This window comes from Micromonospora okii, assembly GCF_020884795.1.
In the GTDB taxonomy this organism is placed as follows: Bacteria; Actinomycetota; Actinomycetes; order Mycobacteriales; family Micromonosporaceae; genus Micromonospora; species Micromonospora okii.
In genome coordinates this window covers 260,976-342,354 of record NZ_BBZF01000019.1, presented here as the reverse complement: position 1 = coordinate 342,354, position 81,379 = coordinate 260,976, and the positions used below count along the sequence as shown (strand labels likewise).

General features: G+C 73.1%; 76 protein-coding genes and 1 pseudogene. 29 read left to right on the top strand and 48 right to left on the bottom strand.

Features of this window, described 5'->3' with window-relative positions:
* Positions 1-535 precede the first annotated feature (535 nt).
* From htpG to LPU43_RS18580, 3 genes are all read left to right on the top strand, one after another.
* Positions 536-2,449: a molecular chaperone HtpG gene (gene htpG, locus LPU43_RS18590; protein ID WP_255686303.1), complete on the top strand. Its 1,914-nt coding sequence runs from the start codon at positions 536-538 to the stop codon at positions 2,447-2,449.
* 120 nt (positions 2,450-2,569) lie between these two features.
* Entirely contained in the window at positions 2,570-3,328 is a 759-nt protein-coding gene (locus tag LPU43_RS18585; protein WP_229401717.1) for a hypothetical protein, read from the top strand.
* A 149-nt stretch (positions 3,329-3,477) separates the two neighbouring features.
* On the top strand, positions 3,478-4,002 hold the full coding sequence (locus LPU43_RS18580) for a flavin reductase family protein (protein ID WP_229401737.1): 525 nt from the start codon (positions 3,478-3,480) through the stop codon (positions 4,000-4,002).
* Between the two features lie 66 nt (positions 4,003-4,068).
* Here LPU43_RS18580 and LPU43_RS18575 read toward each other — a convergent pair whose 3' ends face one another.
* The 3 genes from LPU43_RS18575 to LPU43_RS18565 form a co-directional block, all read right to left on the bottom strand.
* Complete coding sequence (locus tag LPU43_RS18575) at positions 4,069-5,097, bottom strand: LacI family DNA-binding transcriptional regulator (RefSeq protein WP_229401716.1); 1,029 nt, start codon at positions 5,095-5,097, stop codon at positions 4,069-4,071.
* A gap of 25 nt (positions 5,098-5,122) precedes the next feature.
* On the bottom strand, positions 5,123-7,603 hold the full coding sequence (locus tag LPU43_RS18570; RefSeq protein ID WP_229401715.1) for a glycoside hydrolase family 3 C-terminal domain-containing protein: 2,481 nt from the start codon (positions 7,601-7,603) through the stop codon (positions 5,123-5,125).
* A gap of 264 nt (positions 7,604-7,867) precedes the next feature.
* Complete coding sequence (locus LPU43_RS18565; protein ID WP_229401714.1) at positions 7,868-9,088, bottom strand: ROK family transcriptional regulator; 1,221 nt, start codon at positions 9,086-9,088, stop codon at positions 7,868-7,870.
* A gap of 121 nt (positions 9,089-9,209) precedes the next feature.
* On the opposite strand from LPU43_RS18565, the gene LPU43_RS18560 reads away from it, so the two are divergent.
* Genes LPU43_RS18560 through LPU43_RS18540 form a run of 5 tightly spaced genes read left to right on the top strand, consistent with a single transcriptional unit; the run spans position 9,210 to position 15,790 of the window.
* On the top strand, positions 9,210-10,877 hold the full coding sequence (locus LPU43_RS18560) for an extracellular solute-binding protein (protein WP_229401713.1): 1,668 nt from the start codon (positions 9,210-9,212) through the stop codon (positions 10,875-10,877).
* Complete coding sequence (locus tag LPU43_RS18555; protein WP_229401712.1) at positions 10,874-11,881, top strand: ABC transporter permease; 1,008 nt, start codon at positions 10,874-10,876, stop codon at positions 11,879-11,881. Before LPU43_RS18560 ends, LPU43_RS18555 begins: the two co-directional genes overlap by 4 nt.
* Positions 11,878-12,840: a carbohydrate ABC transporter permease gene (locus LPU43_RS18550; protein WP_229401711.1), complete on the top strand. Its 963-nt coding sequence runs from the start codon at positions 11,878-11,880 to the stop codon at positions 12,838-12,840. The genes LPU43_RS18555 and LPU43_RS18550 overlap by 4 nt, the downstream gene beginning before the upstream one ends.
* Before the next feature lie 6 nt (positions 12,841-12,846).
* Positions 12,847-14,952, top strand: a complete 2,106-nt coding sequence (locus LPU43_RS18545) for a beta-galactosidase (protein ID WP_229401710.1) — start codon at positions 12,847-12,849, stop codon at positions 14,950-14,952.
* Positions 14,936-15,790: an alpha/beta fold hydrolase gene (locus tag LPU43_RS18540; protein WP_229401709.1), complete on the top strand. Its 855-nt coding sequence runs from the start codon at positions 14,936-14,938 to the stop codon at positions 15,788-15,790. Before LPU43_RS18545 ends, LPU43_RS18540 begins: the two co-directional genes overlap by 17 nt.
* A 10-nt stretch (positions 15,791-15,800) precedes the next feature.
* Here the strand turns inward: LPU43_RS18540 and LPU43_RS18535 are convergent, their stop codons facing one another.
* From LPU43_RS18535 to LPU43_RS18510, 6 genes are read right to left on the bottom strand one after another with little or no spacing between them, the layout of a single operon-like run.
* Positions 15,801-16,682, bottom strand: coding sequence for an STM4011 family radical SAM protein (locus tag LPU43_RS18535; protein ID WP_229401708.1), 882 nt, complete (start codon positions 16,680-16,682; stop codon positions 15,801-15,803).
* Positions 16,679-18,007, bottom strand: a complete 1,329-nt coding sequence (locus LPU43_RS18530) for an STM4012 family radical SAM protein (protein WP_229401707.1) — start codon at positions 18,005-18,007, stop codon at positions 16,679-16,681. The genes LPU43_RS18535 and LPU43_RS18530 overlap by 4 nt, the downstream gene beginning before the upstream one ends.
* The gene (locus LPU43_RS18525) at positions 18,001-18,804 is read right to left on the bottom strand and encodes an STM4013/SEN3800 family hydrolase (protein ID WP_229401706.1); all 804 of its coding nucleotides are present in this window, start codon (positions 18,802-18,804) and stop codon (positions 18,001-18,003) included. Before LPU43_RS18525 ends, LPU43_RS18530 begins: the two co-directional genes overlap by 7 nt.
* On the bottom strand, positions 18,792-19,892 hold the full coding sequence (locus LPU43_RS18520) for an STM4014 family protein (protein ID WP_229401705.1): 1,101 nt from the start codon (positions 19,890-19,892) through the stop codon (positions 18,792-18,794). Before LPU43_RS18520 ends, LPU43_RS18525 begins: the two co-directional genes overlap by 13 nt.
* An 18-nt stretch (positions 19,893-19,910) precedes the next feature.
* A complete protein-coding gene (locus LPU43_RS18515) occupies positions 19,911-20,870 on the bottom strand; it encodes an STM4015 family protein (RefSeq protein WP_229401704.1) in 960 nt (319 codons plus the stop codon).
* A 7-nt stretch (positions 20,871-20,877) separates the two neighbouring features.
* Positions 20,878-21,810: an STM4015 family protein gene (locus tag LPU43_RS18510; RefSeq protein WP_229401703.1), complete on the bottom strand. Its 933-nt coding sequence runs from the start codon at positions 21,808-21,810 to the stop codon at positions 20,878-20,880.
* Between the two features lie 266 nt (positions 21,811-22,076).
* Between LPU43_RS18510 and mmsA the strand changes: the two genes are divergently transcribed.
* The 3 genes from mmsA to LPU43_RS18495 are packed head-to-tail and all read left to right on the top strand — an operon-like array spanning position 22,077 to position 26,070.
* Positions 22,077-23,624: a multiple monosaccharide ABC transporter ATP-binding protein gene (gene mmsA, locus LPU43_RS18505; protein WP_229401702.1), complete on the top strand. Its 1,548-nt coding sequence runs from the start codon at positions 22,077-22,079 to the stop codon at positions 23,622-23,624.
* A complete protein-coding gene (gene mmsB / locus LPU43_RS18500; RefSeq protein ID WP_229401701.1) occupies positions 23,621-24,913 on the top strand; it encodes a multiple monosaccharide ABC transporter permease in 1,293 nt (430 codons plus the stop codon). Before mmsA ends, mmsB begins: the two co-directional genes overlap by 4 nt.
* A 56-nt stretch (positions 24,914-24,969) precedes the next feature.
* Positions 24,970-26,070, top strand: coding sequence for a substrate-binding domain-containing protein (locus tag LPU43_RS18495; protein WP_229401700.1), 1,101 nt, complete (start codon positions 24,970-24,972; stop codon positions 26,068-26,070).
* A gap of 158 nt (positions 26,071-26,228) precedes the next feature.
* On the opposite strand, the gene LPU43_RS18490 is transcribed toward LPU43_RS18495, so the two are convergent.
* Complete coding sequence (locus tag LPU43_RS18490; RefSeq protein ID WP_229401699.1) at positions 26,229-27,593, bottom strand: coiled-coil domain-containing protein; 1,365 nt, start codon at positions 27,591-27,593, stop codon at positions 26,229-26,231.
* Positions 27,594-27,850: 257 nt separating this feature from the next.
* Between LPU43_RS18490 and LPU43_RS18485 the strand changes: the two genes are divergently transcribed.
* Genes LPU43_RS18485 through LPU43_RS18475 form a run of 3 tightly spaced genes read left to right on the top strand, consistent with a single transcriptional unit; the run spans position 27,851 to position 29,481 of the window.
* Positions 27,851-28,708, top strand: coding sequence for a hypothetical protein (locus LPU43_RS18485; protein WP_229401698.1), 858 nt, complete (start codon positions 27,851-27,853; stop codon positions 28,706-28,708).
* Between the two features lie 39 nt (positions 28,709-28,747).
* Positions 28,748-28,918, top strand: a complete 171-nt coding sequence (locus tag LPU43_RS18480; protein ID WP_229401697.1) for a hypothetical protein — start codon at positions 28,748-28,750, stop codon at positions 28,916-28,918.
* Complete coding sequence (locus LPU43_RS18475; protein ID WP_255686296.1) at positions 28,900-29,481, top strand: 3'-5' exonuclease; 582 nt, start codon at positions 28,900-28,902, stop codon at positions 29,479-29,481. Before LPU43_RS18480 ends, LPU43_RS18475 begins: the two co-directional genes overlap by 19 nt.
* 221 nt (positions 29,482-29,702) lie before the next feature.
* Here LPU43_RS18475 and LPU43_RS18470 read toward each other — a convergent pair whose 3' ends face one another.
* The 14 genes from LPU43_RS18470 to LPU43_RS18405 form a co-directional block, all read right to left on the bottom strand.
* A complete protein-coding gene (locus LPU43_RS18470) occupies positions 29,703-30,422 on the bottom strand; it encodes a DUF8817 family protein (RefSeq protein ID WP_229401695.1) in 720 nt (239 codons plus the stop codon).
* A gap of 63 nt (positions 30,423-30,485) precedes the next feature.
* Positions 30,486-31,418, bottom strand: coding sequence for a hypothetical protein (locus LPU43_RS18465; RefSeq protein ID WP_229401694.1), 933 nt, complete (start codon positions 31,416-31,418; stop codon positions 30,486-30,488).
* Between the two features lie 243 nt (positions 31,419-31,661).
* Positions 31,662-32,285: an RICIN domain-containing protein gene (locus LPU43_RS18460; RefSeq protein WP_229401693.1), complete on the bottom strand. Its 624-nt coding sequence runs from the start codon at positions 32,283-32,285 to the stop codon at positions 31,662-31,664.
* A 266-nt stretch (positions 32,286-32,551) separates the two neighbouring features.
* A complete protein-coding gene (locus tag LPU43_RS18455; RefSeq protein WP_229401692.1) occupies positions 32,552-32,845 on the bottom strand; it encodes a hypothetical protein in 294 nt (97 codons plus the stop codon).
* A gap of 138 nt (positions 32,846-32,983) precedes the next feature.
* On the bottom strand, positions 32,984-33,373 hold the full coding sequence (locus LPU43_RS18450; RefSeq protein WP_229401691.1) for a hypothetical protein: 390 nt from the start codon (positions 33,371-33,373) through the stop codon (positions 32,984-32,986).
* Between the two features lie 123 nt (positions 33,374-33,496).
* Positions 33,497-34,156 (bottom strand): response regulator, encoded by a 660-nt coding sequence (locus LPU43_RS18445; protein ID WP_229401690.1) that lies wholly within the window; start codon positions 34,154-34,156, stop codon positions 33,497-33,499.
* A complete protein-coding gene (locus tag LPU43_RS18440) occupies positions 34,153-35,307 on the bottom strand; it encodes a sensor histidine kinase (RefSeq protein ID WP_229401689.1) in 1,155 nt (384 codons plus the stop codon). Before LPU43_RS18440 ends, LPU43_RS18445 begins: the two co-directional genes overlap by 4 nt.
* Positions 35,307-36,143, bottom strand: coding sequence for a CPBP family intramembrane glutamic endopeptidase (locus tag LPU43_RS18435; protein WP_229401688.1), 837 nt, complete (start codon positions 36,141-36,143; stop codon positions 35,307-35,309). Before LPU43_RS18435 ends, LPU43_RS18440 begins: the two co-directional genes overlap by 1 nt.
* A gap of 137 nt (positions 36,144-36,280) precedes the next feature.
* Entirely contained in the window at positions 36,281-36,781 is a 501-nt protein-coding gene (locus LPU43_RS18430) for an NOB1 family endonuclease (protein WP_229401687.1), read from the bottom strand.
* Positions 36,778-36,915 (bottom strand): hypothetical protein, encoded by a 138-nt coding sequence (locus LPU43_RS18425; RefSeq protein ID WP_229401686.1) that lies wholly within the window; start codon positions 36,913-36,915, stop codon positions 36,778-36,780. The genes LPU43_RS18430 and LPU43_RS18425 overlap by 4 nt, the downstream gene beginning before the upstream one ends.
* The gene (locus tag LPU43_RS18420; protein WP_229401685.1) at positions 36,916-38,115 is read right to left on the bottom strand and encodes an aldo/keto reductase; all 1,200 of its coding nucleotides are present in this window, start codon (positions 38,113-38,115) and stop codon (positions 36,916-36,918) included.
* 338 nt (positions 38,116-38,453) lie between these two features.
* Positions 38,454-40,895 (bottom strand): NACHT domain-containing protein, encoded by a 2,442-nt coding sequence (locus LPU43_RS18415; RefSeq protein ID WP_229401684.1) that lies wholly within the window; start codon positions 40,893-40,895, stop codon positions 38,454-38,456.
* A gap of 70 nt (positions 40,896-40,965) precedes the next feature.
* Positions 40,966-41,925 carry a hypothetical protein gene (locus LPU43_RS18410; RefSeq protein WP_229401683.1) on the bottom strand — a complete coding sequence of 320 codons (960 nt, stop codon included), beginning with the start codon at positions 41,923-41,925 and terminating at the stop codon, positions 40,966-40,968.
* Complete coding sequence (locus tag LPU43_RS18405; RefSeq protein WP_229401682.1) at positions 41,922-44,234, bottom strand: restriction system modified-DNA reader domain-containing protein; 2,313 nt, start codon at positions 44,232-44,234, stop codon at positions 41,922-41,924. Before LPU43_RS18405 ends, LPU43_RS18410 begins: the two co-directional genes overlap by 4 nt.
* A gap of 153 nt (positions 44,235-44,387) precedes the next feature.
* Between LPU43_RS18405 and LPU43_RS18400 the strand changes: the two genes are divergently transcribed.
* A complete protein-coding gene (locus LPU43_RS18400; RefSeq protein WP_229401681.1) occupies positions 44,388-44,825 on the top strand; it encodes a hypothetical protein in 438 nt (145 codons plus the stop codon).
* Here the strand turns inward: LPU43_RS18400 and LPU43_RS18395 are convergent.
* Complete coding sequence (locus LPU43_RS18395) at positions 44,809-45,288, bottom strand: GNAT family N-acetyltransferase (protein ID WP_229401680.1); 480 nt, start codon at positions 45,286-45,288, stop codon at positions 44,809-44,811. The two genes, LPU43_RS18400 and LPU43_RS18395, sit on opposite strands and share 17 nt — an antisense overlap.
* A 217-nt stretch (positions 45,289-45,505) precedes the next feature.
* Here LPU43_RS18395 and LPU43_RS28965 point away from each other — a divergent pair.
* Positions 45,506-46,567, top strand: a pseudogene (locus LPU43_RS28965) (MFS transporter); the annotation flags it as partial.
* Between the two features lie 159 nt (positions 46,568-46,726).
* Here LPU43_RS28965 and LPU43_RS28960 read toward each other — a convergent pair.
* The 10 genes from LPU43_RS28960 to LPU43_RS18345 all read right to left on the bottom strand — a co-directional run bounded on the left by LPU43_RS28960 (position 46,727) and on the right by LPU43_RS18345 (position 57,823).
* Positions 46,727-47,473, bottom strand: coding sequence for a GntR family transcriptional regulator (locus LPU43_RS28960; protein ID WP_373321747.1), 747 nt, complete (start codon positions 47,471-47,473; stop codon positions 46,727-46,729).
* 90 nt (positions 47,474-47,563) lie between these two features.
* Positions 47,564-48,766: a dipeptidase gene (locus tag LPU43_RS18385; RefSeq protein WP_229401678.1), complete on the bottom strand. Its 1,203-nt coding sequence runs from the start codon at positions 48,764-48,766 to the stop codon at positions 47,564-47,566.
* Between the two features lie 33 nt (positions 48,767-48,799).
* Positions 48,800-49,789, bottom strand: a complete 990-nt coding sequence (locus LPU43_RS18380) for an ABC transporter ATP-binding protein (protein WP_229401677.1) — start codon at positions 49,787-49,789, stop codon at positions 48,800-48,802.
* Positions 49,773-50,756: an ABC transporter ATP-binding protein gene (locus tag LPU43_RS18375; protein ID WP_229401676.1), complete on the bottom strand. Its 984-nt coding sequence runs from the start codon at positions 50,754-50,756 to the stop codon at positions 49,773-49,775. The genes LPU43_RS18380 and LPU43_RS18375 overlap by 17 nt, the downstream gene beginning before the upstream one ends.
* On the bottom strand, positions 50,753-51,589 hold the full coding sequence (locus LPU43_RS18370) for an alpha/beta fold hydrolase (RefSeq protein WP_229401675.1): 837 nt from the start codon (positions 51,587-51,589) through the stop codon (positions 50,753-50,755). Before LPU43_RS18370 ends, LPU43_RS18375 begins: the two co-directional genes overlap by 4 nt.
* Positions 51,586-52,767 (bottom strand): M24 family metallopeptidase, encoded by a 1,182-nt coding sequence (locus tag LPU43_RS18365; RefSeq protein WP_229401674.1) that lies wholly within the window; start codon positions 52,765-52,767, stop codon positions 51,586-51,588. The genes LPU43_RS18370 and LPU43_RS18365 overlap by 4 nt, the downstream gene beginning before the upstream one ends.
* A 3-nt stretch (positions 52,768-52,770) precedes the next feature.
* Positions 52,771-53,652, bottom strand: coding sequence for an ABC transporter permease (locus LPU43_RS18360; RefSeq protein WP_229401673.1), 882 nt, complete (start codon positions 53,650-53,652; stop codon positions 52,771-52,773).
* A gap of 358 nt (positions 53,653-54,010) precedes the next feature.
* A complete protein-coding gene (locus LPU43_RS18355) occupies positions 54,011-54,964 on the bottom strand; it encodes an ABC transporter permease (RefSeq protein WP_229401672.1) in 954 nt (317 codons plus the stop codon).
* Between the two features lie 31 nt (positions 54,965-54,995).
* Entirely contained in the window at positions 54,996-56,624 is a 1,629-nt protein-coding gene (locus LPU43_RS18350; RefSeq protein WP_229401671.1) for an ABC transporter substrate-binding protein, read from the bottom strand.
* Positions 56,621-57,823, bottom strand: a complete 1,203-nt coding sequence (locus LPU43_RS18345; RefSeq protein ID WP_229401670.1) for a dipeptidase — start codon at positions 57,821-57,823, stop codon at positions 56,621-56,623. Before LPU43_RS18345 ends, LPU43_RS18350 begins: the two co-directional genes overlap by 4 nt.
* A 353-nt stretch (positions 57,824-58,176) precedes the next feature.
* Here LPU43_RS18345 and LPU43_RS18340 point away from each other — a divergent pair, with 353 nt between their 5' ends.
* Positions 58,177-58,956 carry an inositol monophosphatase family protein gene (locus LPU43_RS18340; RefSeq protein WP_229401669.1) on the top strand — a complete coding sequence of 260 codons (780 nt, stop codon included), beginning with the start codon at positions 58,177-58,179 and terminating at the stop codon, positions 58,954-58,956.
* Between the two features lie 77 nt (positions 58,957-59,033).
* A complete protein-coding gene (locus LPU43_RS18335) occupies positions 59,034-59,564 on the top strand; it encodes a DinB family protein (protein ID WP_229401668.1) in 531 nt (176 codons plus the stop codon).
* 25 nt (positions 59,565-59,589) lie between these two features.
* Here LPU43_RS18335 and LPU43_RS18330 read toward each other — a convergent pair whose 3' ends face one another.
* Positions 59,590-61,164, bottom strand: coding sequence for an FMN-binding glutamate synthase family protein (locus LPU43_RS18330; RefSeq protein ID WP_229401667.1), 1,575 nt, complete (start codon positions 61,162-61,164; stop codon positions 59,590-59,592).
* A 170-nt stretch (positions 61,165-61,334) separates the two neighbouring features.
* Between LPU43_RS18330 and LPU43_RS18325 the strand changes: the two genes are divergently transcribed.
* Genes LPU43_RS18325 through LPU43_RS18310 form a run of 4 tightly spaced genes read left to right on the top strand, consistent with a single transcriptional unit; the run spans position 61,335 to position 64,451 of the window.
* A complete protein-coding gene (locus LPU43_RS18325; protein WP_229401666.1) occupies positions 61,335-61,751 on the top strand; it encodes a TOBE domain-containing protein in 417 nt (138 codons plus the stop codon).
* Positions 61,748-62,518, top strand: coding sequence for a molybdate ABC transporter substrate-binding protein (gene modA, locus LPU43_RS18320; RefSeq protein WP_229401665.1), 771 nt, complete (start codon positions 61,748-61,750; stop codon positions 62,516-62,518). Before LPU43_RS18325 ends, modA begins: the two co-directional genes overlap by 4 nt.
* Positions 62,515-63,345, top strand: a complete 831-nt coding sequence (locus LPU43_RS18315) for an ABC transporter permease (RefSeq protein WP_229401736.1) — start codon at positions 62,515-62,517, stop codon at positions 63,343-63,345. Before modA ends, LPU43_RS18315 begins: the two co-directional genes overlap by 4 nt.
* The gene (locus LPU43_RS18310; protein ID WP_229401664.1) at positions 63,342-64,451 is read left to right on the top strand and encodes an ABC transporter ATP-binding protein; all 1,110 of its coding nucleotides are present in this window, start codon (positions 63,342-63,344) and stop codon (positions 64,449-64,451) included. Before LPU43_RS18315 ends, LPU43_RS18310 begins: the two co-directional genes overlap by 4 nt.
* Positions 64,452-64,529: 78 nt before the next feature.
* Here the strand turns inward: LPU43_RS18310 and LPU43_RS18305 are convergent, their stop codons facing one another.
* Positions 64,530-65,942, bottom strand: a complete 1,413-nt coding sequence (locus tag LPU43_RS18305; RefSeq protein ID WP_373321744.1) for a glycoside hydrolase family 10 protein — start codon at positions 65,940-65,942, stop codon at positions 64,530-64,532.
* A gap of 142 nt (positions 65,943-66,084) precedes the next feature.
* A complete protein-coding gene (locus tag LPU43_RS18300; RefSeq protein WP_229401663.1) occupies positions 66,085-67,230 on the bottom strand; it encodes a peptidoglycan recognition protein family protein in 1,146 nt (381 codons plus the stop codon).
* 245 nt (positions 67,231-67,475) lie between these two features.
* On the opposite strand from LPU43_RS18300, the gene LPU43_RS18295 reads away from it, so the two are divergent.
* Together LPU43_RS18295 and LPU43_RS18290 are read left to right on the top strand one after the other, a co-directional pair.
* The gene (locus LPU43_RS18295) at positions 67,476-68,462 is read left to right on the top strand and encodes a mechanosensitive ion channel family protein (RefSeq protein WP_229401662.1); all 987 of its coding nucleotides are present in this window, start codon (positions 67,476-67,478) and stop codon (positions 68,460-68,462) included.
* A gap of 39 nt (positions 68,463-68,501) precedes the next feature.
* Positions 68,502-69,320 (top strand): maleylpyruvate isomerase family mycothiol-dependent enzyme, encoded by an 819-nt coding sequence (locus tag LPU43_RS18290; protein WP_229401661.1) that lies wholly within the window; start codon positions 68,502-68,504, stop codon positions 69,318-69,320.
* Positions 69,321-69,375: 55 nt separating this feature from the next.
* On the opposite strand, the gene LPU43_RS18285 is transcribed toward LPU43_RS18290, so the two are convergent.
* The 7 genes from LPU43_RS18285 to LPU43_RS18255 all read right to left on the bottom strand — a co-directional run bounded on the left by LPU43_RS18285 (position 69,376) and on the right by LPU43_RS18255 (position 74,761).
* Positions 69,376-69,795, bottom strand: a complete 420-nt coding sequence (locus LPU43_RS18285) for a YchJ family protein (protein ID WP_229401660.1) — start codon at positions 69,793-69,795, stop codon at positions 69,376-69,378.
* A 179-nt stretch (positions 69,796-69,974) separates the two neighbouring features.
* On the bottom strand, positions 69,975-70,631 hold the full coding sequence (locus tag LPU43_RS18280; protein WP_229401659.1) for a C39 family peptidase: 657 nt from the start codon (positions 70,629-70,631) through the stop codon (positions 69,975-69,977).
* A 298-nt stretch (positions 70,632-70,929) separates the two neighbouring features.
* Positions 70,930-72,039, bottom strand: a complete 1,110-nt coding sequence (locus LPU43_RS18275) for a magnesium and cobalt transport protein CorA (protein ID WP_229401658.1) — start codon at positions 72,037-72,039, stop codon at positions 70,930-70,932.
* 75 nt (positions 72,040-72,114) lie between these two features.
* Complete coding sequence (locus LPU43_RS18270; protein ID WP_229401657.1) at positions 72,115-72,750, bottom strand: class F sortase; 636 nt, start codon at positions 72,748-72,750, stop codon at positions 72,115-72,117.
* Positions 72,751-72,832: 82 nt separating this feature from the next.
* Positions 72,833-73,312 (bottom strand): hypothetical protein, encoded by a 480-nt coding sequence (locus LPU43_RS18265; RefSeq protein WP_229401656.1) that lies wholly within the window; start codon positions 73,310-73,312, stop codon positions 72,833-72,835.
* Between the two features lie 214 nt (positions 73,313-73,526).
* Complete coding sequence (locus tag LPU43_RS18260; protein ID WP_229401655.1) at positions 73,527-73,853, bottom strand: hypothetical protein; 327 nt, start codon at positions 73,851-73,853, stop codon at positions 73,527-73,529.
* An 80-nt stretch (positions 73,854-73,933) separates the two neighbouring features.
* Complete coding sequence (locus tag LPU43_RS18255) at positions 73,934-74,761, bottom strand: class I SAM-dependent methyltransferase (RefSeq protein WP_229401654.1); 828 nt, start codon at positions 74,759-74,761, stop codon at positions 73,934-73,936.
* 86 nt (positions 74,762-74,847) lie between these two features.
* Here LPU43_RS18255 and LPU43_RS18250 point away from each other — a divergent pair, with 86 nt between their 5' ends.
* Positions 74,848-75,741, top strand: coding sequence for an aldo/keto reductase (locus LPU43_RS18250; RefSeq protein ID WP_229401653.1), 894 nt, complete (start codon positions 74,848-74,850; stop codon positions 75,739-75,741).
* Positions 75,742-75,759: 18 nt separating this feature from the next.
* Here the strand turns inward: LPU43_RS18250 and LPU43_RS18245 are convergent, their stop codons facing one another.
* Positions 75,760-76,881, bottom strand: a complete 1,122-nt coding sequence (locus tag LPU43_RS18245; RefSeq protein WP_229401652.1) for a serpin family protein — start codon at positions 76,879-76,881, stop codon at positions 75,760-75,762.
* Between the two features lie 112 nt (positions 76,882-76,993).
* Here LPU43_RS18245 and LPU43_RS18240 point away from each other — a divergent pair, with 112 nt between their 5' ends.
* The 4 genes from LPU43_RS18240 (at position 76,994) to LPU43_RS18225 (ending at position 80,328) form a co-directional block, all read left to right on the top strand.
* A complete protein-coding gene (locus tag LPU43_RS18240) occupies positions 76,994-78,202 on the top strand; it encodes a lycopene cyclase family protein (protein ID WP_229401651.1) in 1,209 nt (402 codons plus the stop codon).
* A 53-nt stretch (positions 78,203-78,255) separates the two neighbouring features.
* Positions 78,256-78,732, top strand: coding sequence for a ribonuclease HI (gene rnhA / locus LPU43_RS18235; RefSeq protein WP_229401650.1), 477 nt, complete (start codon positions 78,256-78,258; stop codon positions 78,730-78,732).
* A 100-nt stretch (positions 78,733-78,832) separates the two neighbouring features.
* Positions 78,833-80,059 carry a cytochrome P450 gene (locus tag LPU43_RS18230; RefSeq protein ID WP_229401649.1) on the top strand — a complete coding sequence of 409 codons (1,227 nt, stop codon included), beginning with the start codon at positions 78,833-78,835 and terminating at the stop codon, positions 80,057-80,059.
* Positions 80,056-80,328: a ferredoxin gene (locus LPU43_RS18225; protein WP_373321743.1), complete on the top strand. Its 273-nt coding sequence runs from the start codon at positions 80,056-80,058 to the stop codon at positions 80,326-80,328. The genes LPU43_RS18230 and LPU43_RS18225 overlap by 4 nt, the downstream gene beginning before the upstream one ends.
* Here the strand turns inward: LPU43_RS18225 and LPU43_RS18220 are convergent.
* On the bottom strand, positions 80,277-80,504 hold the full coding sequence (locus LPU43_RS18220) for a hypothetical protein (RefSeq protein ID WP_229401648.1): 228 nt from the start codon (positions 80,502-80,504) through the stop codon (positions 80,277-80,279). The genes LPU43_RS18225 and LPU43_RS18220 overlap by 52 nt on opposite strands.
* A gap of 60 nt (positions 80,505-80,564) precedes the next feature.
* Positions 80,565-81,379, bottom strand: an 815-nt coding sequence (locus LPU43_RS18215) for a pentapeptide repeat-containing protein (protein WP_229401647.1), incomplete at its 5' end; no start/stop codon positions are given.

Sequence of the window (81,379 nt, the reverse complement as noted above, 5' to 3'; positions counted from 1 at the left end):
CCGCGTCTCTAGACCCCACTTTCCCTGAAGTTGTGGAGTTCTTGACCGCGTCCCAGCCGCAGGGGGCAGTCCGAGGACAAGGCGCGCTGGGCCCGGGCATGTCGAGGGCGGCGAAGGCGGTGATGCTGCCCGCCGAGCATCGGGCCGCGCGCCTGGTCGACGCCGCCCGCGCATACCTCCAGGTCGACGACCCGGTCGACGGCGGCTGGCCCTGGCCGACGCCGAGCGCACCGCTCCGGCCGAGGTGCACCACCGCCCCGCCGCTCGGTCGGTGCTCGCCCAGGTGGCCCGCGACCCACACGCCCCGGCCACCCTCGTCCAGCTCACTGCCACCCTGGCGATGATCTGATCATGTCCGTTCGTCCGTTTCCCAGGCTCCTGGAGCGGCCGACTCCGGTGACGCGTCTGTGCCATCAGCTCCAAAGGGCCCGAAGAGATGCAGGTCCGCCCCGGCGGGCCGGGCGGGTGGAGCGACGGCCAGCGACGGCTCGTATCCTGTGCGCGAAGGGTCACCCATGCACAGAAGGGGGTCGGTGTGAGCAACCGGATCGAGACGCTGGAGTTCCAGGCGGAGGCGCGCCAACTGCTCCAGCTGATGGTCCACTCGATCTACTCGAACAAGGACGTCTTCCTGCGCGAGCTGATCTCCAACGCCTCCGACGCGCTGGACAAGCTCCGCCTGGAGTCCCTGGTCGACAAGGATCTCGCGGCCGACGTCTCCGACCTGCACATCGAGATCGAGGTGGACCGCGAGGCGCGCACCCTCACCGTCCGGGACAACGGCATCGGCATGTCCCGCGACGACGTGGTCCGGCTGATCGGCACGATCGCCAAGTCCGGCACCGCGGAGCTGCTGACCAAGCTGCGCGAGTCGAAGGACTCGGCCGCCTCGGCCGACCTGATCGGCCAGTTCGGCGTCGGCTTCTACGCCACCTTCATGGTCGCCGACCAGGTCACCCTCCTCACCCGCCGCGCCGGGGAGGACGAGGGCACCCGCTGGGAGTCCACCGGCGAGGGCACGTACAGCGTGGAGACCGTCGACGACGCCCCGCAGGGCACGTCCGTCACCGTGCACCTCAAGCCCGAGGACAGCGACGACAACCTGTACGACTACACGACCGAGTGGAAGATCCGCGAGATCGTCAAGCGGTACTCCGACTTCATCGCCTGGCCGATCCGGATGACGGTGGAGCGCACGGGCGAGGGCGACGAGACCACCCGCGAGGCGCAGACCCTCAACTCGATGAAGGCGCTCTGGGCCCGCCCGCGCAGCGAGGTCGACGAGGCCGAGTACAAGGAGTTCTACAAGCACGTCAGCCACGACTGGGCCGACCCCCTCGAGACCATCCACATGAAGGGCGAGGGCACCTTCGAGTACGAGGCCCTGCTGTTCCTGCCCTCGCACGCCCCGGTCGACCTGTTCGCCCCGCAGGCCCGGCGCGGGGTGCAGCTCTACGTCAAGCGCGTGTTCATCATGGACGACTGCGACGCGCTGATGCCCAACTACCTGCGCTTCGTCAAGGGCGTCGTCGACGCGCACGACCTGTCGCTGAACATCTCCCGGGAGATCCTCCAGCAGGACCGCCAGATCACGGCGGTGCGCCGCCGGCTGGTGAAGAAGATCCTCACCACGGTCAAGGAGATGAAGGCCAACGAGGCCGAGAAGTACCGCACCCTCTGGGCGGAGTTCGGCGCGGCGCTCAAGGAGGGCCTGCTGGACGACCCGGACAACACCGAGGCCATCCTCGACGTCGTCTCCGTCGCCTCGACCCACGACCCGGCCGAGCTGACCGGGCTGCGCGACTACGTCGAGCGGATGAAGGACGGCCAGTCCGACATCTACTACATGACTGGGGAGTCCCGGTCGATGATCGAGAACTCGCCGCACATGGAGGCGTTCCGCGCCAAGGGCTACGAGGTGCTGATCCTCACCGACCCGGTGGACGAGGTGTGGGTCGAGCGGGTCGGCCAGTTCGACGGCAAGCCGCTGCGCTCCATCGCCAAGGGCCAGGTCGACCTGGACACCGAGGAGGAGAAGAAGGAGGCCGAGGCCGCCCGCGAGCAGCAGCGCCAGGAGTACGCCGAGCTGCTGACCTGGATGACCGGGAAGCTGGCCGACAGCGTCAAGGAGGTCCGCCTCTCCACCCGGCTGACCACCTCGCCGGCCTGCGTGGTCGGCGACGCCCACGACATCACCCCCACGCTGGAGAAGATGTACCGGGCGATGGGCCACGAGGTGCCGCAGGTCAAGCGCATCCTGGAGCTGAACCCGGGCCACCCGCTGGTGGAGGGGCTGCGCAAGGCCCACGAGCAGGACGCGAACGCCGACGGGCTCGCCGACACCGCCGAGCTGCTGTACGGGATGGCCCTGCTCGCCGAGGGCGGGGAGCTGGCCGACCCGTCCCGCTTCACCCGCGTCCTCGCCGACCGGCTGGCCCGTACCCTGTAGCCGCCGCGACGCCCCGCGCGCCGGGCCCCCGGTCGACCCGTCGGCCGTGGCGGCCCGGCGCGCGCCGTTCGCGCCCCGCGCGGGGCACCGGGCGACCGGACGGGGCGGAATAATGCCCCCATGCTTCTGGGGCGTTCACGTGGGTTGGCGGTGGCGTCGGTCGCGCTGCTCCTGCTGCCGGGCTGCTCCGGCCCGGAGCCGCAGGTCGACACCGCCCGGAGCAGGGAGCTGGCGATGCAGGACGCCGGCCGGAAGGTCGCCCTCGTCGAGCAGGCCGTCAAGCGGGGACGGCGCAAGCCGTCTCCGGCGCGGCGGTACGCCCGGGAGGCCGCCCGGGTGACCGGCACGGAGGTCCTGCGGACCGACGACACCCGGACCGATGGCGGGGTGTCGCTGGTCGTCCGCGTGCACGGGGTCACCCCGGCGGTCGACACGTCCGGCCGGGCGATGGCCAGGACGTTCGACCTGCCGGTCTGCTACGAGATCATCGTCGCGGTGGACGCCATGGACGATCGGGTGGACGAGGTGTCCTGCCCGACCGGGCCCCCGCTCACCGTCTCCCTCGACCCGGAGCTGCCGGGCTCCGTCGAGGACGACCTGCGCCGGGCCCTGCCCACCGGCGCGGCGGCCACCGAGCAGGCCGTCCGCGCGGCGGTCGACGGCCTCGACCTCGAGCCCCTGGTCGCCCGGCAGGTGGCCGCCGCAGGCGGGGTCGTGGGGGTGGCGCTGCGCGCCAGTCAGTACGTCTGCCTGCTGGCCCGGGTGGCCGGAGGGCGGGTCGAGGTGTGGCGTCCGTCCCGGGTGCAGCTCGCCCCCGGCGAGCTGAGCTGCACGGCCGACGTCGCCGTCGCCGGGCTCGGTCGCCGCCCGCCCCACTGAGCCGTCCGCCGTGCGGAATTTCCTATCCTTCGAGTAGGGATTGCGGGTGGGGGTCGCCGTCGGCTAGCGTCGGGTCGTCCGGGACGCCGTCGCCGCGCGATGCGTGGTGCGTGCCGGCCCGGTCCCGCCGCAGCGACCCGGAGGAGCACATGCCGCCGCCCACCGATCCGCAGCCGGAGCCGGCCGTCGACGCGGACAGCGCCTCACTGCGTGCGATCCTGCGTCACCAGGCCAGCACGGTCACGGTGGTGACCGCGCCCGGGTCGCCGCCGGTCGGCTTCACCGCGACGTCGTTCACCTCGGTGTCGCTGGACCCGCCGATCGTGTCGTTCTGCCTCAACCTGGCCTCGTCGAGCTGGCCCACCGTCGCGCGGTCCCGGCACGTCGCCGTGCACCTGCTCGCCCACGGGCAGCAGGCGCTGGCCCGCACGTTCGCCACGAGCGGCGTCGACCGGTTCGCCGACCCGACGCGGTGGCGCGCCGGGCCGGAGGGGGTGCCGATCCTCGACGGCACGCTGGCCTGGCTGCTCTGCCGGGTGGTGGACCGGGTGGTCGTCGGCGACCACGCGATCGTCCTCGCCGAGCCGGAGCTGCTGCGCCACGCCGAGGTGGGCACGCCGCTGCTCTACCACTCGGGCCGCTACGCCGGCCTGGACCGGGCCGCCGCGGCCTGAGCCCGCTACGACCTGAGCCCGCCACGACCTGAGCCCGCCGCGCGGCGGCCGGTCAGCCGTGGCTGGTCAGCGGCGGGCGGGCGCGGGTGCGGTGCTGTCGCGCACGGTCAGCGTGGGGTCGAGCAGCGTGGCCGCCGGCACCGGCTCGCCCTGCACCCTGCGCATCAGCAGCGACACCGCCTGCCGGCCGACCTCCTCCGCCGGCACGGGCACCGACGTCAGCCGGGGACCGGCCTGCTCGGCGAACTGGTCGGGGCAGACGCCGACCACCGACACGTCCTCGGGCACCCGCCGGCCCAGGGTGGGCAGGACCGCCAGCACGGGGCCGACGGCTGCCTCGTTCTGCACGATCAGCCCGGACAGGTCGGGCCACCGCTCCAGCAGCGAGACCAGCTCCCGGCGTACGGCCGCCGTGCCCTCCTCGCAGGGCCGGACCACGGCGTCGACGCCGAGCCGCCCGGCGGCGTCCACGACACCGGCCCGGGTGCGGTGGGCGAAGCCGGTGCCCCGGTCGTAGACGGCGGCCGGCGCGCCGAGCAGGGCGACCCGCCGGTGCCCCAGCCCGGCCAGGTGCTCGACGCAGAGCTGACCGGCGCGGTGGAAGTCGAGGTCGACGCAGGTCAGCCCGGAGGCGTCGGCGGGGAAGCCGATCAGCACGCTGGGCCGGCCCAGCTCGCGCAGCAGCGGCACCCGCTCGTCGTGCAGCTCCACGTCCATCAGCAGCAGACCGTCCACCATGGCGCTGGCCGCGACGCGGCGCAGCCCGTCCGGCCCCTCGTCGGAGGTGACCAGCAGGACGTCGTGCTCGACCGTGCGGGCGGTGGTCACCACCGACATGGCGAACTGCATCACCACCGGCACCTGCATCCCCGAGCGCAGCGGCAGCACCAGCGCGATCACGTTGGCCCGCCGGCTGGCCAGCGCCCGCGCCCCGGCGTTCGGGTGGTAGCCGAGCACCCGGATGTTGGCCAGCACCCGGGTGCGGGTGACCTCGGAGATGACCCGCTTGCCGCTGAGCACGTACGACACGGTGCTCACCGCCACGCCGGCGTGCCGGGCGACGTCGGCGATGGTGACCAGGTCGGGCGACTTCACGGGCCGCGCCCGCGTCGCCGGGCGGTCACCGGGACCGGCCGGCACCGGAGGTCTCCCTGCCCGGCACGCTCTCGGCCGCGCTCCGCACGGTCAGCGTGCCGACCAGCCGGATGTCGGTCGCGGACCGGCCGACCAGCACCGTGTGCCTGGCGTCCTCCACCACGTGCGCGCCCCGGGACTCGTCCCACCAGCCCAGGTCGGCGGCGCGCAGCCGTAGCCGCACCACCCGCCGCTCGCCAGGGGCGAGGGCGACCCGGGCGAAGCCCCGCAGGCGGCGCAGGGGCTGTTTGACCCGGGACCGGCGCTGCCGGGTGTAGAGCTGCACGACGTCCTCCCCGGGCCGGTCGCCGACGTTGGCGACCTCGACGTCCACCTCGACCTCCCCGTCGGCGGCCACCGACGCGGCGCTCAACCGGAGGTCAGCGTAGTCGAAGCGGGCGTAGCTGAGCCCGTGGCCGAACGGGTACAGGGGCTCGCCCCGGTAGTACAGGTAGGTGGCGTCCGCGCCGATCACGTCGTAGTCGAGCAGGTCGGGCAGCTCGGCGGCGTCGGCGTACCAGGTCTGGGTGAGCCGGCCGGCCGGGTCGGCGTCGCCGAGCAGCAGGGCGGCCAGCGCCGACCCGTGCTCCTGGCCGCCGTGCGCCGACCACAGCACCGCCGGCAGGTGCTCCTCGGCCCACCCGATCGCGTACGGGTAGCTGCTGGTCAGCGCGAGCACGGTGCGGGGGTTGGCGGCGTGCACGGCGCGCAGCAGCGTCTCCTGCCCGGCCGGCAGCGCCAGGTTCACCCGGTCCTCGGTCTCCCGCCCGTTGACCATCGGGTGGTTGCCGAGCGCCACCACGGCCACGTCAGCGTCGGCGGCCAGCGCGGCGGCCTCGGCCGCGCCGTCGGTCACCAGCTCCACGGTGAACGCGGTGGCGTCCTCCGGCCCAACGGCGTCGGCGCGCAGCCGACCGTCCGGGGTGGCGGCGACGTACCGGTCCCCGGCGAGGTGGTGCAGCAGCACCGTGCCGTCGGGGCCCGGCCGGAAGCGGAAGGTCTCCCGGACGACCCAGCCGCCCGGACCGCTGCGGTCGTTGGCGACCTGCCCGGCCTCGTCTGCGCCGACGTGTCGGCCGTTGGCGACGCTGCGCAGCGCCACGGTGTCCCGCCCCCAGTCGTCGACGTCGAACCAGGTCGCCTCGGTGGCCTCGGGCGCGTCGAGGGTGAGGGGGCCGCCGTCGGCGTCGGCGGCGCAGCGGACGTACCGGTCGCCGGCGCGCAGCGCGATCCGGTCCGCCCCGCTGTGGTGTGTGACGGTGTCGAGCCGCCCGGCGAGGGCGTCGAGGGTGCTGACGGCGTACGGCAGGGTGCCGCTGTACCAGTCGGTGTGCACCTGGTCGGCCAGCGGGCCGAGCACGGCGACCCGCAGCCCGGGGCGCGGGCGCAGCGGCAGCAGGCCGTCGTTGCGCAGCAGCACCACGGCGCGCCGGGCGGCCTCGCGGGCCAGCTCCCGGTGCGCCGGGCAGTCGACGACGTCCGGGGACACGTCGGCCCAGGGGGACTCGTGCGGCGGATCGAGGTCGCCGAGGCGCAGCCGCACGCCGAGGACGCGCCGGACCGCCCGGTCGACGTGGGCGGGGGTGATCAGGCCGCGCTCCAGGGCCTCGGTGAGCCGGTCGACGGTGGGGGCGGCGTCGGTGTCGTCCTCGGTGAAGCTGTCGATCCCGGCGCGCAGGGCGGCGGCGAACCCGTGGACGTGGTCGGGCGCGTGGCCCTGCACGCCGGCGATGTTGGCGACCGCCCCGGCGTCGCCGACCACCATGATCTCCTCGGGGGCCATGCCGCGCAGCTCGGCCCCGATCAGCGGGCTGAGGTGGGCGGGGACGCCGTCGACCAGGTTGTAGGAGGCCATCACGGCGACGGCGGCCCCGGCGGAGAGGGGGGCGCGGAACGCCGGCAGCTCGTACTCGTGCAGCACCCGTGGGGGCAGGTCGCTGGAGGTGGTGGCGCGGTCGGTCTCGTTGTTGTAGCCGAGGAAGTGCTTGAGTGTCGGCGCGGTACGCAGCCGGTCGGGGTGGTCGCCGCGCAGGCCCCGGGCGTACGCGGTGGCGAGGTGCCCGGTGAGCCACGGGTCCTCCGACCAGCCCTCCTCGTTGCGCCCCCAGCGGGGGTCGCGCAGCGGGTTGACCACCGGCGCCCAGACGTTCAGCCCGACGCGTCGCGGGTCGGCGTGGTGCTTCGCGCGCACCTCGTCGCCGACGGCGGCACCCACCGCGCGGACCAGGTCCGGGTGCCACGTGCTGGCCAGCCCGACCGCCTGCGGGAAGACCGTCGCCGGCCCGAGCCAGGCCACCCCGTGCAGCGCCTCGGTGCCGGTGCGGAACGGCGGCAGGCCGAGCCGGGGCACCGGGGCCTGCCACTGGTGCAGCAACCCGATCTTCTCCGGCAGGGTGAGGCGCGCCAGCAGGTCGTCGAGGCGGGCGGCGGGCGAGGGGGCAGGCGTGCGGCCGGTGCTGTCGGTCATGGCGGGTCGGATACCTTCCGTGGGCTAGCCGGTGCCCGGTCGGCAGGTCGAAGCGCTTCGACAACCGTCGTGCCGAGCGGCATCGCGGTGAGGGGGACGCCGGCCGTCGTTCCCGGACGCGCGAAGCGCTCCGACAGCCGGCGAGGAGCAGGCCCGCCCCGCGTGCCCGCGCGGGACGGCTGCCGTCGAGGTTGGCACCACCGCGCCGGCCGGTCAAGGCCCGACCCCGCGGCCCCTCGGTCGACTCGACCTCGCCGACAGGCCTCAGCCGGTGGGCAGCCGGCCACTCTCGACGGTGGCCAGCGCGACGGTCGCCCCGCCGAGCGCCGAGGCGGCACCGCCCAGCGTGGACGCCTCCAGCCGGCACCCGCCGGCCTCGGGCGCGCCGGTGCGGGCGGCGAGTTCCGCGCGGGCCGCCGGCAGCAGCCACGGCCCCAGCGCGGCGAAGTGGCCACCGACCAGCACCGCCTCGGGATCGAGGAGGTTGGCCAGCACGGCGGCGGCGTGCCCGAGGTGGCGGCCGATCTCGGCCAGCCCGCCCCGCACGGCGGGGACGTCCCGGGCGGCCAGGACCCGGATGCGCTCGATCTCCGGCAGGAAGTCCGTGACCGGCCCCTCCGCGACGGTGTCGGGCAGCAGCCGGCGCACCACCGCCGGCAGGCCGGCCAGCGCCTCCAGGCAGCCCGCCCGACCGCAGGCGCAGCGCGGGCCGGCCGGGTCGATCGGCAGGTGCCCGACCTCGCCGGCGAAGCCGCGCCCGCCGCGCAGCAGCCGGCCGCCCGCGATCACCCCGGCGCCGATGCCCGCGCCGCCGGTGAGGTGGACCAGGTCGGCCGCCCCGGCGTGCGCGCCGTGCCGCTGCTCGGCCAGGGCGGCGAGGTTCGCCTCGTTCTCCACACTGACGGCGAAGTCCGGCTCGCGCAGCGCGGCGCGCAGCAGGTCGGCGAGGGCGACGTCGCGCCAGCCGAGCGCGGGGGAGAGCGGGACGCAGCCGGCCGGGTCGACCAGCCCCGGCACGCCGACGGTGAGGCCGAGCACGGCGCGCCCCTCGCCGGTGAGCCGGCCGGTCGCCCGGCGGGCCAGCGCGGCGAGCGCGCGGACCGTCTCGCCCGGGGAGGCCGCCGGGGCGGCGAAGGCGCGCCGCCAGGTGAGCAGCCGGTTGCCGCCCAGGTCGACCGCGACCGCCACCAGCTCGTCGGTGCCGATCTCCAGCCCCAGCCCCGCGTACGGTTCGCCGTCGAGCACGAGCATGGTGGCGGGGCGGCCGATCCGGTTCTCCGTTAGCCCGGTCTCGCGCAGCAGCCGGCGGTCGATCAGCTCGGTCACGAGGCTGGAGACGGTGGCCTTGTTGAGCCCGGTGTGCGCCGCGATGTCGGCCCGGGAGCAGGGCGCGTGCACCCGGACGTGCCGCAGCACCAGGGCCCGGTTGGCGACCCGGACGTCGCCGAGGTCCGTCGGCCGCGGGTCGATCTGCCTGCTGGTCAAGTTCCGCCCGCTCCCTTGTGGCCACGATCACCGTCGATTAGTTTGTTCGGCTAGGAACCCAACTAATCCTAGCCGGGCGTCCGTGCTCCGCAAGCCCGCCCACCGAGGAAGGGAGCGTGTCGTGACACCGCCCCCGCAAGGCGCATCCACCGACCGCCGGACCCTGCTGCGCCTGCTCGGCCTCGGGGCCGCCGCGACGGCGGGCGGCGCCGCCCTCACCGGGTGCAGCAAGGAGGCCGGCAGCTCCGGCAGCGCCACCCGGTCCGACGCCATCCGCGCCGTGCTGCCCGCCCACAGGCCGGCCGACCTGCTCAAGCCGGACATCCCGGGCGAGGGGCCGATCCCCGACGGCTACCTCGGCTACCCCCGGCAGCTCGTCGACGCGGTCACCGAGCAGCCCGGCCGGGGCGGCGGAACGATCCGCAGCATGAGCCCCTGGTGGGGGCCCACCCCGCCGACCCTGGGCAACAACTCCTACCTCGCGGCGGTCAACGCCAAGCTGGGCGTCGACGTGAGCCCCAGCCTCCAGGACGGCACGACGTACGCGGACAAGCTCAACGCGATGCTCGGCGCCCGGGACGTGCCCGACCTGCTCAGCGTGCCGAACTGGGAGGTCGACAAGGTCGCCCGCTTCTCCGACGCGGTCAGGGCGCTGTTCGAGGATCTCACCGACCATCTCAGGGGCGACGCCGCCGCGAAGTACCCGTACCTCGCCGCCCTGCCCACCGGCGCGTGGGAGTACTCGGTCTGGGGCGGGCGGCTCGCCGCCGTGCCGTTCCCCACCGACGGCCCGTTCGCCTGGGCGCTGTTCCAGCGGCGGGACCTCGTCGTGAAGGCCGGCCTGGCCGCGCCAACGTCCCCCGCCGAGCTGCACGAGCTGGGCCGCGAGCTCACCGACCCGGCCAAGGGGGTCTGGGCCTTCGGCAGCGTCTTCGACATGGTCCAGCAGTTCTACGGCTGCCAGCAGACCTGGCGCAGGAAGCCCGGCGGCGGCCTGGAGCACAAGTTCGAGAACCCCGCCTACCGGGCCGCGCTGGAGTTCACCGCGAAGCTCTTCGCCGACGGCCTCGTCCACCCCGACACGGTGGCCAGCAAGGGTGCGGACGAGAAGCAACTGTTCAAGGCCGGCAAGATCATCATGTTCCAGGACGGCCTCGGCGCCTGGCAGGGTGTGCAGGGCGAGCAGAGCAAGGTGCTGCCGAGCTTCGACATGCAGCCCGTGCCGGTGTTCGGCGCGAGTGGCGGCCCGGCGGTGATCTGGGGTAGCGAGAAGCCGATCTTCTTCACCTTCCTCAGGAAGGGCCTCGGCGCCGACCGGGTCGACGAGCTGCTGCGCGTGCTCAACTGGTGCGCCGCCCCGTTCGGCAGCCGCGAGTTCGAGCTGCGGGAATACGGCGTGGAGGGCAAGCACTTCACCCGGGCGGCCGACGGCAGCCCGCTCCCGACCGACCTGGGCCGCAAGGAGCTGGGCGCGCAGTACACGCACATCGGCGGCCGGGTGCCGGTGAAGGTGCGCAGCGGGGACACCCCGAACTTCGTCCGGGACTACCTGGACTACTACCGGAAGAACATCGGGCTGATGGAGAAGGACCTCTTCGCCGGGATCAAGCTGGAGCTGCCCGCCAACTGGTCGAAGCTCCTCCAGCCGACGGAGGACAAGATCCGGGACATCCTGCGCGGTCGCCGCCCCATCGGCGACCTGGACGGCGTGGCGAAGGAGTTCCTCGCCTCCGGCGGCGAGGAGGGGCGCGCGTTCTTCGAGAAGGCGCTCGCCGACAACGGCCGATGAGCGCCGCCCCGGGCACCGCCCGGCGCGCCCGCCCGCAGGCCGCCCGCCCCCGCAGTCAGCCCCGCGCCCGCCCCCGGGCCGGCCTGCGGGCCCGGCTGCGCCGGGACTGGCCGCTGCTGGCGATGACCGCGCCGGCCGCCGCGCTGCTGCTGGTCTTCCACTACCTGCCCACGCTCGGCAACGTCATCGCCTTCCAGGACTACAACCCGTTCGTCGGCGACGACCCGGTCGAGGCGTTCCTGCACAGCGAGTGGATCGGCTTCGGCAACTTCGAGGCCCTCTTCACCGACCCGCTGTTCTGGGACGCGGTGCGCAACACCCTGACCATCACCGCGTTCCAGATCGTGTTCTTCTTCCCGCTGCCGATCCTGCTGGCCATCCTGCTGCACAGCCTGGTCTCCGGACGGGTGCGCGGCTTCGTGCAGAGCGTCGTCTACCTGCCGCACTTCTTCAGTTGGGTGCTGGTGGTCACGTTCTTCGTGCAGATGCTCGGCGGGGCGGGCCTGCTGGCCCAGCGGATGCGCGAGGCCGGCCTGCGGCCGTGGGACGTCATGACCAACCCCGACACCTTCATCGTGCTGGTCACCGCCGAGTCGGTGTGGAAGGACGTCGGCTGGGGCGCGATCGTCTTCCTGGCCGCGCTCGCCGCGATCGACCCCCACCTGTACGAGGCGGCGGCGGCCGACGGCGCGGGGCGCTGGCGGCGGCTGTGGCACATCACCCTGCCCGGCCTGCGCCCCGTCATCGTGCTGCTGCTCATCATGCGGCTCGGCGACGCGCTGTCGGTCGGCTTCGAGCAGTTCATCCTCCAGCGGGAGGCCGTCGGCCGGGACGCCGCCGAGGTGCTCGACACGTTCGTCTACCACCAGGCCATCGCCACCCAGCAGTGGGGGCTCGGCGCGGCGGCCGGGCTGTTCAAGGCCGTGGTCGGCCTGATCCTCATCGTCGCGGCCAACAAGCTCGCCCACCGCCTCGGCGAGCAGGGGGTGTATTCCAGGTCATGACCACGCAGCTCAGTGACCCCGTACCGGCGACGGCGGGCGGGCGACCGCCCCGACGGCGGCGCGACCGGCGGCCCCCGTGGGAGGAGCCGCCCACGCCACTCGGGGTGTTCGGCAAGGGCGTCGTGCTCACCCTGCTCGTCGCGGCGGTGCTCGTTCCCCTGTGGGCGGTGCTGGTGACCAGCCTCGCCTCGCGGGAGACGATCGACGCGGCCGGCGGCATGGTGCTGGTGCCCCGGGAGGTCGACCCGTCCGCATACGTCACGATCTTCAACGGCGGTCAGATCACCCGGGCCGTCTGGGTCAGCACCGTGGTCACCGTGGTCGGCACGACGGTGAGCCTGGTGCTCACCGTCCTGGCCGCGTACGGGCTGTCCCGGCCCGGCTCGGTGGGGCACCGGGGGCTGCTGTTCTTCTTCCTGCTGACGTTCCTCGTCTTCCCCGGCCTGGTGCCCAGCTATCTGGTGGTGACCGGGCTGGGGCTCAAGGACAGCCTCTGGTCGCTGATCCTGCCCAGCGCGATCAGCGTGTTCAACCTCGTGGTGGTCCGGGCGTTCTTCATGGGCGTGCCCGGCGAGCTGCTCGACAGCGCCCGCATCGACGGGGCGGGGGAGCTGCGCATCCTCACCCGGATCGTGCTGCCGCTCTCCAAGGCCGTCGTCGCCGTGGTCGGCCTCTTCTACGCCGTCGGCTACTGGAACGCCTACTTCAACTCGGTGCTCTACCTCGACGACAACGACAAGTTCCCGATCCAGCGGGTGTTGCAGAGCTACATCCTGGCCGGGCAGTCGCCGAGCGTCTCCGGCGCGGCGGTCAGCCTGCCCGGCGTCACCGCCTATCCGCCGACCCTGGCCGTGAAGATGGCGGTCGTGGTGGTCACCGTCGTCCCGGCGGTGCTCGTCTACCCGTTCGTGCAGCGGCACTTCACCAAGGGCGTCATCACCGGCGCCGTGAAGGGCTGATGCGGCGTGTGGGACGAGGGCCGGCTCCGCTACGGCGGCGACTGGAACCCCGAGCAGTGGCCGGTCGAGGTGTGGGCTGAGGACGTCGCCCTCATGCGCCGCGCCCGCGTCGACCTCGTCACCGTCGGCGTGTTCGCCTGGTCCCGCCTCGAACCCGTCCCCGGCCGGTACGACCTGGGCTGGCTGGACCGGGCGCTGGACCTGCTGGCCGACAACGGCGTCTCGGCGGCCCTGGCCACCCCCACCGCCTCGCCGCCGCCGTGGTTCTCGCTGGCCCACCCCGGGGCGCTGCCGGTGACCGCCGACGGGGTCCGGCTGCGCCACGGCAGCCGGGACACCTACTGCGCCGCCGCGCCCGCCTACCGGGCCGCCGCCCGCCGGATCGCCGGGGTCCTCGCCGACCGCTACGCCCACCACCCGGCCGTGGCGCTGTGGCACGTGCACAACGAGTACGGCACGGTCTGCCACTGCGAGCACGCCGCGCGGGCGTTCCGGCGCTGGCTGGCGGCCCGCCACGGCGACCTCGCCGCCCTCAACGCCGCCTGGGTCACGAGCTTCTGGGGCCAGCACTACTCCGACTGGGCGCAGGTCGACACCCCCCGGGCCACCCAGTACCTGGCAAACCCCGGCCACCTGCTCGACTTCCGCCGGTTCTGGTCCGACACGCTTCTCGCCGCGTACGTCGAGCAGCGCGACCTGCTCCGGGCGGCCAACCCGGCCGTGCCCGTCACCACCAACTACGTCCTCGGCGACTGGGTGCCCGTCGACCACGCCCGCTGGGCCGCCGAGGTGGACCTGGTCGCGATCGACCACTACCCGTCCGCCGCCGACGGCCGCGCCGAGGAGCAGACCGCCCTCGCCGCCGACCTGGCCCGGGGCTGGGCCCGGCACGGCGCCCGCCGCCGGGGCGGCACCGGGGCGCCCGGCGCGGGGTGGCTGCTCATGGAGACCGCCCCGAACCTGATCTACACCGACGGCCGGATGCACACCAAGGAACCCGGCCGGATGGCCCGGCACAGCCTCGCCCACGTCGCCCGGGGCTCGCGCGGCGCGATGTACTTCCAGTGGCGGGCCCCCGTCGGCGGGGCGGAACGCTTCCACTCCGCGCTCGTGCCGCACGCCGGCCCGGACAGCCGGGTGTTCCGGGAGACGGTCGCCCTCGGCGCGGCCCTGGAGCGGATCGCCGAGGTCGACGGGGCGACCGTCGAGGCGTCGGTGGCGATCGGCTGGGACGCCGCCAGCGGCTGGGCCCTGCGCCACCCCGGCCTGCCCTCGTCGCGGCTCGACCACCACGGGGAGGTCGCGGCGGCGCACCGGGCGCTGTGGCGGGCCGGCTTCGGCTGCGACGTGGTGCTGCCCGGCGACCCCCTCGACGGGTACGGGCTGCTCGTCCTCCCCGCCCTCTACCTGGCCTCCGACGCCACCGCCGGCTGGGTGCGCGCGTACGTCGCAGGCGGCGGGCACCTGCTGGCGACCTGGCTCAGCGGCGTCGCCGACGAGCACGCCCGGGTGCGCACCGGCGGCTACCCCGGGGCGCTGCGCGACGTGCTCGGCGTGCGGGTGGAGGAGTTCCACCCGCACGCCGACGGCGACGCGGTCCCCCTGAGCGGGGGCGGGACCGGGCGGACCTGGGCCGAGACCGTCCACCTGGCCGGCGCGGAGACGATCCGGCGGTACGCGGGCGGCGTGCTCGCCGGCCGGCCCGCCGTGACGCGCCACCGCTACGGCGCGGGCACCGCCTGGTACGTCTCCACCCGCCCCGACGACGACACCTACCGGCGGCTGCTCGCCGACGCCGCCCTCGACGCGGGCGCGACGCCGACCTGCCCGGGTGCCCCCGCCGGGGTGGAGGCGGTCCGCCGCCGCTCCGCCGGGGGAAGCTGGCTGTTCCTGCTCAACCACACCGACCGGGCGCACCGGGTGCCCGCCGCCGGGGTGGAGCTGCTCACCGGCGCGCCCGTCGACACCGCCGTGGAGGTCCCCGCCGGGGGCGTCGCCGTGGTCCGGGAGGCCCCGGCCGCGCCCCGGCCCGGCCGCCGCGACCGTTCGGCGCAATCGGGTGGACGGCACAACGATCATGGGACACCCTGTCGGGATGGAACATTTCGTTGATGTCGCGCCCGGGATCCGGCTGTGGGCCGAGGAGCGCGGCGACCCCGCCGCCCCGGCGCTGCTGCTCGTCATGGGCGCGCACGCCTCCGGCCTGACCTGGCCGGAGTCCCTGGTGGACGCCCTGGCCCGCCGGTACCGCGTGATCCGTTACGACCACCGCGACACGGGCCGCTCGACCTGGGCCTTCGACGAGCGCCCCTATCCGATCGCCGAGCTGGCCGCCGACGCGGTGAAGCTGCTCGACGCGCTCGGGGTCGCGCGCGCCCACGTCGTCGGCATGTCCATGGGCGGCATGTTGACGCAACTGCTGCTGCTCGAGCACCCGGAGCGGATGGCCACGGCGACCTTCATCGGCACCCCGCCGATGGACGGCGGCCCCGCCGACGCGGGGCCCGCCCCCGAGCTGCTGGCGTACTGGGGGACGATGCTGGAGCCCCGCGACCGGGCCGCCGAGATCGCCTGGCGGGTGGAGCACTGGCGCATCCTCAACGGCGGCGAGCTGCCCTTCGACGCCGAGGAGTTCCGCCGCCGGGAGGAGCGCATCGTCGAGCACGCGGGGCGGCACGACAACACCGGCGCCCACGCGCGGGCCGGCCAGGACGGCCTCGACCGCGCCCCGGAGCTGAAGGCGACCACCACGCCCGCCCTCGTGGTCGACTCCCCGCGCGACCCCGTCGCCGGCACCGCCGCCGCCCGGCACCTCGCGGGGCTGCTGGGCAACGCCCGGGTGGTCACCGTCCCCGGGCTGGGCCATGCCCTGTCGGAGGCGGTCGGCCCCCGGCTCGCCGAGGTGATCGTGGAGCACACCGGCGCCCACGAGCCGGTTCGGGGGGCCTGACCGGCGGCGGTCAGCCGCGCGGCCAGGCGGCCGGGACGCGCTCCAGCACCCCGCCGGCGAACACGTCGCGCAGCCCCAGCGGCTTGAGGTGGACGTACCCGATGTGGCAGTCGCACACCGCGTTGACGCAGGCCCGGGGGCGCAACGCGGCCCGCCACGACCCGTCGTAGAGGTTGCCGAGGGGCTCGTCGACGAAGTGGCAGCGGCGCACGGTGCCGTCGCCGCGCACGGAGATCGCCGTCTCCCCGGCGTGGCACGGTCGGTCCAGCGACAGGTGGGGGCGCACGCTGTAGCCGAACAGCGGGTCCAGCGCCGTCCAGGTCGCCTCCTCGGCGGCGTCGTAACGGCGGCCCTCGGCGGCGTTGACCCACAGGTAGACCTGCGGCGGCAGGGCGGCGCGCAGCGCCCGCGCCTCGGCCAGGTGCTCCGGCAGGCCGACCACGCCGACGGAGAAGCGCACGCCCAGCTCCGTCAGGCGCGCGCAGCGGGCCAGGAACCGCTCCCGGGTGACCTGCCCCGGGTGGTACGTCGTCCACAGCGCCGCCCGCGCCGGGTCGGCGTCGGCCAGCCACTCCACCCGGGCGGCCAGGTTGGTCTGGATCACCACCCGGTCGACGTGCGGCAGGCGCGACAGCGACACCATCGCCTCCCGGTACCAGCGGCGGGTCAGCCCCTCGCCCCACGGGGTGAACAGCACCGACAGCCGCACATCCGTCGTCGCGGCCACCCAGCCGGCGAACCGTTGCAGGGCGGCCCGGTCGGCGGCGAGCAGCTCCGGCGGGTCGCGCCGCTTGGCGAACGGGCAGTACGGGCAGTCGTAGTTGCAGCTCGCCAGCGGCCCCCGGTACAGGATCGCCAGCTCGGCCCGCCCGCACCGGTCGGCCCCGCTCACCGGGGCACGTACCCGGTCATCGCGCGGCGGACCTCGGCGGAGGTCAGCCACGGGCCGACCGCGTCGGAGCGGGCCAGCCCGGCGGGGGTGAGCCGCAGCCCGCCGTCGGTGGCCCAGCCCCGCTCGACCAGCAGCCCGAGCTGCGGGAAGTCCTCGCGCGGCGGGCGGCCGAACCGGGCGGCGTAGGCGGCCGGGTCCACGCCCTCGGCGCGCAGCAGCGACTTCAGCAGCCAGCGACGGCGCTGCTCGTCGTCGTCGAGGCGGTAGCCGAACTCGGCGAACCGGAAGTCGTCGGCCGGGCGGGCCAGGTAGTCGTCGAGCACGGCCCGCACCTGCGTGACGCTCACCGCGTAGTCGAACGAGTAGTGCAGGTCCGTCGTGTACGATCGGGCCCCGCAGCCCAGCCCCACCATGCCGTCGTCCTGGCAGCAGTAGTCCGGCCCGTCCGGCGCGGGCACGTCGGCGCGGCGGAACTGCCGCATCGACTCCTGTCGGTACCCGGCGGCCCCGAGGACCTCCACCGCCTGCGTGTAGAGGGCCAGGCGCTCGGCGTCCCACTCGGCCCGGCTGGGCGCCCGGCGGCCCAGCCCGGTCAGGGGCCGCACGTAGAGCGGGTACAGGTACAGCTCCTCCGGCCGCCAGGCCAGGGCCGCGTCCAGGCTCTCCCGCCAGGTGCCGGCGGTCTGCCCGTCGATGCCGTAGATCAGGTCGACGTTGAGCACCGGGATCGCCGCGTCGCGGATCGCGCCGAGGGCGGCCTCCACCTCCGTGCGGCGCTGCGGGCGGCCGGCGGCGCGGGCCTCCGCGTCGAGGAAGCTCTGCACCCCGATGCTCACCCGCGTGGCGCCGTGCGCGGCGAGCACCGCGAGCCGGTCCGGCGTCGCCGTGGCCGGGGAGGTCTCCACCGACAGCGGTACGCCGGGCAGGCGCGCGCCGAGCGTGGACGTGGCGATGTCGAACAGCTCGGCCAGCTCCCCGGCGGTCAGGTAGGTGGGGGTGCCGCCGCCGAACGCCACGCGGGCGTACCCGGCGTCGCCGCCGAGCGCGTCGGCGACCCGCTCGGCCTGCCGGCGCACCTGCCGCAGGTAGGCGCCCACCTGCTCGGCGGGCGCGTTGGCCCGGGTGAAGAGGTTGCAGAAGCCGCAGCGCATCTCGCAGAACGGCACGTGGACGTAGAGGAACAGCGCGTCGCGCGCCTGCGCCCGCCACACGTCGGCCAGCGCGGGCCGGGGCCGCAGCGCCCGGTACGAGGTCTTGTGCGGGTACGAGTACAGGTACTGCTGGTACGGCGAGCCGTCGAGGCCCGTGTCGGTGCTGGTCACCATTCTCCCGGTCGTAGGGTGAAGTGGGCGTACGGGACCGTCCACACGACGTCGTGGCCGATCCGGTGGCCGGTGTGGCCGTCCTCCCCGTACGCCGTGCCGTGATCGGAGCAGACGATCGTGAACACCGGCCGGCCCCGCCCGGTGAGCAGGGCGAAGAGCTGGTCGACGCGCCCGTCCACGTACTCCAGGGCGGCGGCGTGGCTGGCCGGATCGTCGGCCGCCGCGCCCGGGACGTAGTGCCGGTTGGGCTGGTGCAGGGCCGCCACGTTGAGGAACGTGAACAGCGGTTGCGCGGCGGGGACCCGGGGCAGCACCTCGGCCAGCCGGTCGAGCTGCGCGTCCATGCAGGCCGGGGCGGTGACCCCGAACTCCGGCTCCCAGTGCGCCTCGGCGAAGAGGCCGGGCAGCACCGCCCCGAGCGGGCTGCGCCGGTTGAAGAAGCCCACCCCGCCCAGGCAGAGCGTGTGGTATCCCTCCCGGCCCAGGGCGGTCGGCAGGTCCGCCGCGTCGAACACCCAGGTGTCGGCGCCCGAGGTCTCGCTGCCGGGGAACGCCGCCGCGTACAGCCGCTCGTGCCGGCCCGGCTCCGTCGGGGTGGGCAGGAAGCCGGCGAAGAACGCGTGGTGCGCGGCGTAGGTGAAGCTCGCGGGGGAGTGCCGGCGCTCCCACCGGCCGCCGGGCAGCGCCCGCGCCAGGTGCGGAGTGCGCCCGGCGGCGGCCAGCTCGTCGGCCACGTCGAAGCGCAGCGTGTCGAGGGTGACCAGGCAGATGTCGTGGCTGCCGATCAGGCTCCGCACGCGACCGCCTCCTCCGCCGTGGCCCGCCACCGCGCCCACCGGCCGCTGGTCAGCGCGTGGATCTGCTCGGCGTAGGTGTCCCGGCCGTCGGCCAGCACCCCGGGCAGCAGGTCGCCGAACGCGTTGACCTCCGCCACGGCGTGCCGCCGCCAGCCGAGCAGGAACATCAGGTCGACGCCGACGTGCAGGGTGCGCGGGAAGCAGGCTGCGGCCCGCGCGCAGGTCTCCATCGCCGCCGCCCACGCCGCCGGCCCGGCCGCCGCCCGCACCTGCGCCAGGTCACCGCGCGCGTTGCCCAGGTGCAGGTTCGTCATCGGCCCCCGGGAGGCGCGCACGACCGCGTGGGTGGGCCGACCGGCGACCACCACCACCCGCAGGTCGACCACCCGCTCGCCGAGCCCCGCCTTGGGCAGCCACCGCTCGACGTGCAGCCCCTGCGGGGCGAGCCGGTCCACGAGCGCGGCGACGGTCGCCTCGTCGTCGTAGTGGCGCACCCGCAGCGAGTTGAACAGCCCGTCGCCCGCCACCTCGATCGGGGTGACCGCCCGCACCCGGCCGGGGCCGACCGCGAGGGCGATCACCCCGGCCGCCGACGAGCCGTGCGCGGGCTTGACGAAGACCCGCGCCCAGCCGGCCGCCGCCATCGCCGCCCGCAGCTCGGCGTACCCGGCGACTGGGGGCAGGGCCGCCGGCACCGGCACCCCGGCGGCGTGCAGCAGCGCGTGGCAGCGCCGCTTGTCGCAGAGCGCCGCCACGTCGGCGGGGTCGTTGAGCAGCTCCGCGCCCCCGGCCGCGACCCGGCCCAGGCCGTCGACCAGCCCGGCGTACGCGTCGGCGAGGCCGACCAGCTCGCCGTGCCGGGCCGGGGTGGCCGTCCGCCGCAGCAGCCGGTCCACCTCCGGGTCCTCGCCGGGGGAGTCGACGCGCACCAGCGCGCCGGCCGGCGGTGGGGCCGCCCCGGTCAGCACGTCGACCCAGGGCAGCACCGCCGGCCGGGGCAGGCCGGCGGCGAGCGCGGCGGCGGTGAACAGCCCGACGCGGCGGTTGTCGGGGTTGCCGACGACGGTCAGCCGCAGGTCACCGGGCACCGCGCGCCCCGCCGCCGGTCACTCCGACACCGCCGTGTACCGGTACGCCTCGCCGTCGTCCTCGTCCTCCTCCTGCGGGTCGGAGAGGTCCACCCACACGCCGGGCAGGGCCGCCTTCACCGCCGTGACGGTCTCCTCGGAGACGTAGTGGTGGTGCAGGTCCAGCTTGCCCAGGTGGGTCAGCGGTTGCCCGCCGGCCAGCGCGAGCGCGCCCCGGTCCCCGAGGGTGCCCAGCGACAGGTCGAGCGCCGCCAGCCGCCGCACCACCGGCGCGGACGCCAGGGCCTCGGCGAGGTCGTCGGCGATCTCGGCGTTGCGCAGCGCCAGCCGCCGCAGCTCGGGGAAGAGGTCGCCGGCCAGCAGCGGGGTCAGGTCGTCCACGGTGGTGTCGCCGCCGTACTCGGGGGTGCCGAGCCACAGCTCCAGCTCCTCCAGGGCGGGCAGCTCGGAGTCGAGCACCGCCCGGACGAAGTCGGGGGCCAGGCCGCCGCTCTGCACCTCCAGCCGGCGCAGCCCCTCGTGGCGGACGGGGGAGAAGCCGAAGTCCTCCCCGCCGCGCACCCGCAGCACCTCCAGCGCCGGGTACGCCGTCAGCAGCGGGCTGACGTCGCCCACCTTCATCCAGGAGATCTCGCACTCCTCGCTGACGATGTCGCCGAGGAAGAGCGCCTCCAGGTGGGGCAGCCGCTCGGCTGCGTCGCAGAGCTGGGCGATCGGGGCGTAGTTGAACGCCGCGTACCCCCAGGAGCCGACGACCAGGGCCTCGACGGCCTCGCCGGCCTCGTCGGCCCGGTCGAGGAACCGCGCGAACGCCGCCTGGAACCCGGGGGAGAGGACGGCGTCCCCGGTGCTGTCGTTCCAGTCGTGGGCGTCGATCCGCCAGGCGACGGGCCCGTCGACGGCGGGCAGCGGGCCGTCCTCCGGGACCTGGACGACGGTGCGGTCGGCGAAGGTGTCGACGTGCGATCGGACGGTCACGGCCGCGTCACTCCCCGACCGCGGTGAAGCGGTACTCGCGGCCGTCGTACACGTGGGCGGACTGCGGCTCGGAGAGGTCGACCTCGACCCCCGGCAGGGCGGCGACGATCCGCTCGCGGGCGGCCTCGGAGAGGAAGTGGTGGTGCAGGTCGAGGCGGCGCAGGTGGGTCAACGGCTGCCCGGCGAGCAGCGCGTCGGCCCCGGCGTCGGTGAGCACCCCCTTGGACAGGTCGAGCACCTCCAGCCGGCCGACGACCGGAGCGGCGGCGACGGCACCGACGATCCGGTCGGCGTACTGGGCGTTGCTCACGGCGAGGTGGCGCAGCGCCGGCAGCCGGGTGCCGGCGAGCACCTCGGCCAGGTCGGCCACGGTGGTGTCGCCGCCGTAGTCGGGCCGGCCGAGCCACAGCTCCAGGCGCTCCAGCGCGGGCAGGTCGCACGCGCCCACCGCGGCGGTCACCTCGCCGGGCAGCCCGCCGGTCTGGAAGCCCAGCTCCCGCAGCCCGGCGTGGCGCACCGGGTCGAGGCGCAGCTCGTTGGCGCCGCGCACCCACAGCACCTCCAGCGAGGGGTACGCCGCCAGCAGCGGGGTGAGGTCGCCGTGGGTGAGCCAGGAGATCTCGCACTGCTCGCTGGTCAGGTCGGCGAGGAAGACCGCCCGCAGTGACGTCCATGCCTGCGCCGCCTCGACCAGCGGGCCGAGCGGCAGCGCGTACTCGTACGCCGAGCCCCACTCGCCGACCACCAGGGCCCGGACGGCGTCGGCGGGCACCTCGTCGCGGAAGGCCGCGAGCAGGTCGACGAAATCCTGGGGGGCGGCGTCGAACTCCTCCACCTCCAGCCGCCAGGCGACCGCCGACGGGTCGTCGGGCAGGGTCATCCCCGGGGTGAAGGGCAGCACGGGCAGCCCGGCGAACGACGACAGATGGGTGCTGATCACGCCTACCTCCGACTCGACTGGTGCAGCGGCGGCGCGACCGTAGCAGCCCGTACCGACATGAAGATCACCGGCGAGCGCCGTCGATCCGGCGGAACGCCCAGCTCGCACGGGTGGTCACGGCCGGGTCACCGATCGTCGACCCCTCACTTGTGCCGGAGCGCTTGCGGTCGGCCGTTCGGCGGAATACGTTGCCCCCACCAACAAATCCGAGCGAGAATCACGTCCACTTCGGAGGCGTAGATGGCGTTGGCGAGCTGGTGCGAACGATGAGCGACGCGCCCGTCCTGCTGGAGATGCGCTCCATCACCAAGGAGTTCCCCGGCGTCAAGGCCCTGGCCGACGTCAACCTGGTGGTGCGGGCCGGCGAGATCCACGCGATCTGCGGTGAGAACGGCGCCGGCAAGTCCACGCTGATGAAGGTGCTCAGCGGGGTCCACCCGCACGGCAGCTACGACGGCCGGATCGTCTACCGGGGCGCGGAGACCCGCTTCGCCGACATCCGCGCCAGCGAGGGCGCGGGCATCGTGATCATCCACCAGGAGCTCGCGCTCGTCCCGGACATGTCGATCACCGAGAACATCTTCCTCGGCAACGAGCCCCGCCGGCGCGGCGCGATCGACTGGCGGCTCGCCAACCGCAGGGCCGTGGAGCTGATGGCCCGCGTCGGCCTCCACGAGGACCCGGACACCCTGGTCAAGGACATCGGGGTCGGCAAGCAGCAGCTCGTGGAGATCGCCAAGGCGTTCGCCAAGGACGTGCGGCTGCTCATCCTCGACGAGCCCACCGCCGCGCTGAACGAGGCCGACTCCCGGCACCTGCTGGACCTGCTGCGCGGCTTCCGCTCGCGCGGCGTCACCTCCATCATGATCTCGCACAAGCTCAACGAGATCGAGGCGATCGCCGACCGGATCACCATCCTGCGCGACGGCCGCACCGTCGAGACGCTCGACGTGCGGGCCGACGGCGTCGACGAGGACCGGATCGTGCGGGGCATGGTCGGCCGCGAGCTGGGCAGCCGCTTCCCCGACCGCACCCCGCGCATCGGCGAGGTCTTCTTCGAGGTCCGCGACTGGACCGTCCGGCACCCCATCTCCGCCGAGCGCAGGGTCTGTAGGAACGAGAGCTTCGTCGTACGGCGCGGCGAGATCGTCGGCTTCGCCGGGCTGATGGGCGCGGGCCGCACCGAACTCGCCATGAGCGTCTTCGGCCGCTCCTACGGGGTGTACGAGTCGGGCACGATCGTCAAGGACGGCAGGCAGATCGTGCTGAGGTCGGTGGCGGACGCGATCGCCCACCGGCTCGCGTACGTCAGCGAGGACCGCAAGGCGATCGGCCTGAACCTGCTCGACGACATCAAGGCCTCCACGGTCGCCGCCAAGCTCGCCAAGGTCACCCGGCGCGGCGTGCTCGACGCGGTGGCGGAGCACCGGGCGGCCGAGTCGTACCGCCGGGAGCTGCGGATCAAGGCGCCGACGGTCGACGAGGGCGTCTCCAGGCTCTCCGGCGGCAACCAGCAGAAGGTCGTCCTGGCGAAGTGGATGTTCACCGACCCGGACCTGCTGATCCTCGACGAGCCGACGCGCGGCATCGACGTGGGCGCGAAGTACGAGATCTACGGCGTCATCCAGCGCCTCGCCGACCAGGGCAGGGGCGTCGTCGTCATCTCCTCGGAGCTGCCCGAGCTGATCGGGCTCTGCGACCGCATCTACACCGTGTGCGAGGGCGCCATCACGGGCGAGATCGCCCGCGAGCACGCGGACCCGGAGACCCTCATGAAGCGGATGACCTCGACGAAGAGGACGCAGCCACGATGAGCCGAGCCAAGGATCTCCGGAAGAACCTCTTCGGAGGCACCACCTCCAACGCCCGCCAGTTCGGGATGATCTTCACGCTGGTCGCGATCGTCGTCCTGTTCCAGATCCTCACCGACGGCCTGACCCTGCGGTCGGACAACCTGATCGCCCTGTTCCAGCAGAACTCCTACATCCTCATCCTCGCCATCGGCATGCTCATGGTGATCGTCGCCGGGCACATCGACCTGTCGGTCGGCTCGGTCGCCGCGTTCGCCGGCATCCTGGTCGCCAAGTCGATGTCGGACTGGTCGCTGCCCTGGCCCGCCGCCGTCGCCTTCGGCCTGCTGATCGGCGCGGCCATCGGCGCCTGGCAGGGCTTCTGGGTCGCCTACGTCGGCGTGCCGGCGTTCATCGTCACCCTGGCGGGCATGCTGCTCTTCCGGGGCGGCAACCAGTTCATCGGCAACGCCGACACCATCCCGGTGCCCGAGGGCTTCCGGGTGATCGGCGCCGGGTTCCTGCCCGAGGTCGGGCCGAACACCGGCTACAACAACCTGACGCTGCTGCTGGGCCTGGCCGCGTGCGCCGCCGTCGCCTGGCGGGAGGTGCGGGCGCGCAGGACGCGCCGGGAGATGGCCGCCGACCCGACGCCGACGTGGATCTCGATCCTCCGCCTCGCCGTGATGGTCGGGGCGATCGTCTTCGCCTCGCTGCGCTTCGCCAGCGGGCGCGTCGGCACGAGCTTCCCGGTCTCCGGCATCATCCTCGTGGCGCTGGTCCTCGCCTACTCCTTCTACACCCGCAACACCGCCGGCGGCCGGCACATCTACGCCGTGGGCGGCAACTCCCGGGCCGCCGAGCTCTCCGGCGTCAAGCTCAGGCGGGTCAACTTCCTCGTCATGACGAACATGTCCGTCCTGGCGGCGCTGGCCGGCATGATCTTCGTGGCCCGTTCGGCGGCCTCCGGCCCGCAGGACGGCAACGGCTGGGAGCTGGACGCCATCGCCGCGGTCTTCATCGGCGGCGCGGCCGTCTCCGGCGGCATCGGGACCATCAGCGGCTCGATCGTCGGCGGCCTGGTCATGGCCGTGCTCAACAACGGCCTGCAACTGCTGGGCGTCGGCACCGACCGGGTCCAGATCATCAAGGGCCTGGTGCTGCTGCTGGCCGTCGCGCTCGACGTCTACAACAAGCGCCAGGGGCGGTTCTCCGTCATCGGCGGCCTCACCCGGTCGCTCCGCCGGGACACCCCCACCCCGGCGGCGCCGGAGGCGCAGCGCGCGCCGGCCGTCACCAAGGTTCCCGGCTGACGCGCGCCGCCCCCGCACACCCCGTACCTCCCCCGCAGAGAAGGGCACTACCGCTCATGCGCAACTTTCTCGGCAAGTCGGTGGCCGTCGGCGTCATCGCGGCGCTGGCGCTGACCGCCTGCGGCTCCGGCCGCGAGGAGGAGCCCGGCGGCTCGGACGGCAACGCCAAGGGCTTCGCGGCCAACGCCCTGATCGGCGTGGCATTGCCGGCCAAGACCTCGGAGAACTGGGTCCTCGCCGGAGACCTGTTCACCAACGGCCTCACCGAGGCCGGCTTCGCCAGCGACGTGCAGTACGCGGGCGCGTCGACCACGGTCGCCGACCAGCAGGCGCAGATCACCGCCATGATCACCAAGGGCGCCAAGGTCATCGTCATCGGCGCGACCGACGCCGCGCAGCTCTCCACCCAGGTCGCCGCCGCGCACCAGGCCGGCGCGAAGGTCATCGCCTACGACCGGCTCATCACCAACACCCCGGACCTCGACTACTACGTCGCCTTCGACAACTTCAAGGTCGGCCAGCTCCAGGGCCGGGCCCTGCTGGACGGCCTGAAGGCCAGGAAGCCAAACGGCCCGTACCACATCGAGCTCTTCTCCGGCTCACCCGACGACAACAACGCCGGCGTCTTCTTCAACGGGGCGATGGACGTGCTCAAGCCGGAGATCGACAAGGGCACCGTCGTCGTCGCCTCGAAGCAGACCGACGTGAAGCAGACCGCCATCCAGGGCTGGAAGGCCGAGGGCGCGCAGGCCCGCATGGACCAGCTCCTGACCTCGACCTACGGCAACCGGGAGCTCGACGGCGTCCTCTCCCCGAACGACACCCTGGCCCGCGCGATCATCACCTCGGTCAAGGGCGCCGGCAAGAAGATCCCGGTCGTCACCGGCCAGGACTCCGAGGTCGAGTCGGTCCGCTCCATCATGGCCGGCGAGCAGTACATGACGATCAACAAGGACACCCGGAACCTGGTCCGGCAGACCATCGCCATGGTCAAGGCCCTCCAGGCCGGACAGACCCCCGAGGTGAACGACACCAAGTCCTACGACAACGGCAGCAAGGTCGTCGACACGTACCTGCTCCCGCCGGTCGCCGTCACCAAGGCCAACGCCGCCGAGGCGTACGCCGACGACCCGAAGCTCGCCCCCCTGACCAGATAACCCCCGTCCCACCCACCCCACCCCATCCCACCCCACTCCGCTCCGAGAGCCGCGCAACTTCGGTGAAGATGCTGCCCCGTCGCGCCGCGACCCGGCATCTTCGGTGAAGTTGCCCGGATCTCGGAGCGGGGTGAGGGAGGAAAAGAGTGGGGCGGGGGTCAGGAGGCGGGAGCGTGGGCGGGGGAGGGAACGGGGAACTCCTCCGGGTGGTCGCGGTGCTGCGGGGCCGGGCGGTCGGCCTCCTGGCGGGCCGCCACCGTCGGGAACTCGGCGGTCTCCGACCCGCCCGCCGCGGCGGCCATCACCGCGGCGGCGGCCAGATCCGCGACCCGCTTCGCCTCCCGCTGCACCCGGGCCCGCACGTCCTTGGCGTGCCGCTCGGCCTGGTCGGCCGCCGTACGCGCCTCCTCCAGGCGGTTCGCCTCGACCGCCAGCTCCTGCCGGACCTCGGCGAGGCTCTGCTGCAACTGGGTGAACTCGCGCTCCACCGTGGCGCCGTCCTGACGGATCTGGGCGAGCTGCTGCTGGGCGGTCTCCAGCTCCCCGTGCAACTGCGCCAGCGCCTGCCGCTGGCCGCCGACCTCCTGCTGGACGGCCGTGAGCTGCTCCTGGTGCGCCTCGGCCTGCTCGTCGGCGCGCTTGCGCACCTCGGTCGAGTACTGCTGCGCCTCGGCGATCAGCGTCGCGATTTTCTGCTCGGCGGCGGTCAACTGGCCGGCCACGTCCCGCTCGGCCGCCGCCCGGTACTCGGCCAGCTCCTGCTCGGCGGCGGCCCGCCGCTCGTTGATCTCGCGCTCCACGTTGACCCGCCACTGGGTCAGCTCCTGCTGGCTCTGTGCGCGCGCCGCCTGAACCTCCTGCTGGATCTGCGTCCGCGCCGCCTTGGTCAACGCCTCGGCCGCCGCCCGCGCCTGCTCCACCTGCTGGGCGGTCAGCTCGTTGATCCGCTTCGCCTCCTGCTGGGCGTGCTCGTGCGCGGCCTCGCCCTCCACCCGGAGCTGCTCCACCAGCTCCTGGATGTCGGCGAGCTGCGCCTCGGCCGCCGCGCGGCGCTCCTCGTACGTCTTCTCGTGCTCGGCGCGGCGCGCCGACAGCTCCGCCTCCAGGTCCTGGAGCGCCTGCGCCGCGTGGTCGCGCGACTGCACCAGCAGCCGCTCCGCCTCGGCCTGCAACTCGCCGGCCTGCTGCGCGGCGGTCTCGGCGATCGCCGCCGCCTGCTTCTCGGCCAGCGCGAGGATCTGGTCCACCATCGGCCCCAGGTCCCGGAACGACGCCCGGTCCACCTGCGCCGGCGGGCGCTGGCGCAGCTCGGTCACCTCCGCCTGGAGCTGCTGGAACTGCAACGTCAGGTTGCGCAACTGGTGCTGCGCCCGGTCCCGCTCGCCCGCCAGCGTCGACATGCTGGCGACGACGTGCTCGACGTACTGGTCGACCTGCCGCTTGTCGTAGCCGCGCCGCGCCTGCTCGAAGTTCGGCCGAGGGGCCGTGTCGTGGCGCACCGCGAAAGATTCCCCGGTGGACATTCCGGCATCCTCCATACCATCGGCGATCTCGGGCCCACGCGGGATCGCGATGCGGGCATGATGGGCCGCAAGGTTACCGCCGTTCGCCGGGCGGCGAACACCCCACCCGGCATCCGGATGCCCCGGGCACCGTCGGTTACCCCTACCCGTCCGGGAGACGAGGCACAATGGACGAACAGCGTCCCTGCGTCAACTGCGGTCAGCCCGTCCGGGGGCGGGCGGGCTCTGCGTGCCGGGGAAGGGACACCGCCTGGTTCGTGCACTGCCCACCGTGCGCCGACCTCGCCGCCCGGCAGGTGGAGCCGACCGGCCTCGCGCCTGCGGGCAGCGGGGTCGTCATCCACCGGTGTCGCCGCTGCGCCACGCTCCGGGTCTGCCGGGCGTCCTGGCGGACCCGGTGCCACGTCTGCCTCGACGACCGCTCGGCGGGGCTGGCCCTCGCTGCGGGGGAACGGCTGCTGGCGGGCCTGCCGGCCGATCCAGCGCTGGCCGGCGAGGTACGCGCGTTCGCCGCCCTGGCCCCGGACGAGCCCGTGCCGGTGCGCGTCGCGGCCGAGTTCGTCGCGGCCCACGCGTTGACCGCCGCGCTCGCGCGCCACGACCGCGAGGGGTGGACCGTGCTCGCCGGGGACGTGCACGGGCTTCCCTGGTACGGCGAACGCCGCCAGGCCGCGTCCCACGGCACCTGGGGCGTGCACGACGCGTGCGGGACGGTGCAGAAGCTGGGCTCCGGCCGCTGCGCCTCGTGCGCGCCCGGCCCGGGCGGCAGGTCGTTCGAGGCCCTGCGGGACACGCCCTACCTGCTCTACCTGGTGCGGCACCGGGGCGTGCTGAAGTTCGGCGTCGGCGGCGACCGCCGGGTCCGCACCCACCTCGCCGCCGGCGCCGTCGCGGTGCAGGTGCTGCAGGGCCGGCACGCCGACGTGATCGCGGCCGAGGCAGACCTCAAGCGACACAAGCGGGAGGCCGGGGTGCCGCTGCGGTTCTGGCGGACCTGGCGGATGCCGGCCAGCTTCGGCGTCGGCACCGAGGTGGTACGCGCCGCGACGCCGGTCGACCTGGCAGAGATGCTGCCGACCGGCGTTGACGTCACCGGTCGCTTCACCGGGCGCTGACGCCGCAGACCGACGCGGCGGGCCCGGCAGCTCATCGCCGTGCTCGCCGCCGGGGTGGGCGAGGTGGCCGAGGCGCGGCGGCAACTGCGGGACCTGTTGGGCGGGGTGAGCCGCCGGGACGGGCTGGGTTCCCCGGCAGCCGAGGAGATCCGCGCACTTCTGTACCACCTGGACCGACTCGACGGCGACCGGTGCGCCCCGCCCTCCTGAACGTCATCGATGTGGAAGCCACCTGCTGGAACGGACAACCACCACCCGGCTCCGTGCACGAGATCATCGAGATCGGCCTCACCGTCGTGGACGTGGCGGCGCGCCGCCGCGTGTCCCGGCACCGGATCGTGGTCCGCCCCGCCCGGTCGATGGTGAGCAGGTTCTGCACTGAACTGACCGGCCTGACGCAAGCCGAGGTGGAACGGGGCGTCACCTTCGCCGAGGCGGGCCGGATGCTCGTTGAGGAGCATGGGGCCGGGGAACGCCCCTGGGCGAGCTGGGGCGAGTACGACCGTCGGCAGTTTGCTCGGCAGAGTCAGGCCGACGGCGTGGCCTATCCGTTCGGCTATCCCACGGAGCGCACCCACACCAACGCCAAGGCCGTGTTCGCCGCGGCGTACGGGTTGCGCAAGAAACCCGGCATGGACCACGCTCTACAGCTCGCCGGGCTGCCGCTCGAGGGGCGACATCACCGCGGCGAGGACGACGCGTGGAACATCGCAGCACTCGTTCTCGATCTGTTGGGCCGGGGAGCCTGGCCGGTCACGGCCACAGCCGTCTAGACGAGTGGTGCCGCTGTCGGCGGCCGGTGCCGGGGCGCCGCGCAGGGGCCGCAGGATCGGGGCGGGCGCGCAAGATCGTGCTCGTTCCCCGGACGAGGGGCCGCCACGCCGCGACGAGGCCACACTTTCCCCGAACGGGTGGGCTGCCGGCAGCCACCGACGATCACGGGTAGCCGTGTGGACCGCGATCACGACGCGGCGGTGGCTGCCGGCCGGAGCGTCTACGCCAGGGCCGCCGCGACGTCGGCCGCGTTCCGCAGCGCCGCCGACGCCCGCTCGGCGTCGCCCGTGCTCAGCGCGACGCGGTCGACGCGGGCCAGCATCTCCGCCGCCGTCGCCGGGTCGTGCAGCGCCACCGCCACCTCGGCCCGGTAGGCGAGGGCCTCCACCAGCGCGGCCGGGTCGTCGCCGGCCTCGGCGCGGGCAAGGGCGCTGTCCAGGATCCGGGCCGCCTGCGCGAGGTCACCCCGGGAATCCCCCTGCACGACGGCGTTGGCGAGGGCTTTGGCGAGCCGTCCGACCGGCGCGGGCGTAGGGGCCGGGCCGACTGCCGCGCTCTGCACCACGCGGATCCAGTTGCCTCCCGGGTCGATGACGCTGAACCCGCTGAGCCCGTCGGAGTTCCTCCGCGCCCGGGGCCGGGTCATGCGCGGCGTGCCCGAGATCAGCACCTTGCCGTAGGCGGCCCGCATGCCCGCCGCGAACGCCCGGTACAGCTCGCCCGTGTCCGGCGTCAGCACCAGGCACGAGCCGTAGGACTGCTGCGGGTCGAACTCCGGCAGCTCGAAGAAGTGCAGGTGCAGGTCCTCGCGCCGCAGTGCCACGTAGGGATTGGGCTTGCGTTGCCGATGCGTGGTGTGGAAGCCGAGCACCGCGTAGAACGCGACCATGTCGTCGATGGACGCGCAGGGCAGCAGCGGAACGGTCACCTCGTTGGCCATTCGTCCTTCCTAGCCGCCCGGTGAGGACCGGCGCACATGGATGAAGCCGATCGTCGTACGAGGTCAACTGAACGGCGGACGCGGTGCGCGACGGTGCCCCCGCGTCGAGGCCGCCGCCAGGAGCAGTCCGACGGCGACGGCGGACCCGCCGAGGTAGGCGAGCGGTCGGAACCCCAAGACGGTGTACCCGAGCCAACCCGGGGTCGGAGCGGCCGGGTCGAGGTAGGTACCGAGGATCGCCAAGCCGCTGAGCAGGGTCGCGGGCAGCACCGCGAGAAGGCCACCCCCGCACAGCGATGCGAAGACTGCTCGTCGGGTGGGGTGCAGCCGGTACGCCCGCCGGAGTGCCCCGGCGGCCAGCAGCCAGCCGAGCAGCCCGCCGACGACGAGCCCGAGCGTGGTCAGCGGAAGCACGGAAGCGGGTGCCGTGCGGGTGAGCGCGACGTGGAGCCCGTGGCGGGACGCGTCGAGGTCACCCTCCGAGAAGACCTCGATCAGCCACTCGCGCTTGGTGGCCGTCACCTCCGGGCAGCATCCCCTCAGGTCGCTGTGGTCCAGACGCCAACCAGCCGCCCGCAGGCGCTTGCCGGCGGCCCTGACCATCTCCTGGCGGGGCTGCTCGTTCGAATACTCGATCTGGAAGAAGACCTCTCCGGTCCGATACTCGTCCGTCCCCGCGAGCAGGTAGAACCAGCGCGGATCGAGGTACTCCGGGTTCTGGTCGAAGGTGAAATCCCATCGTTGCGGCTGCGCCGACGCTCCGGGCGGCAGCGCGGGATCGACCAACCGGAGCGCCTCGACATTCCGGGGCAGAGGCGCCGCGCCCTGCCAGGCGAGGAAGCCACCGCAGGCCCCCAGCGCGACCGCCACGGTCAGTGCTGCCCCCAGGGCCACCGCGATTCGGGGTTTCCCCTGGACCCGGAAGCGGTATCGGATCCCGTCGAGCAGCCGGTGGCGGCGGGCAAGCCTGTCCCGGGTCGTTGTTGCCTGTGGCATCGGTTCTCCTTGCCGTACCGAGTGCCACAGCGTAGGGCCGGTCGGGGTGGCGGGCCGTCCTCGACGAGGTCGCGGTGCGTGTCGGCGACCGGTTCGGGCGGGCGCAGCCGTGTCGGCCCGCCGGGACGGTCCGTGGAGGGTTGCCGTCGCGGAACGTACGTGGGTGGTGCGGCGGGAGCGGGCCCGGCCCGGCACCTACCGGGCGCGCTCCCGCCGGGGGTACGGCTCAGTGTGGATCCGGGATCACTGTTGAATCCAGATCTCCCCGGTTCTGTCGTCGCACTTGTCGATGACGACGAGCGCTCCCTGATTCGGGTTGTTGCTGACGACGCTGAGGCAGTTACCGCTCTGCACGCCCACCAGTCGCTGCTGGCTGTCGTACGTCCACTGCTGATTCGGTTGGCCCGCGCAGTCCCAGACGTAGACGCTGGCTCCGGGCTGGGTCTGGGCTTGGAAGACGTCGAGGCACTTCTGGTTGAGGGAGTTCACCAGATTCCCGTTGTTCCAGTGCCAGTACTGTTCCTTGCCTTTGGCGTCACACGTCCAGTTGACGACGGGGGCGCCGTCGTAGTTCTGGGCGTTGTAGATCGTGAGGCACAGATTGGACTTCCCGTTCGCCAACTGGAACTCGGCGCCGTCGGCCGGGCCTCCGCTCGGATAGCTCGACGGGCTGCTGCTCGGTGCGGCGGACTGCGACGGCGCCGTCGCTGCGGCGACCGGCGACAGGCCCGAGGTGGCGCGTTCCGGCTGAGTCGTCGCCCCGGCGGGCGGCGGCCACAGCAGCAGGCTCAGTGCGAGGAAGGCGGCTGCGGATCCTGCCACCAGGGCCCGACGGTCACGGCGATGATGAATCACGCGTTCATCCATTCGTCGACATCAATGGTTTAAGCAAGTATCCGAGCGGGGATGGGGAATTGCAATGGCCGACTGTTAACAGAAGTTTCCCCTGCGGGGATTACGGCTCCGACCGGGATGACACGCACGTATCGTCCACTCCGGACAGTGGCGCGCGGGGCGGCGCCTCGCCGACCGCGATCAGGGCGTCCTCCCAGGCCGGGGAATCCGAGGGCCCCGGCGCTGGTGGTGACACGGGGCGAGCCCGACAAGGGGCCGTCAGTCGCGCCTGGAACCGCTCAGCCGAGGCCGCGGTGGGCCGCCCAGAGCGCGCCGGCGCGCCGGGCGGCCCCGTCGACGAGGGCGGCCAGTTCGGGCCGGTCGGGCACGGGGAACGAGACGTACGTGCCCCGCCCGCCGGCGGTCGGCCGGCCGTACGCTTTCGCCGCGAGCCGCCCGTCGGGCAGGAGCCGCACGTTGAGCGTGCTCAGCGTGAACTCCTCGCCGCGTCGGACGTCGGTCCAGCGCAGTTCCTCGGGGATCGTGACGTTGATCGCCAGGGCGCTCACGTCGATCGCTGCGTCGCTGTCCATGCGTGCATCCTGCCACCGTGACGCGACGTGCGGTCGACTGCGCGAGGGCTTCGGGGTCGGCCGGGGAAACCGGCGGCGGGCGACCGTTGCTCTTTCCGGCGAGGCGAGTATCGGACTGCTTCGTATGCGGCTGACGTGTCAGCAGCCGCCCTGGTGCGCGCTCACCTTCGTCACTCGCACCGGAAGGTAGAAGATGTTTCCGCCGCGGGAGACGCAGGACGTGCTCTCCCTCACCTCCCCGTCGGGGAAGGTGTAGTTCCAGGTGACGTCGAAGTTCTGGGACGTGTAGTTGTAGTAGGTCTTCGCCGGAACGTTCCCGGACCAGTTGGTGATGGTAACCAGGGACGGGGTCTCCGTGGGGCCGGTGTTCACCGGAGCCCAGTTCGGCCAGACGCAGAACGTGCCCGGCTGGCAGTTCCCGGGCGGCCAGGCTTCGTCCGTCGGGGAGGCGGGCGTCGCCGACGCGGGGGAGGCGGCGGCCAGGATGGCCGCCGTGGTTGCGGCAACGGCGATGGCTTTCAGCGGCACGGCTCTTCCTTCCGAGCGAATTTGATTGATACCAATCAATACGCGTCGAAATTACCATCGAGAAAGTTGAGCGGTCAAGCACTTGGCTCGCCATCGCCCACGTGGGGGCGGCGGACCGTCCCCTCAGGTCACCAGGCCCGCCCGGTACGCGTACACCACCGCCTGCACCCGGTCGCGCAGGCCGAGCTTGGTCAGGATGCGCGACACGTACGTCTTGACGGTCTCCTGGCTGATCACCAGCCGGGCCGCGATCTCGCCGTTGGAGAGGCCGTCGGCGATCAGGCGCAGCACCTCCAGCTCGCGCGGGGTCAGGCCGGCGTCGAGAGGCGTGCCCTCGGCGGGGCGGATGCGCGCCGCGTACCGGCCGACGAGCTGCCGGGTCACCTCGGGGGCCAGCAGCGCGGCACCCGAGGCGACGGTGCGGATGCCGTGCAGCAGTTGCGCCGGTGGGGCGTCCTTGAGCAGGAACCCGCTCGCCCCCGCGCGCAGCGCCTCGTAGACGTACTCGTCGAGGTTGAACGTCGTCACCACGAGCACCCTGACCGGGTGGGCCACCCCGACGCCGGCCAGCAGGCGGGTGGCCTGGATGCCGTCGAGCACCGGCATCCGTACGTCCATCACGACCACGTCCGGGCGCAGCCGGCCGGCGAGGTCGACGGCGGCGCGGCCGTCCCCGCACTCGCCCACGATCTCGAGGTCCGGCTGGGCGTCGATGATCGTGGCGAAGCCGGTGCGGATCAGCGCCTGGTCGTCGCAGACCAGCACCCGCACCGGCGCGGTCACGACGCGCTCCCGGTGGGGATGCGGGCCCGTACGACGAAGCCGCCGCCCGCCCGCGCCCCCGCGCTGAACTCGCCGCCGAGCACGGCGACGCGCTCGCGCAGCCCCGCCAGGCCGCGCCCGCTCCCCCCGGGGGCCCCGGCGGAAGCGCCCGAGCCGTCGGTGCCGACCTCCACAGTGATCTCCCTTTCGTCGTGCCGCACGTGTACGGCGGTGCGGCTGCCGTGGGCGTGCTTGAGGGCGTTGGTCAGCGCCTCCTGCACGACCCGGTAGGCCACGACCTCCGCGCCGCCGGTCGTCTCCGCCGGGCTGCCCTCCTGCGTGAACTCCACCGGCTGCCCGGCCCGCCGGGTCTGCTCCACCAGGGCGTCCAGCTCGCCGACGGGCGGCGTGCGCGGGTCGGTACCGTGGTCGGGATTGAGCAGGTCGAGCAGGTGCCGCAGGTCGGTGATCGCCCGCCGGCCGGTGTCCGTGATGGTGCCCAGCGTCGTGTCGAGGCGGTCGGGGGCGGCGGTCAGGTAGCGCGCCGCCTCGGCCTGCACGACCATCGCCGTCACGTGGTGGGTTACCACGTCGTGCAGCTCGCGGGCGATGCGGGTGCGCTCGGCGGCGCGGGCGGCCAGGGCGACGTGGTGGCGGCGCTCGGCCTCGGCGGCCCGGGACTGCCGCAGCCAGGCCCCGATACCCCAGGCGAGGGCCAGCGCCAGGTAGAACGTGACGAACCCGGTCACGCCCTCGGGCGAACCCTGCCGGTCCAGGGCGACGGCCAGCGCCACGTACGCGGCGGAACCCACGACCAGGGTGGTACGCCGCCGGCGTGCCAGGTGGGCCCCCGCGCTCACCAGCGCGATGGCCAGCGCGGCACCCGCGACCGTGTGGTAGGCGCGGAGCTGGTCGAGCGCGAAGCCGAGCGACACCAGGGCGAGGCAGAGCGCCGGCCGGCGGCGACGGACGGCGAGCGGCAGGCACTCCAGGGAGACCGCCACGACGGTCAACGCGTCGGAGGGCCGCCCCGGCAGGTCACCGAGCTGCGTGCCCTGGTTCTGTAGCGCCGGCAGCACCGAGGCGAGGACGAGCAGCAGCGCCAACGGGAGGTCCCGGACCGTGACGTCCCACCGCCGCCACGCGTCCGGGAGCCTCCGGAGATCGACCATCAGGAGACCGTAGCGGTCGCCGCCGGCACCTCCGCCACCCGGCGGCGACGCGGGACGAGGTTACCGCGCCGGTGCGCCAGCCACAGGAACACCACGGTCAGCGCCACCCCGGCCGCCACCGCGAAGAGGCTGCCCTCCGGCCCGAAGTCGCCGCCGCTGAGCAGGGCCGGGCCCGACGTCGTGGCGTCCAGCAGCCCCGTCGACTCGCCGTTGCCGGAGACCGCGACGCTGAAGATGCCACCGGCGGCGAAGTTCCAGCCGAAGTGCAGCCCGATCGGCACCCACAGGTTGCGGAAGGCGGCGTAGCAGGCGGCGAGCATGAAACCGGCCTCGATCGCGATGGCCGTCGCGCCCCACAGGGTGGCGTCCGGGTTGACCAGGTGCAGCAGGCCGAACACCACGCCGGTCAGCAGCAGCGCGATGAAGGTGCCCACGCGCTCCTCGATCACGCGGAACAGCACCCCCCGGAAGATCAGCTCCTCGGTCGCGGCGGCGGCGGCCATGAAACCGAACAGCCCCACCGCGCCGGTCACCGAGCCGAGGCCATCGAGGTGGTAGCCGCCCAGGACGGCGATGGTGACGATGACGGCCGCGAACATGCCGTACCCGATCAGCGCCCCCCGGGCGATCCGGCCGGCGGCCCCGGCCCGGGCCACCTCCGTGACCTCGCGGCGTTCGGTGCGCCGCACCACCCAGCCGTAGACGGCGACGGCGGCCACGGCGGTCGCCATCCCGAGGACCAGGCTGAGCCAGGGGTTGCCCTGCACCGCCGCGACGGCCTGACTGCCGACGAGGGAGACGGCCACGACGGCCAGCAACTGCTTCAACAAGCGCACGATGACGATTCCTTCGAAAGGTCGCGGCCGAAGCGCCGCGGTCCTCTGCAACGCTATGGATCGGCGGGCCGGGAATCGTCACCACGCGGTGGACACCTGCGGGTAGCTCGCACGGGGGACAGGCGGCCCCGAGGCGCTCAGGAGGCCAGGGGTCGTGACAGCGTGACGCGGAGGTCTTCCAGGTCCCCCGGAGGCACGGTGGCCAGGAACTTGCGTTCGCCATCGGTCATCTCGACGATCCACACGCCGCGAACCTGTTGCGAGACGCGCTCGACCTTGATGCGGTCCTGCTCGGGCGGTCGCTCGTTCGACCGCTTGCACTCCAGGATTACCGCGAGAGTCGCCAGCAGGATTGCATCCGCCTGCTCGCGCGAATCTCCTCGACGCCTGTTTCCCATCAACTGCTGAAGTCCCGCGTACGCGGCATTGCCGAGCACGCCGGAACCGACCGCGCCGAAGATCCAGACTGCTACGGAGTACCACGTGGCGGCAGCGGACGAGCCCACCAGGTTGCCTGACTCCTGGCGCGGCCAGATGTAATTCCCGCAGGCCGGGCAGAATTCCTCGTCGGTCCGTGCGCCGCAGGTGTGGCAGCGGGCCTCGGCTGCGGCGGCATCTTCCTCGCTGCGGTCGCTCACCGCACCATGCTGACAGCCCGCCGCGCACGGGGCCAGGCCGGGAGCACCTCGCGCCAGAACCAGTCGGCCGAGACCGCGGTGGGCCGCCCGTCGGGCAGGAGCCGCACGTTGAGCGTGCTCGGCGTGAACGCCACTCAGATCCAGTTGGGTAGGGAACCCGCGCCGTAGCGCTCGCCGTACCCGCCGCCGGGCAGGATGGTGCCGATGGTGAAGAGGTCGGCGTCGGTGAGCGTGAGGTCGGCGGCGGCGACGTTCTCCTCGACCCGCTCCACGCTGCGGGTGCCCGGGATCGGCACGATGTACTCCTCCTTGGCGAGCAGCCAGGCCAGGGCGAGTTGGGAGACCGTCGCGCCCTTCGTGGCGGCCAGGTGGCCGAGCCGGCGTACAGCGTCGAGGTTCTTCTCGTAGTTGCCGGGCTGCCAGCGTGCGTCGGTGCGCCGCATGTCGGTCTCGTCGTACTCGGCGGCGGGCTTCACCGTGCCGGTGAGGAAGCCGCGGCCCAGCGGCGAGTACGCGACGAAGCCGATGCCGAGTTCCTCCAGGGTCGGGAAGAGCTCCTCGGCGTCGCGTTCGAACAGGGAGTACTCGGTCTGCAGGACGGAGACCGGCTGCACGGCGTGGGCCCGGCGGAGGGTCTCGGAGCCGGCTTCGCTGAGCCCGAAGTACTTCACCTTGCCGGCGTCGATGAGCTCCTTGACGGCGCCGGCGACGTCCTCGATCGGCGCGGCCGGGTCGACGCGGTGCTGGTAGAACACGTCGATGTAATCGACGCCGAGGAAGCGCAGGCTGTTGTCGAGCACCTCGCGGATGTGCTCGGGCCGGCTGTCGAGGCCGTAGTCACGGGTGAAGCCGAACTTGGTGGCGATGACGACGTCGTCCCGGAAGTCCCTGACGGCCCGGCCGACGACCTTCTCGTTCTCGCCCCAGCCGTACAGCTCGGCGGTGTCGAAGAAGGTGACGCCCAGCTCGTAGGCGCGGCGGATGGTGGCGACGCCCTCCTGCTCGTCGCTCGGGCCGTAGGCGAGGTGCAGGCCCATCGCGCCATAACCGATCGCGGAGACCGTGAGGCCCTGCCGTCCGAGGGTGCGCTGCTGCATCGTGGTGCCCTTCGACGAGTGCGGTGCTGGCGTCCTGCGGATTTTCCCCCAGCCCGGCGGCCCTCGTGGCGTATTCGACGCGGAACCCCGAAGGACGGGCTCCGCCGCGCGGCCGCAGGTCGACCGTGAGCCGGTTGCCCGGATCGTGGTCACCTTGTCGGTCTTTGCGTTCTTCTCCGCCCAGTCGTACGCCTGTTGGCGCAGCTCCGGGTTGCCCGACAGCAGGGCGTCGACCATGGTGGCGAAGAGCGAGACGCATAATTCGCGCCCGGCTGTGCTCCAGCTCGTACCGCCCCGGCACGGGTGCCGAAGGCTGAGCCGTTCCGGAGGTTGAACACGATCCGGGAACCGGCGTAACGGTCGCGATAGACGACGTTGTTGCGGCGCACGCCGTGCTGGGGGATCTAAAGGCCCTCGAGTCGCCGGATTGAGCTTGCGTAGGTTGTCGAAGAGGAGTTTCTACCCGCGCCCCAGTTTGTCAGCGGACTGAGCAGGCGAGAGCGGTGGCGAGCAGTACCACGGAAAGTCCCCGATGGTGCCCAGCGTTACTGCGGAAAACCGGTGAGCGTCTGAGCTCAGCGGGTGTCCACGCCGTCGATCCTGGCCAGTACCGGCGCGTCGACAGCGGGGTCCTGCTCCGCCAAGTGATCACGTAGGGTCCGGTGGATGAACGCATAACCCCCGAAGACGCGCTGCATGATGATCCGGTCGTCGGCGTATGAGAGAAACTCCAGAAGGCGAGTGGGTAGCAGACCGGAGCGGGCGAGGCCAAAGGTGACGGCGCGGTGGCGCAGCCACGCACGACCGGGCCCGGCCGTCAGCATGAGCGCGATGGTCATGGGAAGAGCCGCCACGACGGTAAACCAGGGGCCGCCCAGGATAAATACGATGCCCAGCAGTACGAAGACGATGGCCAGCAGTGTCACCATCATCCGGATGAAGCGGCGTATGGAGGCTTGCAACCCCTGCCCTGGTGACGCGGGTGGCTTACTGGAATCCGGAACGCTTCCGCCGCTGATGCCACCACCGATGCCAAGGGTCAGTGCGATGAGTGACGCTGCTGGCCAGGATGCCCCGACAGCGACGGGCGTACCGATCGCGATGGCGCCGAACGACGCCCAGAAGAGGAAACCCGTCACCATCGAGCGGAACGACTGGACCCAGTTCGAGGTGGCATAGGCGGTATCTTCCTCTCGGCCGATGAAGGGTACGAAGAGTCGGTTCAGCCGGGGTACTTGCAGCAGCACACCGAAGGTAACGGCGATGCCGAGGCCGAAGAACACTGCGGCACCCAGTGCGGTGAGCAGTGCGCCTCGTGCTCCGCCCAGGAGGGCGCCGAACGGCGCGGTGGCGAGAGCACCGATCAGCGCGGCGAGGCCGCCACCCACCAACCCGGTGCTGGTATGGTCCCAGCCCAGGACACGAGCGAGCCGGGCGACGAAGCCCCGCCGCTCCGGAAGTGGCCACAGGGGATTTCGTCCGGGCAACCAGGCCGGGGTGAGCCAGTCCGGGTAGAAGACGGTCTCGCTGCGACGGCTCATCAGCCGGGCCAACCAGATCAGTGCGTACCGTGCCTCGGCCGGCGTGAAGGGGGACTCCGTCTGCTGGGGCAGGTTCCGCAGGTTGCGCAGGCTACGTCGCCTGACGAGCATTCGATGCAGGAAGAGCCGGTAGAGTACGTCGCGGTGTTGCGTGTCGCTGCCGCCAGTGGGCAACACGGCAGCCGGTGCGCCCCTGTACGCGATCGTCGCCACGCCCAGCATAAGGGGGGTGGTCAGCAGTTCCCGCAGGGCGTCGTCGTGATCGCTGGCGTGCCGTAGCGGGTCCAAGTCAGGCCCGGCGCTGCGCAGCGCCCGTTCGATCTGAGAGCGGGTCAGAGGTCGCACAGCGAGCGCTACGTCGAAGGCGAGTCTCTGCCCGCGTTGGTAATCTTCGGTACGACAGGTGAGCACTACCCCGGTACGGGCGAACTCCGGGGCCCTGACGAACGTGTTGATTGCTTCCACGCACGCATCCTGGTATTCGCTGTCGACTTCGTCGAGGCCGTCCAGAAGTAGGATCACCCGCCCCTGGTCGAGCTCCTGTCGTACCTGCCGCGGCGAGACACCGTAGCGCTCGCCGATCTCCGTGCAGGACCAGGAGCAGAAGTCGGGCTCTGTCGTGCGCCATCGGGAGAGCAGGAGCACCACCGGTATCGGAACATTGCCATCAGCCTTGGCCCGTTCCAGGAGTTCTTCGGTCAATTTGAGTAGATGCGTCGTCTTTCCCGACCCGGGCTTGCCGATCAGCAATACGCGGTTGCTCTGGTCGTAGACTTCGGACAACCTGGTGCCCTCCGGCAGCGGCTCGGGGGCGCCGAGGTGCTGTAGCGGAGTCGCAACGGTTGCCTCGTACGCCTCTACCGCGTCCGGTTGGGCGTCGAGCTGTACCTCCAGGCGCACGGCGTTCTGGAGCGATCGGTGTAGGCCGTCCGTGATCCACCACTGCTGTACTCGTTGCAGGACGCGGGCTCTCGTCGTTATGTCCGCCTCCCCGCTTGGGCTTGTCGTGGGAGTGTCCGTCTTGGTGCGGGCCCTCACCGCCCACAATGCCACCAACCAGGCGACCACGGCGAATCCAGCCAGAGTAAGCAGCACAGTCAGCTGCTCACGCCGCCCGAGACCTGGCGCGAGCCGCAGGCAGGCCGCCAGCCCTGCCGCTAGGGTGGCTGCGCCGAAGGCGAGGATCCAGCGTTGCCGTACCGACACGATGGTGGTCCGGTCTGTCGCAGGAATGTCAGCGGCTGGCTGAATTGGGCTCTGGTTGCGCCCGATGATTATGACGAGAAGGGCGCTGAGTAGGGTGAGCGCGGCTGCAATGATCATCATCCGGCCGAAACTGTCGGTCCATCCACTCACCAGGGGCGAGCTGGAGGTAGCGATGTTGATCACCATGCCGATGGCGGAGTTCACCATTGCGTTGCATAAGGTAAAAAGGGGTAGCGCAAGCCCGTCAATGCGATTCTGACGTCGCCGCATTACTCCATTGTGCTCAGCTGAAAAGGTCTTTGCAAGGACGTATTGCCGACAGTGAGCAGAGTGCCGAGCATCAGGCGATGGCCAGCGCGATGGCCGGCAGCAGATCGGTCAGATCGACCATTTCGACGTGCGCGGCCGGTCCGGCAACGAAATCCCGGATCTGCACCTCCGGTGAGCCGAACCGCTCCTCGAACCTGCGTCGCAGCACAGGCGACGAGCGGTTCAACGCCCACGCCGCTGTTCCCGTCGAACTGCGCAGAAAGCGGATTGCCGGCGGCCCGGCGACGTAGAGCTGGGCCTGTCGTTCGGACTCGTCCAGGGCCAAATGCACGAGGTCGGCGAACGTGCCGCGCTGGCGCATCGCGTCGGCGCCCTTCCAGACTGACATCTTGAACTCGGCGATCCTGCGGTCAGTCTCCAGGTCGTATGGCCTGCTCGGGTCGTTGCCGGCCGCCAGCGACGGTCGGCGCAGCACCCGCTCGCCCTCCTCGAGGATCAACGGAACGACCTGCGTGATCACGGCGGCGTGGATGACGTCGCTGAGTCGGCCGGCGTGCTTGCGCACGAGCAGCGCGGCGAGGAGGAGGTCCATAGTCAACCCGGATTCGTCGGCAAGCTCGGCGGCCAACGGTTGGCTTGCGCCGGCCATCCGTGCCTCGAGATCGGCGATCCTTCCGGTCAGATCGGTCGACCCAGTGAAGTCGATCAACCTGGTAAAGGCCTCGGCCGGGTTCGGCCCATGGTCCGAAGCGAGGTCGGGTTTGCTCGCCACGGCCTGTGCGCCTCCGGTGGGCAGGTTGCTGGTCGTGAAGCCGACCGCGCGTAGGTGGCGGAGGGCGATGTGCGACGTGAACCTGTCCCGTGGCAGGCGCAGGGCAGCCCCGAACGCCTGCTTCACCGGCCACCGGATGCCGTCGACCTCAACCCAGTGCTCCCGGACGTCCTCACGGACCTGGGCGGCCAGCCCGGCTCGAACCGTGTCGGCGTCGAGCCGGTAAGGCTGGCCGTTCAACCGGAAGGTGTGGATCATCGCCCGCTGTACTGACGAATCAAGCGGAGGAAGTTTCGCAACTTCTGGACATCCTTGGGACGGACCGGGTCTGGATTGAAGTGCATGACGTTGTTGCGCACCTTACGGAGCTTGTCGAGGCGGGCGATGAAGGTCTGGCGGTCGAGGGGCCAGCTGAGCTGCTTCCAGCAGTTCTCATTGTTGAGCACGGCCTGATACTGGCTGATGGACATGGAGTCGAAGGCTTTGAAGGAGAGCCGTGCCGAGGTGCAGGCCTGCCGCACCGTCTCCTCATCGAAGGTGTTCTGGATGAGGAGACGCAACTCCTGGTCGATCTCGCCGATGAGGAAGAAAGGAGTCGCCGTCTCGTCGTATTTCCGAACGACGTCGGCTGCGGTGATGATACCGCTGATCTTCTTCTTCTCGTCCCGAACGAAGATGAACCCGTGCTGCTGCAGTGTCTTCAACACGTCGAGCAGGCGGGTGCCGTAGTCGAAGACCCGGTCGCGAGCGCTGCGGTCGATGGCATCACTGAAGGTCGCTGCTGGATTCCGATGCTTCGCCTTCGCAATCGACTCCCACGTCACGGCGCCGTCCACCGTGTATGGCGTAGCCAGAACCGCGATCTGTGAGAAATCATCGACCTCCAGAGCCGTGATCGCCTGCTCGAAGGATGCGGTGGGGGAGACCCAGACCAGAGACATGTCGTCTGGAAGCAGGTTTCCCAGGGTGAGGCCGATGTCGACGCTCTCCTCGCTGACGTCGGCCGGCGTCGGCTCACCGGCGTCACTACCCGCCGGCGTTTCGCTCGTGCTGCCGCCGCCGTCCTGCGGAAGGACCACCATCCGGATCGACTTGTCGAGGCTGACAGCACGGAAGTCCGGCACGGTCGTGAGCCCGTGGTTGGCCAGGTCCGCGTCGATCTGGAGGTTCGCCGTCCGGTCGCGATCGTCCAGCCCCCACTGCTTGATGAACTCACGTACCGTGAGCTCCCTAGGCCTGCCCGCCTCGGCCTCAGCTCGGGCGTCCTCGAGCGCCGCAAAGCGCTGCCGTGCTGCCGCCGCCTCTTCCTGCGGCTCGCCCTGGTCTTCTCCCACCTCCTCGGCGACGTCCTTGAGGAGCCTGACCCGTAGTTGGTGCAGCGTGTGGCCGTCCGGCTGGACCTGCCAGACAGCCCAGCCGGGGACGGCACGGACATCGGCAACCGTGGCTGCGGCGCGTGATGGGGTGTCGAACTCGCGACCGTCAGAGAGCCTCAGCCGTCCACGCTCCGTGACGGTCGCCCGGTGGGGCGTTTCACCGATGCGCTGCTGGTAGGCGAGCTCGGCTCCGGGCTGGAGGAGCCCGGCGGCGATCAGATCGGAGAGACGGACCCGTCGGCCGTTGATCAGAAGCTCCCGGCGGACCCGGGACGGGCTGTTCGGCATGTCGTTGCTTTCGTTCGTAGCGGGAAGGTGCTCGTCTCCGGTGTCAGATTCGTCTTCGAGCCTGGGTTCGTCGTCGGGGGCGCTTTCCGCCTCGTGCGGTGCCTCCATACGCGGCACGAGGATCGGATGGACGCCCAAGGTCTTGCTGGCGACGGCAAGACCGCCTACTCCGGCGGCGTCCTTCGTCAATTCGCCGGCGGACCAGCGCCACCCCAGGACGGCGAGTTGGTCGGCGCCTCTGCCCAGACTGGTGTTCGCGTAGTCATCGACCACCCGGACGGTCAAGAGATCGGCGTGCTGGTGTACCCGACGCGCGGCGTACATCAACTTGGCTTCCCGACCTGAGGGACGGTTCGACCGGTCGTAGCCGGACGGTGCAGCCGTTACCTCGCCCACGCGCCAGGCATCCACCAAGGCGGCGATCTCCGGATAGTCCGTCAGGAGGGTGACCTGGTATGCCGGCACCAACTTGCGGATCGCCCAGAAAAGCGCACGTACCTCGGCGGCAAGCTCACCCGGCCCGTCGAACTTACGTCGCGTGGTGGTCGCTCCGAAGCCGTAGTGCCCGTCGCTCGCGAGATAGCCCCAGCCCCGAGGATGTTCGTAGGCAGTCGCGTGGAGCTGGTAGCAGCCGACGATCGCCGCCTCGATATGGCTGCCTTCTGCGACGACGAGTTGTTGGAGCTGCTCCTCCCTCATCCACCGGTCGCGTCTGATCACCGATATCGCGCCGCGCTTGGCTTCCTGAGCGGTGGCCATGCGCAATGGATCGGGGTGCTCGCAGATTCGTCGCGCCTTCAGAGTCCGCCATGGCTCCGGATGAATCCATCCATCGACGTCCTGGATGCAGATCACGCCGCAGTTGCGGCAGATGTGTTCGCCCGCGCTGTTCGTGCCCGTCACAACGGATTCGCCCGTCCTCTAATCTCGGATCGCCGCAGCTTAAACGATGATCCAAGCCGAGAGTAGTCGCCAATCCGACATGCTATCCAGTCAGGACGGACGACCGGCGAGCCATCGTGGACGCTGGCACAGCATGTCCCGGGTAATCCGCTCATGAGGCCGACCATCGCCGCCGAGACCCTGCGCCGGATCCTCACCCGGTACCTGACCACCACCTTCGGCCTGACCGAGGACGGCGTACACCGAGGCATCGAGGGCTTTCTTTCCCACCCCGAGCAGGGCATCTTCCGCGGGCCGTACCTGCGCATCCGCACCCCGTTCCGCCTGGCGGAGGGTGACCGGCGGGCGGGCCTGGACTGGGCGCCGGTCGGCTTCATCCCTGGCTGCACCAGGCGCAGGCCTTCGCCCGGCTGTCGACCAAGGGCAGCGCGGCCGAGCAGCCTAGATCGACTCCATGCCGGCGACATCGCGCCTTTATCCGGCCCGAAACACGCCATGTCGGCGGCATTGCGTCTCTGTTTGCCAGCCGACGCATGTGGACGTGCAGGTTTTCCTCTGGCGGTTTCGCCGCAAGTCAACTGGATGGCGTGACCGAGGACCGCATGCCGAGCCACTGCTCAGCACCCCAGGCATGGAACCGTTCGACCTCGGTGAACCCCAACTTCGCCGCCAGGCGCATCGAGCTGACGTTAGCGGTCTGGGTTGCCAGCACCACCGGCTCGCTGGGAAGGACGTCGGCGAACCAACCGAGTGCCGCTGTGCAGGACTCGGCGGCATACCCGAATCCCCACGCTCGCGGCAGGAACAGGTAGCCGAGGTCGACCTTTCCGACGGCGGACGGGCGGTGCCGGGATGCCCTCCTGAGCAGAACCTGGCCGATCATCGCCCCGTGCAGATCAACGACGAAACTCCCGGCCCACCGCTCGGGCACCTCCGGCAGATCACGCTCGAGCACGTCGCGCGGGCCAGGACCGCCGAGGTAGGTGTGCACGTCTGGCGAGGCCAGCAGCTCGACGAAAGCCGTACGGTCCCGCGCCTCGGACTCGCGGAGCACGAGCCGCTCCGTCCTGATCGGCTCAGGCGGCCACGCCACAGACCCAAGATCTTGCATTGACTCACGCTACCGCCTGGCTCTACGCCATCGGCGAACGGCAACTCGCCATCGCGAAATCCCGACACCCGGCCGGATCGGGGGACCGGTGCCACCCCGGCCCCCTGATCCTCGGTCCGGCCTTGACCTCAAGCCTGCTTCAAGAGCGACCCTGACCTGCATGTCTTCAGCAGCACCGGCCCGCCGGACGCCCGGCCCCTACCGCGCCCTCTTCGCCGACCGCACCTTCCGGCGGCTGATGCCGGTCTTCGCGTTGTCCGACCTGGGCGACGGCATGACCGTCGTCGCGGTGGCGTGGCTCGCCTTCACCCTGGGGCCCGACGGCGGCCAGGGCACGCTGGCCGGCATCGCCGTCGCCTCCTACGTCCTGCCGGGAGCGTTGGGCGCGCTGGTCCTGGGCAGGTGGCTGCGCCGGTTCCCCGCACAACGGCTCCTGGTCACCGACTCCGCCCTACGGGCCGTGCTGTTGGGCGCGGTCCCGCTCGCGCACCTGGCCGGGTGGCTCACCCCGGCCGTGTACGTCGGGCTCCTGGCCGCCTCATCGCTGCTGCACGCCTGGGGCAAGGCCGGAAAGCACGCGATCTTCGCCCCGCTGCTCTCCGACGACCAGCGCCTCGCGGCCAACAGCATGCTCAGCACCAGCCTGTGGAGCGCCATCATCGTCGGTCCCGCTCTCGCGGGCCTTCTCGTGGGAGTGGTGTCCCCGGCATGGATCATCGGCCTGGACGCCGCCACGTTCGCCGTCCTGGCCGTCCGGACCGGGCGCACCGCCCTGCCGCAGGCACCGGCAACCCCGGCGACCGGCGGGGCGCAGCGCGGGCTCGGCATCCTGCGCCGTCAGCCGGAACTCCTCGGCCTGCTCCTCGTGACCTGGGTGTTCAACCTTGCCTTCGGCCCGGTCGAGGTCGCCCTGCCCATGTTCGTCTCCGACCTCGGTGCCGGCGCGGGGCTGCTCGGTGCCTACTGGGCGGCCTTCGGTGTCGGCGCAGTCATCGGCGCTTCCGCGCTGGGCGCGGCCAGGCGGCTTCCCCTGTGGCCGGCCATGCTGGGCATCATCGCGGGCCACGGCCTCGGCCTGCTCCCCTTCGCCCTCACGGAGACGGCCTTCCCCTCCCTGATCGGCTTCGCCTTCGCCGGGCTGGTCTACGGCCCCTACTCCGCGCTCTCCCTCACGCTGATCCAGGAGCGCGCACCCGCCGACTCGCTCACCACGGTCCTGGCCGCGCGCAGCGCCGTGCTCCTGACGGCCTCCCCTCTGGGAGCCGCGCTCGGAGGCTTCCTCCTCGACCGGGCCGGTGCCCCCGCCGTCCTCGTCGGCTGCGGCGCGCTGATGATCCTGGTCGTCCCCGTCAGCGTCGTCGTGTTGAGGCGCTACGGCCGCTCACCGCGCCGGCTGGCGGTCGACCCCCCGGCTGATCCGCAGCGTCAACACGTCCGTGCGGACCGTGAAGTGGCCGTGGAACAGGGCCGCCCCGCCGTCGCCGTACCCGATCTGGGTCGCGGTGACCAGCGGGTGCCCGACGGCGACGCCGAGCCGGGCGGTGGCCTCCTCGTCGGCGAGCACGGCGACGAGCTCGACCTCGGCCCGCCGCACCGGCATACCGGTCGCGCTGGCCAGGAACTCGAACATGTCCAGGTCGATGCTGACCAGGCCGGAGGGGTCGAGGTCCCGGTCCTCGACGCGCAGCGGCAGGTGGTCGCGGATCCAGGCGGCCGGGACCTCGTCGACGGCGAAGAGGCGGTCGACCCGCCACACCTGCGAGCCCGCCTCCACGCCGAGCACCCGCGCGCAGTCAGCCGGGCACGGGGCCCGGCTGACCGCCGCGTCCTGGAGGGTCGGGCGGTGGCCCGAGGCGGTGATCCGGTCCCGCAGCGCCGTGACATCGCCGATGGACACCGGCACCCGCCCGACGCCGTCGTGCACGAAGGTGCCGATGCCCCAGGTGCGGGTCACCACCCCCTCGGCGGCGAGCTGGCCCAGCACCTCACGCACGGTGGCCCGGCTGACCTCCAGCCGGTCGGCCAGCTCACGCTCGTTGGGCAGCTTGTCGCCGGAGCGGAACTCGCTGCCGATGAGCTGCCGTAGTCGACCGTGCGCGGTCTGAAGCGCGGTCTCGCGCCGAGCCATCCGCCCTCATTTCATCGCTCCGTCGCCGCCGGTCGCGGCGTACGGAGTGTAGTTCGTGGGTGCCGTGCGGCCCGATCGGCCGCACGGGCCTCACCAGACCTGTTCGAGCACCCGCAGGGTGTTGCCGCCGACGACCTTGGCGATCTCGTCGTCGGAGTAGTCGTGGGCGACCAGCCAGCCGACGATGTTGCCGAACGCCTCACCCGGGTTCTCCACCCCGGAGACGTACTCCACCCGGGGGTGCTCCGGCCGGTTGCCGGCGTCGTGCGCGTAGTTGCCGGCGTAGGTGTTGTGCACCCCGACGTGGTCGCCGAACATCGTGTCCGGGCCGAAGGTGACGTGGTCGATGCCGACGAGGTCGACGCAGTAGGTGAAGTGGTCCATCACCGACTCGATGCTGTGGTGCGGGTGCTCGGCCGACAGGGTGGTGTGCGGGGCCGCCTCGATGCCGATGACACCGCCCCGCTCGGCGCAGGCCCGGATCACCTCGTCCGGCTTCATCCGGGAGGTGTCCCACACCGCGCGGGCCCCGGCGTGGGTGATGAACACGGGCACCCGGCTGGCCTCGACGACGTCCAGGCAGGTCTGGTCGCCGGAGTGCGAAATGTCGATGGCGATGCCGAGCTTGTTCATCCGGTCCACCGCGCGCCGCCCGAAGTGGGTCAGCCCGCCGTCGTGCCGCTCCGACAGGCCGCCGCCGAGCATGTTGGCCTGGCTGTAGGCGATGCCGAGCTGGCGGACGCCGAAGCCGTAGAGGATGTCGATGCGGTCCAGCTCGTTCTCGATCGGGCTGGCGCACTCCAGGCCCGCCACGAGCGCGAGCCGGCCGTCCCGCTTGGCGGCGTGGATGTCGGCGACGGAGGTGGCGAGGAAGACGTGGTCCTGCTTGTACAGGTCACTCATCCGCATCCCGAGGGCGTAGATCAGGTCGTTCCACTTCCAGCCGTTCTCGCTGGTCACGCAGGAGGCGCCGGCCATGAAGTTGTCGAACACCGCGGTCAGCCCCGAGCGGGCCAGCCCCTCGTAGCCGGTGCGCTGGCGGGCGGTCCGGTTGTACTCGCGCAGCCGGGACACGTCCTCGGGCAGCACCACCGGATGCTCGTGCAGCGAGATCGCGATGTGCTCGGCGAGCAGCCGGCTCACCCGCTCCCGTTGCCCGTCGGACAGCCCCAGGTCGTGTTCGGGCACCCGGCCGACCTCCTGCGCCAGCGGGAAGAGCCGGTAGTCGGCGTGCGGCTCCAGGTACGAGTACGACTTGTGGCCCTGGTACCTGGGGGCGGGTTCTTGCAGCAAGACAGCTTCTCCTTCTGGGACTGTCGCCGACCGCTACGCGGCCAGCGGGTAGTGGCAGGCCACCGGGTGCGGGCCGGCGGCCAGCGGCGGTTCGGTGGTCGCGCAGGTCTCGGTCGCCTGCCAGCAGCGGGTGCGGAACCGGCAGCCCGACGGCGGATCGACGGGGCTGGGCGGGTCGCCGGCCAGCAGGATCCGCTGCCGGCCCGACCGCCCGGCCGGGTCGGGCACCGGCACGGCCGAGAGCAGGGCACTGGTGTACGGGTGCCGGGGCGCCTCGTACAGCCCCCGCTCCGGGCCGGTCTCCACGAGCTTGCCGAGGTACATCACGGCCACCCGGTCGGAGATGTGCCGCACCACGGACAGGTCGTGGGCGATGAAGACGTACGCCACGCCCAGCTCGTCCTGGAGCCGCTCCAGCAGGTTGACCACCTGGGCCTGCACCGACACGTCCAGCGCGGAGACCGGTTCGTCGCAGACGATCACGTCGGGTTGCAGGGCCAGCGCCCGGGCGATGCCGATGCGCTGGCGCTGCCCGCCGGAGAACTGGTGCGGGTAGCGGTCCAGGTGCAGGTCGGGGTCGAGGCCGACGAGGTCCAGCAGCTCCCTGATCCGCTCCACCCGCCGCCGCCGGTCCAGCACGTCGGGGTGGATCTCGAAGGGTTGCAGCAGGATCTCCCGGATCGTGCGCCGGGGGTTCAGCGAGGTGTACGGGTCTTGGAGCACGATCTGGATGCGCCGGCGCAGGGCGCGCAGCTCCCGGCCCCTGGCCTCGTGCACCACCGACTCGCCGAAGCGCACCGCGCCGGAGGTGGGCTGCTCCAGCCCGACGAGCATCCGGGCGAGGGTGCTCTTGCCGCAGCCGGACTCGCCCACCACGCCGAGGGTCTCGCCGCGCCGCAACTCGAAGGAGACCCCGTCGACGGCCTGGACCACGCCGCCCGAGGTGAACGGGATCCGGCCCTTGACCGGGAAGTGCTTGACCAGGTTCTCGACCCGCAGCACCACGTCATCGGCGGGTGGCACGGAGCACCTCCTCGTGGTGGTGGCAGGCGCTGGCCCGGTCGGCGGGCAGCGCCGCGAGCGGCGGCAGGGTCACCCGGCACTCGTCGGTGACCCGGGGGCAGCGCGGGTGGAACGGGCAGCCGGCGGGCAGCCGGGCCGGGTTGGGCGGGGCGCCCGGGATGGCGTAGAGCTGCTCGTCGCGCCGGTCCACCCGGGGCATCGAGGCGAGCAGCCCCTCGGTGTACGGGTGCGCCGGCCCGGCGAAGATCTGCTCGACCGTGCCGCGCTCGACGATCCGTCCGGCGTACATCACCGCCACGTCGTCGGCGACCTCGGCGACCACCCCGAGGTCGTGGGTGATGAGGATCAGGCCCATTCCGCTGTCCCGCTGGATCTCGGCGAGCAGTTCCATGACCTGCGCCTGCACGGTGACGTCGAGGGCGGTGGTGGGCTCGTCGGCGATCAGCAGGTCCGGTTCCAGGGCGATGGCCAGCGCGATCATGATGCGCTGCCGCATCCCGCCGGAGAACTGGTGCGGGTAGTCGCGCAGGCGGTCCCTGGCGGCCGGGATGCGGACCCGCTCGACCAGCTCGACGGCCCGGCGGCGGGCGTCGACCCTGGACATGCCCCGGCGCACCCGCAGCACCTCCACGATCTGGTGCCCGACGGTGAAGACCGGGTTGAGCGCGGCCATCGCGTCCTGGAAGACCATGCCGATCTCCTCGCCGCTGACCCGGTCGCGCTGCTTGCGCGGCAGGGTCAGCAGCTCGCGGCCGTGCAGCCGCACCGAGCCGCCGATGCGGGCCGGCGGCGCGTCGAGGATCCCCATCACCGCCTGCGCGGTGACGCTCTTGCCGGAGCCGGACTCGCCGAGGATCGCCAGGGTCCGCCCGGCCTCGACGTGCAGGCTCACCCCGTTGACCGCGTTGACGTCGCCGGTCGGGCCGGGGAACGCGACCCGCAGGTCGGCGACCTCCAACAGGGTCATCGCAGCACCCCGGCCCTGCCGAGGAAGTCCCGCACCACCCGCTGGAACAGCTCGGGCTCCTCCAACTGCGGCGAGTGGCCGGAGTTCTCGAAGACCATCAGCTCGCCGTTCGGCACCAGGTCCGCGATGGTCTGCGAGGCCGCCACCGGGGTACGCCAGTCGTGCCGGCCCACGGTGACCAGGGTCGGGCAGGTGATCGAGGGCAGCTTCGGCTTGAGGTCGTAGCGGGGCATGTTCTGCCCGAAGGCCGCGTTGTGCGTCCGGTAGTGGAACCGGGTGGCGGCCAGCTTCGCCTCGTCCTTGGCCGGGTCGTGCTGGTGGTCGTAGAGCGGCAGGATGGCCCGCCAGTACTCCCGCAACTGCTCGTCGCTCTCGAACCGCCCGGTGCCGATCCGCTCGATGACCCACTCGGGGATCGCCACGCGGTCGGTGCTGCGGGCCCGCTCCACCGCGAGGTGGTCGTGGGCGGTGTCCGCGGCGGTGTCCCGCAGGACCAGCGCGGAGACCCGGTCCGGGTGGGCGATGGCGTACTCCATCGCGATGAACCCGCCGTACGAGCCGCCGGCCATGACGATCTTCTCGTAGCCGAAGTGCTCCCGGATGGCGTCCACGTCGGCCACCCACTGCTCGTGGGTGAACGGCTCGTCGTCGCTGGACTCGCCGGAGCCGCGCGCGTCGAAGACGATGACCCGCATCCGGTCGGCGAACGGGCAGAAGGAGCGCTTCGGCTCGTTGCGCGAGCCCAGGCCGGGCGCGCCGTGGTGCACGATCATCGCCGGTGCGTCGGTCGGCCCGAACGCCTCGACGACCAGTTCCGCGCCGTTGATTCTCATCGGACCCCCTCGATGACGTTGGATTCCAGGTCCCGTGGGTAGCTGGTGAGCCGGCGTGGGCCGGACTCCTGCACCAGGACCGTGTCGGAGATGCGGTAGCCGGCGTGGCCGGGGACGTAGACGCCCGGTTCGCTGGAGAGGAGCATTCCCGGGGCGAGCACGGTGTGGTCGCCGTCGTCGACCCACGGCGGCTCGTGGTTCTGCAACCCGATGCCGTGCCCCTGCCGGTGCCGGATGTGCTCGCCCAGCCCGTGCTCCCGCAGCACGTCCAGGCAGATCCTGTTGACCTCGGCGCAGGTGCGCCCGGCGACCATCGCCTGGGTGCCCACCTCCTGCGCCCGCCGGTCGGCCTCGTGGTAGCGCGCCTGCTCGGCGGTGGGCTCGCCGATGACGAAGGTGCGTTCGCTCTCCACGAACCGGCTGGCCACGGCCGCGCCGAGGGAGAGGATCAGCGTGTCGCCCGGCTGGACGCGCCGCCGGGTCGGCAGGCCGTGCGGCAGGGCCGAGTTCGGGCCCGCGTACACCAGCCCGCCGGCCAGCTTCGTGGTGTAGACGACCAGGTCGTACTCGGCGTACATGCGGTCGGTGCCGTACCCGACGACGTGCCGGGCGATCTCGTCCTCGCGGGGCAGCGGCCCCCCGCCGGCCAGGGCCTCCTCGATCAGGGCCCGGCCGGCGGCGAGCATCTCGTCGCAGATCCGCGCGGCGGCCTCGTGGAACGGGATCTCCTCGGGGAACTTGCGCAGCCGCAGCGCGGCCACCGCGTCGGTGGTCTCCAGGGTGGCCCCGGAGATCGCCGCCGACAGGGCCCGGAACGCGGCGACCGACACCCCCGCGCCGACCCCGATCCGGCGGGCCGGCCCGCCGGTGCGTGACAGCGCGGCGGCGAGGGTCTCCTCGGCGCCGACCACGCCCGGGTACTCGGCGTAGCTGACGGTCGGCGTCGTCACGCCCTGCTGGGCGGCGTACTCCTCGTCGAGGCGGGGGATGACCAGCAGCGGGTCGCCCTCGCGGGGCATCCACAGGTAGACCGGGCGTTCCGTGGCGATGTAGAAGAAGCCGCTGAGGAAGGCCACGTCGGCCGGGGAGGTGGCGAGGAAGCCGTCCAGGCCGCGCTCGTCGAGCGCCTCGGTCAGCCGGGCGCGGACGCCGGTGTAGAAGCTGTCGGGCAGTCGCATGGGTCAGCCTCCGTTGCGGCGTGGGTCGCGGGTGTCGTTGAACCGCATGCCGGCGAGGGTCGCCGAGAGCACCAGCAGCAGGATCGCCAGCGACGGGAAGAGCGTCTGCCACCACGCGATGGCGATGGTGCCGCTGCGCTGGGCGTTGAGCAGGATGCGCCCCCACGACCAGGCGTCCGGGTCGCCGAGGCCGAGGAAGCTCAGCCCGGCCTCGGAGATCACCGCCCGGGAGGCGGTGAGCAGCACGCTGACGATCACCAGCGAGACGACGGCGGGCAGGATCTCCCGGGTGACGATCCGCCAGCCGCTCGCGCCGAGCACCCGGGCCCCGTCGATGTACGGCATCGCGCTGATCACCAGCCCCTGCGACCGGATGAGGCGGGCCACCTCGGGCCAGGCGAAGAAGCCGATGATGAGGGTCAGGGTGACGACGCTGGGGCTGACCACCGCCGCCAGCATGATCATCAACGGCAGGGTGGGCAGCGCCAGCATCACGTCGGTGATCACGGTGGCGACCGCGTCGATCGGGCGGAAGTAGGCCGAGGCCAGCCCGATCGCGGTGCCCAGCACGATCGCGATCAGCGAGGCGGCCAGGCCGATCACCAGGCTGGTCCGGGTGCCCCAGACCACCTGGGCGAAGATGTCCTGCCCGAGGTCGTCGGTGCCGAACCAGTGCGCCCCCGACGGGGCGTGCAGCACGTCCGAGCCGGCACCGGTGGGCTCGTCGGCGATCAGCGGCGCGAAGACCGCCATCAGCACCATCACGACCAGCACCAGCACGGACAGCGCCGCGGAGGGCTGCCGCAGGAAGGCGTGCCAGGATCGCCTGGTGGGAGTCGGGACGACCGGCGGCACCGACTGCTCGGTCAGCACGGGGGCGCTCACGGCACCCTCCCTTCGTCGATGGTGGAATCCACTGCCCTCGCGCTCGCGGTGCTGGCTTGGTTCGCGACTGCGGGGCTCACTCGCTGCGCTCGCTCACTCCTCGCGCTCGCGGTGCTGGCCTGGTTCGCGACTGCGGGGCTCACTCGCTGCGCTCGTTCACTCCTCGCGCTCGCGGTGCTGGCCTGGTTCGCGACTGCGGGGCTCACTCGCTGCGCTCGTTCACTCCTCGCGCTCGCGGTGCTGGCCTGGTTCGCGACTGCGGGGCTCACTCGCTGCGCTCGTTCACTCCTCGCGCTCGCGGTGCTGGCCTGGTTCGCGACTGCGGGGCTCACTCGCTGCGCTCGTTCACTCCTCGTGCTCACAGGCGGATCCGGGGGTTGAGGACCGCGTAGAGCATGTCGGTCAGCGCGTTGGCGACCACCACGGTGACGGCGAGCATGATGAACGCCCCCTGGATCACCGGGTAGTCCTGCTGGCCGACCGCCTCGTAGATCAGCCGGCCGACGCCGGGGTAGGCGAAGACGGTCTCGGTGAGCACCGCGCCGCCGACGAGGGTGCCCAGTTGCAGGCCCATCAGGGTCAGCGCCGGCAGGATCGCGTTGCGCAGGCCGTGCTTCCAGACCCGGCGGCGGGCCGACAGGCCCCGGGCCTGGGCGGCCCGGATGTAGTCCTCGCCGAGCACCTCGATCATGTTGGTGCGCAGGGTCAGCGCGTACGGCCCGAGCTGCACCAGCACCAGCGAGAGCACCGGCAGCACCAGGTGGTGGGCGAGGCTCAGGTAGGCCGCCGCGCCCCGGCTGTCCGGGTCGATCGCCCCGCCGATCGGGAACCAGCCGAGCTGGGCGCCGAAGAAGACCAGCAGCAGGATGGCGACGCTCGGCACGAACAGCGCGTTGGCGCTGATGCCGAAGCCCTGGAGCAGCCGGTCCATCAGCTTGCCCCGGTGGACGGCGGCGGTCACCCCGATCGGGATGCCGACGGCGACGGTGAGGACGAACGCCGTGCCGGCGAGCAGCAGCGTCCAGGGCAGCCGGTCGAGGATGATGTCGGTGACGGGCTGGATCTGCCGGAAGGAGATGCCCAGGTTGCCCTGGAGCAGCTCCCGCAGGTACGACACGTACTGCTCCCACAGCGGACGGTCCAGGCCGTACGTCTTGAGCAGCGCCGCCTGCATCTCCGGCGTCATGTCCCCTTCGACCATCAGGGTCGTGGGGTCCCCCGGCAGGAGCCGGAGCAGGAAGAAGGTCGAAGTGATCGCGATCCACACGGTCAGGACGGCCTTCAGTGCCCGGCTGAGCACGAAACGCACCACGGGGGACCCCTCCTTTCCCTTGCTGGTTGGGTTACTTGACCGGGGTGACCTGGGCCAGCGAGTACGCGGTGACCATGCCGAGCAGGTCGGACGGCGACGCGACGAAGCCGGTGAACCTGCTGGCGTTGTAGGCGAACCGGAAGTTCTCCACGTACAGCGGCGTCAGGTACGCCTGCTCGTGCACGACCTTGTCGATGTTCCTGATCTTGGCCTTGAACGCCTCGGGGTCGGTGGTGCCGGCCGCGTCGTCGATCAGCTTGTCCATCTCGTCGGACTTGAGCAGGTTGTAGTTGATGCCACCCGGGTTGCTGCTCAGGTACGTGCTGCGCAGCTGGTCCATCGGGTTGTCGAACACGCCCCACTGGGTGGCGTCGATGTCGTACTCACCGTTCTTCGTGCGGGTGAGGAAGGTGTTGCGCTCGACGCACTCGTTTTCCAGCTTGATGCCGGCCTTGGCCGCGCTCTCGCGGAAGAGCTGCACCACGCGGGTGATGTTGGCGTTGGACTGGTCGCAGGCCACGCCGATGGTGAGGCCGTCGAAGAAGCCGTCGTTGTCGGCGTCCTTGTAGCCCGCCGCGTCCAGCTTGGCCTTCGCGCCCTCCGGGTCGTAGGCGTACGGCTGGATCTCGGTGTTGTCGTAGTCGGCGAAGATCGGCGAGATCGGCCCGGCCATCTGCTGGCCGTCGCCCTGCAGCACCGAGGAGATGATCGCCTTGGTGTCGACCGACATGGACAGCGCCTGCCGCACCTCCTGCTTGGCCAGGTGCTTGTTGTTCATGTTGTAGGTCAGGTGCGCGAAGCCCAGCGCGCCGACCTTCTCCAGCTTGATCTTCGAGTCGTTCTCGAAGGTCTTCGCCGCCGACACCGGGACCGGGGTGCCCATCATGTCGATGTCACCGTTGCGCAGCGCCAGCATCATCGTGTTGACGTCCGGGTAGACCCGGTACTCGACCTGGCTCACCGCCGCCTTGCCGCCGGGGGCGAGGGGGTAGTGCTCGTTGCGCTTCATGACGTAGCGCTGGCCCTTGGTCATGCTGTCCAGCACGAACGGCCCGGCGCCGACCCAGTTGGAGTCGTTGGGGAACTTCGACAGGTCCCCGGCGGACTCGAACACGTGCTTGGGGACGATGGACATCCAGAAGCCGACGCCCTCGGCGAACGGCGCGTACGGCTGCGACAGCTTGAACTTCACCGTCGTGGCGTCCGGCGCCTCGATGGAGTCGACCCAGGTCAGCTTGGCCGCGACGTTGCCGAGCTTGTACTTCATGATCATTTCGGCGCTGAACTTGACGTCCTCGGCGACCACCGGCTTGCCGTCGCTCCACTTGAAGTCGTCGCGCAGCACGAACACGGCGGTCCTGCCGTCGTCCTCGTACCGGTACTCCTTCGCCAGCTCCGGCGCCTTCTTGTTGTTCTCGTCGATGCGCAGCAGGTGCGGGTACATCGCGTTGAGGACCCACGAGTCGGTCTTGCTCAGCGACTGCAGCGGGTTGAAGTTGCTCACGTCGGTGGTGGTGCCGATGCGCAACACCGACGCGCCCGCCGAGCTGCCGCCGGACGAGCCGTTGTCCTCGTTGAGACCGCAGCCGGAGACGCCCAGGGTGGCGGCCACGCCGAGCGCGACGGCGAGCCGCCACCGGCCCTTGACTGTCTTGTTCACCAAACCTCCTGAAGAACGCGGATGATGTTGCCGCCGATGACCTTGGCGATCTCGTCGTCCGAGTAGCCGTGCGTGACCAGCCAGCCGACGATGTTGCTGAAGCACTCCGCCGGGTTCTCCATGCCGCTCACGTACGGGACTCGGGGGTGGTCCACCACGCCGTGGGCCTTGCCGATCGCCAGGTGCTGGGTGAAGCTGTCGTGCAGGCCGACGTGGTCACCGAAGTTGGTGTCCGGGCCGAACGCCACGTGGTCGATGCCGACCAGGTCGACGCAGTAGGTGAAGTGGTCCATCACCGACTCGATCGAGTGGTGCGGGTGGTCCGCCGAGAGGGTGGTGTGGGGCGCGGCCTCGATGCCGATGACGCCGCCCCGCTCGGCGCAGGCCCGGATGACCTCGTCCGGCTTCATCCGGGGGGTGTCCCAGACGGCGCGCGCGCCGGCGTGCGTGATGAACACGGGTACGCGGCTGGCCTCGATGACGTCGAGCGAGGTCTGGTCGCCGGAGTGGGAGACGTCGATGGCGATGCCGAGCTTGTTCATCCGGTCCACGGCGCGTCGCCCGAAGTGGGTCAGCCCGCCGTCGCGGTCCTCGGAGAGCCCGGAGCCGAGCATGTTCGCCTGGCTGTAGGCGATGCCCATCTGCCGGACGCCGAAGCCGTAGAGGATGTCGATGCGGTCCAGCTCGTTCTCGATCATCGTGGCCGCCTCCAGGCCCGCGACCAGGGCGATCCGGCCGGTGCGCTTGGCCTCGAAGATCTGCTCCAGCGTGGTCGCCACGACCACGTGGTCCTGCTTGGCGACGTCGGCGAAGCGCAGGCCGATGTCGTAGACGACGTCGTCCCACTTCCAGGCGTGCTCGCTGGTCACGCAGCCGGTGCCGTTCATGAAGTTGTCGAAGACCGCGGTCATCCCGGAGCGGGCCAGGCCCTCGAAGCCGAAGGAGTTGCGGCCGGTGCGGTTGTAGTCCCGCAACTGCGACACGTCGGCCGGCAGGATCTTCGGGTGCTCGTGCAGCGAGATGGCCATGTGCTCGTGGAGCAGCCGGGTGACCCGGGCGCGCTGGTCGTCGTCGAGCCCGAGGTCGTGCTCGGGCACCCGGCCGAGCTGGGGCGCCAGGTCGAAGACCTTGTAGTCGGCTCCCGGGGTCAGGTAGTCGAAGGACCGGTATCCGGAATAGCGGGGGGCGGGTTCCTGCACGTGTCACTCACCTCGTCGGTAGGAGGCATGAGGAAAGAGGTCTGACCTCCTGCCTTCGGGGCAAGTTAGTCGAGGCGTGGCGGCGCAGGGAATGCCCCGTGACCTGACTGTTATCGGAAGCGGCAACATTCCCGCAGGCCGGGACGGTTTCCGGTGGTTGACCCGACCCGCGCGGACGGGTCAACCACCGGCCGTCCGTCCTGGTTCGCCGAAAGGGGGATCGCCGGTCTCGGGCAAGTGGTCAGACCACTGGACGGCTCCCGTCAGGTGGTCGCCGAAGCCGCCCGACGGGTGCCCGCCCCGGGCGGGTGCGACGATCTCCACCGTCTGCGGCAACCGGCGAGGAGAGTGCGATGGTCAGTGACGTCGAGCTGGACGACTGCCGGCTGGTCGCCGAAGAGGCGGCGCGCCTCGGCGGCCGGGAACTGCTGCGGCGCTTCGGCGACCACGGCCGGGTCGACTACAAGTCGGCCCCCACCGACCCGGTGAGCGAAGCGGACCGGGCCAGCGAGGCGCGCGTCGTGGAGCTGCTGCGCGCCCGCCGGCCCGACGACGGCATCCTCGCCGAGGAGGGCAGCGACCACGTCGGCCGCTCGGGCCTGCGCTGGGTGCTGGACCCGCTCGACGGCACGGTGAACTACGTCAGCGGCATTCCGTTCTGGTGCGTCAGCGTGGCCTGCGAGGAACAGACGGAGGACGGCTGGCGGCCCGTCGTGGGGGTCGTCCACGACCCGATCCACGACGAGACGTTCCACGCCGCGCGGGGCCGGGGCGCGTACCTGGGCGACACCCGCCTGGTCCGCCCCGTCCGGCCTCTCGACCAGGTCACCCTGGCCTCCGGGTACGCCTACGACGTCGCCCACCGCGGCGTCCAGTCCGCCGTGGTCGCCGACCTGGCCGGCGACGTGCGCGGTGTGCGGATGCTCGGCTCCACCGCGCTGGCCCTGTCCTGGGTGGCCGCCGGGCGCTGCGACGTGTACGTCGAGGACCACACCTTCCGGTGGGACTGGGCGGCCGGGCTGGTGATCGCCACCGAGGCCGGCGCGGCCGTGGAGATCAGCGGCAGCCGGGTGCTCGCCGCGCCGCCGGAGCTGATCGACGAGCTACGGCCCCGGGTCGCCGCACTCGGCTGACGTCGCCGCGCCCCGGGCGGGGGCCGCCCGCCGTTATTGGGGTGCGCCGGTCGGGCGGCCGGTGCCAGGATGCCCCCATGTCGGTGTCCCGTCGTGACCTCGTCCGCTGGCAGTTCGACCTGACGTGGGCGTTGTTCGAGTACCACCTGGAACGGTTGGAGCCGGCCGACTTCCGGTGGGAGCCCGCCGCACACTGCTGGACCGTGCGCCCCGGCCCCGGCGGCGGATGGGTGCCGGACTGGGCGGACACCGAGCCCGACCCGGTGCCCGTGCCGACGATCGCCTGGCTGACCTGGCACATCGGCTGGTGGTGGTCGGTGGCGTCGGACCACGCCGAGGGGCGGCCGGCCCGGGAGCGCGCCGACGTCGGCTGGCCCGGCGCCGGCGAGGCGACCGTCGGGTGGCTGCGCGACCTGCGCGGGCGGTGGGTCGCGTACCTCGACGGGCTCACCGACGCCGACCTCGACGCCGCCGTGGCCTTTCCGTGGCCGGCCGACTCGGGGCACACCGTGGCCCATCAGCTCGGCTGGGTCAACGCCGAGCTGATGAAGAACGTCGCCGAGATCGGCCAGCTCCGGTTGCTGCGCGCCGCCGCGCCGCCGGCCTGACCGGCCCGGCGGCCCGGCGAGCGCGTCAGCCGACGGCGGTGGGGGAGGGCTCGGCGGTGCCGCCCTGCGGCGCCTCGGGGGTCATCAGGCGGACGATCTCGGCCCGGTCGGCGGCCGACGGCAGGCCCCAGTCGGGGCGGTAGCCGTAGACGTCACGCAGCGGCGTGGAGGAGGTGCGCCCGTCCAGGATCTCCACGGCGTCGGCGTCGATCAGCCCCGGGTGCTCGACGCCGCACGCCTCGGCGACCTTGACCAGGTCCCGCCGCAGCGTGCGCAGGTAGTTCGCGGCCCGCACCGACTTCAGTGCCGGGTCCAGCCCCCGGGCCAGCCACGGGTTCTGCGTCGCGACCCCGGTCGGGCAGGTGTCGGTGTGGCACTTCTGTGCCTGGATGCAGCCGATCGCGAGCATCGCCTCCCGGCCCACGTTGACCATGTCGCAGCCGAGCGCGAACGCCACCACCGCGTTGTCCGGCAGGCCCAGCTTGCCGCTGCCGACGAAGACCACCTGCTCGTGCAGCCCCTGCTCGGCGAAGACCTTGTACACCCGGGAGAAGCCCTGCTGGAACGGCAGCGACACCGAGTCGGTGAAGATGAGCGGGGCGGCCCCGGTGCCGCCCTCCCCGCCGTCGATCGTCACGAAGTCGACCCCCCGGCCGGTGTCCCGCATCAGGGTGGTCAGCTCCTCCCAGAAGCCGAGGTCGCCGACGGCGGACTTGATCCCCACCGGCAGGCCGGTCTCGGCGGCCAGCAGCTCCACCCAGTCCAGCAGGCTGTCGCAGTCGGAGAACTCGGCGTGCCGGGACGGGCTGACGCAGTCGTGGCCCTGCGGGATGCCCCGGGTCGCGGCGATCTCCGCCGACACCTTCGCCCCCGGCAGCAGCCCGCCGAGGCTGGGCTTCGCGCCCTGGCTGAGCTTCACCTCCAGCGCCCGCACCGGCGCGCCCGCGACCAGGTCCTTCAGCCGGGCGAGGTCGAACCGGCCGCGCTCGTCCCGGCAGCCGAAGTACGCGGTGCCGAGCTGGAACACCAGCTCCCCGCCGCGCCGGTGGTACGGCGACAGCCCGCCCTCGCCGGTGTTCTGCAGGCACCCGGCCAGCGCCGCCCCCCGGTTGAGCGCCGAGATGGCGTTGCCCGACAGCGAGCCGAAGCTCATCCCGGAGATGTTCACCACCGACTCCGGGCGGAACGCCCGCGCCCGTCCCCGGGCCGCGCCGAGCACCTTCGCGCACGGCAGCCGCACGTCGTGCCCGGCGGTCGGCGACGACGGCGGCACCGCCCGGCCGAACGTGCGGTGCTTGATGATCGGGTACCCGGCGGTGTACTCGATGTCGTTGTCGGTGCCGAAGCCGAAGTAGTTGTTCTCCTGCTTCGCCGACGCGTACACCCAGCGCCGCTGGTCCCGGGTGAACGGCCGCTCCTCGTTGTTCCCGGCCACGATGTACTGCCGCAGCTCCGGCCCGATGGCCTCCAGCAGGTACCGGGCCCGGCCGACGACCGGGAAGTTGCGCAGCAGGGAGTGGTCGCGTTGCAGCAGGTCGCGGGCGGCGAGGGCCGCGACGGCGGCGGCGACGGCGGGTACGGTTCGACGGGCCCATCTCATCCCGCCAGTCTCCCCAAGATCGCCGGAATCCGCATGGCCAGCGGACGTCGGTCCGCCTCGGCCCGGTCGGATGGGGCGCACCTGCGAGGGCGGTGCCGTCCCCGAGGACGCGGATGCCCGGGGGCGACGCGGGGTTTCACCCGCACATGCGCCGGCGGTAGGGTGCCCGGGTGGCGGTGTTCCGGATCGGCGAGGCGGCCGAGCTCCTCGGCGTCAGCACGGACACGGTGCGGCGCTGGGTCGACGCGGGGCGCCTCGCCGCCGCCCGCGACGAGCACGGTCACCGGGTGGTCGACGGGGCGGACCTGGCCGCGTTCGTCCGCGCCGCTGCCGCCGCCCCCGAGGGGCACGCCGAGCTCTCCTCGGCCCGCAACCGGCTGCGCGGCATCGTCACCGCCGTGGCCAAGGACGCCGTGATGGCGCAGGTCGACATCCAGGCCGGGCCCTTCCGGTTGGTGTCGCTGATGAGCCGCGAGGCCGTCGACGACCTCGGCCTGGAGGTCGGCTCGGTCGCCGTCGCGGTGATCAAGTCGACCACCGTCGTGGTGGAGCGGCCGGGCCCCGGCAGGGGCAGGGCCGGCGCGTGAGGCGGCCCCCCGCCGCCCTGGCCGCGGCTGTCGTTCTGCTCCTCGCCGCCGGCTGCAACGGCCCCGGGGCCGGCGGCGACGGGGCTGGCGGCCGGCTGACCGTCCTCGCGGCGGCGTCGCTCACCGAGTCGTTCACCCGACTCGGCGCGGAGTTCGAGGCCGCCCACCCCGGCACGACGGTCACCCTCAGCTTCGCCGGCAGCGCCGCGCTGGCCACCCAGATCAACCAGGGCGCGCCCGCCGACGTGTTCGCCGCCGCCAGCCCCGACACCATGCGGACGGTCACCGACGCCGGCGACGCCGACGGCGAGCCGGTCACCGTCGCCCGCAACCAGCTCGTCATCGCCGTACCGGAGGGCAACCCCCGCCGCGTGGCCGGCCTGGCCGACCTGACCCGGCCCGGGGTGAAAGTCGCGCTCTGCGCCGAGCAGGTGCCCTGCGGCGCGGCGGCCCGCACCGCCCTCGGTGCGGCCGGCGTGGCGCTCACCCCGGTCACCCTCGAACGGGACGTGAAGGGCGCGCTGTCGAAGGTGCGCCTCGGCGAGGTCGACGCCGCGCTGGTCTACCGCACCGACGCCACCGCCGCCGCGTCCGACGTGGACGCCGTCGAGTTCCCCGAGTCCGCCCGGGCCGTCAACGACTACCCCGTCGTGGTGCTGCGGCGGGCCGGCAACCCGGCCGCCGCCCGGGAGTTCGTCGCGTACGTGCGCTCCGAGCGGGGCCGGGCCGCGCTGACCGCCGCCGGCTTCCAACCCCCACCGGCCTGACCCCGGTGGTACGCCCGCAGCCGCCGACCCCCCGCCGCCGCGTCCCCGGCCGGCGGGTGCCCGTCGCCCTGTTCGTCCCCGCCGGGCTCGGGCTGCTCTTCCTCGTCCTGCCCCTGGTCGGGCTGCTCGCCCGCGCCCCGTGGGCCACCCTGCCGCAGCGGCTCGCCGCCCCGGGCGTGCTCGCCGCGCTGCGGCTGTCCCTGCTCACCGCCACCGTCGCCACGGCGGTCTGCGTCGTCCTCGGCGTGCCCCTGGCCTGGCTGCTGTCCCGCGTGGAGTTCCCCGGCCGGCGGCTGGTCCGGGCGCTGGTCACCGTGCCGCTGGTGCTGCCGCCGGTGGTCGGCGGCGTGGCCCTGCTGCTGGTCTTCGGCCGGCGGGGCCTGCTCGGCGGCTGGCTCGACGCCACCTTCGGCGTCACCCTGCCGTTCACGACCGCCGGGGTGGTGCTCGCCGAGGCGTTCGTGGCCATGCCGTTCCTGGTCATCGCCATGGAGGGCGCGCTGCGCGGCGCCGACACCCGGTACGAGGAGGCCGCCGCCACCCTCGGGGCCGGCCGGTGGACCACCTTCACCCACGTCACCCTGCCGCTGGTCGCCCCCGGCGTAGCCGCCGGCGCGGTGCTCTGCTGGGCCCGCGCCCTCGGCGAGTTCGGCGCCACCATCACCTTCGCCGGCAACTTCCCCGGCCGCACGCAGACCATGCCGCTGGCCGTCTACCTGGCCCTGGAGACCGACCTGGAGGCCGCGATCGTGCTGAGCCTCGTCCTGCTGACCGTCTCCGTGGCCATCCTCGCCGGGCTGCGCGAGCGGTGGACGGCCGCCCCGTGACGACCGCCCCCGACGCGCCGGGGACCGCCGCCCGCCCGCCGCTGCTCGACGCCCACCTGGTCGCCGCCCGGGGCGCCTTCCACCTCGACGTGGCGCTGCGGGTCCGCGCCGGGGAGGTGGTCGCGCTGCTCGGCCCCAACGGCGCCGGCAAGACCACCGCGCTGCGCGCCCTGGCCGGCCTGCACCCGCTCGCCGCCGGGCACCTCACCCTCGGCGGGGTCGACCTCGACCGGCCCGACCGCCGGGCGTGGACGCCGCCGGAGCGCCGCCCGGTCGGCGTCGTCTTCCAGGACTACCTGCTCTTCCCGCACCTGAGCGCCCGCGACAACGTCGCCTTCGGCCCCCGGCGGCGCGGCGCGGGCCGCCGGGCCGCCCGCGCCCTCGCCGACGCCTGGCTGGCCCGGGTCGGCCTGGCCGGGCACGCCGGCCGCCGCCCCCGGCAGCTCTCCGGCGGGCAGGCCCAGCGGGTCGCGCTGGCCCGCGCCCTCGCCGTCGACCCCACCCTGCTGCTGCTCGACGAGCCCCTCGCCGCGCTCGACGCCCGCACCCGCCTGGACACCCGCGCCGAGCTGCACCGCCACCTCGACGCCCATCCGGGCGCGACCGTGCTGGTCACTCACGACCCGCTCGACGCGCTGACGCTCGCCGACCGGCTGGTCGTCGTGGAGGGCGGCCGGGTGGTCCAGGAGGGGGACGCGGCCGACGTCACGGCCCGCCCCCGCACCGACTACGTGGCCCGGCTCGTCGGGCTCAACCTGCACCGGGGGCACGCCGACGGCCGCCGCGTCCAGGTCGGCGGGCTGACCCTCACGGCGGCGGACGCCGTGGCCGGCGCGGCGTTCGTGGCGTTCCCGCCCGCCGCCGTCGCCCTGCACCCGGCCCCGCTCGACGGCGCCGCCGGCAACGTCTGGCCGGCCACCGTGGCCGGGGTGGGGCGGCACGGGGACAACCTGCGCGTCCAGCTCGACGGGCCGCTCCCCGCCGCCGCCGACCTCTCCCCGGCCGCCGCCGCGCGCCTGCGCCCGACCCCCGGCCGGCGGGTGTGGGCGGCGGTCGAGGCGGCCGACGTGCGGGCGTACCCGGTCGGGGCAACGCGGGGTCGCTGACCCCGCAAGCGGCGGCGGCCCGGCGTCGGGGAAGCCCCCGAGGCCGGGCCGCCCGGTCGACCTGCGGCGCGGGAAGGGTCAGCTCGCGGCGCAGGACGGGGAGCCCGCCGGCGGGACCCCGGTTGCCTGGAAGCCGAACTCGGTCACCTGCCCCGGCGCGAGCTGGCCGTTGTAGGCCACGTTGCTGAACCGGACCGTGCCGGTGTCGCCGCTGCGCTGCGAGTTCCAGGCGTTGACGACCGTGGCGCCCGAGGGCAGCGTGACGCTGGTCGTCCAGCCGTTGGTGCCCGCCGCGCCGGCCGTCACCCGGATCGTCGCCACGAAGCCCCCGGTCCAGGTCTGCACCGTCATCGAGGCCGCGCAGCCCCCGCTCGGCGGCGGGCTGGTGGGCGGGGGAGTGGTCGGCCCGGGGGTGGTGGGCGGCGGGGTGGTGGTCGGCACGGGGGTGCCGCCGTTCAGGGCGTCCAGCGTCGCGGTGTACGCGGGCTTCTTGGTGCCGTTGCCGTCGAAGAGCAGAGGAGTGCCGCTGGCCCGCCAGGAGTCGGTGTCCCGGATGCCCCACACCGTGATGCCGGTGCACCGGGCCACCGCGAGGCACGCCTTGACGACCGTGGCGTACGAGTTGGCCTGGGCGGTGCCGGAGCCCTCGATGTCCAGCTCGGTGATCTGCACGTCGACGCCGAGGTTGGCGAACCGCTGGAGGTTGGCCTGGTAGTCCGCCGGCACCGGCGAGGCCGAGTTGAAGTGCGACTGGAACCCGACGCAGTCGATCGGCACGCCCCGGGCCTTGAAGTCCTGCACCATCGCGTACACGGCGTTGGACTTCGCGTTCTGCCCGTCGGTGTTGTAGTCGTTGTAGCAGAGCTTCGCGCCCGGGTCGGCGGCGCGGGCGGCGCGGAACGCCGCCTCGATCCAGTCGTTGCCGGTGCGCTGGAGGTTCGAGTCGCGCCGCGCGCCGGTGTTGCCGTCGGCGAACGCCTCGTTCACCACGTCCCAGGAGTGGATCTTGCCCCGGTAGTAGGTGGCGACCTGGGTGACGTGGTTGAGCATCGCCTGGCGCAGCGCGGTGCCGCTCATGTTCTGCATCCAGGACGGCTGCTGGGAGTGCCAGGCCAGGGTGTGGCCGCGCACCGCCATCCCGTTGGCGCGGGCGTGGTTGACGATGCGGTCGGCGTTGGCGAAGGTGAACTGGCCCTGCTGCGGCTCGGTCGCGTCGATCTTCATCTCGTTCTCCGGGGTGACCGAGTTGAACTCCCGGTTGAGGATGCCGACGTACGTGGTGTCCGAGAGCTTGTGCGCGGCCACCGCGGCGCCGAAGTAACGGCCCTTCTCGGCAGCCGCGGTGGCCAGCGTCGTGCCCGCGCTCGCCGTGCCGGCGAAGGCGACCACCATGCCGGCGGCGACCGTGGAGACGACGGCGGCCACCAGCGCCGCGCGCCGGCCCGACCGGGCCCTGGTGCGTCCGCGGTCGCGGACTGCTGAGCTGATCATGCCTGACTTCCCTCCGGGGGATCGAGGTCGCCGCGCGGCCGACGGCATCTGTCACTTTCGATTCATGTTATCGACAAGTTTCGGAAAGCTCCAGCCCGACATTCTGCAACCAACCCCGGTCAGCCAGCACCGAAAGTTTCGGTCAGCCGGCCCGGAAGGACTGGCGCACGACGCCGCCCACCAGCGCGCACCAGGTGCCCGTGCCGACCTTGCCGTTCGGGGTCAGGCCGTGCAGCCGCTGGAGGTCCTGGAGGGCCTTCATGGTGGCGTGGTCGAACTCGCCGGTCACCGCGACGTCGGCGTAGCCCTTGGAGTTGAGGATGAACTGCGCGCCGCTGACCGGGGCGCCGGCCGCGTCCTTGTCCAGCTCGGGGGCGAGGGTCTCCCAGGTCGGCCCGGTGAGGGTGGCGTCGATGTCGACGGGGAGGCCGTTGCGGGCCTGCCAGTCCTGCACGGCGGTGACGGTGGCGCTGTCGAAGGTGCCGTTCACCGGGACGGCGTAGCCGCGGTGGGCGAGGAGGTACTGCGCCACCCGCACGGTCGGGGAGTTGACGAACCGCCACAGGTCCGGCCAGCGGCGGGCCGGCACGTCGCCGATGTCCGTGCCCAGCGCGCGGAAGACCCGCCGGCGCAGCTCGGGAAACTGGCGGTAGAACGCCGCGCCCGGGCAGGCGGTGGCGCGGAAGTCCCAGTGGCCGAAGATGTCGTGGGCGTGCAGCCCGTACCGGCGGCCGATCGTGGCGCAGAGCGTGACGAGCGAGTCCAGCAGCGCCTGCGGCGGGGTCTCGGTGACGTACGTGCCCTCGTTCTCGATGCCGATGGCCCGGCCGTTCTCGCCCGGGCAGTGCGCCGAGATCATCTGCCGGTCGCCGGCGGCCAGCCGTTCGAGGCTGCCGCGCCGGCCCTCCAGCACGTAGCCGCCCCGGCTGACGGTGAAGTGCTGGCCGGTGTCCGACCAGCGGTTACCGTCCATGTGGAGGTTCTGGCAGTCCTGGGCGAGCGCGACGGCCTGCTCCCGGGAGTAGTCGGTGACGTTGGGAAACGCCATGTGGTGCACGATGATCTTGTTGGTGGGGATGGCGCTGACCGCCAGGGGGCCGGCCGGCGGCCGGGCGCCCCACTCGTCGCAGCCGATGATCCAGTCGACGCCGGGGTCGACGCCGGGGTCGGCGGCGGCCCGTGCGGCGGCGGGGAACGCCAGGTCCGTGCCGACGACGGCGACCGTGGCCGCGCCGAGGCCGGCCCGCAGCAGGGTGCGGCGGTCCAGCTCGGGGTGGTCGAACTGCATGGCATCTCCTCTGTGGCCGGCCGGTACCGGCACGAAAAAGACCTACAGGAACAGGGGGTGCTGCGGAGGATATTGCCAAGCGGGGCGGGAGCGGAAGGGCCCGAACGACCGGACCCTCCACCTAGCATCCTAGGATGCGCTAGGGGGTGTGAAGTGGTAGGTCCACAGGGGAGGGAGTTTCCGGCCAGGCAGCGGGGGGTAGACGGGACGGATTCGGTTGACCCCTGCGGAGAAGGACCTTTTCGATGAGAGACAACCTGGGCGACGCGGTGGGCGACGCCCTGCGCGCGGTGCTGCTCTTCCTGCCCCGGGCCCTCGGTTTCGTGGCGATCCTGGTGGTCGGTTGGCTGGTCGCCAAGGCCGTGGTGAAGATCGTGGAGAGGGTGCTGGAGCGGGTCGGCTTCGACCGGGCGGTCGAACGCGGCGGGATCAAGACCGCGCTGGCGCGGTCCCGCTACGACGCCAGCGACATCGTCGCGAAGCTGGCCTACTACGGGGTGCTGCTGGTGACGCTGCACCTGGCGTTCGGCGTCTGGGGGCCGAACCCGATCTCGGACCTGATCGCGTCGGTGGTCGCCTGGCTGCCCCGGGCGTTCGTGGCCATCGTCATCGTGGTGGTGTCCGCGGCGATCGCCCGCGCGGTCAAGGACATCATCAGCAGCGCGCTCGGCGGCCTGTCGTACGGGCGGGTGCTGGCGAACCTGGCCTCGGTGTTCATCCTCGGGCTGGGCGTCATCGCGGCGCTCAACCAGATCGGGGTGGCGACGGCGGTGACCACGCCGGTGCTGGTCGCGGTGCTGGCGACGGTCGGGGGCATCCTCGTGGTCGGGGTCGGCGGCGGGCTGGTCCGCCCGATGCAGAGCCGGTGGGAGTCCTGGCTGAGCCGGGCCGAGCGGGAGTCGCAGGCGATCGCGACGCACGCGCGGGCGTACCGGGCGGGGCGGCGGGACGTGGCGGAGCGGCTGGCCGCCCCCGCCTCGCCGACGGCGGACGACGCGGAGCGCACCCAGGTGGTGCCGATCGGCGGCGACGCCGACCGGACGCAGGTGGTGCCGCGGCCGGCCGCCGGCGGGTACGAGGAGTCGGAGCGCACGCAGCCGGTGAGTCCGCACGCCGGCTCCCCGGCCGCGTCGTCCTCGCCGCGCTCGGGCGGATCCGACCCGTCGGCGGACGCGGGGGCCGAGGCCACGATGGTCATCCCCCGGCCGGGCGGCGAGACCCGCGCTGGTTGAGTCCGCAGGAGTGTCGGGGGTCAGGTCTAGCCTGGCGGCATGAGCCGCTTGGGGCACGAGGATCTCTGCGCGCGGCTCGTCGCGCAGACCGATCTGCTGGCCGCGCACCTGGCGGGTGCGGACCTGACCACGCCCGTGCCCTCGTGTCCGGGGTGGAACGTCGGTCAGCTCGGCCGGCACCTGGGGGGCGGGCAGCGGTGGGCGGAGTCGATCGTCCGGGAGCGGCCGGCCGGCCCGCCGCCCGACGACTTCTTCCGGGATCTGACCCCCTACGCCCGGGAGGACCCGGCGGTGCTCGGCCCGTGGCTGGCGGAGGGGGCGCGCGGGTTGGCCGGCGCGCTCTCCGCCGCCGGCCCGGACGACTCGATCTGGACGCCGCTGCCGCCGGACGCCGGCACCGGTCCCGGCGCGTTGGGCGTGGGCAGCACGTTCTGGGGGCGCCGGTTCACCCATGAGACGCTGGTGCACCGGGCAGACGCCGCCCTGGCCCTCGGGGTGGAGTTCGTCGTCGACGCGCCGGTGGCCCTCGACGCCGTCGACGAGTGGATGGCGCTGGGGTCGTTGCCGGTGATGCTCGACTTCCATCCGCGCCAGCGGGAGCTTCTGGGCCCGGGCCGCACGGTGCACCTGCACGCCACCGACGTGCCGGGGGCGGCGGCCGAGTGGCTGGTCGACCTGACCGGCGAGGTGATCACGTGGCGGCGTTCGCACGAGAAGGCGGCCGTCGCGGTCCGGGGCCCGCTGACGGAGCTGCTGCTGGTGGTCTACCGGCGTCGACCGGTCACCGCGGGCACGGTCGAGGTCGTCGGGGACGGGGGCCTGCTGGACTTCTGGCTGGACCGGGTCGCGTTCGGCTGAGCGGGCCGGGCGGGGGCGCGCCCCCGCCGTGGCGCGGGCCGTGCCGGGCTGGGGATCAGTCCGGCAGCGCGTCGAGGTAGACCCAGCGGCCGTCCTCGCGGGTGAACCGGCTGTGCTCGGTGAGCGTGCCGGGTGCCCCGGCCTCCCGGTAGTGGGCCCGGAACGCGACCGTGCCGGCGTTGTCGAGCAGGCCACCCCGTTCGGTGCCGAGGATCTCCAGCCGGGTCCAGCGTTGGCCGGGGTCGAGGCGCAGCCGGGCCGGCCGGGTCGTGGGGTGCCAGCTTCGGAGCAGGTAGTCGGCGTCGCCGACGGCGAAGGCGCTGAACCGGGCCCGCATCAGCGCCTCGGCGCTGGTCGCGTCCGCCTCGCCCCGGTGCAGCCGGCCGCAGCACTGCGGGTACGGCTGGCCCGTCCCGCACGGGCAGGCTCCGGTCGCGTTCCGCGCCGCGTCGCGGCGGGCGTGTCGTTTCGCCACGTCGCCATCCTGCCTCAGCGCCCGGGAGGCCCGGCCGCCGGCCGGTCTGGGAAGTCGCGTCCAGCCTCCGAGCACTCCGAGAAATGGCCCTACGTCGGCCCGTCGGCGGCTGACGCGACGAAAAAGGGCCCGACCCCTCGTGGGGGTCGGGCCCTTTCGTGTTCCTGTTTGTTGGATCGTCAGGAGGTGCTGTAGCCGCGGGTGGCGATCCAGTCGGCGAGGTTGTCGACGGTGATGCGGTAGGAGGCGGTGTTGGGGTCGGCGGAGTCGGCGATGGTGACGGTGTTGCCGTTGTCCTGGTAGCCGACGACGCTGATGTAGTGGCCGCCTTCGAAGGAGTGGGTGTTGCCGTCGGTGTCGGTGGCGGTGCCGGCGATGTTGGCGACCACGGCGCGGCCGTCGTCGACGGTGCGGACGATGTCGGCGCGCAGGGTGTCGGTCTGCTTGGTGTCGGCGTCGGGGTTGCTGATCTCGACGGAGCGGTAGTTCTTGCCGGTCTCCTTGTGCAGGACGGGGGTGATGTCGTTGATGCTGTTGGTGCCGGCCTCGGTGGTGCCCATCTGCTTGGCCATGGCGTCGACGTCGATGTTCTTGCCGACGACGCTCAGGGCGTTGCGGGCGGCGGCGGGGCCGCAGTAGTAGAAGTTGGGCTGGGCCTCGTAGCGCACGTTCAGTTCACGTTCGCCGTGGCCCTTGCGGTCGGTCGTGACCGCGGCGGTGTGGGGCTTGTCGGCGGGGGCGGCGTGGGCGGCGATGGCGGGGCCGGCGATGCCGCCGGCGGTGGCGGCGATGCCGGCGACGGTCAGGGTGCTCTTGCGGATCAGATCGGTACGCATGGTGACGAACTCCTCTGGTCGGGGGACACGCGACACACGGCGCTTGCACGCCACGCGCGAGGGGATGCCGAGGGGGACGACCCCGGCGATCACGGGGGACCTGCTCGGGCGTCCGGGGGGTGTAACCATCGGGGGGCCGGGCCCATTCCGGGGGCCTGCGGGCCGCCGACCCGGGGCGTGGTGCTCACCCGTGGGCGGGCGGTGCTCACCCGTGGACCCTGTACAACGCCCCGGCCCGGCCCACGATTCCGCCACCGGGGTGACGGCGCGCACGGGACGCGATGGGACGAATCGGGCGTTATAGCCAGCCCGAGCGGCGGAAGAGGCGGTGCAGGGTGAACGCGGCGGTCGCCATCAGCAGCAGCGCCGCCGCGTAGCCGTACCGCCAGCGTAGTTCGGGCATGTTCGCGAAGTTCATCCCGTAGACGCCGGCGACGGCGGTCTGGGTGGCGGCGATGGCCGCCCAGGCGGCGATCTTGCGCATGTCGTTGTTCTGCTCGACGGCGAGCTGGGCGAGCCGGGACTGGAGGATCGAGTTGAGCAGGTCGTCGTACGCGCTGACCCGGTCGACCGCCCGTTCCAGGTTTCCCTGCACGTCGGCGAACCAGCGGTGCAGCGTGGGCGGCGGGCCGTCGGCGTGCGGGCCGACGAGGGCGCGAAGCGGCGCCTGCAACGGCAGCACGGCGCGCTTGAACTCGACGATCTCCCGCTTGAGCTGGTAGATCTGCGAGATGTCGGCGGACCGGTCGCGGGCGAAGACGGTCTCCTCCACCCGTTCGAGGTCCTTCTCGACGTGGCCGGCGACCTCCAGGTACAGCTCGACCATGCGGGCGCAGACCGCGTACGCCACCGCCCAGGGGCCCTCGGCCAGCAGCGTGGGGCGGCCCTGGACGTCCGCGCGGACGGTGGTGAGCGCGCCGGCCGCGCCGTGTCGGACGGTGACGACGAACCGGTCGCCGAGGAAGACCATCACGTCGCCGGTGTCGATCACCTCGGAGGTGTCGGTCAGCTCCGCGTGCTCGACGTAGGCGGCGGTGCGCAGCACCAGCAGCGTCACGTCGCCGTGCCGTTGGACGGTGGGGCGGTGCCCGTCGGTGAGGGCCTGCGCGACGCTGAACTCGTCGAGGCCGAAGGTGCGCCCGACCTCGGCCATCACCGCCGGGGCCGGGTCGTGCAGGCCCAGCCAGACGAAGGTCCGCCGGCCGCGGCGGCTGCGGGCGTGCGCGTCGGCGTAGTGCGGCCGGCCGGGTTGCCGCCGGCCGTCGACGTAGACCGCGCAGTCGACCACGGCGTCGGGGTTGGGCTGGGTGGGGGCGGGCGGCGCGGTGGGGGCGGGCCGGCCCAGCGCCCGCCGCAGCAGCGTGGGTAGCCGCAGCCGCCACCGGGCCCGCTCGGTTCGCTGCTGCACCGCCCACCTCCGCCTTGCCGGGACTGACGGCAACCGTAGGCGATCTTCCGGCCGCGCGGGGGCCGGGGCCGGGGGTCACGGCACGGCGGTGGCGAAGACGACGACGTTGTCCCGGTAGGCGCGGCGGCGTTCGTCGAAGGGGCCACCGCAGGTGACCAGGCGCAGCCGGGGGACCGGCCCGTCGCCGTAGACGAGGGCGGTGGGGAAGTTCGTCTTCGGGTACGCGCCGACGCCGTCCACGGCGAACGTCGCGACCCGCGTGTCGGCGCGGGTGACCTGGATGCGGTCGCCGGGCCGCAGACGTCCGAGGTCGAAGAAGACCGCCGGGCCGGTCTCGCGGGTGTCGACGTGGCCAACGACGACGGCGTTGCCGGCCTCGCCCGGGCTGACGCCGGGGCGGTACCAGCCGGCGACGGTGGGTCGGTCCTTCGGCGGCACCTCCAGCTCGCCGGTGGGGCCGGCGGCGACGGGCACCACGTCGGCGCGTACGCCGATCGCCGCGATGGTGATGCGGACGGGGTCCGCGCGGGGCAGCGGGGGCGCGGGGACGGTGGAGCGGCCGGTGGCCGGGTTGACGACGGCCCCGGGCGCGGGGCGCGGGGGGCGTGGTGCCGTCCGGGTGGCCCCGGCGGCGAGGAGCCCCAGCCCGGCGACGCCGGCCAGGGTGATCAGCGCGACGGCGGCGCGAGGGGGGCGGTCACCGGCGGCCACGGCGTCTCCTCTCGGCGGCGGGTGCCCGCGTCGGCGTGGGCCGGCGCGGGCACCCGGGACGGGGATGGTGTCGCCGGGCCGCTCAGGCGCGGGTGGCGGCGCGACGGCGGCGTGCCAGGACCAGCGCGCCCGCGGCGGCGGCCCCGACGAGGGTGCCGCCCGCGGCCACGACGCCGCCGTTGCCGGCGTCGGCGCCGCCGCCGGCCGGGACCCCTCCGATGGGGGTGACGGTGAACGTCGCGCTGCCCGAGGAGGAGCCGTCGCCGCAGGTGGCGGTGACCGTGTAGGTGCCGAGGGTGAACCCGGCGGTGAAGAGTTCCGCGCTCAGGCCGCCGCCGGCGGCGGCCGTGGTGGATCGGACGTTCTGGTCCCGGTCGGGCCCGGTGACGCGGAAGATCGCGTCACCCGAGTTGGGGTTGCAGGTGGAGGTGAGCACCACGGTCCCGCCGACGGGGGTGGTGGCCGGTGAGACCGTGGTGTCCGCGAGTGCGGCGGCCGGGAGCAGGAGCGTGCCGAGCCCCACGCCGAGCGCCGCCGATACGAGAACTGGCTGTGTCTTCATACGCGTCTTCCCTCACTCTTCGTCCGCTGACTGCGTGGGACGTCGTTCGGGTGGCCAACTCCGTGACTAGCACCGGTGTGCCCAACACTAGGAGGGTTGGGCCCCCGATCCGGTGAAAACGAGAAATCTTCGTTGCCGTCACGTGTCGGACCGACGCGGGGAAGAGCTGCGGAAACGCCGGGAAGTCCCGATCATCACGGGCCGGCGGGTCGGGTCAGGCGCAGCCGCGGTATTGCAGCGAGGCGTCCTTCATGTAGGCCCACAGGGACAGCCCGTTCCACCAGTCGTAGGTCACCGTCCAGCCGTTGGAGGTGTTCCCCGTCGGGCCGGTCACGACCTGCCCGTAGCGGCGGGTGCCGTACAGGGTGCCTTCGTTGGGCTGGGTGTACATCCCCGCGTAGTCCCACACGACGGTGAAGCTGCTCGTCGTGCAGGCGGCCTGGGCCGTGCCGGTGGCCCCGACGACCGTCAGCGCCGTCGCCGCCACCGTCGTCGCGACGCAGCCGGCCGTGGCCCGCAGCAGACGCCGTCGAACGCTCATCGCACCCTCCAGTTGATCGTCCGATGTGGATGTCTCACCGGAGGGTACCGCCGGGGCCGCGTCCGCGCCGCCCGGCGGCGTCAGTCGCGGCGGCGCGCGGCGAGGGTGTACGTCTGCGGCAGCCGCCAGGGCCGGTCGGCCAGCCGCCGCTCGCCGTGGCCGTCGCCGACCGTCCGCCCCGGCAGGGCGTCCCACGGGGCGCTGTCGTGCTCCACCAGCATCGTCAACTCGAAGCCCGCGTCCAGCAGGGCGGTGACGACCTCGCCGAGCCCGTGGTTCCACTCATGGGTGACGGTGTGGGTGAAGGTCTGCTCCGTCGCCACGTACGTCCCCTGCTCCTGGAACACCGTCGGCTCCGGCCGCTCGAAGTACGGGTACTCGACGGCGAGCGTCCCGTCGGGGCGGGTGTCGTCGAGCGTCCACAGCATCGGGTGGCACTCCCGCAGGAACAGCCGCCCGCCGGGGCGCAGCAGCGCCGCCACGACCTGCGCCCAGCGGCGGATGTCGGGCAGCCAGCACAGCGCGCCGACGCCCGTGTAGACCAGGTCGAACCCGCCGGGCTCCAGGACCGTCGGCGCGTCGTACACGTCGGCCTCGACGAAGTCGACCGGCGCGCCGGTGCCGGCGGCGAGCCGGCGGGCCTCGGCCAGCGCGGCGGGGGAGAAGTCCAGGCCGGTCATCCGGGCCCCGAGCCGGTGCAGCGAGACGGTGTCGGTGCCGATGTGGCACTGCAGGTGCACCCCGCGCAGGCCCGTCACCTTGCCCAGGCGCGGCAGGTCGAAGCGGACCACCTCGCTGAGGTGCGCCGGGTCGGCGAGGAACCGCTCGACGCCGTAGTCCGGCGACGCCGCGTGGGCGGGGGCCCGCTCGTCCCAGTTGGCCCGGTTGACGCTTCGGTAGTCGGTCACGCCGCGACGGTGCCACAGCCGCCGCCCGCGCTCAACGCAGATTCGCGGGACGACGGCGGCGTCCCGCCGGTGACAGAATCCCGATCATGGATACGGGGACCATCACCGCCGACGCCGCCGGCACCTGGACGCTGGGCGACCTGACCGTCAACCGGATCGGCTTCGGCGCGATGCGGCTCACCGCCACCGCCGACGGCCGGCCGGGCGACCGGGACCGGGCGGTGGCGGTGCTGCGCCGGGCCGTCGAGCTGGGCGTGAACCACATCGACACCGCCGCCTTCTACTTCTCGCCGCTGCGCTCGGCGAACGAGCTGATCAACACCGCGCTCGCGCCGTACCCGGAGGATCTGGTCGTCGCGACCAAGGTCGGGCCGGGCAAGGACCCGTCGGGGCGGTGGCTGCCCCTGGCCCGGCCGGACGAGCTGCGCGGCCAGGTGGAGGAGAACCTGCGGCAGCTCGGCCGCGACCACCTCGACCTGGTCAACCTGCGCCAGAACGGTCTGGAGTCGGTCGCGGAGCACTTCGGCGCGCTCGCCGAGCTGCGCGACGCCGGCCTGATCCGGCACCTCGGCCTGTCCAACGTGCGCCCGCACCACCTGCCCCAGGCCCGGGCCGTGGCCCCGGTGGTCTGCGTGCAGAACGCGTACGGGCTCGGCTTCCGGGCCGGCCACGACCAGTTCGTCCGGGACTGCGCGGCGCAGGGCGTGGCGTACGTGCCGTTCTTCTCCATCGCCACCGACCGGCGGGAGGCCGGCGCGGGCGGCACGGAGGACCCGGAGCTGGTGGCGGTCGCCGACGCCCACGGGGTGTCCACGGCCGTGATCCGGCTGGCCTGGACGTTGCACCGGGGCCCGCACGTGCTGGCCATCCCCGGCACGGGCAACCCCGACCACCTCGTCGCCAACGTGGCGGCGGGCGCGCTGCGGCTCACCGACGACGACCTGACCCGGCTGGAGGCGGTGCACCGGCGCGGCGAGTGACGGCGACGCGGCAGCGGCCTACCGGTGGCCGGTCGCCTCGTCGGGGTCGGTCACCCAGCCGGCCGCGAGCACCAGGCCCGAGCGGCGGTGCACGGCGAGGAAGCCGAACGGGCGGTCGACGTCCAGCCGGACGACCCGCCTGCGGGTGGTGGGGCGGGGTCGCGCCGCGCCGGCGCGCACGCCCAGCGCGGTCACGGCGGCGGCCCGGAACCCGGTGGCGCCGAACGTCGCCGTGACGCCCTGCGCGGCCTGCGAGACGACCAGCCGCCGGCTGACCTCGGGGAAGGGGTCGCCGGCCGGGTCCGTGGCCGCCTCCAGGCCGAAGAGGGCGGGCCGGGCGAGGAGGTCGTGCCGGGCGTCGACGGTGAACGCGACGGTCGCCACCCGCAGCTCGGGCCGGTCGTCGACGCCGTCGACGACCTGCTCGCTCACCCCGGGACCGGCGTGGGGCGGGAGGGTGCCGGGGTCGCCCAGCGCGCCGATCGCGGCGGGCAGCACCGCGGCGGCCGGGACCCCGGCCGGGCCGAGGGCGAGGAGCACGTCGACGTCGTCGCGGCCGGTGACGGTCAGCAGCGTCAGCGGCCCGGCCCCGGTGTCGGCCACCCGCAGGGCGCCCAGGTCGGGGCCGGAGCGGAACAGCCCGGCGAGGTCCCGGCCCCGCCACGGGCCGGACGCGGGCCGGCACCGCACCGGGGTGAAGGGCTGCTCCCACCGGGTCGACACCGACAGCGCGGCGGCCAGCACCAGGGCGGTGCCCGGGGCGACCGTGATCGGCAGGTGCCGGATCCGGCCGTCGGTCCGCTCGGCGGCCCACGCGTCGAGCGTCGGCTGGTCCGCCTCCGGCCGCCCGGTCAGCTCGCCGCGCATCGCCGGCGGGGCCTCCCGACGCCAGCGCGCCGACAGCTCCACGCCCCGGTGGGTCCAGCAGGCGAGGGCGAGCCGGGCGGCCGGCGAGTCGTCCAGGCCGTACCGGGCGGGCTCGGCGGCGACGGCCAGCAGTTCGGCGCGCGCCGGGCCGGCCGCGTACCGGGCGAGCAGGGCCAGCAGGGGGTACGCGGCTGCGCCGGAGAGCGCGGTCTGCCCGTCGTCCAGGGTGGACGCCCAGCGGGCGGTGAGGGCGTTGGTGGCGGCGACGCTCATGGCGGGACATCCCTCGGGTCGGCGGGCGCGGCGTCGAGGATGCCACAGGCGACCGACACCGCCGCCCGGGCCGCAGCCGGTTCCGGCGGGCGGTGCGCCGCCCGCCGGGGGAGTGTGGCAGCGTGTCGGGGTGACCGATTCCGCGCCGTTGGAGGTCGACCTCGCCCTGGTCGGCGGCGGTGGGGCCGGCTCCCTCGTGCTGGCCGCCCTGGACCGGCACGGCGTGCGGGGGCTGCGCGTCGCCGTGCTCGACCCGGTCCGCAAGCGCGGCCAGGACCGCACCTGGGCGTTCTGGGGCCGCCCCGGCGGGGACCTGGACCCGCTGCTCAGCGCGAGCTGGGCCCAGGTCGAGGTGGCCACCGCGGCCCGCCGCCGGGTGCTCGACCTCGCCCCGCTGCGGTACGCGATGCTGCGCTCGGCCCCCGTCTACGAGCGCGCCGCCGAGGCCGGGCGAAGGCTCGGGGCGGCCCGACTCGACGCGACGGTGACCGCCCTCGACGACGACGGCACGCGGGTGCTGCTGCGGGGGGCCGACGGGGCGCCGCTGGCGCGGGCGTCCTGGGTGCTCGACTCGCGTCCCCGCCCCCCGGCGCGGCCCGGCCGCACCTCCTGGTTGCAGCACTTCCGGGGCTGGTGGGTGGAGTCGGCGACCCCGCTGTTCGACCCGGCGCGGGCGGTGCTGATGGACTTCCGCACCCCGCAGCCCGGCCGGGGCGTCTCCTTCGGCTACGTCCTGCCGGTCAGCGACCGGTACGCGCTGGTCGAGTACACCGAGTTCTCCCCGGCCCGGCTCGCCGACGACGCCTACGACCGGGCGCTGCGCGGCTACCTCGGGCGGCTCGGCCTGGACCCGGCCGCGCTGGTGGTGCGCGAGGTGGAGGACGGGGTGATCCCGATGACCGACGCACCCTTCCCGCGCCGCCCGTCGCCCCGGGTGGTGCGCCTCGGCACGGCCGGCGGCGCCACCCGCCCCTCCACCGGGTTCACCTTCTCGGCGATGCTGCGGCAGGCCGACCAGGTGGCCCGGGCGCTGGCCGCCGGCCGGCCGCCGGTGCCCGCGCCCGCGTACCCCCGGCGGCACCTGTGGATGGACGCGGTCGCGCTGCGGGCGCTGGACACCGGCCGCGTCGGGGGCCCGGAGTTCTTCGACCGGCTCTTCGACCGCAACCCGGCCGAGCGGGTGCTGCGCTTCCTCGACGGCGACACGACCCCGGCGGAGGACCTGGCGGTGATGCGCTCCAGCCCGCTGCTGCCGATGAGCGCCGCCGTGCTCGGCGACGCCGCCGGTCGGCTGCGCGGCCGGCTGCGCCGCCCCGGCTGACCCCGGGCACGGGGGACGGGCGGGCGGCGGGCCGTACCCGGTAGGTTGCCGGCATGGTGGACGAGGCGGCCGACAGGGTCGTGCGGATCTGGACCGACGGGGCGTGCAGCGGCAACCCGGGGCCCGGCGGATGGGGCACGCTGCTGCGCTACGGCGGGCACGAGCGGGAGCTGTGCGGCGGTGAGGCGACGCCCACCACGAACAACCGGATGGAGTTGATGGCCGCGATCCGGGCGCTGGAGAGCCTGACCCGACCGGTCACGGTGGAGCTGCACACTGACAGCACGTACGTGCGCAACGGCATCACGAGCTGGCTGGCGGGGTGGAAGCGCAACGGCTGGGTCACCGCCGCGCGGCAGCCGGTGAAGAACGCCGACCTGTGGCAGCGGCTGGAGGCGGCCTGCGCCCGGCACCGGGTGACCTGGCTGTGGGTGAAGGGCCACAACGGCCACCCGGAGAATGAGCGGGCCGACGCGCTGGCCAACCGGGGGATGACCGAGGCCCGGGCGGGGGCCGGCGCGCTGCGCTGACCTGCGGAAGAGGGGGCCGCTGGCCTTGTAACGACGCGCACCGATGGGTAACGTACCGGATCGGAAGCGTTACCTTCGGTGACAACGGGAGGTGTCCCCCGTGACCGCGACCGCCGCTACCGACCTGCCGCTCTGGCCCCCCGCCAGCCTCGACCACGGCCCGTTCGTCCTGCTCGACGAGGAGCAGCGGCGCAGCCTCGACGGCCCCGTCACCCGGGTCCGGCTGCCCACCGGCAACCGTGCCTGGCTGGTGACCCGGCACGCCGACGTGCGCCACCTGCTGCGCCACCCCGGCTTCAGCGCCGACCTGGAGCGGCCGGGCTTCCCGCTGCTGCGCCCACTGTCGCCGCTTTCCGAGGAGGACCGCCAGGGCGGCTTCATCCGGATGGACGGCGACGCCCACGCCCGGCTGCGCCGGATGCTCACCGCCGAGTTCATGATCAAGAGCGTCCGGCGGATCGAGCCGCTCATCGAACGCACCGTCGACGCCGCGCTCGACGACCTCGCCGCCGCCGGCCCGCCCGCCGACCTGGTCGAGGCGTTCGCCCTGCCGGTGCCGTCGATGGTGATCTGCCACCTGCTCGGCGTCCCGTACGCCGAGCACGCCTTCTTCCAGGCGCGCAGCCGCACCCTGCTCGACCGCACCGCGCCTCCGCAGCGGGTCCGCGCCGAGGTGCGCCAGCTGCGCGCCTACGTGCGCGATCTGGTCGAGCGCCGGCAGGCAGCCGCCGACGACGACGCCGACGACCTGATCAGCCGGCTGGTCCGCGACCGGGTGCGCACCGGCCAGCTCGGCGTCGACGAGCTGGTCGGCATGGCCCTGCTGCTGCTCGTCGCCGGCCACGAGACCACGGCCAACATGATCGGCCTGAGCACCCTGCTGCTGCTGCGCGAGCCGGGCCGCCTCGACGCGCTGCGCGAGGAGCCGGAGCGCGCCCCGGCGCTGGTCGAGGAGCTGCTGCGCTACCTCAGCGTGGTCCGTACCGGCCTGCCCCGCGTGGCCACCGAGGACGTCGAGATCGGCGGCCGGCTCATCCGGGCGGGGGAGGGCGTGATCGCCGTGCTGTCGCTGGCCAACCGCGACCCGGAGGTTTTCGCCACCCCCGACGAGTTCGACCCGTACCAGCAGGCGCACCAGCACCTGTCGTTCGGCTTCGGGGTGCACCAGTGCATCGGCCAGCCGCTGGCCCGCGCCGAGCTGCGTATCGCGCTGGTCGCGTTGGCCCGCCGCTTCCCGGGGCTGCGCACCGCCGCCACGCCGGAGCGGGTGCCCACCCGCGACACGTCGGTCGTGTTCGGCCTCGACAGCCTGCCGGTGACCTGGTGAGCGCGGGCGGCGTGGCGCGCGTCGAGGTGGCCCGGGAGCGCTGCTGCGGCTCGGGGAACTGCGTGCTCACCGCGCCCGACGTCTTCGACCAGGACGACGCCGACGGCCTGGTGCTGCTGCGCCGGCCCGAGCCGCCGCCGGAGGCCGCCGAGCGGGTGCGGCGCGCCGTCGACCTCTGTCCCGCCGGGGCGATCCGCCTCGCCCCGGCGGGCGACGGTCAGCCCTCGCGGGCGGGGTCCGTGGCGCCGGAGACGGCGTCGACGTCGTAGCCGGCCCGGCTGGTCTCCCGGGCCGGCCGGGCGTCCTCGGCGGGCAGGTCGGCGAAGTCGTCCCCGGTGTCGTCGGTGGTCTGCACCGACTCGCCCGGCGGGCGCAGGGACGCCTCGAGGGCGGTCGCGCCATCCGGCTCGTCGGTGCTGGCTCGATCGAAGCGGTGCTCAGTCATGCCGCACTCCTGCCCGCCCCGGCGGCCGGCAAACGTTCCCCCGACGCCGCGTGGTCGCGCTCAGCGGCGGCGTCCCCGGCGGTGCCGGGGCCCGTCGCCGCCCCGGGGCGTCGCCCCGGCCCGCCGCGGGGCTACCGGCCGCCGGGCCGGGGTCACGGGCAGGGACCAGTGCGCCGGCCGGTCGAGCCCCGGCGGCAGCCCGGTGCGGTGGTCGCCCCGGGCCGCGTCGAGCTGCGAGCGGTGCAGGAACAGCGCCCGGCGCAGGTCCGCCCCGCGCAGGTCGGCCCCCCGCAGGTCCGCGCCCGTGAGGTCGGCCAGGGTCAGGTCCACCCCGCGCAGGTCCGCGCCGAGCAGCACCGCCCCGCGCAGGTTCGCCCCGACCAGGTCGGCCCGGCGCAGGTCGGCGGCGATCAGCGTCGCGCCCCGGTGGTCGGCCCCGGCCCGCTGGCCCCGGGCGCGCTCGCCGGCCCGGGACAGCAGCGGGTTCACCCGGCCCCGGTGCGCGTCGAGGTCCAGCGCCAGCAGCTCCTCCGGGCTTCCCCCGGCGAGCCGCCGGGTCTCGGCCAGCGCCGCGCCCAGCTCGTCGCGCAGCTCACCCGGCCCGGTCAGCGCCAGCGCCTCGGTCAGGTACCAGAGCAGCTCGTGCAGCGGTCGCGCGACGGCGAACGTGTCGAACATCCGTGTCGCGGTCTCCGGGGCGGCCCGCCAGTCCCGGCCGGCGAACGTGACCTGAGAGACGTGCTGCCCCGCGCCGAAGCAGTCGAAGACCGTGCAGCCGGGAAAGCCCTTCGCCCGCAGGTCGCGGTGGATGTCGCAGCGGAAGCCGCCGCCCAGGTTCGGGCAGGGCCGCCCGGCGGGCTTGTCGAGCGCGAAGT

What these genes read in the sequence shown, in the direction of transcription:
- LPU43_RS18540 (WP_229401709.1), top strand. Translation starts at nt 14,936, where the DNA reads ATGGAACATTTCGTTGATGTCGCGCCCGGGATCCGGCTGTGGGCCGAG.
- LPU43_RS18260 (WP_229401655.1), bottom strand. Translation starts at nt 73,853, where the DNA reads ATGAGCGTTCGACGGCGTCTGCTGCGGGCCACGGCCGGCTGCGTCGCG.
- LPU43_RS18455 (WP_229401692.1), bottom strand. Translation starts at nt 32,845, where the DNA reads ATGGACAGCGACGCAGCGATCGACGTGAGCGCCCTGGCGATCAACGTC.
- LPU43_RS18570 (WP_229401715.1), bottom strand. Translation starts at nt 7,603, where the DNA reads ATGACCGACAGCACCGGCCGCACGCCTGCCCCCTCGCCCGCCGCCCGC.
- LPU43_RS18375 (WP_229401676.1), bottom strand. Translation starts at nt 50,756, where the DNA reads ATGACCCTGTTGGAGGTCGCCGACCTGCGGGTCGCGTTCCCCGGCCCG.
- LPU43_RS18250 (WP_229401653.1), top strand. Translation starts at nt 74,848, where the DNA reads ATGGATACGGGGACCATCACCGCCGACGCCGCCGGCACCTGGACGCTG.
- LPU43_RS18460 (WP_229401693.1), bottom strand. Translation starts at nt 32,285, where the DNA reads ATGGATGAACGCGTGATTCATCATCGCCGTGACCGTCGGGCCCTGGTG.
- LPU43_RS18550 (WP_229401711.1), top strand. Translation starts at nt 11,878, where the DNA reads ATGACCACGCAGCTCAGTGACCCCGTACCGGCGACGGCGGGCGGGCGA.
- LPU43_RS18280 (WP_229401659.1), bottom strand. Translation starts at nt 70,631, where the DNA reads ATGCGTACCGATCTGATCCGCAAGAGCACCCTGACCGTCGCCGGCATC.
- LPU43_RS18295 (WP_229401662.1), top strand. Translation starts at nt 67,476, where the DNA reads ATGAGAGACAACCTGGGCGACGCGGTGGGCGACGCCCTGCGCGCGGTG.
- LPU43_RS18265 (WP_229401656.1), bottom strand. Translation starts at nt 73,312, where the DNA reads ATGAAGACACAGCCAGTTCTCGTATCGGCGGCGCTCGGCGTGGGGCTC.
- LPU43_RS18555 (WP_229401712.1), top strand. Translation starts at nt 10,874, where the DNA reads ATGAGCGCCGCCCCGGGCACCGCCCGGCGCGCCCGCCCGCAGGCCGCC.
- LPU43_RS18585 (WP_229401717.1), top strand. Translation starts at nt 2,570, where the DNA reads ATGCTTCTGGGGCGTTCACGTGGGTTGGCGGTGGCGTCGGTCGCGCTG.
- LPU43_RS18580 (WP_229401737.1), top strand. Translation starts at nt 3,478, where the DNA reads ATGCCGCCGCCCACCGATCCGCAGCCGGAGCCGGCCGTCGACGCGGAC.
- LPU43_RS18495 (WP_229401700.1), top strand. Translation starts at nt 24,970, where the DNA reads ATGCGCAACTTTCTCGGCAAGTCGGTGGCCGTCGGCGTCATCGCGGCG.
- mmsB (WP_229401701.1), top strand. Translation starts at nt 23,621, where the DNA reads ATGAGCCGAGCCAAGGATCTCCGGAAGAACCTCTTCGGAGGCACCACC.
- LPU43_RS18300 (WP_229401663.1), bottom strand. Translation starts at nt 67,230, where the DNA reads ATGCAGTTCGACCACCCCGAGCTGGACCGCCGCACCCTGCTGCGGGCC.
- LPU43_RS18415 (WP_229401684.1), bottom strand. Translation starts at nt 40,895, where the DNA reads ATGCGGCGACGTCAGAATCGCATTGACGGGCTTGCGCTACCCCTTTTT.
- LPU43_RS18420 (WP_229401685.1), bottom strand. Translation starts at nt 38,115, where the DNA reads ATGGTCGACGCCCTGCTGTCGGGCAACCCGGAGCTGCGCCAACAGGCG.
- LPU43_RS18490 (WP_229401699.1), bottom strand. Translation starts at nt 27,593, where the DNA reads ATGTCCACCGGGGAATCTTTCGCGGTGCGCCACGACACGGCCCCTCGG.
- LPU43_RS18330 (WP_229401667.1), bottom strand. Translation starts at nt 61,164, where the DNA reads ATGAGATGGGCCCGTCGAACCGTACCCGCCGTCGCCGCCGCCGTCGCG.
- LPU43_RS18530 (WP_229401707.1), bottom strand. Translation starts at nt 18,007, where the DNA reads ATGGTGACCAGCACCGACACGGGCCTCGACGGCTCGCCGTACCAGCAG.
- LPU43_RS18410 (WP_229401683.1), bottom strand. Translation starts at nt 41,925, where the DNA reads ATGATCCACACCTTCCGGTTGAACGGCCAGCCTTACCGGCTCGACGCC.
- LPU43_RS18470 (WP_229401695.1), bottom strand. Translation starts at nt 30,422, where the DNA reads ATGGCCAACGAGGTGACCGTTCCGCTGCTGCCCTGCGCGTCCATCGAC.
- rnhA (WP_229401650.1), top strand. Translation starts at nt 78,256, where the DNA reads ATGGTGGACGAGGCGGCCGACAGGGTCGTGCGGATCTGGACCGACGGG.
- LPU43_RS28960 (WP_373321747.1), bottom strand. Translation starts at nt 47,473, where the DNA reads ATGGCTCGGCGCGAGACCGCGCTTCAGACCGCGCACGGTCGACTACGG.
- LPU43_RS18465 (WP_229401694.1), bottom strand. Translation starts at nt 31,418, where the DNA reads ATGCCACAGGCAACAACGACCCGGGACAGGCTTGCCCGCCGCCACCGG.
- LPU43_RS18305 (WP_373321744.1), bottom strand. Translation starts at nt 65,942, where the DNA reads ATGATCAGCTCAGCAGTCCGCGACCGCGGACGCACCAGGGCCCGGTCG.
- LPU43_RS18245 (WP_229401652.1), bottom strand. Translation starts at nt 76,881, where the DNA reads ATGAGCGTCGCCGCCACCAACGCCCTCACCGCCCGCTGGGCGTCCACC.
- LPU43_RS18370 (WP_229401675.1), bottom strand. Translation starts at nt 51,589, where the DNA reads ATGAGAATCAACGGCGCGGAACTGGTCGTCGAGGCGTTCGGGCCGACC.
- mmsA (WP_229401702.1), top strand. Translation starts at nt 22,077, where the DNA reads ATGAGCGACGCGCCCGTCCTGCTGGAGATGCGCTCCATCACCAAGGAG.
- LPU43_RS18340 (WP_229401669.1), top strand. Translation starts at nt 58,177, where the DNA reads ATGGTCAGTGACGTCGAGCTGGACGACTGCCGGCTGGTCGCCGAAGAG.
- LPU43_RS18365 (WP_229401674.1), bottom strand. Translation starts at nt 52,767, where the DNA reads ATGCGACTGCCCGACAGCTTCTACACCGGCGTCCGCGCCCGGCTGACC.
- LPU43_RS18400 (WP_229401681.1), top strand. Translation starts at nt 44,388, where the DNA reads ATGAGGCCGACCATCGCCGCCGAGACCCTGCGCCGGATCCTCACCCGG.
- LPU43_RS18290 (WP_229401661.1), top strand. Translation starts at nt 68,502, where the DNA reads ATGAGCCGCTTGGGGCACGAGGATCTCTGCGCGCGGCTCGTCGCGCAG.
- LPU43_RS18440 (WP_229401689.1), bottom strand. Translation starts at nt 35,307, where the DNA reads ATGGTCGATCTCCGGAGGCTCCCGGACGCGTGGCGGCGGTGGGACGTC.
- LPU43_RS18220 (WP_229401648.1), bottom strand. Translation starts at nt 80,504, where the DNA reads ATGACTGAGCACCGCTTCGATCGAGCCAGCACCGACGAGCCGGATGGC.
- LPU43_RS18335 (WP_229401668.1), top strand. Translation starts at nt 59,034, where the DNA reads ATGTCGGTGTCCCGTCGTGACCTCGTCCGCTGGCAGTTCGACCTGACG.